We start from the raw sequence: 115,343 nt of genomic DNA, 5'->3' as shown, positions 1-115,343 counted from the left end.
TGAAGTCGATGGGCTTATCTGCAATCTCTTTACAAAGCTGGATGACGGTAAGAAACGCGGGGTTCAACCGTTTTTTCTGGATCATCTCAGGTTTGCTAAAAAAATACCCTTGAAAATAGTTAAAGCCGGCTTCTAAAGCTTGCTCAAACTCTTCGTAGGTCTCTACTTTTTCCGCAAGAAAGTCGATTTTAAATGGGCTTAATGCCTGAATAAAAATAGCGGCTTTCTTGATCGGTACGAGTCGAATGTCAAACTTGATCATGGAAACATATGGAAGAAAACGTTTCCAAGCCTTCGTCGGTACAAAATCATCTAAAGCAATTTTGTATCCGCACTCATGCAGGTGCTTGATGGCTTCTAGCAGCTCCTCTGTCGGCTCACAATCTTCAAGGACTTCAATGACGAGAGACTCTTTGGGAAACAGAGTTGGGACCAGATTCACCAAGCTTTGATGCGGAAAGTTAACAAAGCCAAGTTTGTTCCCTAATGTGTTGTAATGCGTCGACAAAAAATGATCGGATAGCAGTCGACTAGTAGCCAGCTCTGGTTCTACTTCAGGGAAGGTATTTTTAGGACCGTCTCGAAAGAGAAGTTCGTAACCTATGGTTCGTTTTTCTCTATCCAGAATCGGTTGGCGAGCTACGTAAGAATACTTCAATTAGGTACTTCGTTCTGTTTAACTTAGTATTATGATAATAGCGATTTTTTACAAAATATCTACGACTTGAGCGTGAATCTTCTACACGCTCTACATGCTTAACGCAAATTCTGTATGAATGGTCTCGTTTGTAGGTCAAAGCCATCAGAATTTACTTGTAAAACTGAGCCTTGCGTATACCAATCCCCTAAAACTATCCGGGTCTTTTTAACGCCATCGACGTCAAAAAAATGTGTATTCGGGCGATGAGTGTGACCATGAATCATTAAGTTGACGCAATTCTGAGACATCACTTTCTCGACTTCATTTTGATTGACGTCCATGATGTCTAAAGGCTTGCTCATTTTATCATCACGAATATCGGATTGAACTTTTGAGACAATTTTCTTCTTAATAAACCAAGGAATGTGATTAAACAGCCATTGCAACCAAGGTTGATGAACAGTCTTACGGAATTTTTGATAATCAATATCGTCAGTACACAGGGTGTCACCGTGGAGAATAACCGCTTTAGTACCATAAAGGTCTATGAGGCTAACTTCATCCAGTAATGTAATGCCTGTCTCTTTACAGAAGCGTTTTCCCAATAGGAAGTCGCGATTGCCCTGAATGAAATAAACAGGAACGCCAGTCTTTGTTAGTTGCTGGAACTCTGTACGGATTTGATTGGCAAAAGGAGTTTTGTCATCGTCTCCAACCCAAAACTCGAACAGGTCGCCTAATACATAAAGTGCATCGGCTTTCGTTGCTTCTGTTCGCATGAACGTCACAAAACATTCCGTAATATCCGGACGCGATGGGGTGAGGTGAAGATCGGAAATAAATAATGTTGTCATAGAAATAAGGGGAAGCGATGCCTCCCCATTAACTTATCTCTTAGAAATAATTCTTACGAATTATTCTTCAATTGTTGTACCAGTGATTACTACGTCCTCTAGAGGTACGTCTTGGTGCATGCCGTAAGAACCAGTGCTAACGCCTTTGATCTTATTTACGATGTCCATGCCTTCTACAACTTCACCGAATACACAGTAACCCCAACCATCTAGGCTTTCGCTACGGAAATCTAGGAATGTGTTGTTGTTTACGTTGATAAAGAATTGAGAGCTTGCTGAATGCGGCTCCATAGTACGCGCCATAGCAAGTGTACCCACTTTGTTGCTTAGGCCGTTGTTTGCTTCGTTCTTGATAGGGGCACGTGATGCTTTTTCACGTAGACCAGGTTCCATGCCACCACCTTGGATCATGAAACCGTCAATAACACGGTGGAAAAGAGTGTTGTCGTAAAAGCCATCGCGGCAGTACTGAAGGAAGTTTGCGCTAGTCTCTGGCGCTTTCTCTTCGTTTAGTTGAATCTTGATGTCACCAAAATTAGTGTGAAGGGTGATCATGCTACTTTCCTTTACTGTGTTGTGTTGAGCCCGAGATTCTAGCCTAAGTTCTAGTGCATTAAAAACTCAGGAAGAGGAAATTCTTCGTTTTGTGCTTGAAGTTTAGCCGATTATCGTTTTATCGGTTAATTGCTATTACCTAACCAAGTCGGAGTTGATATACTCGACCTTCTTTTATTCATTCACAATCATAGATAGAGATCATGTTAAAGATATATAACACACTCACAAGACAGAAAGAGGAATTCAAACCAATTACAGCTGGCAAAGTCGGCATGTATGTCTGTGGAGTTACCATCTACGATCTCTGTCACATCGGTCACGGTCGCACTTTTGTCTCCTTTGACGTGGTATCACGTTACCTTCGTTACCTAGGTTACGATCTAACGTTTGTACGCAACATCACAGACATCGATGATAAAATCATTAAACGTGCGGCTGAAAATGGCGAGTCTTGTGACTCATTGACCGAGCGCTTGATCGGTGAAATGCACGCAGACTTCGACGCATTAAACATGAAGCGCCCAGATATTGAGCCTCGTGCAACCCAGTTTATTCCAGAAATCATCGAACTTGTTCAAAAACTGATTGAACGTGGCTTTGCTTACGTTGCGGATAATGGCGATGTAATGTTTGAGGTTCGCAAGTTTGACGAATACGGCAAACTGTCTAAACAAGATTTGGATCAGCTGCAAGCGGGCGCGCGCGTTGATGTCGAAACAGCCAAACGCAGCCCACTAGACTTCGTTCTTTGGAAGATGTCTAAACCAGGTGAACCTACGTGGGAATCACCATGGGGCCCTGGACGTCCAGGCTGGCACATTGAATGTTCTGCGATGAACTCTTCAATCCTAGGTGATCACTTTGACATTCACGGTGGCGGATCTGATCTTCAGTTCCCACACCACGAAAACGAAATCGCGCAATCATGCTGTGCACACGACACTAAGTACGTAAATACTTGGATGCACAGTGGCATGGTGATGGTAGATCGCGAGAAGATGTCTAAGTCTCTAGGCAACTTCTTTACTATCCGTGACGTACTTGGTCACTACGATGCAGAAACGGTTCGTTACTTCCTTATGTCTGGTCACTACCGTAGCCAGTTAAACTACAGCGAAGAGAACCTAAACCAAGCACGCGCTTCGCTTGAGCGTCTATACACTTCTCTACGTGGTTTGGATCTAAATGCTGCTCCTGCTGGTGGTGAAGAGTATGTATCTCGCTTTACAGCAGCGATGAACGATGACTTCAATACGCCAGAAGCGTACTCAGTTCTGTTTGATATGGCGCGCGAAGTTAACCGTCTGAAAACAGAAAACCTAGAGAAAGCGAGCGAGCTAGGTGCGCTAATGCGTGAACTAGCAGATGTGATCGGTATTCTTCACCAAGATCCAGAAGCCTTCCTAAAAGGTGATGCAGGTAACGATGATGAAGTGGCTGAAATCGAAGCTCTTATCAAGCTGCGTAACGACTCTCGCGCTGCGAAAGATTGGGCGAATGCAGATATGGCTCGTGACAAACTGACCGAAATGGGCATTGTTCTGGAAGATGGTCCAGAAGGCACAACGTGGCGTCGTAAGTAATTGAATTTTCAATTTTAAAGGGCTGATAATTCAGCCCTTTTATTTTCCATTTCCATAAATTAAAACTTTAACTTTAGGTAATGCTCTGTGGCTCAGATGTATTTCTATTACTCAGCAATGAATGCGGGTAAATCAACAACGCTTCTTCAATCCTCTTTCAACTATCAAGAACGCGGCATGACGCCAGTTATTTTTACGGCGGCACTAGATGATCGCTTTGGTGTCGGTAAAGTGAGCTCTCGTATTGGTCTTCAATCTGACGCACACTTGTTTCGTCAGGATACCAATTTATATCAAGAGATCGCAGCTCTGAATGAGGTTGAGAAACGTCACTGTATTCTTGTTGATGAGTGTCAGTTCTTGTCGAAAGAGCAGGTTTACCAACTTACTGAAGTTGTTGATAAACTACATATTCCAGTATTGTGTTACGGCCTTCGCACCGATTTTCTAGGCGAACTTTTTGAAGGCAGTAAGTACCTGTTATCTTGGGCAGACAAGTTGGTTGAGCTCAAAACGATCTGCCACTGCGGTCGCAAAGCGAATATGGTTATTCGTACCGATGAACATGGCGTGGCGATTAAAGAGGGCGATCAAGTTGCGATCGGCGGTAACGACAAATATGTCTCCGTGTGCCGTCAGCATTACAAAGAAGCACTCGGTAAATAATCCGTATTAATACAGAAAAGCCACCGTAATCGGTGGCTTTTTGTTGTCTGCTAGAAAGGGCTTAGACTAAGTCAAAACCAAATCTCTCTAGCAAAACCTGGTAAGACGATTCGACTTGCTGAGGGATGTTCTGCTCGGTTTGAAATCCTTTCTCTGGATAGCTTTTTACACGAGAGAAATCTTCCATTAGTGCTTCTAGCACCATCATTAATGGCATGTCTTCATTAATATACTCAAAAAACGGATGAGCCGTAGAGCTTACTTGGAGCTGGGAGTAGGGTGACTGCCACTGTTTTTCAAATGTCGCTATAGCTCTGCGTTCCATAAATGGTTTTTGCACCAGAATAAACGATGAGCAATTTTTTCCTTCCTCTTTCAATCGCTGCTCAGTAAAGCGAACGTTTTCTCCACTGTTGGTGGATTCAGTTTCGAGCAAAATTGCTTCACTGGGCACACCTGACATCTTGGCAATCTCGGCAAAAGTTTCCGCTTCGCTTTTTTCAAACAGTCCATCGGTAAAACGACCTTCTCCCCCTGAAAATACAATCAAAGGCGCTAACTTTTGGTGGTACAGATTTGCTGCATGCTCTGCTACACGCACATCGTTACTGCACATCACAAACAAACAGTCTGCGGGTTTCAGCTCATGTTTGAGTTGCATGTAATCCCAAAGTGTTTCTATGTGTCGATAGAGTTTCATAGCGCGTCCAAAGTTGAGTTGAAATGAAATTGATAGCCAAGTGAGAGTAGCTTGTCTGCGAGAATGCGCTTATCCGTTTGTTCTGTGACTGGTGGAAGAGGTATCTCACTTTCGCTCTTATTTATAGCGGCTTGGTAGAACTCCGCCTTGCTGACGGTATGCGGTGTGGTCACGTTAATAACTTGGTTGCTTAAATTATCTAAAGCAAATTTGACCGCCGATACTGCATCGTCTTGATGAAGCATATTAGCAGGCGCTTTACGACTGACTTGTTTTAGTCTCATTGCAAAGCGAGAAGGGTGCCTGTCTGGCCCCATTAGCCCGCTACAACGCATAATGACGAAGCTAATATTAGAGTCGATAACATGCTGCTCGGCTTGCAGCATAATACGTGCATTGTCAGAGAAATAAGGGCTGTCGGCTGCTAAAGAGAGTGACGCATCTGCTTCTTCCATATCAGAAGCTAGGTTGGGATACACCGTTGTAGAGCTAATCATAACGAGCTTTTCAACGTTGTTTTGCTTTGCTGCGTTTGCGAGCATTTGCCATTGTTGGGCGTATTCTTGTCCGCGTCCTTTACGAAAACCAGGGGGAAAAGCACCGACAACGTGAGTAATTTGATGTTGCTTAAGCAACTCATCTAGCCGTTTCGCCGCGTTAAGTTGATTAAAATCGAATAATGCGGAGTGAGTTAATGAAGCGGGTAACTCGTTTAACCGAGCTTGGTTACGACGAGTAACGACAACGTGGTGTCCGTCTTTCATCAAAGTTTCTGCTAGCGGAGTTCCGAGCCAGCCTGCACCTACGATCAATGTATTTGCCATTTGGGTCTTCCTACTTACTTATTTATGTCTGCTCGAATAGATTGAGCAGCTCTGCTTTGGCTTGTTGATGGAGGGGATCTGAATGCCATTTCTGATGTTGAATAAGGTCAACATTGACTTGCCAAGCCAGCTTTGTGAAATCATCCCCAACTCTTTTCAGTGTGTTCGGTGAATACGCGACTAAATGCTCCGGAAGAAAGCACCAACCAAACCCTTTATTCGCTAATTCCAACAAAATATAGTAGTTATCAGCGTACCAGATATCTGGGCTGAATGCTTGATTGAGACCACATGGCTCTGCGTTTTTGGAGCGTATGACCAGTTGACGATGTTGTTTGAGTTGATCAATGTGAGTGACGCGTTGCTGTGCCAGAGCGTGTGTTGAAGAGACATAGACATCGAACGCAATGTTACCAAGATTAGTGAAATCGATATGTCTTGGCATTTGTAAGTCACTCAAAATAATCCCAGTAGTGGCGCGCTCCGATTTGACCAATTCAATGATATCCGGACTTGAAGCTGTTAAGCATTCAACTTGCAAGTGTGGAAAGCGTTGCTCTAAATTTTTTAGCACGTCGGGCAAGCGAGTCAGAGGAATCCCTTCATCAATGGCTAAAACCAATTTATTAGTTGGTGTTGAAAAAAGCTGTGATGCTCTGTTGTTCAATCGGTCGAGTTGGCTGATTGCCGCTTGTGCATAAGGTATGAGCGCGAGGCCACTCTCGGTTAATTTCGGATATCGACCAGAGCGATCAAATAGATCAACACCACAGTCGACCTCCATATTTATGATGTGTTGGCTGACTACGGATTGAGCTCGCCCCAGTTTTCTTGCCGCGCCTGAAAATGACCCGGTTTCTGATGTAGCAATGAAAGCTTGCAGTTGTTCGATGGTAAACATATCGCTTTTGCCGATGGTATCTAACTTTTTGTTATCTGAATAATAGATAAAATTCTAAGCATTGAGTAGAACTATTTGGACAGAGAAATATGACTCGTAACGAACGAATTTTTCATGCAGTACTTTTTGAGTTAATTGCACTCGCGATCATTGTGCCAGCGGCTTCATTGATCACCGGAAAGGGATCGAGTGATCTCGCGTTAGTTGGGATTGGGTTGAGCATGTATACCGTCGTGTGGAATTACATCTACAATTTGTACTTTGATAAGTGGTTTGGCAGCAATCGAACTGAGCGAAGTTTAGCGATGCGTTTTGGGCATACAATTGGATTCGAGGGAGGGTTGATCTTTATCTCTATACCCGTCATTGCTTGGTTCTTAGAAATTACGCTTCTCCAAGCTCTGGTGTTGGAAGCTGGCTTCCTAGTGTTCTTCCTATTTTATGCCACAGGCTTTAATTGGTTGTACGACAAGGTTCAGCCATTTAGCAAAATGAAAAAACGATTAGCACCGCAGGTTTCGGCAGGAACAAAATGCAGGGACCAATAAAAAACGCCACCGAATTCGGTGGCGTTTTTGTTCAAATTACACAGAAAGGACTCTTAAAATCTTATCCGCATGCTCTGCGACTTCAATACCTTCATCTGTTAAATAACCACCATCAGGCTGTGTACAAAGTTGCTTCTCGTATAGACGAGCAACGGCTGCCTGCATTTCTTCTGACGCGTCTGTATGAACTTTAATACCAGTTGCAGCACTACTTAAGTCGAACTGAAGAAGTAGGTTCAATTCGGCGATATGTTCAGCTGAATATTTCATAAATGATTCCTTTACGCTTTTTTTACCAAGCTAGTCTGAAAAGAAGAGTTGAGCAACATTAAACGATAAGAAGTGTTAAGTATGGCGCTATCAGGCTGATATAACGCAGGATCTTTGTTCGAAAGGCAGAATACTTGTTAAGTATCAATGATAGTTACGATTGCTAATGATAGTTGACCTTTATTGGTTGATCTCTCGACAACAACATTTTTAGTAAACATGTTAAATAGCGCTTGAAAAAGTAGGGAAATGGAGCGATTATCCGCGCCTCTTTAATTGTTTCTAAATGTTACACCACAATGAACTTCAATCAGTTTGACTCACTATTACCGCCTCAGGCTGCGGAACGCGCGGCTGAAGTGGGGGTAGGTAAAGCAACTAAAGCACCGATCAAATCTTTTTTATTGGCAATTTCTGCCGGACTTCATATTGGTATTGCGTTCATCTTTTACACCACGGTGACAACAGGCGCAGGCGACCTTCCATGGGGTATTACTAGGCTAATCGGTGGCCTAGCCTTCAGTCTTGGTTTGATTCTTGTTGTCGTTACAGGTGGTGAGCTTTTCACTAGCTCAGTATTAACATTGGTAGCGCGAGCCAGTGGAAAGATCTCGTGGCAAGCGCTAATCAAAAACTGGTTTGTGGTTTATTTCGGCAACATGGTTGGTGCTCTTTTGTTGGTAGCATGCATGTTGGTTACCAAGCAGTATATGTTTGATCACGGCCAAGTTGGCCTCAACGCGATGGCGATCTCTCAACACAAATTGCACCATGGTTTCTTTGCTGCTGTTGCGCTTGGCATCATGTGTAACGTGCTGGTGTGTATTGCTGTTTGGATGACGTTTAGCGGACGTACATTAACTGACAAAATAGCGGTCATGATTCTGCCAGTAGCTATGTTCGTGTCGGCAGGTTTCGAGCACTGTATTGCGAACATGTTCCAAGTACCCATGGCGATTGGAATCAAATATTTTGCACCGGAAGCATTTTGGCGAATGACAGGGGCGGATATTGCAAACTATGCGGACTTAAACATGATGGGGTTCATCGTAAATAACCTTATCCCTGTAACGATAGGGAACATCATTGGTGGCGGTGTATTCGTTGGTATGTGGTATTGGATGATTTATCTACGTGATGAAGACAAGCATTTACGATAAATCTAAAAGAATAAAAGAAAGGCGAGCCAAATGGTTCGCCTTTCTTTTATTCATGTCGATAAGTTTCACACAAATCGAGTGAGTTAAATCAGCTCTTCATTGATGCCAAAATCGGTTGGGAGCCAATGAGAAGTCACTTCCTTTGGTTCTTGAACGAGCCAGTCCAGAGGTGCATCGGATAGGAGTTCATCGTAATTTTCTTTGATCATTAAGACATCCATGTACGTCTCTCCAAGTTTGTGGTCACTATCTTTACTCTAAAATTAGAATATGTCAGGCAAGTGATCAAAGCATGACGATTAGATTGATCACTTATGCTGCTATGTTTCTGGTTGCGTATGGGTTTAGGGTGTTTATCCACATTTTCTGTGGATAACCTGTCTCAAAGGCCGTGCGTATCTAAACTTGCAAAGAAAATTTCATAAAATTAGAGGCTTATACTCGAGAGAATTCTGTCTGACTTTTCTCCAGAAAGCGTCTTGATGAATGTTTAAAGAATGGATGAGTTACTCAGATAAAAGTGCGTTTGACTTGATAATACAAGCCCTTTCACTGGCTTTGTTCACACGCTTAAACTATCTATGAGTTTTGGTAGGTTCTGATTGTTGGATTTTTATTTTGATCCGGCCTTCTTTCGTTTGTACCCAGCTCAGTGTCATCTCCAGCGTAATAGCGACGGAGGTACTCAACATGACGAAAATAGCCAGCATAATCACCAACTGATATTTAATTGCGACCATCGGGCTTGCGCCACCTAGAATTTGACCGGTCATCATGCCTGGCAAGGTAACCAGCCCTGTAGTGGCCATAGAGGCTAAAGTTGGAGCAAGTGACTTTCTAAGGGCCTCTTGAATGAAGGGGAATGATGCATAACGAGGAGAGGCACCAAGTGAGATAGCAGCCTCGTATTCTGATCGTCTCTGTTCAAAAGCCGTAAATAAATTCTGCAGTGCGATGATGTTACTACTTAAGCTGTTACCCAATAGCATGCCCGCAAGTGGGATCATGTACTGGGCGTTGTAAAGAGGGGATGGCTGCACTAGGCCTGCGGTGATCGCTATAAGAAGTGGAATTAGACCACAGGTTAAGCCTGTAAGTAGAGGAAGCATGAGTGGCTTTTTAGGTAGACGAGCTTTTCCTGCAATTGAGCTTGCACCAATCAGTAACATGATGGCAAGCCAAAGTATATTGACAAGTAAGCTGTTTAATTGAAAAAGATATTCTAAATACACGCCAATCAATATGAGCTGAAGTGTCATACGAATAACACTGATTATCGTGTCTTTCGCAATGCCTAATTTGTAGCGGGCATTAATAAAGAAGGGAACCAACAAAATCAGACCAAACAATGCCAGTTTGGCCCAACTTATATCCACCACGCTATCCATAATCGCTCCTCGAAAATCCGCGAATAATTGTAACTAAGCCCCTCCTTTATATGAACATCAATGTGCATTTTTTGATGTTCTCAACGTAAACCTTTAGCGCTATTCTCGTCATTATTTTGCATCATTTTATTTACAATTGATTATCTTTTGACGGGTTTTTAAGCCAATTTATGACCCGTTAATTACTATCCAAATGTAACTTATGTTTGTTAAATGTTGTTGTTTTAACAATTGGTTAAAAGACTTATTTTGTCACATCTGTTCATGTTTTTTAATAAATAACATCAATCAATCACATCTCTGGATGAGCTCAAAAAAGTGTTGAATTACAAGGCCTGAGAGCTCTTATTTGATTGAACCTTACTATTAGTATGGTCTAACATTTTCCATTAGAGATTGTAAAAAACTTAAGCTTGGTTACGCGGGCTTTTCAATAACACTAGATACAAAATAGGCAAATGTATGAGTGATGTTAATAAAATTGAGAGTGGTGAAAAACGCTCCCTGGAGTGGAAGTCGTTCCTCTTCATTGCAGTTGTTCTCTTCCCAATTCTGAGTGTGGCTTTTGTCGGCGGTTACGGGTTCATCGTTTGGATGTTGCAAGTGTTCTTCTTTGGACCTCCAGGCGCGCACGGCATGTAAGCCTGTGAGCTCATAACCACACTTTTGAAAAGATTTTAAGAGAGCAAATAATGAAATCATTAATCATTAAACTGTGGCGTACCATGACGCGCCCAGCTGTACATATCAGCCTAGGTGTGCTGACTATGGGCGGCTTCATTGCTGGTGTTATCTTTTGGGGTGGCTTTAACACCGCTCTAGAAGCAACCAACACAGAAGAATTCTGTATTAGTTGTCACACAATGCGTGACAACGTGTACGTTGAGCTGCAAGAAACGGTTCACTGGAAAAACCATTCAGGTGTTCGTGCTACCTGCCCTGATTGTCACGTTCCTCATAACTGGACAGACAAAATTGCTCGTAAAATGCAGGCATCTAAAGAGGTATTTGCACAGGTATTTGGCAACTACGATGAACCTGGTGTGTTCGAAGAGCGTCGTATCGAACTTGCGAAACACGAATGGGATCGTTTCTCGGCAAACAAATCTTTAGAGTGTAAGAACTGTCACAACTACGAATCGATGGATTTCGAGCAAATGTCTCCAACCGCTCGTATCCAAATGAAGCAAGCAGCAGAGAAAGATCAAAGCTGTGTTGACTGTCATAAAGGTATCGCGCATAACCTGCCAGCAGGTATGGACAGCATCGGCGGTATCGTGGGTGACCTAGAAGGTATGACTTCAAATACAGATTACTCTGTAGGTCAGCAACTAGTGAGTGTTCGTCACCTACCAATTTACTTTGATGCACAAGGCACTAAAGAAGCCGGTCTTCTTAACCCAGCATCGACCGTTAAAGTTCTTGAAGACAAAGGCGAGTTTGTTGAAATCGAAATCGATGGCTGGCGTAAAGCGAAAGGCTTTGGTCGCGTAATTCAAGAAGACTTCGGTAAGAACATTGCGACTGCGTCTCTGATGAAAGAAGCAGCGACAGATAGCAACATTGTGACGACTGGTGAGAAAAAAGTGGATGAGCTAACGGGTCTTCCATGGGAAAAAGTGGCAGCGAAAGTATGGATTAAGAAAGAGTCTATGCTGAACGACATCAATCCTGTTTGGGAAAAATCTCGTGAAGCGTACAAGACCAACTGTTCTGTATGCCACACGCAACCTGCGGAAGCGCACTTCGACGCGAACACCTGGCCAGGTATGTTCGACGGTATGTTGGCGTTCGTTAACCTAGATACAGACAGTGAAGCCCTGATCTTGAAGTATCTACAGAAACACTCTTCAGATTATGCTGAAGGTCACCACTAATAAGCGTCGGATTGGAGTAATTTAAATGGCTATTACACGAAGAAGTTTTCTTAAAGGTGTAGCAACCACAAGTGCAGCGTCAGTTATTGGTCCTAGCTTATTGGCATCAGCCTCTGCCAATGCTGTTGAGACGACAGGTACTTGGAAAGTAACAGGTTCTCACTGGGGCGCGTTCCGCGCCCACATCTACGCGGGTAAAGTTCAAGAGATCAAGCCGCTAGAGCTAGACAAAAACCCAACAGAAATGTTGAACGGCATCAAGGGGATTATCTACAGCCCTTCACGTGTTCGTTACCCAATGGTTCGTCTAGATTGGTTGAAGAAACATAAATACAGCGCGGATACTCGCGGTAACAACCGTTTCATCCGCGTGACTTGGGATGAAGCGCTAGATTTGTTCTACCGCGAACTAGAACGTATTCAAAAAGACTACGGTCCATGGGCGCTACACGCAGGTCAAACAGGTTGGAACCAAACAGGTTCATTCAACAACTGTACCGCGCACATGCAACGTGCAGTGGGTATGCACGGCAACTTCATCACGAAAGTAGGTGACTACTCGACGGGTGCAGGTCAAACCATCATGCCTTACGTACTTGGTTCAACCGAAGTTTACGCACAAGGTACGTCTTGGTCTGAAATCCTAGAGAACTCTGACAACATCGTTCTTTGGGCTAACGACCCAGTGAAAAACCTTCAAGTAGGTTGGAACTGTGAAACGCATGAGTCGTTCAAGTACCTAGCACAACTAAAAGAAAAAGTAGCGAAAGGTGAGATCAACGTTCTATCTGTAGATCCAGTGAAGAACAAAACTCAGCGCTACTTAGAGAACGATCACTTGTACATTAACCCGCTGACAGACGTAGCGTTCATGCTTGCTGTGGCGCACGTGCTGTACAACGAAGACTTGTACGATAAGAAGTTCATTGATACTTACTGTCTAGGCTTTGAAGAGTTTATTCAATACGTTCAAGGTAAGACAAAAGATAAAGTAGAAAAAACACCAGAGTGGGCTGCGGCTATCTGTGGCGTGAAAGCGGACAAGATTCGCGAATTCGCGCGTATGCTAGTCAGTGGCCGTACACAGATCCTGATGGGTTGGTGTATCCAGCGTCAAGAGCACGGTGAGCAGCCATACTGGGCAGCGGCTGTGGTTGCTGCAATGGTTGGTCAAATCGGTTTACCTGGCGGTGGTATCTCTTACGGTCACCACTACTCAAGTATCGGTGTACCTTCAACTGGTTTCGCGGGCCCTGGTGGTTTCCCTCGCAACCTTGACCAAGGTATGAAGCCGAAGTGGGACAACAACGACTTTAACGGTTACAGCCGTACTATCCCAGTTGCACGTTGGATCGACTGTCTGCTTGAGCCAGGCAAAGAGATCAACTACAACGGCGGTAAAGTGAAACTGCCAGACTTCAAGATGATGGTGATCTCGGGTTGTAACCCATGGCACCACCATCAAGATCGTAACCGCATGAAGAAAGCGTTCCGCAAACTTCAAACGGTTGTAACGATCGAGTTTGCTTGGACTGCAACATGTCGTTTCTCGGATATCGTTCTACCTGCGTGTACGCAATGGGAACGTAACGACATCGACGTATACGGTTCATACTCGAACAAAGGTCTGATTGCGATGCATCGTCTCGTCGATCCATTGTTCCAATCTAAGCCTGATTTCCAAATCATGAGTGAACTCACTCAGCGTTTTGGTCGCCGCGAAGAATACACTCGTGGTATGAGCGAGATGGAATGGATCGAAAGCCTTTACAACGATTGTAAAAAAGCGAATGAAGGTAAGTTTGAAATGCCAGAATTCAACGAGTTCTGGGAGAAGAGCGTACTAGACTTCGGTGAAGGTAAACCTTGGGTTCGTCATGCGGACTTCCGTAAAGACCCTGAGCTTAATCCACTAGGTACGCCGTCTGGCTTCATCGAGATTACATCACGTAAGATCGGCCGTTACGGTTACGAACACTGTCAAGAGCACCCAATGTGGTTCGAAAAATCAGAGCGTTCACACGGTGGTCCTGGTTCAGATAAATACCCATTCTGGTTGCAGTCTTGCCACCCTGATAAGCGTCTGCACTCTCAGATGTGTGAGTCTGAAGAGTTCCGCGCGACTTACGCGGTACAAGGTCGTGAGCCGGTTTACATCAACCCAGCGGATGCCAAAGCAAAAGGTATTAAAGATGGCGATTTGGTACGTGTATTCAACGGTCGTGGTCAGCTGTTAGCTGGTGCTGTTTTGACTGACAGCTACCCACGTGGCGTTATTCGTATCGAAGAAGGTGCATGGTACGGTCCTCTAAACGAGAAAGAGGGCGCAATCTGTACTTACGGTGACCCTAACACGCTAACGCAAGACATTGGCTCTTCTGAACTTGCGCAGGCGACTTCTGCGAACACCTGTATCGTAGACTTCGAGAAGTTCACCGGCAAAGTACCGCCAGTGACTTCATTCGGTGGTCCAATCGAAGTTGCTTAATTAATGCAATTCACATCAATCGAAATACCAGCCTTCGGGCTGGTATTTTTTTAACCAAAATTTCAGTGAGCGTTATCTCAATAATAAATTTGTGATGCTAAACGACAGTAGGATTCGTGACGTCGATAACGAATTGGGTGGGACAAGCAGGGGATAATGAACCAAGCTAAACAATAATAATTAAGTGAGTAGACTCTTTATGGCTCAGAGCATTCAATTGGCAAATCACATTGAGATCACTGTGAATAACAACGACCTCCAAGTTGAAGTTGAGGGTAATCAATTACATTTTTCTTTTGCTGGGCTTCACAATAAAACGTTTACCGACCGTGAAGTGTTGTTCGAGATGCCGTTTTTATACGAGCACGAGGCCAACGTGATTGGTGATGGCTTCCAAATGCTAGCGCAAACAGCGGGAACGGTTAGCCATCCCTTTGATATTGGTCGCTGTCCAGACAACAACCCTTCTTATCGAATCTATCCCAAAGATGCCCCTAAGCGTTACTACAACTATTTAGTGGTGGAAGGCTCGGCTGGCTATACCTTGTTTGGCTTTACTTCATGTCACCGTTTTGCGGGCTATTTTGATGTTGTACTGCGTGATGGACATTGGGTTTTATCTGCCGCGATTGATGGTGAGTTTACTCAAGTGGCGGATTGGGAAAGTAATCAACTTGAGTCCGTGGCGGTACTCTGTGGCCAATCTCTGTCTGAGCTATATCAAATCTATGGCGAGATGATTGCAGAGCATCATCCTGTTCGCCAAGGTGTGACACAAGATGCGCCTGTCGGTTGGTGTTCGTGGTATGCCTACTACGCAGACGTGACAGAGCAAAACATCATGCAGAACGTTGATTGCATGCAAGATAAGCTTGAAGACCTAGAGTGGGTACTTCTGGATGATGGCTATCAAGCCTTTATGGGCGATTGGTTAATCCCATCGGATAAGTTTTCTGGTGGTGTGAAAGAGCTCATTCATAGTATCCGTGCAAAAGGCAAAAAGCCGGCGATTTGGATGGCACCCTTTATTGCTCAACCTGAGTCGGAGATCTTCAAACAACACCCAGAGTGGTTTGTTCGTCACAAAGATGGAAGCTTACTTAAGGCAGAAGATGTCACATACGGTGGTTGGCGCTGCACGCCTTGGTACATACTCGATACCTCAAATCCAGAAGTGCAAGACCACCTGACGAGTGTGGTCTCTGTCATGAGACAAGAGTGGGGCGTTGAATTGTTCAAGCTAGACGCGAACTATTGGGGCACCTTGAAAGGTGTGCGTAAACAATCTGGTATTACAGGCGTTGAGGCGTATCGCTTAGGAATGGAAGCGATTGCTAAAGGCGCTGGTGATGCGTGGCTTTTAGGTTGCAACGCGCCAATGTGGCCATCTCTAGGGCTTGTGGATGCAATGCGTGTTTCTGATGACGTAGAACGCCATAGTCGTCGTTTCGAGCAGATAGCCAAAGAAACCTTTTATCGTAGTTGGCAGCATCGAAAACTGTGGCAAATTGATCCGGATTGCGCGACATTCACGTCATTAGCTAATCAAGCCGCATCCAGAGAAGAGTATGAATTTCATCGCACGGTGTTATTGGCGTGTGGTGGTTTGCTGCTGTCTGGCGATCCGCTCCCTGAGATTACGCCATTTGCAAAGAAGACATTGGCTAAGCTCATGCTACGTCAACAACGTAACCAAGAGTCAGCAAAGTTCACGGCTTTGAGTTTAAATCATGCGTTTTTAAAACTAACGACGAAGAATGACCTTCACTGCTTGTTTAACTATGCCAGCTACGGGGCGATGGAATTTACGCTGACGTCTGATCAACCGATGGATTGGTATGATTACTGGACAGGAGAAAAGCTAAACCAAGAACCTTGTCAGTTATTAATGGTTAGCGTTGATAAAGGGCTAAATGCGAAAGCGATCGTCACGGCATAACGTGAAGCAAATCGTTCGATTATAAAAACAAGAAAGGAGCCTACTGTGGCTCCTTTCTTGTTTTGACGTCCTGAGCGTTAGAACTCGAATAAAAAGTAATACCCGTATCCAACGATAAAAGCAGGAATGGACGAATAAATAGTCGCGACCAAAGCGGCTTTCGGTGCCATAGCAATGGCGGGGAATAGGGCGTCACCATCATTGGAAATCGCATTTGCCAGCTGCGCCGAAAGTGGCGCTGCACCAGAGATGTACAGGCTGGTGACTAAAATTTGCGGTCCGCAACCAGGCAGCATACCAATGGCTAGGCCAGCTAATGGCATCCATATCCCCCAATGAGAAAAGGTTTCTACGAGGTCGATTCCAGAAAAATAGGTCGTCAGTTCAAACGCCAGAAACGCCACGATCACCCAAGCACTGACGAAGTTTGTGTCTTGAGCCGCTTTTTGAATTGGGTGCGAGTCCACAATTTTTTCATCTTCAGAGACCGTTGACTGATAATCGCCGAGCTCTTTTGTCATAGCCCACAACGACATTGTGATCACCGCGAAGATAGCGCCCAGCCATTCAATGGTATTGTCCTGCAAAGACAACAGCTGATTAATATCGATTTGGAAAGACATTAACGCAGCAACGACGCTGGCAGGTACAATAAGCCATTTCCAAAACGCGCCTTGCAGATTGATTGCACGTTGTTCAAGAGGCGTGTGTCGGTCTGTCTGGTGTTGGCAACAAGCATGTGTCTGAGGTGCTTCTTTTGGCTCTGGGCGCAGAAAGTTATCAGCATGAAAAGCATTAACGACCAGCCCTGAAAGAGTACCCACGATTATGCCTAATCCAACCACGCCTAATCCAACACTTGGCTTGGCGGCAAGAAGTAAAAAGGCAGCGTCACCCATTGTTGAAGTAAGTACCGCGACAATCGCCCCAAATCCTACTCGACCACTAATAAATTGCGTTGTCACAACAATAGCGCCACCACAGCCAGGCAAAGCACCCAATAAAGAAGCAAAGAAAACCTGATGATTACGCGAGCGATGGTAGAGCTCGGTAATTCGATTGGTTTTCGACATAAAGTTTGAAAGATAATGATAAATAGCCAATGTGGCAGCAACATAGCATGACACCGCCCAGAATGAATCGGATAGCGTCTGTACGGCTACGTCACGTGTATTTTCATTGCCTAGCAAAATGAGCATGACGATAGGGATCAGCAATCGCTTATAAGCTAAACGAAACTGAGTAGGCTGAAACAACTGTTGTGCAGAGTGTAAAAATTGGGTCGCGTTCATCGTTTACTCAAATGCAAATAGGAATAATTATCATTATATGTAAATGAGATTTATTCGCAATAGCATTGTGAACTTTTCTTCGTGTCAAACTCTCTGAAATCAGGTAAAGTATCGGCCTTTGTGAGCAAACACGCCCTAATTAACTGTATTAGGCGGCGTATAAAATTGACTTGAATAGGAAGAAACATGATTCTAGTTGTAGGTCATAAGAACCCAGACAGTGACAGTATTTGTAGTGCACTCGTTGCAACTGAACTTCTAAAAGCGCGTGGCGTTGAAGCTATGCCAATTCGCCAAGGCGAAATCAACCGTGAAACTCAGCACATCCTAGAAGTTGCTGGCGCTGAAGTTCCTGAGCTTCGCACATCAGTTGCGGGTGAGACCGTTTGGCTAGTAGATTACTCAGATCTAGCACAAGCACCAGACGATATCGCAGAAGCTGAAATTGCGGGTATTGTTGACCACCACCGCCTAGGTGACGTGATGACAGTAAACCCAATGGAAGCATGGATCTGGCCTGTTGGTTGTACCAACACTGTTCTATTCAACATGTTCAAGATTGAAGGTCACGCGATTACTCCACAAATCGCTAAGCTAATGATGTCAGCAATTCTATCTGACACAGTAGGCTTCGCTTCTCCAACTTGTACACAAAAAGACAAAGATGCCGTTGCTGAGCTAGCGGTAATCGCAGACGTACAAGATGTTGACGCATTCACTAAAGATCTTCTAATTGCTAAGACAAACATCGAAGGTCTATCTGCGGCTGAGCTTGTTGAGAAAGACCTTAAAGGTTACCCATTCAACGGTCGTGACGTAGTAGTAGGTCAGGTTGAGCTTGCAACACTAGAGCAAGTTGACGGTATGATCGAAGCACTAGAAGCGGATCTAGAAGCGCGTTGCGAAAAAGACAACCTTGCATTTGCTGCTGTAATGCTAACAGACATCACGACTGCTCAAACTCGTCTTCTATACAAAGGTGAGTGGGCTGAGAAGCTTGTTAAGCACGAAAAAGACGGCATGTTAATGATGGAAAACACGCTAAGCCGTAAGAAGCAAGGTTGGCCTTGGCTTCAAACTGAGCTAGCGTAATTTCATTATTACCAGCATATACTGTAAATGCCCGCTTAGCTGCGGGCATTTTTCTATGGGAAACAGGAGACGAATATGTCTGAGCAACTCACCCAAGAGCAGATGGATACCATCAATCGCTACAACGAAGAGCAACGCTTAAAGTACTGCGTAAAAGAGATTGTGGCGAATCGTAAAGTTTGGATTCTGAAAGATGAACATGGCTGTGTCATGTTAAATACAGAAGATGATGATTGTGTACCAGTATGGCCAAACGAAGAGTTTGCTTTGCAATGGGCTAATGGTGATTGGGAAGATTGCGAGCCAGAAGCGATCTCTCTAAACAAGTGGCACAGTCGTTGGACATCTGGTCTGGAAGATGACGAATTATCTGTTGTTGTATTCCCAAATCAAAATGAAGAAGGGGTCGTATTGTTTCCTGACGAGTTTGATTTCGAACTGCGCAAACAAGCGAGCCGCCGCTAATTTTTCGATTCGTGTCCATTTAATAAAGAAGCCTGCTTTAACGCAGGCTTCTTTACATTTGTGCGATGACATCTTTGATAGGCTATTTTGTTTGGTGGCTTGGCGCCTTATAGAAGTGGCTTTCGACTAGGCGTTGAGTAATCGGGTGTTCTGGGCTAGTGAGTACCTGGTTAGTTTCGCCAAACTCGACCACTTCACCTTCATGCATCACCATCACTTTGTCAGTAATGTGCTTAACAATGCCAATGTGTTGAGATACATACACAAATGACAATCCCATCTCTTCTTGCAACTCGAGGAATAAGTTAATGATCTGTGAGCGCATTGCCATATCCAAACCGTTTAACGCCTCGTCAGCGACAATGATGGAAGGTTGAAGAATAAGCGCACGAGCTAAACACACGCGCTGTTTTTGACCTGCCGCTAGCATTTGTGGGTAAAAATAGGCGTGTTCAGGCAACAATCCGACGCGGAGTAGGGTGTTCTTCACACGCTGCATGCGTGCATCTGGCGGCATGTTGGTGTTTCGCTTTAATGGGCCTTCTAAAATACGACCAATCTGGATACGTGGGTTTAACGATGTGTTTGGATCTTGGAAAATCATGCGGATGAGCTTGCAGCGTGTCGCGTAATCTTTGTGCTCTAATCGTTCGCCATTCACACGGATCTCTCCGGAGCTTGGTTCAACAACGCCAGCAAGCATACGAGCTAGTGTAGATTTTCCTGACCCGTTTTGACCAATAAAACCAATAGTTTGCCCTGGTTCTAAAGTAAAGCTTACCGGTTTAACTGCCTCATTAACCTGACGTTTGAACAGACGGGAGCGTGTAACAAATTGCTTCGATAAATTATCGACTTCAAGTAACGCACTCATGACTTTTTCTCCGTGTTCAATGGAAAGTGGCAGTTAAATTTATGATTCTTAATTCGTCTGGTGTGTGGAATTTCAACACATTGTTTCTGCGCATACGGGCAACGTGGACCGAGTCGACAACCGATGGGCAGATGCTGCAATGGCGGAATCGAGCCCGGTAGGGATTGGAGTTTTTGCTTGTGTGGTACCCAATCATTAAAGTCTGGCATCGCTTTAAGCAAGGCATCGGTGTACGGGTGCTTGGGTGCCGCAATGATTTTACTGGTATCGGCAGACTCCACCGACTGACCACAATACATTACCGTAATACGTCCTGCCCACTGTGTTATGGTCGCTAAGTCGTGGCCGATAAGCAGAATAGTGGTGTTATTAAGTTGGTTCATGCGGCTCAACAGACGCAATATTTGCGATTGGGTAATCGGGTCTAAGTCGTTCGTTGGTTCATCTGCGATCAGCAACTTTGGTTTGGTCGCTATCGCCATGGCAATCATGACTTTTTGGCACTCACCATCAGTCAGTTCATAAGGGTAGCTACCCATTAAACGCTTGTGATCTTTAATGCCTACTTTATGCAGAAGCGCGATGGCTTGTTTTTTACGCCATTTAAATCGCTCCCACCATTTCCCTTCAAACGCGCGAGATGGGATGGACTCGATCAATTGACGTCCCACTTCTTCTGAAGGATCAAGACAGGTTGATGGCTCTTGGAAGATCATCGCAATATCACGGGCAATGACACGTCGACGCTCTTTTGGCGTAAGCTGAAGCAAGTCAATATTGCCAAGGCGCATACGGTCCGCGGTAATGCGCCAGTTATCTTTACTTACCCCAACAATCGCTTTTGCAACCAAGCTTTTCCCTGAACCAGACTCACCTACAAGACCACGAATTTCGCCTTCATTCAAAGTTAGGCTCATTCGGTCCACGGCTTTGACCAACCCTTGAGGGGTTTCGATCTCAATAGTCAAATGTCGAATATCTAACAACGGCATTATTCGATCCCCGCATTAAGCGCTTGACGTACACCTTCACCTACTAAGTTTAGGGTAATAACGGTAAACATGATGGTTAGGCCGGGTAGGGTTACGGTCCAAGGTGCAATATAAATCAACTCGACAGAGTCACCTAATATCGCTCCCCACTCAGTACTTGGTGCTTGTGCGCCTAAGCCAAGAAAACCCAGCGCAGTAATATCTAAAATCGCAGCAGAGAGCGCGAGCGTGATTTCAGCAGCAATGACCGTCAATATGTTGGGAAGAATTGAACTCCACAACAAGTAGAAATCGTTCGCGCCATCAAGACGTGCTGCCATGATGTAGTCTTTTTCAACTTCGGTGTGGACTGCGATATAAACAGAACGAATAAAACGCGGAATCAATGCCAAGCAGATCGCGAGTAAAATGTTGAACCCACCAAAACCTAGAAATGCCACAAAAATGATCGCTAATAACAACGAGGGAATCGACATTACAGTATCGAGCAAGTGATTGAGAGTACTCGACAGTAAGCCTTTCGTCATGCCTGCTAATACGCCAATCAAACAACCTACGACCGCGGCAATCGCAGTGATGGCAACGGCTGCACCAAATGTAAGTTGAGAGCCCATGATCAAGCGTGACAGAATGTCTCGGCCTAAGTCATCGGTTCCCAAAAAGTAATCAACCGTTCCAGCTGGGGCCCATGATGGCGGCACAAGCAATTCGCCTGACTGTGCTTGGGCATCAAACGGCGCAAGCAGTGGCGCAAAAATGGTAATTAGGACGATAAATACCAAGCACCATAGGCCAAACATGGCTAGCCCGTTGGCGCGGTAGCTTCGCCAAAATCGCTCAAACTGAGTTGGAATGCGCTCTTCCTGATAAACGTTATTTGTTAGCATACCATTCCTTTCGAACTAGAGGGTTAATCATCGCGCCAATCAAATCAGAGAGAATATTAGCGGTGAGAACCAAAGTCGCAAGTACCATCACGCCAGCTTGGATTGATGCATAATCTTGGTTTGCCAATGCATCTAACAACCAACGACCAATACCTGGCCAGTTAAAAATAGATTCAGTGATGATAGCCAAGGTAATCATACTGGAAAGCTGAACACCGACTTTGGGGATGATAGGCGGTATCGCATTACGCAAGACATGTTGAGTTACGATCTCGCGGTTAGAGAGACCTTTGATTCTCGCTGCACGAATGTAGTTTTGGCTCATCACTTCCGCCACCGAAGAACGCATTAGTCCGACAACCTGCGTGGTTGGAGCCAAAGCAAGCACCAAACATGGCAGCACCATATGCTCAATGACGCTTTGCAGTGCGTGAGCGCGGTATTCACCTTTCGCCATGAATGCGTCGATAATGGCAAATCCGGTTACATGATCAATTTCGTAAAGCAGGTCATATCGTCCTGCCACGGGAAAGAGTTGGTACTCTAATGAAAAAACCATGATAAGTAACAAAGCCACCCAAAAAATTGGGGCGGAATAACCAGACATCGACATGAATGAAATGCTGGTGTCGAGCCATTTACCTTGCTTCATCCCAGCCACGGTTCCAAGTGGAATGCCGATCAAAAGGGACACCAAAAAGGCAAAAAAGCACAGTTCCAAAGTGGCAGGGAATACGACGGCGAGCTCGTCATAAATCGCGTTGCCGTTTTTACTTATGCCAAAATCAAGCTGAGAAAGGTTGATTAAGTAAGTTTGCCAACCTGACCAAAAATCAACGTTTGCCCAGTGCGAGAGGGGGTCGAGGCGAAGCAGAGAAAAGCCCACTAACGTGAGGATCATCAAAGTGATGAAAAATAGGTTAAAGCGTCGAACGGTATACCAAAACATCAGTGAATTCTCTCAACTCTATCAAACGGTTGGGCATTGAAAGGGCTTGATTTGAAGCCTGTCAGTGATTTGTCGTGAACACGGAATTGCACACCATGTGCCAGAGGAATTACCGGGAATTCTTGATTTAAAATGTTCTGCGCTTGGCGATATAGGTTCAGACGGTAACGCGGTTCTTGGGTTTCCAATGCCAAATCGAGTAAGAAATCGAAATCATCGTTACACCACATCGATACGTTGAGGCCAACGCGATCAGACTCACAAGATAATAACGGGCGGAAAAAGTTGTCAGGGTCCCCGGTATCACCAATCCAACCAGTTAAAAGTAAATCGATGTCGTTGATGTTCTCTAAATCCACACGTTCGAATCTATCATCGGTTAGCAACGTTAACTCAACCCCAATATCGGCAAAATTCGCTTGGATTAGCTCCGCGGTCTTGCGAGGACTTGGGTTAAAGGCGCGTGGTTCAAGTGGTACCCACATGGTCAGCTCTAGACCGTCTTCATAGCCAGCATCACGGAGTAGTGCTAATGCATAGTTACGGTCATAACGAATTTTTACGCTGTCCTTTTGATAAGCCCATGAATTAGGCGGTAGCAATGTATAAGCTTGCGAGCCAGTTCCGTAGTAAACCGAATCTAAAATGTTCTGACGGTTAATCGCTAAGTTAAGTGCTTGGCGGACGCGAGCATCACTCAGTGCCGTCGTTTCAGTGTTGATCGCAATAAAGGATACGTTGTTGGCTGGCGTAGCAGTTAGCTCAAGATTGTCATTTTCTTGAATAACGGGTATTTGGCTCGAAATAGGCGAAGAGAGCACATCGCACTCGTTTCTTAAAAGTTTCGCCAAGGTACCAGTGCCTCGATGAGAGATATCGAACACCACTTGTTCCATTTTTGCTGGTGACTTCCAGTAATTAGAATGACGCTCTAATCGAATCAAGTCGTTCACTTGGTACTCTTTTAGTTGATATGGGCCGGTACCGATAGGAAGTTGGTCGATTTCTTCTTTATGATCTTTTGCTGCCAGTTGCTGTCCGTACTCCGCAGACAATATGACAGCATGGCTGGTGGCAATATTTGCCAAGAAGGAAAAATTTGGCTGAGATAAGGTAAACCTTACCGTATGCTCGTCAATCGCAGTCACGTCTTGCAGCAGGTTTTGAAAATCTAACCCTGCAAACCATGGATAAAAACCACCACCTACTTGGTGAAAAGGATGGTCTACATCAATGATTCGCTTGAAGCTAAATACCACATCCTTTGCATTCAATGGGCGAGTGGGAGTGAACCAGGACGTGGTTTGGAATTGAACATTACGTTTAAGCTTAAACGTGTATTCCGTTCCTGACTCATTCACAGACCAACTCTCAGCGATATTTGCTACTGGCTGATGTGATTTAGGATCGAGCGTGAGCAGCGTATCGTACAACTGCGGGCTCAGTGCCTCTGCGGTAATACCGCTATCAATAAGCTGAGGGTTAAACGTAGTTGGCTTACCTTGTCCGCAAAACACAAAGCCAGCTTTGCGAATGTCATTGTGGTCAATTTCATCACCACAAGCGGTCAGTAGGCTAATCCCAATAAGGCTCAGCGATAATCTTATAAAAGCATTCATAATATGAAATGTTCATTGGATCTTGCTTGTTTCATTTGATCTTACTCTTTCAGAGCTAACAAGCGAAAATGATCTCGCTAATTTATCACCTTTGTGAACTCGCTCCAAACATAAAATCCATACACTGTAAGGTGTTATGCTTGAAAGACATACAAATTAGAGCGCTGTCACTCGCTCGCTAACCGATCAAGCACCTTCGACCTAGCTAGCTTTGCCCGACTAAACCATATTTTCTAACCATCCCTCGTAATTGGTGGTAGCTCAAACCAAGTAGCTCGGCTGCTTGTCGTTGATTAAACTTGGCCTCTTCCAATGCGCGATTGAGTAAGTGGATGTCTTGCTCTTCTTGCCACTGTTTATAGTCTAGAGGGAATTGAACTGCGCTGCTTGGTGCTTCCTCTTCTTGCTGCTGTTCGGCTTGCTCGGCATTATGACCAAGCGTGTTATTCCAAACTGTTTCAAAAGGATTGAAAATCAGTTCATCAATTGGATCGGCATTGAGACCATGTTGGTAAATAGCACGTTCAATCACGTTTTTTAGTTCACGGACATTACCTGGCCATTCATATTCAAGAAGCGAATGCTGTGCTTTTGAGGTAAAACCGACAAAATATTCGAGCTGAAGTTCACGGCACATCTTCATCGCGTAGTGCTCTGCTAAAGACAGGATGTCTTCTTTTCGTTCACGAAGAGGAGGCAGCATGATGACATCAAACGCTAAACGATCGAGTAAGTCGGCACGGAAATCTCCTTGTTCCGCCAATTTTGGTAAGTCCGCATTAGTTGCACAAACAAGTCGAACATCCGCATTGAGAGCGGTATGACCGCCAACTCGTTCATATTCACCATATTCGATGACACGCAACAGCTTTTCTTGAACTAAAAGTGGTGCGGTGGCCAGTTCGTCAAGAAACAAAGTGCCGCCTTCGGCGCGTTCGAAACGTCCTTTATGCTTGCCCTTAGAGCCTGTAAAGGAGCCGGACTCATGACCAAATAGCTCTGAATCTATTAGTCCTTCGCTTAAGGTCGCACAGTTGAGTGATAGTAGTGGCTTATCCCAACGTCTTGATAAATAATGCAAACGCTGAGCGATGAGCTCTTTACCCGTTCCTCGTTCACCAATAATGAGGACTGGACGCTCAATAGGCGCAAGTTGTGATACTTTATCTAGTACGGCGAGAAAAGCAGGTGATTCACCAATCAGGTTTTGCTTCATAAAGTCCTTCTTATTTAACAGCCGAGCCATGATTTACATATGGAGTTGGTGAATTTCACCAACAGTTGGTGAAAAACATCATAGCATAATAGCGCATAACGACAACAAAATGCATAAACTTCTGATTTTAAATGTAATTTTAAGTTGGCATGCTACTTGTACTGTATTCAGGGAGACGCAAGGTCAATCACCACCTTGTCGAGTTTTAATAGGAAAAAAGAGGAGTTCCGTTATGGGTATTTTTTCTCGATTTGCAGATATCGTTAACTCAAACATCAGTGCATTGCTGGACAAGGCGGAAGATCCTGAAAAAATGATCCGTCTTATCATTCAAGAAATGGAAGACACACTTGTTGAAGTGCGTACTAACTCGGCTAAAGCGATTGCAGACAAAAAAGAGTTGGCTCGTAAAGTTGAAACGTTAGAAGAGCAAATTGGCGAGTGGAGCCAAAAAGCGAGCCTAGCGTTGGTAAAACAGCGTGAAGATTTGGCTCGTGCAGCATTAATTGAAAAGCAAAAGCTTGAGCAAGTGATTAAAGGCCTTCACACTGAGCAGACGTTAGTAGAAGAAACGATCGACAAGCTTACAGGCGAGATCGGTAAGTTAGAAAGCAAAATTGCAGAAACGCGTGCAAAACAGCAAGCACTAGCAATTCGTAACCAAACCGCCTCTAACCGTCGTGATGTGCAAAAACACCTGCACACTAGCCGTACTAATGAAGCGATGGCGAAGTTTGAGCAGTACTCGCGTAAAGTGGATGAAATGGAAGCAGAAGCAGATTTGTACGCACAAACTGGTAATGCAAAATCGCTAGAGCAAGAGTTTGCAGAGCTTCAAGCTCAAGACGAAATCGAAAAAGAGTTGGCAAAACTGAAAGAACAGATGTCATCGAAAGATAAATAACAAAGGAGCCATTTATGTCGGCATTTTTTATAGCAGGACCAGTGATTGTCTTTTTAATCTTTGTCGCTCCACTATGGCTCTTCTTACACTATCGCAGCAAACGCAAAACAGATAGTGCACTGTCGAGCCAAGATTTAGAGCGCCTTCAGGTACTATCTGAAAAAGCGGAAGCGATGCAGTCCCGAGTTGATACATTGGAGCGCATCTTGGATGCTGAGTCACCAACATGGAGACGCAAGTATGACTAATCGAGAGCTGTATCGTGACCCAGTAAATGGCAAAATCTCCGGTGTTTGCGCCGGAATTGCCAACTACTTTGGTGCAGAGGTTTGGTTGATTCGTATTGTAGTGATTTCTGCAGCGCTGTTGGGCGGTACGTTTTTGGTGTTGTTAGCATACGTCGCGATGGCGTTTATGTTAGAAAAGCAACCAGTGACGTATTCTGAAAATATCCGAGCGCAACAAGAACACACACTTAAAAGTAAGCCTTGGCAGAAAGGACAAAGTCCGGACCAATTGCTCAGTGTGTTGGAACGCGATTTTGACCGTCTTGATGGCAAAATCCGTAACATGGAAGCGTATGTTACGTCTGATACATATAGGGTGAATCGGGAGTTCAGCAAGCTCTAAACACTCCGTATCCAAAGAAGATTTAAACGAAGCAGGCGCAAAGCCTGCTTTTTTGTCACAAATTACTAATTTTAAAGCACTATTAATCTTTTCAACTCTGGAAGTTCGCCCAGAATTCATCTACTTTAAAAATAATCCCTTAATTTTTTATGGATGAATGTAATGAGAAGATTGCTCATTCCTGTCGCCATCTCGGCTGTGTTGTCGGGGTGTGGTAAAGAACTTCCCCCTGTTCCAGAACCTGAATCCCGCCCCGCGAAGCTATTTACAGTATCTGTTGGCAATGCCCAATTTGAACGACACTTTCCTGCCACGACGGAAGCTGGTGATAAAGCGGTACTGACGTTTCGAGTTCCTGGACTTCTTCAAACGATTGAGGTGAATGAAGGTCAAGTTGTCAGCAAAGGAGATGTATTGGCTTCACTAAATCCTGATGAATATTCTCTGCTTGAACAGCAAGCTCGGGCAAATTTCGCGCTCGCAGACGTGCAGTACAAGCGATACCAAAAGTTACGTAAAGACCAAGTGGTGTCCGAACAAGACTTTGATGAGGCAAAAGCGAATCACAACTCAGCCAAAGCTCAGTGGAATCAAGCAAAGGCAAATTTAAGGTATACCAAACTTGTCGCGCCATATAATGGTACGATTTCGTATATTCCAGCAGAAAACCATGAGTATGTCGCCGCAAAAGAAGGCGTGATGAATATTCAATCCAACCAACTGCTTAAGGTGATATTCCAAGTCCCTGACTATCTGCTAAATCGTTACACTCAGGGTAGCGATGTCTCTGCCAGAATGGTCTTTGACGCTTTCCCCGAGCAGTCATTTGACTTGACCTTTCAAGAAATCGATACAGAAGCCGATCCTAAAACCGGTAGTTACAAAGTCACTATGGTGATGGAGCGACCAGCAGAAATAGGCCTTTTACCGGGCATGTCTGGTAATGCTTACCTCCTATCTAAAAATGCTGGTGCAACAAAAATTCCTAATTCCGCGCTGCTAGAAGAGAACGGCAAAACATACGTTTGGCGTGTCGATGAGCAAGGTATTGTGTCCAAAGCCGCTATTGAAATGAATGACAAAAACCAAGTGTTAGCTGGGCTTAACGATGGCGATCAAATCATTATCTCTGGTGTTAGTGTAATTGAACCCGGAATTAAGGTAAGAGCCTGGATTAAGGAAAGAGGGTTGTAATATGAAAGGAATCATCTCTCTAGCGGCATTATTTTCAACGTTTCTTCTTGTTGGTTGTGGCGATAAGGCACCAGAAAAAGCTCTTGAGACACCGCGTGTAAGAGTTACCTCATTAGCGGGAAATCGGGTGGATGACAACTTATATTTCCCTGCGGTTGCGAATGCAGCGGATCGCTCTCATTTGAGTTTCCGAGTGGCAGGAGAAGTCAGCCGCATCATGGTAAAAGAGGGCGATAAAGTCACGAAGGGTGATGTTATCGCAACGTTGGACCCTACGGACTATGAGTTGGATATAGATAATGCGAGTGCGCGTTTTTCTGTTGTTGACAGTCAGTATCGCCGTTCACGTCCTTTGGTTGATAAAGGCCTATTAGCTAAGTCTCAGTTTGATGAAATTGCAGCACAACGACAAATCGCTCTGGCTGAGCTTAAGTTAGCGAAACTCCGTTTATCATTTACTACCTTAAAAGCGCCTGTGGATGGGATCATTTCTCGAGTTAATATCGAGCAATTCGAAAATGTCCAAGTCGGACAGCATATCGTCAATATTCATAGTTTGGAGCGAGTAGAGGTGCTGATTCAACTTCCAGACCGGCTCTATGTGAACCAACCGCCAACGGAAGAAAGACTTACCGCGATAAAAGCATTGGTGCGCGTCCCTAGTGGTAACGAGTACAACGCGACCGTGAAAGAATTTACGACTGAGCCAGACCCAACCACAGGCACGTTTACCGTCACATTATCGCTTCCTATGCCGGAAGAAGAATACATCCTAGATGGGATGGCAGTTGAGGTGACCTCCAAAGATAAGAACGTTGGCTTGGATCTCAATTTAGGAATTAATGTTCCTATTGAAGCCATTTTCAATGCGGACGGTGACGAGCTGGGGCGGGAAAACAAATTTGTTTGGGTACTGAATGATGACAATACGGTATCGCGCAGACAGGTTCGAGCAGGTAAAGCATCTAAAACGTCCATTCAAATCCTTGATGGTCTCATGCTCAAAGACAAAGTTGTGATTGCCGGTGTTTCTCGGTTAAGGGATGGCATGAAAGTGGAAGTGATACAGGAAATGGCTACGCAGGAGGCCGGTCTATGAGCGATCTTAATAAATCAGCGCCTCAAAGTGATGATGATGTGACCGGTATTGCTGCGTACTTCATCCGAAATCGTGTCATCAGTTGGATGGTCGCACTGATCTTTTTGATTGGTGGTATCGCTGCATTCTTTGGGTTAGGGCGTCTTGAAGACCCTGCTTTTACCATCAAAGATGCCATGGTGGTGACCTCTTATCCTGGTGCGACGCCGCAACAAGTCGAAGAAGAAGTGACTTATCCGATCGAAAAAGCGATTCAGCAGCTTACTTATGTCGATGAAGTGAATTCGATTTCTAGTCGAGGATTATCTCAAATTACGGTCACGATGAAGAACAATTATGGCCCTGATGATCTACCACAAATCTGGGATGAGTTACGCCGTAAAGTGAATGACCTTAAAGGGACGTTGCCTCCAGGTGTGAATGAACCTCAAGTGATCGATGATTTTGGTGATGTTTACGGGATTTTGTTAGCGGTGACTGGCGACGGTTATAGCTATAAGGAGCTACTGGATTACGTCGATTACTTACGCCGAGAGCTCGAACTGGTTGATGGCGTGAGCAAAGTTTCGGTATCCGGGCAGCAGCAAGAGCAAGTTTTCATCGAAGTATCGATGAAAAAGCTGAGCAGTATAGGACTTTCTCCCGATACGGTCTTTAATCTTCTCTCGACGCAAAACGTGGTTTCTGACGCAGGGGCGATCAGAATTGGTGACGAGTACATCAGAATTCAGCCGACTGGCGAATTCCAGAGTGTGGATGAGCTAGGCGACTTGTTGATTACTGAGTCGGGCGCTCAGGGGCTCATCTTCTTGAAAGATGTAGCGGAAATAAAACGTGGTTATGTAGAAGTCCCGAATAATATTATTAATTTTAACGGCAGCCTCGCACTAAACGTGGGTGTTTCTTTTGCTGAAGGCGTCAATGTCGTTGAAGTCGGAAAAGCGTTTGATCATCGCCTTGCAGAGCTAAAGTACCAACAACCTGTTGGTATCGAAATCTCGGAAATTTACAGTCAGCCTAAAGAAGTGGATAAATCGGTTAGCGGTTTTGTTGTCAGCTTAGCTCAAGCTGTCGGTATCGTCATTATCGTACTTCTGTTCTTTATGGGGCTACGTTCAGGTCTGCTTATCGGTTTAATTTTACTGCTGACGGTGTTGGGTACGTTCATTTTCATGAAGTATCTCGCGATAGATTTGCAGCGGATTTCATTAGGTGCTTTGGTTATCGCGTTAGGTATGCTGGTGGACAATGCAATCGTCGTGGTTGAGGGGATTTTGATTGGTACCCAAAAAGGGCGAACTCGACTCCAAGCGGCGACTGACATCGTTACCCAAACCAAGTGGCCATTACTTGGGGCAACTGTGATTGCGGTAACTGCATTTGCGCCCATAGGACTGTCTGAAGACTCGACGGGCGAATATTGTGGCACTTTGTTTACGGTTCTGCTGATCTCATTGATGTTGAGTTGGTTTACCGCTATCTCGTTGACACCGTTCTTCGCTGACATCTTCTTTAAAGGCCAGAAGATTAAACAAGGTGAAGGGGAAGAAAATGATCCATATAACGGGGTTATTTTCGTTATTTATAAAAAATTTCTCCAGTTCTGTATGCGCCGTGCTTGGTTTACCGTTGTGGTGCTGATTGCGGGATTAGCGGCAAGTGTTTATGGGTTCACCTTTGTGAAGCAAGCGTTTTTCCCATCGTCGACAACGCCTATTTTTCAGTTAGATGTATGGATGCCGGAAGGAACTGATATTCGCGCCACCAACACAACGCTTAAAGAGCTAGAACGTTGGTTAGCCAAGCAAGAGCATGTCGACCATATCACGACGACTGCAGGTAAAGGCTTACAGCGCTTTATGCTAACGTACGCGCCAGAGAAAAGTTATGCGGCTTATGGTGAGATAACCACTCGTATGGAAAATTACGAAGCGTTAAAACCATTAATGGCGAAGTTTCGAGAGTATTTAAAAGCCAATTACCCAGAAATCAATTACAAGCTCAAACAGATTGAGTTAGGTCCAGGTGGTGGTGCAAAAATTGAAGCGCGCATTATTGGCTCTGATCCAACCGTCCTTCGTACGATAGCCGCTCAGGTCAAGGACATCATGTACGCCGATCCTCAGGCAACAAATATCAGGCATGATTGGCGTGAACGAACCCAAGTTCTTGAACCTCAGTTTAACGAGAGTCAGGCACGTCGCTATGGCATTACCAAATCAGATGTCGATGACTTCTTGTCCATGTCATTCTCTGGAATGACGATAGGCCTTTACCGAGACGGCACGACGCTCATGCCTATCGTGGCTCGCTTACCTGAAGATGAACGCATTGATATTCGTAACATTGAAGGCATGAAAATATGGAGTCCAGCACAGAGTGAGTTTATCCCACTTCAACAAGTCACAATGGGTTACGACATGCGTTGGGAGGATCCTATCATCGTACGTAAGAACCGTAAGCGTATGCTCACTGTGATGGCAGACCCTGATCTTCTAGGTGAAGAAACCGCATCGACGTTGCAAAAACGTTTACAGCCCCAAATCGAAGCGATTCAAATGCCTCCTGGCTATTCACTAGAGTGGGGTGGTGAATACGAATCTTCAGGTGATGCTCAAGAGTCACTGTTTACTACTATGCCAATGGGGTACTTGTTCATGTTCTTGATCACCGTATTCCTATTTAACTCTATCAAAGAGCCACTCATTGTTTGGCTTACCGTGCCGTTGGCGTTAATTGGTGTCACCACCGGTTTGTTAGCACTCAACACGCCGTTTGGTTTTATGGCTTTGCTCGGCTTCTTAAGTTTATCGGGAATGGTGCTCAAAAATGGCATCGTATTACTGGACCAAATTGAAATAGAAATGAAATCGGGTAAAGAGGCTTATGATGCGGTCGTTGATGCTGCGGTAAGCCGTGTTCGTCCTGTGTGTATGGCTGCAATCACGACGATCCTTGGTATGATCCCACTATTACCAGATATTTTCTTCAAACCAATGGCGGTTACGATTATGTTTGGTTTGGGCTTTGCGACAGTCCTGACACTGATTGTCGTGCCAGTGTTGTATCGTTTATTCCATAAAGTGGCAGTACCGAAACAGGCTTAGTGCTACTGATATAACGATGAAAAGTATCGCGCCTCTAGCTCATCAGTTAGAGGCGCTTTTTAAGGAAGAATAATGACAGAACAAAAAACGTGTGCGTGGGCGATGAATCACCCATTGGAGCGCGAATATCATGATTCCGAATGGGGCGTGCCAGTATATGACGACCAAGTCCTGTTTGAATTTATTACGTTGGAAGGTGCGCAAGCTGGGCTTAGTTGGATCACCATTCTTAAAAAGCGCGAAGGGTATAGAGAAGCGTTCGAGAACTACGACCTAGATGCGTTGGAACAAAGAAATGAAGAACGCGCTGAATACATCGTGGAAAACTTCGATGTTGTAAGGCATCGCGGAAAGATTAACTCGGTTTTCAGTAATGCCAAAGCGGCCAAAGAGTTAATTGCTGAATACGGGAGTTTATCAGACGCGTTGTGGCAGTTCGTGGACGGCGAACCAATCGTCAATCAATGGCAGCATATGAGTGACGTACCAGCTTCGACAGAGCAATCCAAAGCCATGAGTAAATTCCTAAAAAAGAAAGGCTTCAAGTTTGTCGGTGAAACCATCTGTTATGCTTTCATGCAAGCCGTCGGCATGGTGGATGACCATATCGTTGGATGTCCTAAAAAGCAGAATAAGTAACGTTTGGCTTATTAAGTTTATGTTGTTAGTTCTGGTTATCATGAATACGTTCCAAAGCTTCGATTCGACGCCATTGAGTGGCATCGAAGCTTTGCTTTCTTAAGGCAATGATTTCTGCCTGTTTTTCGTCTTGCCCTAGAAAATCCCTATTCAGAATATCTTGACGCTGTTTTAAGTAAGTGGCGAGTTGAGTCTCAAATGATGCTCTTTGCTCATCAAGCTTTTGCAGCCTCTGCGCTCCGGCATCTCCTACCAGAGCAACACGGGCGATGTACTTATCTTGTGAATCAAGCTGAGAAGCTTGCTCGAGTTGCTCCGCTAATGCGTTATTGCGTTCACTTTCTCGGATATAATCTGGTTGTTCTGATAACGCTTGATTGAGAAGGTGTGTTTGACTCTCGATATCCGATGCCTGTTTTTTAATCGTCAGCTTTTCTAATGCAAGTTGGCGAAGTCGGTTTTCTTCGTCAAACAATTGAGCTATCTGGACCTCGCTAAAGTATTGAAGTTGTAAATTCAGTATCGCTTCATTCAGCATGGTTAGCTGTTCAATCGTTAGTTGGTTGTGGTCAAAAGGCTCTAATGCAGAGAGCGCTTGCTTGTAGGAAAGGTAGGTCTGGAAGAGTTTGGCATCAATATTCAGTGTTTGTTTTGCTAAAGTGTCATCATTGACTTCCGCTTTGATCGTATCGAGATCTTCTTCGCCCAGCCGGCTAAGAGAATATTCGAAGAAGTCTTTTGGGGAAGAGACATCGGCGGCTATATCTTGCTGAGATGGCGAATGGTTAGAGGTTATCTCTTGTTGTTTGTCGCTTTGCAACAGAGAAAGCGCTCCCACGCCAAACATCGAGAGCAGGATAAAAGTGGTGAGAGCGACTTTCTTCATTGTGATGACCTCTTATAAACCTTGAAGTTTGAGACGATTTGCATGTTGGCGATAAAGCGTGACTGGATCGGTTTCAAAAAGATGATGAATACCGAGTAGACCGTTAATTTCATCCAAATGGTTCATTTGATAATCATCACGTATGACTTTGCCCAAATGTGTGCTGCAGGCACCAACTAAGCCATCATTTGGCCCATCAAAAGCTAAGCCAAGTACCATCATGGCAGCATCGGTCGGATCGAAAACGTTTGTAAAAGTGGATGATCCGGTCCATGAGTAGTAATAAACGCCATTTGAAGCCAGCAAGTCGCCATTACCACATTCGCTAGTAGGCACTCCCTCTGGGTAGTGCTGGTTAAACGCCAATGATCCTTCCGTGGTCAAGGCTGCTAATGAGGCCAAAGGGTCTTGGTCGAGATCAGAACCGCCTGATAGAAGATTAATAAGAGTGGTTAAGCCTTGCGCCAGTTTTACCGCGAGCTGCTCGCTGCCAGAACCCTCAGATACGGTGCCACGAACTAAATCTGCCACTTTAGACCCTTTATTAACGCCACCTATACTCGTAACTGATGCGACTAGGTCAGGACGGACAGAGGCAACATAGCGCGTTGTTGGACCACCATGACTGTGACCAATGAGATTGACTTTCTCTGCGCCTGTTGCAGCAAGTAAGGTTTCTACTTGAGCAAGCAGTTGCTCCCCTCTAACTTCGCTGCTGTTGGTCGCGGATACCTGCGCTACATAAACTTTAGCGCCGTCTTTCGTTAAGGAATGTGGTATTCCGAAAAAGTAATCTACGCCTGCGAGGGTATCAAAACCAAATAATCCATGAACCAGAACAATCGGATACTTGGTTTGGGTATAACCCGTTGCGGCGTGTACGGAGGTTATTGGGACGGTAATTAAGGTAAAAAGCATTAGCGCTATGAACTTGAGTTTCAAAACTATCTCCTTGTGGTATGACCTCTTATGAATGATAAAAAGTAGGAGAGAAACTCTAAATTTGGAAAGCCTATTTGTGGCACATTATTTCATTCTGTGACTGCTCAATTGAAAAACAACACAAATGATTAACATTAACGAATAGGTGATGGGAATGTTAGGTAATTCTAATTAAGTCAGCGAGTTATGAAGACGCCCCGCGAAGCAGGGCGATTCAATTACTATTTTAGAGAGACTTCTTTTTCTAAAATTAACGCGTTATAGCGTGCAAAACCAGCCTCTAGATCGGCGATCAAGTCATCCACGTCTTCTAAGCCAATATGAATTCGAACTAAAGTGCCCTCAAAGTGTGGGTGCGCTACGGTTCTCAAGCTGTTAAAGCTCTTTGGTTCGTTAGCTAGAATGAGGCTTTCATACCCGCCCCAAGAATAACCCATACTGAAGTGTTTCATACCATCAAGCAGAGCCGTCGTCGCTTTTGGATAAGACGTTTTGAGAACAAATGAAAATAAGCCGTTTCCGCCAGTGAAATCGCGTTTGAAAAACTCATGCCCAGGGCATGATTCCAAAGCTGGATGGCGGACATGATCAACTTCCGGACGAGAAGTCAGCCACTTGGCGACTTTCAAGCTACTTTCTGCGTGTTGTCTTAGGCGAACATCCAGCGTGCGAATACCACGAAGGCCTAGGTATGCGTCGTCAGGAGAAACGCACTGACCCATCAAGTAGCTTTGTTCACGCAGTTGGGGCCAGTATTTTTCGGAAGCTACGGCTGTACCTAACATTACATCAGAGTGACCAACTATGTATTTGGTGGCGGCTTGAATAGAAATATCGACACCATGTTCAAATGGTGAGAAGTTCACGCCAGCTCCCCATGTGTTATCAAGCATCACAATAATATCGTGCTCGTGAGCGATGCGCGCCAATGTTGGTACGTCCTGCACCTCCATTGTGACTGACCCCGGAGATTCTAGGAAAAGGACTTTGGTATTTGGTTGAATCAAATCACGAATACCTTCTCCAATCATCGGATCATAATAGGTAGTTTCGATGCCCATTTTCTTCATGATGGTATTACAAAAATCACGAGTTGGTTCGTAACAAGTGTCCACCATCAGAATGTGATCGCCAGTTTCGACGAAAGAAAGAATCGCATTTGAAATTGCTGCCGTGCCACAAGGGTAGAGAGCACAACCTGAGCCACCTTCAATCTCAACCATTGCATCTTGAAAAGCGAAGTGCGTGTTGGTGCCACGGCGACCATAAAATAATGTTTTATTGGTGCGGTTCATGGTGGCTTGGTTCTTCTCTGCAACCGTGTTGAATACCACGGTTGAAGCGCGTTGAACGGGTGGGTTTACAACACCGTTTGTCCACTTTTTATCGCGGCCAGCGGTAATGAGCTTGGTTTTTTTGCCCTCTGACATAAAAGTTCCCTGTCTTAAATATTACGATTTTGATTATTTAAAACATGGACGACATAACGTTTGCAAGGGAAAAGTCAACTATCACACAATAATAGCCGAGATTATCGAGTGAAGGCGTCAAAGCTGAAAGGTTGAGTTGTAGTCTTAGAGTGTATCGCTAAGGTGGAAAACGTAAGTAGAACAAACCTCCAGCAAGATGTTTGAAGCGCTGGAGGTTTTTTTAGTCGGTGTATTTGAGGTATTAGAGGAGTGGATTGAAGAGATAGAACACTCGCTCTAAGAATCGAGAAAATAGGCTTCTTTTCTCCCATTCTTCCAATACAACAGTGTGAGATTGCTTAATATAGCTATCTTGTAACCAAGACATTTGCTTCGTGAACTCTTCGTCGTCAACGGCGAGGGTAACTTCGAAGTTCAGCCACAAGCTGCGCATATCCATGTTTACGGTGCCAACTAAACAGAATTGGTCGTCAATTACGACGGATTTCGTATGCAGCAAACCACCGTAAAACTCATAGATTTTGACTCCTGCACACAAAAGCTCACTATAAAAAGCGCGTGACGCCCATTGCACCATCATTGAGTCATTTTTATGTGGAATAATGAGTTCAACATCAATGCCTCGTTGTGCTGTCATCTTTAACGTTTCAAGTAAATCAGCATTGGGCACGAAATATGGCGTTGTGATTCGTACTGAGCGATTGGCTTGGTTGATTGCCAATGTTAATACTTGATAGATCAGATATTCCGGCATACCAGGGCCAGAAGGCACAACCTGAATAGGGTGTTGGAATTCACTCTCATCGATCTTGCATTCAGGTAGTCTCGGTAAATGACGTTCGCCAGTTTCGACTTCCCAATCCCAACAGTGGATAGCACTCAATACGTTTACCGTTGGTCCCGTAATGCGAACCATGATGTCCACCCAATGCCCGACGCCACTGTTTTGCTTGAAGTAAGCCGGGTCAACCAAGTTCATTGAACCTGTATAAGCAATTTCATCATCAATTACGATGATCTTGCGATGTTGGCGAAGATCAAGACGACGTAAGAAAATACGCCACATCTTCACTTCTAGCGCTTGAATAACTTCAATTCCAGCATCCTGCATCATTCGATACCAAGGACTTCTGAAAAAACGTGGACTACCTGCTGAATCGAGCAATAGTTTGACATCTACGCCGCGTTTAGCCGCTTGGATAAGTGCAGAAGCGACAGAGTCAGCCAAACCACCTGGATGCCAAATGTAGAATACCATTCGAATACTGCTCTGCGCATTTTCGATGTCTTCAATAATGGAATGCAAAATCTCATTAGGTGACTGTTGCAGCGACAATGTATTACCGCTCAATGCGGGAAGACCAAGGCGGTTGTTACAAAGTTCATCAATTCGGTAGATGTGCCTTCCCATTGTTTCTGGGTTGTGCGCGTTACAGTCGTTTAACTGACTGAACCATTTCTCGAATGGTGTAAACATCTCTTTTGCGCGTTCGGCCCGTTTTCTGCCTAAGTTCAGTTCACCGAAGAGGAAATAACACGCGACACCCAGAACGGGAAGGATATAAATGATCATTAGCCAAGCTAAAGACACGCTCACTGCACGGCGCTTTAAAACGACACGAATGGTCACACCTGCGACCAGTAACCAATATAGCCCGATGCCAGCTAAAGTAAGAAAGTGATAAAACTTGTCCATATACGCTCAGAGTAATATGCCCTTCTAGGATATTAAGCATAAAAGTGGGTTGGGGGAATAGATTTCCCATTTAGACGTGGGATTGACCTTATATGAGGAACGAATTTAATAACAGCTGATTCTGTTATTTTAATGTGAAAAATAAGGCCATTCTTTAACTTTTGAACAAAAAAGCAGCATTTAACCTGCGTAACTCGACACTTGTGCGATAAATGTACTTTTTTGGGGTTCCAATTTTAAAGGGGAGCTGCTTTACTTTCTAGACATAGTGCGTCGAACGCTTATTTTATAAGTGTACAATAATTTTTACATAAACTTTTTAGACGCCTATCTCTATGCATACACAACAAACTAATTTTGGAGAAAAAGCGTGGCTACAACTAATACAGCAGCACCACGTGATACGTGGGGGTCTAAACTAGGCTTCGTAATGGCAGCAGCGGGTTCCGCTGTCGGTTTAGGCAATATATGGAAATTCCCTTACACAGCGGGTGAGAGTGGCGGCGGTGCATTCGTTGCTATCTACCTTATCTTTGTTATTTTTATCGGCTTTAGCGTGATGCTGACAGAGTTCGCTATTGGTCGTAAGACAGGTCTTTCTGCCGTAGGTGCATTCAAAACAACTGACCGACGCTGGACGTTCACTGGCGTTATGGGAGTCTTCAGTGGTCTTTTGATCATGGGCTTCTACCCAGTGGTTGGTGGTTGGGCATTGGCCTACATCTTTAAAGTGGGCGGTGGTCTACTCAGCGCGCCAGAAGCAATTGGCGACAGCTTTGGTGGTTTCATCTCAGATCCGATTCAACCTTTAATGTGGATGGGTGTTTACCTGTTCCTTAACGTCATGATTGTGATGAAAGGGATTTCCGGTGGTATTGAGAAAGCCGGTAAGGTTCTGATGCCGCTTCTGTTCTTAATCCTAATCGTTGTTTCTGTTAAAGGCTTGATGCTGCCAGGTGCAATGGCTGGCCTTGAGTTCTTATTCATGCCGGACTTTTCTAAAGTCGATAGCAATGTGGTTCTTGCTGCACTAGGGCAGGCGTTCTTCTCACTTAGCTTAGGTATGGGTTGTATGATGACGTACGGTTCTTACCTGAAGAAGAAAGAGAACCTAGTTCAAACAACCGGTATGGTTACTGCGATGGATACAGGTGTAGCGATTCTTGCTGGTGTTGCTATGTTCCCAGCTATGTTTGCCTTTGGCATGGAGCCTGCGGCAGGCCCTGGTCTTGTATTCGTTGTCGTTCCTCAACTATTTGCTGAAATGGGCGGTGTGATTGGGTTGCTATTCGCGTTGCTATTTTTCATCGGCTTGACGGTGGCGGCATTAACTTCTTCAGTATCACTATTGGAAGTTGTCGTGTCTTACCTAATCGATGAGAAAGGCATGAAGCGCTCTAACGCTGTTCTGTCTGCAAGTGCAGTTATGGCGGCATTATGTATTTTTGCGTCACTATCGTTAGGTGGAATGGGGCCAACGCTGTTTGGTACAGGTGCCTTTGATATCTTCGACTTGCTAACGGACAAAATCTTCTTAGCGGTTGGTGGTATGTTGGTTTGTATCTTTGCTGGATGGCGCCTAAGCCGTGCTGAGCTAGAAAAAGAGATCACTAATGACGGCGAAGTATCCTTCCCGCTATTTGGATTGTGGTACAACCTAGTTAAATACCTGATTCCTGTTGCGATTGCTATTGTTGCCTTCATGGGGATTAAGTCTGGCTTTGACAGTGGCAAAGGTGAAATCATGCTGCTGGGTATCGCAATCATTGGTCTTGCTGGTATTTTCTCTAGAAAGCTCTAGCTCAGGCCTTGGGGCAAGCCTCGATAGCTTTGTCCGATAACTTATGTATACTGCTGGCTCCAAACGTGGAGCCAGTTTTTTATGTTCGATATTCTACATACCTATCCCGATTTTCTGATCATCAATAAGCATCCCAACGTCTCTGTTCATAAAGACGATGGCGACACAATGCTGCTGCAAGAAGTGGCTAAGCAGAGTGGTGATGAGCAGCTCTATCTGATCCATCGCTTGGATAAAATGACATCGGGTATTCTGCTCCTCGGACGCAACGCCAAAGCGGCCTGCGCGTTATCGCAAGCCTTCGCTGACCGCCAAGTGGAAAAGTTCTATCTGGCGATTGGCTCTAAAAAGCCGAAAAAGAAACAAGGTTTGGTCGTTGGTGATATGGAGCGTTCGCGCCGTTCATCATGGAAGCTGGTCAACAGCAAAAATAACCCAGCCGTTACCCAGTTTTTCTCTCTTGCGGCAGAGCCAGGAGAGCGCCTATTTTTATGTAAGCCACACACTGGTAAAACGCATCAAATCCGCGTGGCATTAAAATCGGTTGGCTCAGGTATTGTTGGTGACCCGATTTACAATGCAGGCAATGAGGCTGATCGCGGTTATCTACATGCATTTTCACTTTGCTTCCAATACCGAGATGAGCAATATCGCTTTGTTTGCGACCCACGAGAACACAAAATGCTTGGTAAAAAATGGCACAGTGAGACCGTCTCTCAGGGTTTGGATACTTGGCTTTCCCCTTGGGAACTGAACTGGCCTACGATCAAATAACCGTCACAAAGAAAACTAATAAGAGAACTCGATGCAAGCATCACAACTTCCGCTGTTTTTTCAGCATCTAGAAACCGAGCTCGCGCAAGCTCCGAATGAAATTCGTCGACTGTTTCATGGTCGTGGCCGCCGTTTTGAGGGCCTAGAGCAAATCACCTGTGATTGGTTACAAGGTCAGTTGATTATCAATTTGTTTAAAGAAGTCGACGACGCGTTTCTCGCTGAGCTGAAAAGCGGCCTCAATACGTTGGCACAATCACAACTGTGGGCAGATAAGCAAGGTCGCACTATGGTTCTTCAGCACCGTTATGCCGATGGTGCGCCTTCAGAAGTGCTTGTCGGTGAATTAGACGCTCGCCCTGTCGTTGAAGAAAGCGGTTTGAAATACCAATTGGATATTGGCCGCAACCAAAACTTCGGTCTGTTTTTGGACATGCGCTACGGTCGTGATTGGGTACGGGAAAATGCGAAGCATAAAAACGTGCTTAACTTGTTTGCTTACACGTGTGGCTTTTCTGTCGCTGCCATTGCGGGTGGTGCAGATAAAGTGGTTAACGTCGACATGGCGAAAGCGTCGTTGTCTAAAGGCCGTGAGAACCACAAGCTAAATGGTCATAACATCAACCAGGTAAGCTTTATGGGGCACGATATCTTTAAATCGTGGGGTAAGATTAAAAAATCTGGTCAGTATGACTTGATTATCATCGATCCGCCTTCATTCCAGAAAGGCAGCTTTGCGCTTACTAAAGACTACAAAAAGATTTTACGTCGGTTGCCGGATTTGTTGGCAGACGGCGGTCAAGTGATGGCATGTGTGAACTCGCCATCTGTGACAAGCGACTTCTTGATTGAAAGCATGAAAGAAGAAGCGCCAGAGTTGACATTCCGTGAGCGTCTGGATAACCCACCAGAGTTTATGGACGTAGACAGCGAAGCTGCATTAAAAGTGTTGTTATTTAGCGAGAAGCAATGACGACGAAACGAAAGTTGTACCTATCTAAAAGTTGTAACTATCTATAATACCAGCCGTTTGAGTACGGCTGGCATCTCCGCGATACCCCGTCAATCTGAATAGCGAGACGCGAGTGTGATTCAGAGTCTATTATCAGAATGAGTTATTCCTAACACGCTGATATTAGATTTCTGATCTCGCCCAGGCTCGTCGGAATGACGGGAAACAATAAAAGATCGATACCAGCAGCATTAACCGATCTGCACTTCAAGACCCGCTTCGATGGTTGATGAGCAGGCGAGCACATAGCCTTGTTCAATTTCTTCTGGCGTTAATGTTTCTAGGCTGGTGGAAGAGACGTTGCCTTGACGAACCTTGCATTTGCACGAGCCACAAATGCCGCTACGACAAGCGACGATTAATGGTAAACCTGCGCCTTCAAGCACATCGGCCAGTACCTGACCTTTTTGCGCATCGATGGTTTGAGCAAAGTCAGGAACAGAAACACGAACAACTTCATCGGAGATCGATGTTTCTGCGCCAGTCGCTGGCGTAAAACTCTCTTGGTAGAAGTTCGTCATGTCAAAACCAAGGTCATTCAAATAGCCGTGAACATCTTGCATAAACTGGCTTGGGCCACACAGGTAAACGGTGCGTTGCTTGAAATCAGGAACAAGCTCTTTAAGCCAGTCGGCATTCAAACGACCTTGTGGATGCGATGTTCCTTCGCGGTTTTTCAGCAACAACTTTAAATGGAAGTTGGGATACACAGCGTCGAACGTTTCTAGCTGATCGTAGTAAATCGTCTCTTCGGGGCTGCGCGCGATATGAAGAAATGCGATGTCCACATCGTTGTCGTTTTCATCTTGATTACTCAGCCAGTGTTTTGCCATCGAATATACGGGCGTGACACCGCAACCTGCACTGATAAGCAAGGCTTTTGTTTCGCCATCACTTAACACGGGTGGATGGTCGATGCAGTTAAATTCGCCTGCTGGTGGTAATGCTTGAACGGTATCACCGAGCAGCAGCGAGTCAACGATGTAGTTCGATACTTTACCGCCAGATACTCGTTTGATGGTGAGTTGAAGGTGATCGTCTTCATTGATCGAGCTGATTGAATAGGCACGAAACTCCATTTTTCCATCAATTTCGACGCCCAAGTTAATAAACTGGCCAGGCTTAAACTGAAACAGAAGTGACTCTGTTAGCTCGGCTAATTTGATGCTGACGGTGTCGTGTGTTTCGAAGTATTTGTCGATGCAACGGAGTGTGACGGGTTGGTTACCTTGCCATTCAAAAAACATAACAATCTCTTTGGTTGTGGCTATTTTTAGTTCGAAATAGATAGCGCCTCCGCGTAAGGAGGCGCGAACAAGCAAGTTTATTAAGCTGCTAGGATGGCTTTTAGATCATCCTGAACATTGCCAATACTGCGCATATCGAACTTCTCTTGGATGATGGCGATTAGGTTTGGCGTTAGGAATGCCGGTGCAGTAGGGCCTGTGTAAATGCCTTTCACGCCCAATGCAAATAGCGTTAGCAAGATAACGATCGCTTTTTGCTCGAACCAAGAAAGTACAAGCGTGAGTGGCAGTTCATTGATGTCACAGTCAAACTCTTTCGCCAGTGCAAGTGCAAGCTGGATTGCAGAGTAAGCATCGTTACATTGGCCCACATCCAATAGGCGAGGGATACCGTTGATATCGCCGAACGTATTCTTGTTGAAGCGGAACTTACCACACGCCAACGTCAGGATTAGCGTATCTTCTGGCGCTTCAGCCGTAAAATCGGTGTAGTAGCTGCGTTCCGCTTTATCACCATCACAACCGCCGACTAGGAAGAAGTGTTTGATGTTGCCTTGCTTCACTTGATCGATAACCGCAGGGGCGGCGTTCATCAGTGCATTGCGACCAAAACCAACCGTGATATGGTGTTCGATTTCGTCGTGTTGGAAACCGTCTTGCGCTAGAGCGCATTCAATTACTTGGCTAAAATCATCGCCTTCAATGTGAGCCACTCCAGGCCAGCCAACAATACTACGGGTGAATAGACGGTCTGCGTATTGACCTACATTTGGATTCAACAAACAGTTTGACGTCATTACGATTGCGCCAGGGAAGTTTGCGAATTCTTTCTGTTGGTTTTGCCATGCGCTGCCGTAGTTACCGACGAGATGAGGGTATTTCTTCAGCTCAGGGTAGCCGTGTGCAGGCAGCATTTCACCGTTGGTGTAAACGTTGATACCTTTGCCTTCAGTTTGTTGCAGGATTTTTTCTAGGTCATGCAAATCATGGCCAGAAACAAGAATACATTTGCCTTTTACTGGCTTGACGTTCACTGTGGTTGGTTCTGGATGGCCGAAGGTCGTTGTTTCACCTTGGTCGAGCATTTCCATCACTTTATAGTTCATCAGGCCAATGCGCATTGAGCAATCAAGTAGTTCACCGAGATCTTCAGGGTCTGTGCCCAACCACGCCATGATTTCATGGTATTCGGCATAGATATCGTTGTTGGTTTGCTCAAGAACACGTGCGTGCTCCATGTACGCGGCTGCACCTTTAAGGCCGTATAGGCAAAGTAGGCGCAGGCCAATAACATCTTCATGTACTTGGTCTTTACCACGGTTAACGGCAACTTGAGGAGCAAAAGCTAAGATTGCTTCTGCGCTGTTTGGTAGCTCAAAGTGAGCAACAGCAGGAATGTCAGCGACTTCGGTATCGGCGAGCGTGGCTGCAGACATCACTTGCTCTTTTAGCAATGCTTTATACGTTGCAGCTTGAGAAGTCAGCTCTAGGACACGTTCAGGGTCGAAGTTTACGTTCGTCAATGTAGAGAAAAATGCTTTTGGTGCCCATTGGTTGATTTCATCGTTAATGATATTGAATTCAAGTGCTTTTGATGCCCAAAAAGAAACCCCTTGCAGTGTGTAAACCAACACGTCTTGTAGGTCTGATACTTCAGAAGTTTTGCCACACATGCCTTGTGCAAAAGAACAACCTTTAACAGCAGGGGTTTGAATTGTCTGTTCACATTGAATACAGAACATATTGGGTTCTCCAGTGATTGTTTTAATAGTCGTGATGTTGACCACTAGAGAGCAGAATGCGTGCCAGTTGTTATCTTATTGATTTATATTTAATTTTATCGTTTTTAGATGAGTGGTTGATGTAATTAAGACAACGCAGTTGATGTCTTAATTACATCGGCTTCTTGTGGTTGGTTATTTATTGATCCCGAGCTTTTTACCCATCCGATATAAGTTCCCGCGATCCATTTGTAAAAACTCCGCTGCTTTTGCCCAAACGCCACCAGTTTGGCTCAAAGCATGTTCAATTAAATCACGCTGATAGCTTTCTATTAGCTCTCGCATTGGCTGGCTTTCTTTAGGCAGATAATGCGATGTGTTTTTTACATCATCGAGAGCCAGTGAGGTGTCGAAATGGTTAAGCATGATCGTGCTCGCACCTTGTTGAATGGCGTGTAAAGCCGCGCGAGTTAAAGTGTGTTCGAGCTCGCGTACGTTTCCGTACCAAGGCAAAGACTCCAGTTGAGTCAACACCTTAGGATGAACGTGCAGATTGGGCGCATTAAATTGTTGGCGTACTTTTTCTAACAGGTATCCTGCTAAAACGGGAATATCACCGTCACGGGTACGAAGTGGGGGGACTTGGATTGGGAACACGTTTAAACGGTGGAAGAGGTCTGCTCGAAATGCGCCAGCTTCGACCTCTTTTTCTAATTGTCGATTGGTCGCGGCGATGATGCGCACATTGACCATCAAATGCTGATCGCTACCTACACGTTGCAGCTCGCCTTGCTGAATTACGCGCAGCAATTTTGCTTGCAAAATCAAAGGCAGTTCGCCCACTTCATCAAGGAAAATCGTTCCACCGTCTGCCAGTTCAAACTTACCGGCGCGGTGGCTATTGGCTCCAGTGAATGCGCCTTTGACATGGCCAAACAGTTCACTCTCAGCCAGACCTTCAGGCAGGGCCGCACAGTTTACGTAGATCATCGGCTTATCGCTACGATGAGATTGCGCGTGCACCGAGTGCGCGACCAGTTCTTTACCAGTACCGGTCTCTCCTGTGATAAGTACCGCGTAATCCGATTGAGCAACGGTCGCAATGTTGTTTCGTAACTGGTTGATCTGCGGGCTCAAGCCCACCATTTCGCCATGTTGGGAACGGGCTTGTTGGATAAGGGTTTGAGTGACGCTTTTTTGCTTCTGGTTTTGTGCTTTGAGCGCTTTTAATTGAGCAATGTTACGCAATGTCGCAGCGGTCAAAGCCGCCAAGGTTTCGATAGCGACAGGGTCAATGTCATCAAACGCGCCCACCGTTAGAGCATCCATGGTTAGTGCGCCAACAAGTTGTCCTTCCACATACAAGCTAAAGCCCATGCAATCGTGTACATCAATGCACTGGTCTTCGGTTAATAGTGTGCCGTCAAAAGGATCAGGCAGTGAACAATCGGCATCGAAACGCACCGGTTCGCGGCTATGAATAATGGCATCTAAGCGTGGATGTGCTTTGGGGAAATAGCGACGACCTAAGACCGAGCTGGATAAGCCTTTTACCGCGACAGGAGTCAGAAACCCATCCTCATCGAAGATAAACAGGCAGCTCGCATCACATGGGAATACTTGCGCGACCCCATCAATGAGGTTTTGATATTGCTGCTCGTGAGAGCGATTAGAGCTGAGGTTTAGCGCGATATTAAGGAGTACGTGGTCAACAGTCGGAGTCATAACAAGCCCAAAGTTATCTGGAATGGGCTCATGCTAGCAACTTGATGTCATTTGAACATCGAAAGGTGTGGGAGATTGATGTTCCATTGACGACGATCAAACTTGATACAAATAGAATCGCGCAAGCCGATGAGTAAGCAACGTACGCTTGCGCGGATTAAGCTCTTTGAAACAAAACAGCAGACCAATGGAAAGGAGTAACCGCGTTCAAATTAGCGAGGAACAACCCTTGCTTCATTGCCAGACATGTTGATTTGAACCGCTTGGCCTGGCTGAAAAATCATGTTTGGGTTTGCTTCTTGAACGACAGATATTATTTGTCCATCCTCTAAGCGAATGGTCAGATTCACACCATTTCGTTTCGCGGTTGCTTCAGCGGCTTTACTGCCGGCATAACCACCCAGCAGACCACCACCAATAGCTGCGATATCCGAGCCAGAGCCACCCCCGACTTTTGAGCCTAATATACCACCCACGGCGGCACCAGCGATTGTACCTATGGCGTTGGATTGGGTAGAGGCATCAATGGTTACTGGTTCAACTTTTTCAATCGTTCCGTAGTAAACCTGCTGAACTTTGCGTGTGTCTGAAGAGCCGTATGCATCTCCGTACGGGTTAGGTGAGGTACAGCCGCTAAGCATAACAATACAAGACATGATGAGCAGCATACCTAGCTTGACGTATTTTTTCATATAGCCTCCGAATGATTTCTCTCCATCCAAAGAGTATATACCTCAATTTAGCATGTGCTTTGATGCGTTAATAAACAGCCGTTTAGTGATGTTGTTTCTCAAGAATACGTACATTTCTGAGCGATGTTAACGGCCTTTTAGCGTATGAAACCCAGAGTAAATTCGCGTGAATGTGGTAAACCAACATGCTGCACCAAAGATATAAGCAATGACGGCAAAGTGTTGCGGTAACAAACAAAATAGCACCAAACAACCAATGGTTTCAGTACCTTCGGTTAAACCGCTCATGTAGTAGAGAGATTTGTGTTTATACACTGGATTATCGATGCCTTGTTTGCCTGCCATGATGGCAAAAGCCAAAAAGCTGCTTCCCGTCCCGACAAAGGAAAAAATCAAAAATGCCCCTGCAATGGCATTTTGTTCTGGATTTGCCAACACAAAACCAAAAGGAATCAGGGAATAGAACAGAAAATCCAAGCTGATATCGAGAAAACCACCCGCATCGGTAATGCCTTGAATTCTCGCCAGTGCGCCGTCTAATCCATCACAGATTCTGTTCAGCAAAATAAACAGCAACGCCAACAAGTACTGTTCGGCGATCAAAGCCGGTAGGGCAAAACAGCCAAGCACAAAACCAAATACTGTCGTCTGATTTGCGGTGATGCCACATTTATCGAGGTATGTCGCACTGATGGCCAGCGGTTTGCGGATGAGCTTTATACTCAGGCTATCAAGCATGGTTTGTCTCCCACGGCCAATTTAGGCAGCGGCTGCCATTAGGAATATCATCCTCATCGTGCGTTACCATCAAAGTAGGGATGTTCGCTTGCTGTAATTGTTCGACCACCCAATTGCGAAATTGTACACGCAGGTCTTTATCCAACTTGCTATAGGGTTCATCAAGTAGCGCAACTTTCGGCTTTGCCAGCAGCATACGAGTCAATGAGATACGGGCGCGTTGTCCTCCGGAGATTTGATCTGGGAAGGATTCGGCAAGTTTGGTCAATGCAATGTTCTTCAGTGCTTGCATGGCGTGTGCTTTACGCTCCTCACCTTTGATTGAGTTTGGTAGCGCGAAGGCAAGGTTCTCCCACACCGTCAAGTGAGGGAAGAGCAAATCGTCTTGGAATAGAATACCGACCTGACGCTTATGGGCAGGGAGGGCATCCAACTTTTCGTTATCAAGCGTAATGGATCCAGAGTAGTTGAACTCGGCGGATAGGTGCCCAGCAATAGCATCCAACAAAGTGGATTTACCACAACCACTTGGTCCCATCAGAGTAACAATTTCACCTTTCTCTACGGTCATGTTGAACGCTGAAAAAAGCGTGTCGCCATTGGCTTTACGGATGGCGAGGTTTTCGAGACAAAGACTCATTCAGTAGTAAACCTTTTATAGACAAGCGGCGATACTTCACGTGTAAGCGGCTTAGTAGTATCGCAAAAGAGAAGAACAAGAATGGCAGCAGAGCTTGCCAAATGGCGTAAATCGCGGTGACACGTCGGTCAAAACCACTGGATAGCGCAACGGCTTCGGTTGTAATGGTGCTGATGCGCCCAGCCCCTAGCACCAATGTCGGCAGGTATTGCGCCAGACTTACGCTAATACCGACAGCCCATGCGAATGCAATCGCAGGTAGTAAAATTGGCAGTTTCACTTTTAACCAAGCTTGCATCGGTGATTTACCTAAGCTGAGTGCGACACGAGTTAAGCCGTTATCGAAGCTGCGCCACGGACCGTCTAGCGAGAGGTAAATAAATGGGAATGCGAAGAACACATGCGCCCAGCATACCCAAAAGAAATACGCGTTACTGTTTAAGTACAGCGTCACTACTTGCATACCGAATAGCACCGATAGCTGAGGAATCAGCATTGGGATGGCGATGATGTAACCGGGCACCTGCCAGCGATAACGAAGGCGATACTCATGTGCGATCAAGGCAAGGGCTAGAGCGACAGTCGCGCTGATAACGGCAATCAGCATGCTCTGCTCCAGCGTACCAAGAATACTGTGCCATTCGTATTCCCAAAAACGCAGGCTATAGCGGCTCGGTAGTAAATCTGGAAAGCGCCAGCGTTGAGCAAAGCTCCACACCACCATGAGTGGAATCATTAGAAGTGCAAGTAGCGCGATCAGTGAAAATAGGGTTTTACCGGGTAAACGAAACCCGTTTCGACCAGAGTACTGCCAGCGTTTGAAGCCTTTGGTAATACACCATTCCATTAAGCGTGCAAATCCAATCAAAAGGCTAGCGATAGCAAACAACACGACCGCGCCTGCGGCTGCTCTTGGTAGAAGCGATAAATCTGGGTCGTTAAACCACTGCCACACTAAAACCGCAAATGTTGGTGGGTTGGTAGGGCCAATAATCAATGCAACATCAACAACCGACAAGCTGTAAGCCAATACCGCCAGCATTGGAAAGCGCAGTTTTGCTATCCACTGTGGGTACACGCATTTCCACCACGCTTGCGCCGAACTGTAGCCCATTGAGTGACTGACTTTTTCAATCTTATCGACTTTCAATTGCTGAAGAATTGGAATACTCATCAACAATAAAAACGGCACTTCTTTAATCGCAAGCATGATGATCAAACCGAGTGCATGCGGATCTTTAATCAGCAATGCTAAGTCATTCACCGTTTGCGCATTGGGATCGTAACCAAACAGTTGGTTGAGAACACGAACGCCCATACCAGTTGGGGCAAACAAGAACGCAAAGCCAATCGCAAACGCTACGTGCGGCATGGCAAGAAGTGGCGAGAGGCTTACTTCAATTTTTCGCCAAAACTTGCTGCCCCACGATGCTTGCAAAATCGCAAATGTGATCAAGCAAGCCAAGTAGCTACTGAAAATGGCAGAGTAGAAAGTAAGCCCGATGGATGTCCAAACACCCTCCCAATCAAAAACAGCGTTAAAGCCATCTAAAGAAAAGTGGTGCAAGCCGATAGGAGGCACATAACCGAGCGCAGAGACCACCACTCCGAGTAGTCCCGGAATGGTAGGCAAAATACAAACTGCGATAATGACTAAATATAGCGCTCTTAACATGGGCTCTTATTAATTTCCGTAGCGTTTCAACCATTCTTTTTCTAAGGCAGATTGCCAGCTTGGATGCGGCTCAGCGATAGATTTGAATTGTTGAGTATTTTTAGCCGAACCTGTTAGGTATTGGCTGCTTAGCACTGAAGGATCGCCCCAGATGTTAAGGTTACCTTTGCGAGATTGTGCTTCAGGGCTCAATAAAAAGTTTATCGCAACTTGCGCACCGGCACTGGCATTTGCGTTCCAAGGAATAGCTAAGAAGTGAATGTTTGAGAGTGCACCAGCGTCCATCGCATACGCTTTGGTGGTTTCTGCAAGGTTACCGCTCGATTGCGCAGAGAAAACCGCGTTCGGGTTAAAGGTAATCGCAAGATCAATCTGACCATCATCCAGTAGTTGAAGGGTTTCTGCTGTACCGCCTGGAAACTGTTTACCACCGCGCCAAGCGACTTTATGGAACTCATCTAGGTAAGCCCACAGCGGTTGAGTAACTTGTTCAAACGTGTCATCGGTAACTGGTTTTTGCAGAGCAGGGGCGTTGTTAGACAGTTCAATGAGTAATGCTTTAATAAAGCTTGTGCCATGAAACTCTGGTAGGCGAGGGTAAGTTAGGCGATTTGGAAACGCTTTTGCGTAACTCAGCATTTCAGCAAATGATCGAGGAGGGTTATGCAGGGTTTGCTCATCATGGATAAACACTAATTGCCCCACACCCCAAGGTGCTTCCAGACCTTCAGTCGGCTCTGAGAAATCCACATCAATTGGCAATGATTTATCGACGTATTGCCAGCTTGGCAAACCTTCAACAAAAGGACCAAACAGTAATTGGTTATCCTTCATTGATTTGAAGTTCTCGCCATTAATCCAAACCATATCAACACTGCCACCGCTGTTTTTGCCTGCCGCTTTTTCTGCGATAAGTCGAGTGGTGGTCTCAGAAATATCGGTGACTTTAACGTGGTTTAGCGTCACGTTATAACGCGATTTTAGCTCTCTACTCGCCCACTGGATGTAGCGATTAATTTCTTGGCTTCCGCCCCAAGCATGAAAGTAGACGGATTGTCCGTCGGCTTGTTGTTCGATTTTTTGCCATTCACTAGCAACCGATGAGTTGGCAAAAGAAGATGTCGCGAAAGTGGTGGCTAAAATGCCAACGGTACTGAGTAGCTTTTTCATATCTATTCCGTGTTATGTCTTTTTATTCTCGTTTCCGGCGTTATTGACGTCTAAACAAGTCGCTCCGCTTTGTTACAAGGATAGTAATCCATCTCTCTCTATTATCAATGCCAATCCCAAACGGAATCACTCATTGATTCAAAGAATTATTCTCAATGTGAAGCAAAACGAAGAAAGGACAATTCTGGTGTCGTTTTAGGTATACAAGAGCGGACCGCTTGTTTGACGATATTCTTTCAAGTAATTGAAAATTATTGTCCTCAAGCAACTTCGATATGTTGATTTGGAAGACTGAACCCGCGTCGTAGACGTGGCGTTGAGGGCGTAAAGAGGGAAAGAGTTTGTCGTTTTAAACGATTTTGCTAACCGAAACGTGCGAAACAGACATCCTGCCTGCTTTGATATGGATTAGGAGGCATAAAAAAGCAGCCATTTTATGGCTGCTCTTAGAATATGAAATGGGACTTAGTTTACCCAATCACGCAACTGAAACGTTAGTTCGTGATCGTCATTTTTAAGCATTAGCCCTTCTTTGGTTAGCGTTATATCACTCCATTCAGTAAGAGTTTCAGACATCGCTTGCTCAATTTTCATTTGGTCATCCATACACATCTTCATGGTCATTCCCATTTTTTCGATGCGTAGTTGATTGTTTTTTAGTTCAGCTTGACCAAAGAAGTTGTTACACCCCGCGTTACCATTTGCAGTCAGATTTTCTCCGATTTCTAAGCGAGGCGCTTGCTGACGTTCTTTTAATTCGATGTTTTTACCATCAATCTGAACCAGCTCCCAATTATGGTGCTGTAAATCTTGAGCCGTAATTTCTTTCACATTGTCACCGTTGCTAGCACATGCAGTCATAAGAACAGGAAGAGAGATTGCTGTAACTAACGTTTTTAGGCTAAGCTTCATTTTATAGACTCCGTTTTTAGAAAACGTGGTAAGTATAGGTAATAAAACACTGTTTTTGTCAGCATAAGGTAATAGTTTCGTATTACTGTGACAGAGTCCAGTTTATATACTCAAACGGCTTCAAGGTGCAAGATGTATAGCACTGTTGGGAGCGTATATTGAAGTCGTTATAATATCATTACAGCACAGCGAGCAAAAAACGGTTAGAGCATGGAGCAACTAGAGTTTTTTACCGTCCCAAACCCTTGCGTTGGTATTTGTAGTGTGGACGAAAAAGGGTATTGCAAAGGATGTATGCGTAAAAGAGAAGAGCGATTTAACTGGCTCACTTATACGCCTGCTCAACAGTTGCATGTAATTAAGCTATGCCGTCAGCGCTATAGAAGAAAGGTATTGGCAGGGAAGGGAAAGGCAGAAGAGTCTCAAGAAGAATTATCACCACAGCAAAATCTCTTTTAAATTTCGAATTATCCCGGCTCGGCAATAATCAATGATGAGCCGGGACTGTATTAGCTCTTACTATGCGGTGCGTGTAAGGCAAACTCGTTAAATTCGCGCTACTTCATTGACCAACGGTCACTGACCCATCCCCCAGCATGTTCGTCAAAGTGGCTTCCTGAAAATCGATGATTGAATTCAACATCTAATTTACTTGTCGGGCGTTCATCCATCAGCTGATGAATGTATCTCGCCATAGGATCCGTGCAAGCTTCGCGCTCTCTACGGGTAACCACTTCTTTGATCATTTGAAGTCTGTAGCTATTGCTGGCTCGTTTCATTTTTGACCTCCTGAACTCGATGGCAGCAGTTTGAACATATTGACGTCCAGATCGCTGCTCATTGGTGAACGCTTGGCGGCGAATCACCTTCGTTTTAGGTCAAAAAGACAAATTGTTTGAGAGCAGTGTTTGTAACGCCATTCACATCTTTCCTAGAATCATCCACTAAGCTACGAAACTTCATAGCGAAAAGTTAGTTGATGAATCTGTATTTTCGAAAGACCTTATCAAACATAGAAGCCCAGCACATGGGCGTCAACAACACAAATGAATAATTTTTGAACACTTTATGAAGGGCGATAATTTTCAGCACTTTAACGAAAATAAAAAAACCGAAGCGTCACGCTTCGGTTTTTAGGGTGGCTCTGACGGAACAACTTCTAAAAGCTCTTCACGTCAGAGTGTAAGGTGTTTTTAGCTATTAGTTGCTGGGCAACCTTTCACAGCTTGACCGTTACTGAAATACTTGATGTTTTCTAAGTTCTTGTTGTAGCTATCCGCAGAGATCTGTGGGTTATTTACGAAGAACTCACGTAAAACGTATGCATCGGTTAGCTGGGTAGATTGAACATCGATGATTGGATAGTTATCGCCACCAGCAGCACTGAAGCTGATTACAGAGAATGTGTACGTTGCGTCTAGATCGAAGCCTTTATTGTTAATGTCGGTAATGGTTACTGAGCCAGCATCACAATTTACATCTAAAGTGATGTTATCTAGTTGAGCGTAAGCACCAGAGCCTGCAGATTTCGTCGCAACCACATCTAGGTATTCTTTAACTTCTTTACCTGTCATAGTTGCTTTAGTCACGAAGTTACCGAACGGCTGGACTGTAAGTACATCACGGTAAGTGATGTCACCATCTTGGATTGAATCACGCACACCGCCAGAGTTCATCACACCAAAGTCAGCACCTACAGTTTTGTAAGTACGGTATGCCTCGCCCAGTAGATGACCTAGGTTAGTTTGTTGAGAGCGAACTACGTTACGATCACCTTCTAACTTACCCGTCGTATTAGAAATCTTCTCATCTAATAACTCTTGACCTTGCTGTTGGTATGGCAGTAGTAACGCTTTTACCGTCGCATCTTGTTGAATGCGTTCACCGATCACTTCATCGTTGTCGTCCAGAAGGTTTACAGGAATCAGTGCGTAGTTCGCTAAGTGAAGCTTGCCGTCGTAATATTCGAAGTCCGCACGACCCACATATTTACCCCACTCATGCGCTTGCATAATCCAAGTGCCTTTTTGTTGGTCTGGCGCGCAATCATCACCAGGTTTGAAATCAGCATACTCATTGGTACCTGGCTCCATACACACTGGGTTTTGTGAATGACCACCGATGATAACGTCTAGTTGTCCCTCTTCAAGAGAGCGAGCGAGCTTCACGTCCCCTGGTGCTTCACTACCATTATTACCATCTTGGTAGTGACCCATGTGCGTCGTTGCAAATACTAGGTCTACTTTTTCGTTTTCTTCGATTTCCTTAAGTACTTTTTTGATTTCAACTTGAGGGTCTTCGAAGTGGATGTTTGATACGTTGTCTGGATTAACGAGCTTCGCCGTGTCCTGGGTGGTTAGACCAATGACAGCGATCTTAAGGCCGTTGATAGTAAATACTTTGTAAGGGTCGAAGTAACGCTCATTGGTATCTTTCTTATAGATATTCGCAGCCAGCATAGGGAAGTCAGCTAGCTCAGCTTGCATGTCGAGAATATCTAGTGAGTTATCAAACTCGTGGTTACCGACAGCCATTGCATCGTAACCAAGTAGGTTCATCCCTACGAAGTCTGGAACCGCATCTTGCATGTCTGATTCTGGTACGCCGGTATTAATATCACCGCCAGACAGCAGAATGGTTTCACCGCCTTTTGCTTCGACTTCTGCGCGAATAGATTCGATTAAAGTGTGACGCGCAGCCATGCCATATTCGCCGTCGCTGTTATGCCAAAAGCGACCGTGGTTATCGTTAGTGTGGAGAACGGTGAACTTAGTACAAGAATCTGCAGTCTCGCAGGTTACTGGAGAATTATCGCTGTCTGAGCCGCATCCTGCTAGCGCAGCGCCCACTGCCATTACCAAAAGAGATTTGGAAAACTTCATAAGGGATCCTTTCTTTGTGATTTTGTTATTGTTACGGCGTGAAATATACGGAATTAATGTGAAACTTTAGTGATCTATCTCTTATTTATACTTCTATCGGAGACATGAATTAATAAGCCTGCAAACTACGTCTCCAATTAAACAGAAATAGTTTTTAGTATATTGAAATTAGAGGGAGGGGGCTATTTTGTGAAGTGGCCAATTGAATGAATGTGGTTTGTGTGAATCAATGCGCATTTTTGCGAAGTATAGCGCTGATTTTGGTGATTATTTTGCCAAGTTCATGTTTTTCTTAGCAGCTATGACACAAATCGTTATAAATTTTCGCTCTGATGATGAGGGAAATGTTTTGTATATAAAATGATCACTGTAAAACCCAAACTCGTTTGATCTTGGCTTACTCTGTTTAATACAACCAGAAAGGGTATTTCTCTCTGTACTATAATTGCGACCGTTTAGAAATCTTATGCCTTAGATATCGTTTATTTATTCTTATTCGATACCTTACCGTGTTTATCCCGCTTTCGATACCCGGATGTTAAAACAAATAGATTCAATCTAATGAGCGAAAGTGAAACGTAAATAACGAGGCGTTTTCTTCGGATATTACGATGTGCACTATCATTGAATTAATGAAAATGAAATGGAGTAATGTAAAGCGTTGCATCTGTGGCTGCTCGCTTTGAGCTTCGATTTAAAGAGTAGGGTTGAAAGAATTTGTAAGTGGTGAATTTTAAGAAAGGATAGTAATGAGATACACAGTAAGGAACGCAGTCAGAGAGGAAGCAACTCAAATCGCCAAGATACATGTTGATTCGTGGCAGGTAGCATACAAAGGGTTAATGCCACAGAGCTACATCGATCAGTTTACGATTGAGCGCCGAGAAAGGATGTGGACGCGAGTCATGACTGAGCAACTGGCCCAATTGATCGTCGTTGAGAGACAAGGGGAAATCGTCGGCTTTTTAAGTTACGAACTACCTAACCACACCTGTGAAGATAAAACGGCGTGGGTAACATGTTGCTATGTCTCTCCTTTGCATTATGGGCAAGGGGCAGGGAGTGCATTGTTAGATGAACTAGAAACGCGTCTACTCTCTACGCCCGTTATGCAGATAAGTTTGAAAGCACTGGATACCAATAAACAGGGGCTTAACTTTTACAAGAAGTGTGGTTTTGTGCGTACTGGAGAGGAAGAGGCGGAAATCATTGACCGTATGACGCTGACGGATCTCACTTTAGTGAAGTACATTGCCCGTTCGTAAATCAATTGTTATATGCCACATATAGTAAAACCCCGGAGGTGGTAAGACTCCGGGGTTTTGAAATTTTTTAGATGTCTCGGTTGGTAAGTCCGATTATCTTTAATGCAAAAGGTTTGGATTTAATCCGATTAATTCCTTGGTAGGGAATTAGATACGGATGAAGTCCATGTGTTCAACTTTTGGCTTGAACGCGTGACGTTGAACGTCTTGTGGCTTAACTTTAACTTCTTTGCCATCGATAACTAGAACTAGGCCTTCGTAGAATTCAGGCTTGTCCATTTGGTTTACGATGTCGTCGTGGTTAAGAACGATAGCTACTGCTGCTTCTTCACCGCCGTATACAACTGCAGGGAATTTGCCAGCGTGACGTAGGCGGCGGCTCGCACCTTTACCTAGTTCAGTACGTACTACTGCTTCGAATTTCATAGTATTTACTCTCAAATTAGTAAAAATCAAATGTTCACAATCAACAATGCGACCTTGTTGTTCGTGGTAAAGCTTGAAACAGGAACTGTTCAAGCGAGCGCGGATACTATCATTCCACTTATAAATGGGCAACCCAAATCGTCCCCAAATCAACAAAAAGGTATGATTTATCTGGGTGTAAGGCTATCCCTTTTAACGCTTTGCTTGGATTTTGTTCACATCAGCTTCATTTTCATCGGTTTACTAATCATGGTCCGAAGAACAAAGTTTATGCGTTATATGCTTTATGTTCGGCTGAGATGCAAGACTAAAGATGCTTTTAAGCCACCTAAAGCGCTCGCTTCCAGTGTTAATTGACCTCGGTAACTGTGTGCCATTTCACTGACTATATTTAGACCAAGACCTGACCCAGGGGTCGCTTCATCCAATCTAACGCCTCTCTTGATTACTTGACTCAGTTTCTCTTTAGGGATACCTGGTCCGTCATCTTCAATGATGATGTGTATATTGTCTTTATCCTGAGAGGAGTGCACACGAATCATGTTGTTGGCCCACTTATAGGCATTTTCAAGCAAGTTACCCAGCATTTCGTCGAGATCGGTCTGCTCTACCGCTACATTCAGCTCTGAATCAAGTTCATTAATTAAGGAGATATCTCGGCTCGCATACACTTTATCAAACGCCATTGAGATAGCATCCACACGCTCTGCTGGGTTCGATTTCACTGATAAAATATTCATAGACCCCGCCATACGAGCACGACCCAAATGGTAATCGATATGGTCTTGTATTTGATTGATTGGAGTACGCAGACGGGATTGCGTACTAGGTTCTAACGTCTGTACTTCATTTTTTAGGACAGAAAGTGGGGTTTTTAGTGCATGTGAGAGATTGCCTGCATGATTCCTAGCTCGTTCTAACAATTCCTGATAATGGAAAAGCAGAGCGTTGAGGTCGAAGATAAGAGGAGAAATCTCTTTCGGATAGGTTTCTTCTAGACTCTTTTTGTTACCAGACTTCAGCTCGGCCAACTCTTTTTGTAACTTTGTAAGCGGACTCAATGACCATGCAATTTGCAGCAAAATGACGGCAAGAACCCCTGCGAATAATAAGCCTAAAATAAGCCAGAGTTGCCCGATTAGCGTTTGCAGGGTGCTTTTGATAGGCTCTTCGTCAATACCAATAATGATATGGATAGGCCCATCGTAATCTGGTAAGTACAGAGCTTTTTCGATGGTAATCAGCCTTTCGCCTCTCGCGCCGTAAGCATCGTTATCCAGACCTTTGTATTCGATTTTTTTGTCCCACAAAGAACGAGAACGCTCGAGACTCGTCTCAGTAGAGGCACTCCAATATAAACCACTGTAAGGTCGGTTAAATCGAGGATCTGAGAGCAGAGCAGCGAGTGAGAGGTGCCCAGTCTCATCGACTTCTAACTGAGCGGCGATTTCATCCATAAAAATGCTCAGCTGTGAGCGAGTGTCGTCAACCATATAGTTGTACACTTGGGTCGGTATCGTCACACCAGCTGCGAGGATCATTGCCGTCAACCAAACGATCGCCGCTAAAACGAGGCGACTTTTGATACTCAGTCGTTTTATTGCGTTCAACGGTAGCCTGTTCTTATTCGGCATTTAATTGGTATCCCAACCCTCGGACAGTTTTGATGATCTTTGGCGCGATTTTTTTGCGAATTCGGCCGATAAAAACTTCGATTGTGTTGGAGTCACGATCAAAGTCTTGTTTGTAAATGTGCTCGACGAGTTCGGTGCGAGAAATAACTTTTTCTGGGTTATGCATAAAGTAAGCGACCACTTTATACTCCAGCGCCGTTAAGCTTACTGCTTGCCCTTGCCACATTACTTTAGAAGTGCGCGTATCCAAGCTCAAGTCGCCAATTTGCATCACAGGAGAGGCGTTACCTGATGCTCTTCGCAGTTGCGCGCGAATACGAGCGATAAGCTCAACCATTTCAAACGGCTTAGTGAGGTAATCGTCTGCACCTGCGTTTAGACCTTCAACTCGCTGCGTTAGGGTATCGCGAGCACTCAGGATAACGACAGGAGTATTAATGTTTTCATCTCGAATGCCTTTTAGCACAGTGAGGCCATCCAATTTCGGCAGTCCTAGATCAAGAACAATAGCGTCCCATTCTTCCGATGTCGCGCGATACAGAGCGTCTATGCCATCTTGAGATAATTCTGGTACCCAGCCGGTACTTTCTAATGTTTCGATGATTTGCTCGCCTAAACGAGGGTCATCTTCAACAACAAGTATTTTCATATTGGTGATTCTTATTATGTTTGGAGTGTTATCGAAGTAAGCTACGCATTGCGTCGTGATTACGCATTAGACCAGTTTAGTTGTTTTGTGGCTTTAACGCTTTGTTAAAGCTGCGACCTTTGATCTCAAGCATTTCCAGCGTGGCGGCGTCATACTCAACTTTCAAGACGCTATTGTTGTACAGAATTTTTAATTCATACACCCAAGCATCATCATCTTCTTCAAGTTCGACCTTGATGATGCGGCCGTATAGGTCGTTTTCTACTGCGGCGTAAAGGTCCGAAAATGGTCGTATATATCCTTGTTGAACCGCGCGATAGACCTCATCTTGATCTTCATCGAATTCAATACGTGTTCCAGGCTTTTCGACATCTTGCACGATGGCGTGACCATTTTGTGATGCATAGTAGTCGTCATGCTTGGCGAAACTTGGTGCACACATCAATGTCGTGATAAGGCCGAAAAGTAACGCAGAATGTTGAGAAGTCGTTGCTTTATACATAGTCAAACCTTTTCTAGAACGTTAGCCGCAGTATATCGGATATAGATGAACAGAGAGTGAATCATCGAGTTCAGTTTTACTAAATGTTGCAGACGTTATTTCAACTCGTCTTCAAAAATTTTGTCTCGCAATTTCCAAAAGCGACCGGATTTCCTTGCAATAACAAACTGAGGCAAACGGAAACGATGTTGATTGGCAACAACACGTGTCGGTGAAGCCTCTTCAAAAGGGCGATGCTTGTCTGCCAAGTGAGGGCGCACAAATTGGTCTTTAAACGTTTGTTTTTGTTTTTTGGTACTCAATGACCAAAACTCATGAACTAACGCATTGCCTTCTCCTTGGTATGGTTCACCAGAATACGTCACCTTGAGTTGAGATTTACCGTCACTGGACTTAAATACTGACAGGTCCATTTCTGTGCATTCAAATATCAATGCATCTTTTAGATTAAGGGCTTCTTTTAATTTTTTATCTGGATCAACAAGCGTTGCGTCACACTCATGACAAATGCGCGCAGCGATATCGTTGTCGGCACCACATTCACCACAGTATTTGGCACGAAAACGGTATCCACAGTGTTCACGTTCGCCTGTGTCTTCATCTTCAAAGTAACCTTGGCAACGTCTGCCAAAGTGTTCAACCAAGAAACCGTTACTATCCAATTTACCCCAGAAGTTGTTATTGAATCCGCAAGCCGGGCAGGGAATCGTGATAATTTCACTGTCAGAGTCTGGTTTGGGATCACCGACTTCAGGTTGGTATAAATCGTAGCTGTTGCCTGCGTAATCAAGCACTAAACATTCTGATTTTCCGTCTGATAAGCGTAATCCTCGCCCTACAATCTGCTGGTATAGACTGACTGACTCTGTTGGTCGCAAAATCGCGATTAAATCGACATGCGGCGCATCAAACCCGGTAGTCAGTACCGAAACATTGACCAAATATTTTATTTGACGATTCTTGAACGCTTGGATGATCGCATCGCGCTCCGGCGTAGGTGTATCACCAATAACGATTTCAGTTTCGCCCTCTGGCAGTAAACTGTGGATCTCTTGTGCGTGTCGGACAGTCGCGGCGAAGATCATGACACCTTGACGTTCTCTCGCATATTGCATGATTTGCTCAACAATTTGCGGAGTGGCGCGTTTGGCTTTATCGATCACCATGTCCATTTCTGCTTCTTTGTAGCGTCCGGTGTTTGCGGGTTTCAGTTGCGAGAAGTCATAAGACAAAACAGGCGCGTCCATCATTCGTGCCGGAGTGAGGAAGTTTTCGTCGAGCAAGTAACGGATCGGCAGTTCGAAAATACAATCGCGGAAGAATCGAGGCTCTTCGGTGCGTACTTGACCTCGGGTGTGATACTGATAAATCCAGCCCATTCCTAAACGATAGGGCGTTGCAGTTAGTCCCAGCACCTTAATGCCTGGGTTCAGTTCTCGTAAGTGAGTAATAACTTTTTGGTAGCTGCTGTTTTTGTCATCCGGCACACGATGGCACTCATCAATAACGAGCAGAGAAAACTGGTTTTTGAACGAATCTAAGTTACGTACGACCGATTGAACTGAAGCAAACACGACTTGCTGATCAGTTTCTTTTCGTCCTAATCCCGCTGAGAAGATGGAACCTTTTAAACCATAACCTTCATACTTCGCGTGGTTTTGCTCGACCAGCTCTTTTACGTGGGCAAGGACTAACACTCGTCCTTTCGCAAGGCGAGCAAGCTCTGCGATCACCAAGCTTTTTCCGGCACCAGTAGGCAGTACGATCACTGCTGGTGTCGAGTGTTTACGAAAGTAATGAATGACTGCTTTAACCGAGTCGGCTTGATAAGGACGAAGTGTGTACATGAAAATATGTGAAATTGCTCAACTATTCGAACGAGGAACGCTATAATACCTGACTTTTATACCCAAGTGACCTTTAAACCAAGATTTGGAGATCACTTGGGTATAATTCAATGAGGTATTCATGCGTTTAGATAAATATTTGTGTGACGCTCTGGGTGCAACACGCAAACAGGCAACAAAGATCATCAAAAGTGGAGACATCACCGTTGACGGTGAGGTTCAAAAAAGTGGTGCATTTAAAGTACCTGAAGGTGCAGAAGTAATGTGGGAAGACCGCGTTATTGGTGCTCCTGGTCCTCGTTACATTATGTTGTATAAGCCTGCTGACTTTGTTTGTTCACATGAAGATGGCTACAACCAAACTGCATTCGCATTGCTTGATGAGCCTAAAATTGAAAACCTTCACTTTGCGGGCCGATTAGATGTCGACACAACTGGCTTGGTGTTGATTACGGATGATGGTAAGTGGTCTCACCGCATTACCTCACCGAAGCATAAGTGTGAGAAAACGTACCGTGTTTGGCTTGTCGATGCGATTCAGCCTGATTACGCGGAAAAGCTCGAACAAGGCATCATTTTGCGCAATGAATCAGAAGCAACATTACCTGCTCGTTTGGAAATCGTGAACGAGGCAGAGAATGAAGTATTGTTAACTATTGTGGAAGGTAAGTATCACCAAGTGAAACGCATGTTTGCGGCGTTAGGAAATAAAGTTGAGTACTTGCATCGTGAGCGTATTGGTTCGATTGAACTCGATGAGGCACTAGAACCTGGTGATTATCGCTACCTCACGCAGGAAGAAATTGATTCTATTTGGAATTAATTATCGGCATGGGAAATTCTTTAGTTCCCAATTGGAACTAGTTTTTTGGTAGGAATTGGCTCAAAATTAATTTTCCTACCAAAATTAGTGCCTAGACAATTCCAGTGTGCTTACTCATCTGAGTGATATGCCTTTGCATTTAGCTGAGCCATGCATACTCTTATTGCAAAGCATTCGGCTGTGGTGAATAAATGGTGGAATCAATTCCATCATTTTTACTGCATTGTGTTTATTTCCCATAAACACACTTCGCTTTCACACGCTTTTCTATGTCGAGTTCGTCAAGGTCACACCTTGGTACATATTTGCCCTTATGATTCTCGAACGTTGATAGAACAGGCCTTTGGCTTCTAGATATCAGCGATATGAGAACCGTCCGTTATTTTCACTTTGTTCTGCAAGTATTGACGAAAGGGCTCCAACAAGAGGTAAAAGAATGACAGAAAAAGCTCAAAGCGCTCCGCAATCCCAAATCAGTTTTCTATTGTTTCTTGTATTAGGAGCGATTGGTGCTTTGACGCCTTTGGCGATCGACATGTATCTGCCTGCAATGCCGACAATTGCGAAAGATTTGGGGGTCGCGCCTGGCGCGGTTCAGATTACGTTGACGGCTTATACGGCGGGTTTTGCGATTGGCCAGTTAATTCATGGGCCGCTTGCCGATAGTTTTGGCCGTAGACCTGTACTGATTTTGGGTGTGCTTTTCTTTGGATTAGCGGCGGTAGTGAGTGCGACCACAAACGGCATCGATGCATTGACTTATGTGCGAACAGCACAAGGTTTTGCTGGCGCGGCAGCGGCGGTCATTATCCAAGCTGTCGTGCGTGACATGTTTGACCGTGAAGACTTTGCCCGTGCAATGTCTTTCGTCACCTTAGTGATCACCATGGCACCCTTGGTCGCGCCTATGATAGGTGGTCACCTAGCGATCTGGTTTGGCTGGCGTTCGATCTTTTGGGTGTTAGCTATTTTCGCTGTGGTGGTAATTCTACTGGTACTTTGGAAAATCCCAGAGACGTTGAAACCAGAAAATCGTCAGCAGCTTCGTTTTCGCACTACGATGAGAAACTACGCCAGATTATGCTCCAACCCTGAAGCGATAGGTTTGATGCTTTCTGGAGCGTTTTCATTTTCCGGAATGTTTGCATTCCTGACTGCGGGCTCGTTTGTTTATATTGATTTATATGGTGTTCGACCAGACCACTTTGGTTATTTATTTGGTTTGAACATTGTTGCGATGATCATCATGACCAGTATTAATGGTCGCTTGGTGAAGAAAGTTGGCTCTCATGCCATGCTTCGTTTTGGGTTGTTCGTGCAACTTTTGGCGGGGATTGGTTTATTCGTAAGTTGGTTAATGGACTTCGGATTATGGGGCATCGTACCTTTTGTTGTGCTGTTTATCGGTACATTGTCGACGATAGGTAGTAACGCGATGGCGCTGCTTTTAAGTGGCTACCCATCAATGGCGGGTACAGCATCGTCTCTGGCGGGGACGTTAAGATTCGGTATCGGCTCATTGGTTGGCGCGCTGGTGGCATCACTACCAGGTAATGTGGCGTGGCCGATGATCATTGTGATGTTTGCTTGTTCTGTGCTTTCAGCACTGTTTTATTGGACTTTAGGAAGAAAGGCGTAATGTCGAATTACACCAAAGAAATTCAAAACTTAGTTAACTCAGCACTTGAAGAGTTAGATCAAGAGCATCGCTCAGGTAAGTTAGCCAATGCCCCTGTTGCGAATAACCATTATTTAGTGCGCTGGGTTACCAAAGCACTTAAATCTCAGCGTTTCGGTCGAGTCGTAGGCGATGACTTAACACGTTGGCAAAAAGCGGGTCGTTCAAAGGGTAATGACGCTGGTTTGTTGTTTATCTTCAAGCGTATTTCTGCTTTTTACGCTCAGTTTTTTCCTGAAGATGAAGATTCAAAAGTGATCAAAGACTCTGACGTCGAAGCATTTTTAGATGTGATGGAGCAAGCGGGTTGGGAAGTATCAACGTCTGAGCAACTTGTTGGTTGTGGCAAAATCCAAATCTTCACGGAGGGTCAAAACTCTTTGGCGCTATGTGCAGATCAATGCGAAAGCTGCTTCGACGGCGAGCTGCTCGTCAAACCAATGAGCTGGTTTGTACGTGGCAACCATGCTGAGTTTGTTGAGAAAGCAGCGCAAGCGGGCTTTATGGTGCATAAAGTGACGGACTACAAATCGATGGTGAAATACCACGGCGAGTACCTTATCTTTCCTGCAAACGAAGGTAACCAATTGGCTGAGATTCCGTTGAGCTTCCAAGCTTAATAAACTTCTCACAGCAGTAGAATTGAAATACGAAAGTATCAGGCGTTTGAAACGTCTGATACTTTTTTTGTTACGTCACTCTGTATTTAAAAGCGATATTTCCAATAGACGCCGCCATATAAACCTTCATAGCTTTGCAAAACGTCGCCCATCGTTTCGGTTTCGTTATTAAACAAGTAATCCTCTTCTGAGTAGTCTTCATAACGGAGGTTAAGCTGCACGTTTTGATTTTCAGATACTTCATAGTCAGCGATGACTTCAAATCGGTACGAGTTCGCCTCGTTATCAGGATATTGGTAGCCACCAGATGTGGTTGAAGATTTTCCATCAGCTTGGCTGTAGCTGTAATCAAACGAGATAGAAAGTTTGTCGTCTAGTAGCTGCTCTTTACTCACACCAAAGCCAATGGTTGTGATGTCATCTTTGAGTTTGGTGGTGTAGCGATTCCAACCGACAACGTCAGAGTTTGCTTGTTGTTGCTCGGAGCGGATGACCTGTTGATTGTAAAAAACATGCCCGTTTAGTCCGTCGAGTAAATTGAAGTTGACGCTGATATCGTAGCCGTAATCTTCTCCTTCGCTTAAACCTATATCGGGTTTAACATAGTCGTCGTTTCCGTACCAAAGCTCAGCAAGTAACTGGACATCGTTTGTTACGTCATAGCCGCCGTCGCCACGGAGCTCAATCCTCTCTTTATCGGCTAAATAGTATTGGCGCAAATTAGGCGAGTCGCTGCTGTCGTCCTGCCAATCAGAGCCATCGCGAAAAGAGTAGGAGACTTTACCGCCTAATTGCCACGGTCTATTTGGTCTGTACTGGGCCCCAACAAAAACGCGTTGTTCATCGGTACGTTTCCTATCAGCATAACTTCGCTCATCTTGTCTAAAATGGTAACCCGTATTCACTTTTACATCAGAAGTAACACGATACTTGAGTGTTGCTTCCAGTTTGGTTTTGGTGTGGTCGTATTTTTCTCTCGTCGATCCGATGATGGTGTTTCTATCGGAGTTATCGTCTTTGTCTGAATAGTCCACAGAAATGGCGAAAGCTGTGTCTCTCGAAAGCTTGTTGTGGTAATCCGCGCTCATTTGCCAAGTGTTGGTTTCGCCATGGAATGTATTGGAGTTAACGGGGGACTGCGGAAACGGATTTAACCCGCCTTCAGAAGAGGTTTGTGACCAAAGTAAGCGGCCGCTGAACGTTTGTTGATTCAACCGATAATTCCCTGTGACAGCAAATTGGTGAAAGTCGTTGTCAGGCTCATACGCAAGGTGATTGGCGTAAGGGTTGGTAATGCCTCCGTAATAGAGTGCGGACTTGTCATTGCGGAAAAACGAGCCGCGATACGCAATATCCACCAGCCACAAATCTTCAATGTAGCTCACTCCTACTTGAGTATTTAAGGTTTCATGATCGACGGCTTTGGGTATGAATCCCGGCGCGTTGGCGTAACCCGGAATGGTCGATGAATAAAGTGAAGTGGTGCCTTCTTTACGTTCGTGCTTCATGGATGCATATGGCTTCCATGGCGTATGTGGTGTGTACTTGAGTTCTAACTTAAACGTCTCTCGCGTCACTGAGTTTTCATATTTCGATAGATCACCACTAACGAGTGCATCTTCTCTTGGATGATACGCACTGAGTGAGGACTGATTCCAGAAATACGGAGTTTCACTGTAACTGCCGAGGATACGTAATCCGTCGTACTGGCCCATTTCCCACTGCAGTAAGAAGCGTTGCAAACCAAGATCTTCGACGACGATTCGATTGTAGAACCCATCGTCTTCATATTGTTCGATATCGGCGTTTAGGCTCGCGTTAAAGTGTTTATTGTCAGAGTGTGTACCGTAAACGGGTGGATTCCAATTATAGAATCGCGAGGAACCATCGTTGTTAAGGTAACCGACGCCAGCGCTGACTTCTCCACTCCACGTGCCGTCGCTGCTGCATCCACTGCACTGCCAGCGGCTAGTGTCGGCTGGTTGAGAACGTTGTAACGAATAATCGTTGGCGTGTGCTTGCACAGCAAAAGCAAGGGAAATAGCGATGCACAGTTGAGATAGTTTCATGCCTCCCTCCTAATAACTTAATGTTTGACCACGTGGGTGGTTAGAGCCATGCACTTGATTGTGGCAGTTCAAACAACTTCCGCCGCGCACTCTCAAGTCGTTTTCAGGAATGGCTACGTTTGCATGTGGCACACGGTGACATTCCTGACATAGCATTGGCAGCCGTTTATTGAGCAGGGCTTTGTTCACTGAACCATGAGGTGTGTGGCAGGATGTACAATCTTCAGTTACAGGCTCATGCTCCCATAAGAATGGGCCGCGTTTTTCTGCATGACACTCGTAACAAGCGTTATTGACGGTTGACCAGTTCAGGCTTGCTTCATTTAATGCCTGATGTGGATTGTGGCAGCTAGAACAAGTCATGACGCCGTCAATGATAGGATGACGACTGCGTTTGTGGATATCCGATTTGGTGCGGGAGTGGCAATCGGTGCATTTGTCTGCTTGCATTTCGGCAACCATCATCGGATCGTTTTTTTGATGCAGTTGGTGACAGCTTGCACAAGACAGCCCTTCAAAAGCGTGCTCACTGCTATGCCAAGTCGAGCGTTTCGCATCTTGGTGGCAAGATAAACACACGCTGTTTTGCTTTTCGGCCGGAACAGGGGAGTTTGGCCCAAAGGTGATCATCGGCTCACGAACTTGTCCTTTTCGCGGATTGCGCGCGTGATTGTTTGCTGGGCCATGGCATGCTTCACATTGTTTATCATTCATTGGCCCATGCAAATTCGCTGACTTGCCGTGGATGTTGTCGAAAATACCGGTTGCAGGTTTGTCTGAGGTATCGTCATGGCAACGAAGGCAGCCATCTGCTCCACGGCGTGAGTATTTCCCCTCAGAAAATTTGGTGTCCAATATAGTTTCAATTTCTTCTTGAGTTAACGTCGCCGCTTTGGGTTCTGGCTCGGCGACATCTTCCGAACTGACGGTGAAGATGACGCCTAACCCAAGTATCCCAGCTACCAACCACCGCAGAAACATTGCTTTCATAGCTCTTCCTTTTCTTGTCCTTAATTGTCAAAGCATTGTGTTCAATGACGAATTCAACGGTAGTCGTATACCTTGTGAACCTTATCTACCCCTTGTGACTGACCAATGGCATGGCAAGTTGCACATTGCTCGGAGCCCATGGCTTGTGCTGCTGTGTCTGCTCCAAATACGGCGCCGTGATTCAGCATATGGTTCAGAGTCGCATCTCCTGCCACACTATTCGGGTCAGCATTAGCTAAAGATGACTCTAAGTGACACGCGCCACAGGCGACTAATGCAGGACTAAAGTACTTACCACTCGCCAGAGAAGGGCGCGTATTTTGTTGGCTAGGTAAGTTGTATTGAGCATTGGTATGGCAGGCCTCACAGTTGTTGACTGCGCCAGGGAAAGGCGCTTCACCGCTATGAGCGGAGCCAAAGGCGTGGAATGAGTGTACGTGGTACTTTAGATCAGCCGCCATCCCAGGATAAAACGCAGAACGTTCAGAGTTATGGCAATTTTTACATTGTTGGAAGTCGGTGGCGGCATGTGGATGCTCACCAAGCTTATGGATAGTCAGCTCTTTGTGACAATCGTTACACGATGAAATGTCCGCGCCCACTGGCAGTTTGTGTTGCTTGTTGATACCAGACACATCAAACGAGCCGGATGCGTTATTGGCGGCAATGACGAAAGGCGATTTGATAAGATCGATGCCTTCAAACGTGACGCATTCGGCGAGCTCGCCATCTCTACGGTTGGCGCAAAGTGGCATGTCGGCGATGTTAACCGTCAACGTAGAGTTGGAGATTGGCTTAATCGCAGCGTCAGTGAAGTCTTTATGACACAAGAATAGGCCTTCTCCTTGAGCCTCACAGCCGTCACCAAGTGCGCCATCATCGGCGACGTTGAGACTGTTGTTTGCGACCATCGGGCCTTGGCCGTTATCCCAGTTCAGCAACAAATTGAGGTGGCCATGTTCATTGATGAAAGGTGTCAGTTCGTCGATGGATCCAATACCTGTGCCCGCTTTCGACACTCTTAGTTCAACCTCAAACTGGTCATCAATAAATCGCGCGCTTTCAACGTTGATTTCAAGCGAATCACGTGCCTTTGCAAGATTCTCTAAACGCATTACGTGAACCGTTTTAGCACTTCGGCTTGCGTCTTGGCCGATGATTGGAGCGCCATTGTCGTCTCGGTCATAAGGTCGGTGACAGCCAGAGCAGGAGTTTTGTGGTTCGCCGTTTCTTACCCAACCCGTACCGATTTGGTTATCATGCGCGCCTCTGTCTCGGTACAAGTGACAGGTCTCACAGGCAACTTGACTTGGGTGTTCAAACCAATTGTTGGCGTCTGATGCTTTCGCGACATCGGTTGAATGGCAGGTTGTACAGTTGCGGGCATCTTGCGGGAAAGGGTTGCCTTCAATGACTAAACCATTGATGTCGGTAACGAGCACGTCATTCTCGTCGACAGGCTGTTTGTAAGTCTCGGTGTTATTTCTGTCGCTACCTAATTTGAAAACATTACCGTGGTATTGATGAACAATGGCAGCGAGAGGGCGTCTGGCTGGCGCAGCGCCAGGGTTACTGTCATTGTGGCAAGCGGTACAAACGGCAATGTTGTTATCAATTGAGCGATAGCCCGGTCCATGATGAAGCGGTTCGCCCATATGGCAGTTTTCACAGGTGCCTGTTTCAATCACATTGCGGGAGACAGCCGTATCTGAACTTTCTTGCGGCACCCATTCAAACACGTAGGTAAAACCGTTGCCTTGCTCGCCATACGCCATGACGATTCGGTGGAGTTTATTCGCATCCCAAGCGATAAAACCATTGTTGCTAGAAGAGTCGGCAGTATAAGGATCGGACACTTTCAAAACGTCAGGAATGGCAAACGTGTAGCGATATCCCTCGTCTGTTTTTACTAATGTTCCATCCCAAACACTCTCCATGCTTGCACGGTTATTTGCGGTGTTGCTTGAGTGATGGAAACTCTTCCAATAAGTGTTTCCATGACGCCCATTGAAGGCAAAGGCTGGATCGCTCGAGTTTTGTGTATCGACACGAGAGGGCATTGCTTTAAGAAGTGCGATGCGAAAATCTCTCGTTTCGTCTAGCTCATGAGGTCTGCCACTGGCGTCTTTGACGGTAAAATTGACCACCAGTTTGGTTTCTCCGGTTTCTTGAGTGACCAATGATGGCTTGGAAACACTGATCTCGAAATCACCAACTGCAGGTGGTGGTGTATTCTGATCGTTTTTGCTGTCTGGACCACATCCGGTGAGCAGTAAAATAAACAATATTAATGTAGCGATCGACTTTAAACCGTTCATAGTCCCTCTCGATTCGTCCTAAAGTAAGTGGGAATGCATGGGAATGGTTGAATATTCCAATAAACGATTGATTGAAATATTAATTTTATATTCAAGACAAAAGAAAAATATCCATATTTACATCGCTTGAATAAATCGAAATACATGGCTTGTAAGAGTATAGACGCAATATGAAATATTATTAAAATAAACCGCTATTTTTGTGTGTGAATTTTGGGGTTGAATTTATTATCATTTTAAATCAATTGTTTGGGTTGGTTTTGCTGCGATTTAAGAGGTCGGCGCAGAAAAAGTAAGGGTATTGAACTACGCTACTTTAAATAGTTGACGGCTTAATATTTTTATCTTGGATATCGTTGGTTTTAAGTCGCGTTTATAAATTGATTTTCTTATCGTTTATTCGCTGTCTGGTTTTGATTAATAAAGATAATTACTACGGAGTCAGTCTAATATGCACCAGATAATTAAATTCTCACTAAAAATTTCCTCAGTGTTAGCCATCAGTTCTGCTTTGGTTTCCCACAGTTTAGCATCACCAAGTGAGCTAATTTCACAATACGAATGTGAAGCCTGTCATGGGCCAGACGGTGTTAGTTCCGACACGAATATTCCTACCATCGCAGGGATTCCCGAATTCAATTTTTTTGACCAGATGCTACGTTACCTAGAAGGTAGGCCTGCAAATTCTGTTAGTCACGCTTACGGAGACACGAGCAAAAAAGGCGACATGGTGTCGATAGTTAAATCTTTATCGGAGGCGCAGATTGAAGAGTTAGCAAAACATTATGCTGGGCTCGAGTTTGTGCCAGCTAAGCAGTCTTTTGATCAAGCGTTAGCGATGAAAGGTAAGGCTATCCACGCGAAAAGTTGCGAGAACTGTCATTCGGATGGTGGCAGTAACGCTCTGGATGAAGCTTCGATTTTAGCTGGTCAGCAGAAGGGCTATCTCGCCACGACATTGAAACAGTTTAAGCAAGGCAAACGCTCCGTTGATAAAAAAATGGATGAGGCGTTCAAAGGTCTTAGTGCCGATGATTTAAACGCGCTCGTAGAATACTATGCGAGTTATCGCTAGCGCTGCTTTGGGATGAACACCAATGAGTTTATGGCGTAAACCAAACAGAAAATGGATGCTCGGCATACCAATTGGTGGCTTATTGGCGTTTATCCTTGGTGGGGCGGCCCTCAGTGTTTTTCACTTTGGTATGGATTACACCAATCGCAACGAGTTTTGTTACAGTTGCCATATTGGGATGGATACGATAGTTGAGGAGTACCAAGCATCTCCACACTTCAAAAATGCTCAGGGTGTGGTTGCCGCTACGTGCAGTGATTGCCATGTCCCTAGGGAGTTTTTTGCTAAAATCGCATTGAAAATCGGCGCTACAGCCGATATCTATCACAAACTGACTGGAGAAATTACGTTAGAGAACTTCGAGGCGGAGCATCGTCCGAGGTTGGCTGCTGAAGTCACACAGCAGTTTATCGAGAATAAATCAAAACAGTGTCGATATTGCCATTCCGTTGACAAGATGGATTTCGAAGCGCAAGGACGAACCGTTGCGCGTCGACATCAAATGATGGAAAGTCGAGAGCAATCGTGCATTGATTGCCATGCGGGGATTGCTCATCACCTGCCTATTTCTCTAGATTCTCCAGAGACTGTCCCACCTGAGGAGTAATACTGATACTTTCGGCTTCTTTCGCGATGGCTTTGACCATGCCTTTGAATATGAATAGATGGGCTGGCATCATGGCAAACCAGTAAAACAGCCCGAGAAACCCCTGTGGGTGCCACCAAGCGGTGATATCCAGTTCTCGTTCATCACCATGGTCTTTGATGGTAATTTCTAAACGTCCAAGCCCTGGGCCTTTCATCCCAAAAAACAGGGAGAGGAACTGATCTTCCTCGCAGCGAATCACTTTCCAAGAGTCAATAAAATCGCCGACTTTGAGCTCCGGCCCCGGAGGAGAAACGCGAATCGGTTTCCCGCCACCAAAAAAGATGTCGAGCCATTCACGTGTGCGCCACAAAATGTTGGCAAAGTAATAGCCTTTTTCACGACTCCCGATTTTTTGAGCCACTTTCCATAATGCCGCAGCGGAGGCTTGAGTTTTTATGCTCGCACCGGCTTGTTTAGGGTAGTAGCCATACCCCGGTTGCCATCGACGAAGTGCCGCTGGCTCAAAGCCCCAAACATTACTGCGCACAAACGTGCCTTCATCTTGGATGGTATCGGATACCGCTTGCTCGTAGCTGATCAGCGTTTGCGGAAATCGTGCTTCAATCGCTTTGGAATCGGCAATGTAGTCATGCTCTAACCCCGCGAGTAATGCTTTGCCGATGTTTGCTGGTACAGAGGTGACCAAGCCGAGCCAGTACGATGCCATTTTGGGGGTAAGCAACGGTGTCGACCACAGCCGATAAGGCTTGTTGGTGATTCGGCAAATGACTTTAAACTGCTCGCGGTAGCTGAGTGTATCTGGCCCACCAACTTCATAAATTTGGCTTTCTTCTGGGGGTGATGCTTCGGCCAACTGCAATAAATAGTGATTGAGGTTGGGTAGGGCAATAGGGTTGGCTTTTGAGTCGACCCATTTAGGCGCGATCAAAATAGGTAAGTTGTAGACAAAATCTCGCATGATCTCGAAAGCCGCGGAGCCGGGGCCAATGATGACGCCAGCACGCAATTCAGTTACTGGAACACCGGATTGTCGAATGATCTTTCCAGTGGCTTTGCGTGCGGCCAAATGGCGCGAGTTTCCGGTTTGCGGTTGGATGGCACTTAAATAAATGACATGTTTGACACGGCTTTGCTCCAATGCGTATTTAAAGTTCAAAGCAAGGTTTAGCTCGTACTCAACAAAGTCATCGCCTTGTGCCATTCCGTGCACTAGGAAAAATACCAAGTCAAAATCGTTCACCACAGCGAGCGTGGCTTCTGCGTCGGCTAGGTCCAGATACCGCAACGTTAAATTAGGATGGGGCCGAGTCCTTAACTCCAAATAATCGATATGTCGCGCCGCAGCCGTGACGGCGTAACCTTTGTCTAAAAGTAACGGAAGAAGTTGAGAACCAATGTAACCCGAGGCGCCTAGCACCAACACCTTTTTCATTATCTGTCCTTTTAATCGTTGGTGGAATAAACACCACAGAGTATAATCATGAGACACTTTTCCCATTCTATCAATAAGTTGTCGTTGGAGCGCTTGTGACTTTTCTCTCTCAACTCTCAATACATGCAGATAAAGCATTCTTACGTCGCTTATTCGCGATCGCGCTACCAATTACACTGCAAAGCATGATGTTTTCTAGCCGAAGCCTCGTCGATGTGCTTATGCTCGGCCAACTTGGTGAAGCTGAAATAGCCGCTGTTGGGGTAGCGGCGCGCGCGACGTTTGTTACTACCATCATGTTAGTTGGGGTGACGACGGGTGGTGCGTTACTGACCGCACAATATTGGGGGGCAGGCGATAAAGTCGGGGTACGTCGCAGTACCGCTTTAACATGGATGATAGCCATGGTGTTTGCCGCCATTGCCGTTGCTTTGTTTGTTATTTTCCCACAGCCAGTTATGAAACTGACTACAGACTCACAAGAAGTGATTGAGTTAGGGGCCAGCTATCTAATTATTTCATCCGTTAGCATGTTTGCTGTTGCGTGTGTCGCTAGTATGTCGGTGGGCTTGAGAGCGATGCACCAACCGGGGCTGAGCACATTTTTTAGTGGCATAGGCATTCTGTCTAATGTTTTCCTCAACTGGGTGTTAATTTTTGGTCACTTAGGTTTTCCTGCTTTAGGGATTACAGGGGCAGCCATTGCAACGGTTATCAGTGGCGCTATCGAAGTCGGTTGTCTATTTGGCTATTTATGGCTGAAGAAACACATAATTGCATTTGGTTGGGATGATATACGCGCAGGTTTGGTTTTAGACAAAATAACGCGTTTCTTGAGCCTTTCCTTACCGACTACATTTAACTTTTTGGCATGGGCTGGTGGATTGTTCGCTTACCATGCCATCATGGGACAAGCGGGTGTGCAAGGTTTGGCAGCGTTGTCGGTGATGACGCCCGTTGAGTCAATCTCTCTCGCTATGATGATTGGCCTATCGAATGCAGCTGCGGTTTTAGTGGGTAACCAACTCGGCGCGAAAAACTTTGAACCTGTGTATTACCAAGCTTGGGCTACGGTCATTTTGAATGTGTTTATCGCATTTGTGGTCGCAGTTGTATTGATAGTGTCCAATCAATGGATCCTTAATGCGTTTAGTGCACTGACAGCGGATACTCGCCAGTTAGCTGAACAGTTTATGGTGATTCTTGCTTTAGGTGTCGTATTACGCTCGGTGCCGATGATGGTCATTGTTGGGGTATTACGTGCGGGTGGCGACGTTAAGTTTTGTTTGTATCAAGACATTCTTGCGCAGTGGGTGATTGGGATTCCACTCGCGGCATTTGCAGCGATTCAGCTCGGTTGGGAGCCGCAATGGGTTTACTTACTCTTTTTGACCGAGGAAGTTGTGAAGTGGACGATTTGTCTGCCAAGAATGGTGAGCCGAAAATGGATGAAAAACCTTATCGGTCAATAGAGGTAAACAGAGCTTTCTGCAGCTGCAAAAATCTGCTCAATACGTCAACAAAATTAGGAACAGAAAGTGAATCGAGTTGCATTTGTACTCTCATAGTGTGATCAAGCATTCAAAATACTTTCTACTAACAGGATTTTAGTGTAGATTCTGATCCCAATTTTTAAATACCATCCGAGCGGCATAATCAATGTTAAAACTGTCAGACCTATGTAAAGGCTATGTAGACGGGGGAGAATTTCACCCTGTATTACAAGGGGCAGAATTAACATTACAGCAAGGTGACCAAGTCGCTCTGATGGGAGAAAGTGGTTCGGGTAAAAGTACTTTGCTGAACTTAATTGCCGGACTGGATACTGCAGACTCTGGTGAAGTTCAGTTTCCAAATTTTGCCATGCATGATGCGCCAGAGCATTTGAGAACCCTTTACCGCCGCAACAATATTGGTAATATCTTCCAACAGTTCAACCTGCTTCCTACGCTCAATATTGCCGACAATATTCGTTTTTGTCGTCAGTTAAAAGGTTTGCCAGAAGATAAAGAGTTGTGGCGTCAAATTCTTTCTGCTCTGGATTTAATGCCTCTGCTAGGCCGTTACCCGGAAGAAGCATCTGGTGGTCAGCAACAACGTGCTGCTATTGCTCGCGCACTCTATATGGAACCTAAAATCCTACTCGCTGATGAGCCAACTGGTAGCCTAGACGAGCGAAACGCAGAAGCGGTAATGCGCTTATTGACGAGTCTCGCTCGCCAACTGGAGTGTACTTTGCTGTTAGTGACGCACAGTGAAAAAGTGGCGGCCCATATGGAAGGTAAGATTCGACTTCAAGGAGGGCAACTGCATGTTATGGCCCGTAGTTAAGGCACTACTCGGTCATTACCGTCGTTACCCACTACAAATTATTCTTGTCTGGCTAGGGTTAACCTTAGGAGTGTCCCTTCTTGTTGGTGTTACTTCTATCAATCAGCATGCAAAACAAAGTTATGCGACAGGAGAAAAGCTTTTCTCCAATCCTTTGCCATACCGAATCCGAACTAAACACTCTGCCAATAAAATCCCTCAAGGTTTCTATATCCAGTTGCGCCGAGCTGGGTTTAACCAATGTGCGCCGTTTGACGTGCTACATCTAGATGCTAAAACCGATATGAGCTTGATGCTGGTGGGGATTGATCCTGTCGCGATGATTCCATTGCAGCAAGGCAAATCTTTGGGTGAGATGCCCGTTCTATCATTAATGAAACCTCCTTATCCCATTCTAGTTAGTCAAGATTTGGCCGCTTACATGAGTTGGCAGGATGGGGACTTTATTGAGATGAATGACGGAAGTCGTCTCGGACCGATTCAAGTCGATAAAAACAAAATGCTCTCAGGGACTCGGTTGGTTACTGATATATCGTTGTTGCGTATGCTCAAGCGGAGCTCAGGTTTATCTGCGATTTCTTGTGGTGAAATGCCAGAGGAAAAGCTAATAGCACTGAAAAATATGCTACCTAATGGCATGACGCTCGTTAGGAATACGCGCACGGAGCTTGAATCGCTAACTAATGCATTCCACATGAACCTCACCGCGATGGGGATGCTGTCATTTTTGGTCGGGTTGTTTATTTTTTATCAAGCGATGTCTTTGTCATTTATTCAGCGACAACGTTTGGTGGGTATTTTGAGACAGACGGGGGTCAACGGAACGCAGTTGGCTCAAGCATTGTTGTTAGAGTTGTCGTTGCTCGTCTTTATTGCGTGGGCGTGTGGTAACTTTTTTGGTTTGATCTTGGCAAATGAACTGATCCCTGCAGTCTCATCGAGCCTGAGCGATTTGTACGATGCCAACGTAGGCTTAACAATAGGATGGTCTTGGCAGTCCAGCTTATATAGTCTGATCATGGCAGCGATGGGCGCATTAATATCGTGTTTGTGGCCATTGATTCGTTTGTTGAAGTCACAGCCAATTCGTCTATCTTCTCGACTGTCATTAATGCGATTTGCAGGGCGAGAGTTCTCTTGGCAGGCTCTTGCTGCGTGTGCGTTTTGTGTCGCGGCAATCGCAGTGTATCAAGCACCGAAAACACAAGAAACTGGCTTTGCCATTATTGCGCTGATGTTGGTTAGTGTGGCCTTGTTCATGCCATTTATTATGTGGCATATGTTCCAGAGCTTTTCTTACACCATGCGTTGGGTACGTGTACGTTGGTTTTTTGCCGATGCGGCTGCGAGCATGAGTTATCGCGGTGTGGCAACAATGGCGTTTATGTTGGCACTGGCGGCAAATATCGGCGTAGAAACGATGGTAGGCAGTTTTAGGGATACAACCGATAAATGGCTCAGCCAGCGATTAGCAGCGGATATTTATATCTACCCGACAAATAACTCAGCAGCTCGGATGAGTGCGTGGCTGCAAAACCAACCAGAAGTCAACTCGGTTTGGTGGCGTTGGGAAAAGGATATGCCAACCGAACATGGTGCCTTGCAAGTGGTGAGTACAGGCTCTTCTGAAGGTGAGCTAGATGCACTGACGGTAAAACTAGGTGTCCCGAATTACTGGTATCAACTGCACGCGACCAAGAGCTTGATGGTGAGTGAATCGATGGCCTTGAAGTTGGATATTCGCCCAGGAGACTTCATTAACTTGCAGGAACCACTGGGTGGAGACTGGCAAGTCGTTGGTGTTTATTACGATTATGGAAACCCGTATAACCAGGTGATGATGTCGCACCGGAATTGGCTGTATGCATTTGCAGGGACGGGCAATGTTGGCCTTGGTGTGGTGTTAAAAGATAGCGTTAATGGGGAGGGGCTGAAAAATCGCTTAGAAAATGTATTCCGCCTCCCGCAAGACCGTGTGTTTGATAATGGTAATATCTATAGTCAGGCAATGAGGGTATTTGATCATACCTTCGCTATTGCAGGAACCTTGGGCAACATCACGCTGATTATTGCTGTGTTTGGTTTATTCTTCGCGACATTGGCGGGCGAACTGTCGCGGCAGCGGCACTTCTCTTTGCTGAGATGTATGGGTGTATCCGGAAAGGAACTTGTCGCATTGGGTGGTTTGCAGTTGTTTGTCTTCGGGGCCATTTCCGCGATTATTGCGGTGCCACTTGGTCTGGCACTTGCACACTTGATCGTTGATATTATCATTAAGCAATCATTCGGCTGGTCTCTGGAGCTTCAAACGATCCCTTGGGAATACGCTCAAACTATTGCTTGGGCGATGCTTGCCATCATGATTGCCGGCGCATTGCCAGTTATTAGAATGATTAAGAGTACGCCAATGAAGTCATTAAGGGACGCGTTGTAATGAAAAAAGTGGGCTCTAAAAAACGCTTGTTAGTTTCAACGATCATTGTTATTACGTTTGCCTTTTTGACTGGGGCTGCTTTTTACTCAACTTTTTGGTTGGAAGCGACAGCGACACAAGAAAGCGAGCTTAATTCTATTCTAACGCGTGAAAATCAAACGATTTTCGAACCTGTATTACCTGACGAGCATGTCTCTTTACCGTCAGACTTTCGTTTTCATCCTGAGTACCAACATGAATGGTGGCACTACTTTGCGAAACTGAAAGATGAACAAGGGAAAATATACAATGTTCAATGGAGTTACTTCAGGGTCGCGACAGACGAGCGAGAAACCAGCGGATGGCAAAACCCTCAACTGTACATTTCACATGTTGTCGTTAGCCATGGTTCGCACGTCTGGAAAGAGCAACGTGTAGCGAGAGGCGGGATAGGCCAAGCTGGCATGACTAATCGTCCTTTCAGGTTATGGATTGATAATTGGACATGGCGTTCACTTGGTGCAACGCCTTTCCCTGGTAACTTGAATGTGACTACCGATACGTTTGGTTTAGATCTCAATACTATGACAAATGGCCCCTTTGTCGTGAATGGAGACAAAGGTTTTCAGGTTAAACACGCGTTGCAATCTGTTGCCTCTTTCAGTTTTAGTGCGCCATTTTTAAAGGTGAAAGGGAGTTTGAACATTAATGGCAAACGCTTCTCTGTTGCTGGCTCTGCTTGGGCTCAGAAAGAGTGGGGCAGTGGCTTAATTGGTGAAGGGCAACAGGGTTGGGATTGGTTTGTATTCAATTTAGATGATGGTCGAGCACTGACAGTCAGCCGCTATCGCCACCATGGACAAACACCGCATGTATTTGGCACCTTGTCCACACGCTCAGGTAAAGTCATTAATCTCTCAGATGATGATATCAGTATTAAACCAATGCAAGTGACCAGTTTATCAAATGGAAGAAGGCTGCCTTTGCAGTGGATTATTAATATTCCAAAGCATCAAATTAACTTGACCACTCGTATTATCAAATCAGATATGTGGCTTCCTTTTGTTATACCGTATTGGGAAGGTCCTACCTTAGCTTCTGGCTCCAACGAGGCTTGGGGCTTTATGCAGCTCACTGGTTATTAAATTCTGATAAAAACCACCCTAATGGGTGGTTTTTTAGTGGATGAAACTTCCTGAGTTTTTCTCAAAAGTATGGGGTTATCATGACAGTACATGCCATGTTATGCTGATTTTCTCATAATCTTGATAAACATTTGGCGCGATAACAACAAGTACGCGCTGTGATCAAAATTGAGTGTTATGTTGGAAAATACGATGTATAGTAAACTTCATATCGGAAAAAACGAAGTTTATACTCTGAAGAAGCGATTATTCTAAAGTTTTCGACCGCTATACACTCTTATCATTCTTTGTTAATCGTTTATTAAGATAATAAATATAAGGACGAAACCATGAACGATGTCATTCGTGACTTTTTCAAAATGGAATCAGCTGGTGGTATTCTTCTCGTGATTGCCGCGGCAATTGCGATGACCATTGCTAACTCACCGCTGGGCGAAACTTATCAATCTGTACTGCATACTTATGTATTTGGTATGTCAGTTTCTCACTGGATTAATGACGGCCTAATGGCTGTTTTCTTCTTACTCATTGGCCTTGAAGTTAAGCGAGAGCTACTTGAAGGTGCGTTAAAATCAAAAGAAACCGCAATTTTCCCTGCGATTGCAGCGGTTGGCGGTATGTTAGCTCCTGCTCTTATTTACGTAGCCTTTAATGCCAACGATCCTGAGGCGATTTCTGGTTGGGCAATTCCAGCGGCGACAGATATCGCTTTTGCTTTAGGTATCATGGCGTTATTAGGTAAGCGTGTACCAGTAAGCCTAAAAGTGTTCTTGCTGGCGCTTGCTATCATCGATGATTTAGGAGTGGTTGTTATTATCGCGCTATTTTACACCGGTGACCTGTCGACCATGGCGTTGCTTGTTGGCTTCATCATGACTGGTGTCCTATTCATGTTGAATGCGAAGGAAGTAACAAAACTTACGCCATACATGATCGTCGGTGCGATCTTATGGTTCGCGGTGCTTAAATCCGGTGTTCACGCAACATTGGCAGGTGTAGTGATTGGCTTTGCTATCCCACTAAAGGGAAAGCAGGGCGAACATTCTCCACTTAAACATATGGAGCACGCGCTTCACCCATACGTGGCATTTGGTATTCTGCCCCTATTCGCATTTGCCAATGCGGGGATTTCGTTAGAAGGTGTATCGATGTCAGGTCTGACTTCAATGCTGCCACTCGGTATTGCTTTGGGTCTACTGGTTGGTAAGCCTCTAGGTATCTTTACCTTTAGCTGGGCAGCGGTAAAAATGGGCGTTGCTAAGTTACCTGAAGGGGTTAACTTCAAGCATATCTTTGCGGTATCTGTGTTGTGTGGTATTGGCTTTACAATGTCTATCTTCATTTCCTCTTTAGCGTTCGGAAATGTAAGTCCTGAATTTGATACCTATGCTCGACTAGGCATCTTAATGGGTTCGACGACAGCAGCATTACTTGGCTATGCCTTACTGCACTTTTCTTTGCCTAAGAAAGCGCAAGCGTAAGATAAAAATGCGCTATTTTGTAAAGCCTCCCAATCGGGAGGCTTTTTTATACCCATAGTTCAGTACATCAGCGACTTAATAGCGACACTTTCGTATTGAGCGGATGTCTAGACCATGGAGATGAACGGAATCATCGAAAAGTAGGTGGTAGATCTGCGGGCGAAAAAAAGCCCAGCCGAAAATTTGACTGGGCGGATACAAACATAGGAGTTAATAAGAAAAAAGCAGCAACGTAACAATTAGATGGAAACAAGTTTGACGGCCAGTGAAACTTAAAATGCCCTAGTTGTTACATTTATTCAGACCGAGCCTTTTCCAAACAGTTCCATTTTTTTTCAAAAAAAATTCGATTTAATTCTTTCTGCCCGCTTGTATCGTAAAGAAGTAAGAGAAGAGGCGAACAGCGTAACCAACTTAATGGCGGTTTGAAACTCGATAGCCCTCTTTTCTATAGTAGCTATAAACTTAAATTGCATTTCAAACCCGCACCTCCTGCTCCGACCGCCCAACGACATTGCTAGCGTTTCAAATACGATGGTTTGCGAAACTTGGTCATTTTCTTCAGGCGAGCATCATTTGCTTATTAGACTTAAATTCAAAAGATTAGATCACACCTTCTAAGTTCTGGTCAGACCAATTGGTGAAAGTGTGATGTTAATCATTTGTTAATCTAAAGTTTCAGGAGTATATTTTCAAACAGTTGTTTAATACGAGTGATTAAAATGGCCCCGAGAACATCAACAAAAGAAAAAATACTCGATGTCGCAGAAGGACTCTTTGCTGAACATGGTTTTAATGATACTTCGCTAAGAACGATAACAGGTAAAGCGAACGTCAACTTAGCATCGGTAAATTATCACTTTGGCGATAAAAAAACGCTAGTTAGAGCGGTTTTAGATAGATACCTAGAAGCGCTCATGCCGAGCATTAAAACCTCACTAATTGAGTTAAATACGCGTGATAGCTACGACATGGACGACGTCTTTGAGTCATTGCGTTTACCTTTGCGTACATTAAATGATGTGCGCCCCAATGGTACTGCATTATTCATGTTGTTAATTGGCCGTGGTTACACAGACGTACAAGGTCATCTGCGTTGGTTCATCACCACTCGATATGAAGAGGTACTTAACCTCTTCACCTTCTCGATAATGAAGGCAAACCCGGAACTATGTGAGGAGCAGCTGTTTTGGCGACTGCACTTCACGCTAGGTACCTGCGTATTTACGATGGCTTCAAGCCAGGCTCTTTCGGAGCTTGCTGAAAGTAAATTTGAAAAGGAAGTCGATGTGAAATCTGTCGTCGATTTACTGATTCCTTATTTGTCAGCAGGAATGTCAGCGAAGCAGTTGGCACAAGACAAATAAGAAAGTTAAACCAATAATAAAATTATGCCCAGAGCGGTTACGTGAACAAAAGGATCTGAACTATGAGCTCTCTACGAAGAAAATGGATTAGTGACCCAGCTTTTAAAGTGTTCAAAAAAGTATTGCCACCTCTCTCTAGCACCGAGAAAGAGGCGATGGAAGCGGGTAGTGTGTGGTGGGATGCCGAACTATTTTCAGGCAAGCCTAACTTCACTACATTGCACCATTATCCAACGCCGACACTGACAGCAGAAGAGCAGTCATTTATGGATAATGAGCTTGAAACCCTTCTAGAAATGCTTGATGACCAGAAGATTGTCAAAGAAGACAGGGATTTACCGCCTGAAGTATGGGAGTACTTACGTAAAGAGCGATTTTTCTCACTGATCATTTCAAAAGCGTATGGTGGTCGTGAATTTTCCGCTTTAGCGAACTCAACCATTGTTTCTCGTATTGCGACTCGTAGCATCAGCACTGCGGTATCGGTAATGGTACCGAACTCTCTTGGTCCAGGTGAGCTTTTATCGCACTATGGTACGCAAGAGCAAAAAGATTACTGGTTGCCTCGTCTTGCTGATGGTACCGACATTCCTTGTTTTGCATTAACAGGGCCCGAAGCGGGATCTGACGCCGGTGGTATACCAGATCAAGGCGTAGTTTGTTATGGCACTCACGAAGGCAAAGAAGTGCTTGGCGTGCGAGTTAGCTGGAATAAACGCTACATCACACTTGCGCCAGTGGCGACAGTGCTCGGATTAGCATTTAAGCTACAGGATCCAGAAGGGCTACTTGGTGATAAGAAAGAGGTTGGAATCACATGTGCATTGATCCCCGCTGACCATGAAGGTGTCGAGATAGGCGAGCGCCATGATCCTCTGGGTTCTGCATTCATGAATGGTCCGACTCGTGGTGAAGATGTCTTCATCCCTATGGACTGGTTGATCGGTGGCGCTGATTACGCAGGTAAAGGTTGGCGTATGCTGGTTGAGTGTCTTTCTGCTGGTCGTGGTATCTCTCTCCCAGCGCTTGGCACAGCGATTGGCCACCTTACTACACGTACAACCGGTGCTTATGCTTACGTACGTAAACAGTTTGGTATGTCGATCGGTAAGTTTGAGGGTGTCGCAGAAGCTATGGGGCGTATTGGTGGTCTTACTTACCTACTAGAAGCGACGCGTACGCTGACGACGACTTCTCTCGATATGAAAGAAAAACCTGGGATTGTAACCGCGATTGCCAAGTACCACATGACGGAAATTGCGCGTACTATTCTAAATGATTCGTTTGATATTCATGCAGGTCGTGCGATTCAAGATGGCCCAATGAACTATCTTGCTAAACATTATCTCGGTATTCCAGTTGCTATCACTGTTGAAGGTGCGAATATTCTGACTCGTAACCTGATGATTTTTGGTCAAGGTGCGACTCGTTGTCACCCATATGTACTGAAAGAAATGGAAGCCGCAGCGAATCCAGATTCTGAACAAGGGGCGAAAGAATTTGACAACTTGCTCTTTAAACACATCAAACATGCGGTAGGCAATACATTTGGTGCATTTGGCGCGGCGCTAACTGGTTCTCGGTTTGTTAAAGCACACATGAGTGGCCCAACACAGCAGTACTACAAAGAAATCACAAGATTAAGCCGAGCGCTTGCTGTTAGTGCTGACTTCGCGATGTTAACACTAGGCGGTGATTTGAAGCGTAAAGAAATGATTTCCGCACGTCTGGGTGATGGCTTAAGTTATCTATATATGGCGTCTGCCGCACTGAAAAAGTATGAAGATGAAGGACGTCAACAAGGCGATCTAGATTTTGTCCACTACGCCGTGCAACATTGTTTGTATAACGCATCTAAGTCATTAAATGAGGCTTATACCAACTTCCCTGTGAAATACGTTGGCGGTGTGCTGAAAGGGTTATTGTTCCCACTTGGTAATCATTTTAATAAGCCAAGCGATGAACTGTGTGTGAATCTGGCGGAAGCAATGATGACGCCAGGAGCACAACGTGATCGACTCACGCATCTTTGCTACATCGGAAAATCCGACGACGACAGCGTAGGCTTAATGGAGAATGCCTTCCTCGCAATGTACGAAATCAAACCATTAGAGCGTAAGCTTATGAAGGCGGCGAAGGATGGGAAAGTGGCTCGTAAAGGTCTTTTACACGACCGTTTGCAGCAAGCATTTGAAGCTGGCGTGTTAACTGAGCAAGAAATTGACCAAATCATGGCGGCAGACAAATTGCGTTACAAGGCGATTCAAGTTGACCACTTTAGTCATGACTTTTCTGAAGTACGAACCGATTGCCCAAAAAAGTCGCATTTGAACCCGGCGGCATAGTAAACCGTTAATACTAAGAAAAGCACCTCAATGAGGTGCTTTTTTGTGTTCTTGCAGAGTGGATGTTGGGATAGTGCTCCAACCACTTGCCTTTTCAGAGCATTTTTACAGAAATTAGATGCGAAATCCCGACGAAACTTTTATCCTAACAAGGTTTTTTAAAGGAAGTTGAATATGATCATCAAACCTAGAATTCGTGGATTTATCTGTACTACAACGCACCCTGTTGGTTGTGAAGCTAACGTAAAAGAACAAATTGCGTACACTAAAGCGCAAGGCCCAATCAAAAACGCACCTAAGCGCGTTCTTGTTGTCGGTGCATCAAGTGGCTACGGTCTATCTTCTCGTATCGCTGCGGCATTTGGTGGCGGTGCATCAACTATCGGTGTTTTCTTCGAAAAAGAAGGCACTGAGAAGAAACCAGGTACGGCAGGTTTCTACAATGCAGCTGCTTTTGAAAAGCTAGCGCGTGAAGAAGGCCTGTACGCAAAAAGCCTAAACGGCGACGCTTTCTCAAATGAAGCGAAACAGAAAACTATCGAACTGATCAAAGAAGATTTAGGTCAGATCGATATGGTGGTTTACTCACTGGCTTCCCCAGTACGTAAAATGCCAGAAACTGGCGAGCTAGTTCGTTCAGCGCTTAAGCCTATCGGTGAAACTTACACATCAACTGCTGTTGATACCAACAAAGATGTGATCATCGAAGCAAGTGTCGAGCCTGCAACAGAAGAAGAAATCAAAGACACAGTAACCGTTATGGGCGGTGAAGACTGGGAGCTTTGGATCAATGCACTGTCTGATGCTGGTGTTCTTGCTGAAGGCTGTAAGACAGTCGCGTACAGCTACATTGGTACTGAGCTAACTTGGCCAATCTACTGGGATGGCGCACTAGGTAAAGCGAAAATGGACCTAGATCGTGCGGCGAAAGCGCTAAACGACAAGTTAGCAGCGACAGGCGGCAGTGCAAATGTTGCTGTACTTAAATCTGTTGTAACTCAGGCAAGTTCCGCAATTCCTGTTATGCCACTGTACATTGCAATGGTATTCAAGAAAATGCGCGAAGAAGGCGTACACGAAGGCTGTATGGAACAAATCTACCGTATGTTCAGCCAACGTCTGTACAAAGAAGATGGTAGCGCAGCAGAAGTGGATGAGATGAACCGTCTACGTCTGGATGACTGGGAACTTCGTGACGACATTCAGCAGCACTGTCGTGAGCTATGGCCTCAAATTACGACTGAGAACCTAAAAGAACTGACTGACTACGTAGAGTACAAAGAAGAGTTCTTGAAACTATTTGGTTTCGGTGTTGAAGGCGTAGATTACGAAGCGGATGTAAATCCAGCGGTTGAAGCTGATTTTATCCAAATCTAATCGAATGACTGATTAGACAACCGATATACAAAAGGCGCTCATTGAGCGCCTTTTTTGCTTTCATCAGTCAAAGTTATTAACTTAATATTATCAGGATTGTACCGGCCAACGTCATCAGAATATTGGCAATCGCATAGGTACCCGCATAGCCAAGAGCTGGGATGGTGGATTTAGCGTAGTCGTTGACGACATCCATAGCTGGGGCACAAGTTCGGGCACCAATAATGGCACCGAAGAGCAGGGCACGGTTCATCTTGAGTATGTGTGCGCCCACTAAATAGGCCAATACCACAGGCACAACACTAACAATGAATGCTAAACCAATCACTTTTGGACCAACTTGAGTCAAGTGCTCGAACATCTTTCCGCCTGCACTTAGACCTATTCCCACCATAAAGAACATCAAACCCAAATCTTTGACCATATTCAGCGCCCCCTGCGGGACATAGCCGAAAGTAGGGTGATTTGCTCGTAAGAAACCAAGTGTAATACCAGATAACAAAAGACCTACCGCGTTACCCAAGCTGAACGAAACCTGGCCGAATGTCATCGTGATGAGGCCAAACAGAATACCCAAAATAAAGAAGCTGCAAAAAGCGAGTAAATCGGCCATTTGACTGTGGATCGAGATGAAACCGATTTTTTCCGCGAGTCCATGTACTCGGCTTTTCTCGCCGCTCACCTGAAGGACGTCACCTTTAGCGAGCACAATGTCTAAGTCCATCGGCATTTCTATTTGCGCACGTACCACGCGGTTTAAGAAACAGCCAAACTCAGATAAGTTTAAATCAGATAAACGCTTGCCTGCGATAGCGTCACTTTTTACGACAATTTCTTCTTCAACGATGCGCAAATCAAGCAAGTTACGATCAAATACTTCTTTTCCGTTGCGGAAGCTAGGATCCAAGCGAGCATGGCTATCAGGGAAGCCAACCAGTGCAATTTCATCACCCTCTTGCAAAATGGCATCACCATCTGGATGGGCGAGAATACCATTGCGGCGGATTCGTTCAATGTAACAGCCAGTTTGACGATAAATACCCAGTTCACGCAAGTTCTTACCGTCAGTCCAGTCAATCAATTCTGGGCCGACTCGGTAAGCACGAATAATCGGTAAGTACACTTTTCTTTGGCTTGAATTTCCAAGGCCACGTTCTTGAGCAATTTGCTGCGCAGAATCAGACAGATTCTGCTTCTGTAGTTTTGGCAACAGCTTCGCGAACATGATCATGCTTATTAGGCCGACCAGATAAGCCATCGCGTAACCCACGGATAGATTTTCTAATACCAAAGAAAAATCCATATTGCGCGGTATAGTCGCAAGGCCAGAGTTAAGAGCATCTTGAGCACCAACTAGCACTGGTGTTGCTGTCAACGCGCCGGCCATCATACCGGCTGACAAGCCAAAGTCGAGGCCGAAATAGTGGCTCAAGCCATACGTTAAGCTGACTGCGGACACGAGAACGGTCATACTTAAAATAAAGTAATGCTTACCATCTCTGAAGAATATGCCAAAAAAGTTTGGTCCAGCTTCAATGCCAACGCAATAGATAAACAGCATAAAGCCAATGGTTAATGCTTCTGCATTGAATGAGAAGCCAAGGTGACCCATTACCAACGAGGTAATTAGAACGCCTATGGAGTTGCCTAGTTGTAATTTGCCAAATCGGATTTTTCCGATGGCAAGGCCAATGGCTAATACGACGAAGATTAGAAGGATAGGGTTTTGCTCAAGAAGGTATACGACGTCTATGTTCACTGTGTGGCTCGGTAAAGTGTGTGCCAAAAAGATTAAGAATTGCGAATTGTAACTAAATATAGCAAAAAGATAAGTGAATTTTTTTAGGTTTTACCATTAGTTGACGTAAGGTAATAACCAACTGAAAAATAATAAAAAAGCCGCATGAAGCGGCTTTCTTAAAAACTGTCTTTATTATTCGTCAAATAGACCTAGGTGCTCTTTCGCGTATGCTTCGAACTCGTCGCAGCCACCGATGTGCTCTTGGTCGATAAAGATTTGAGGAACAGTTTCAACTGGTTTACCAACTGTTTTCTCAAGATCTGCTTTAGAAATACCTTCAGCATGGATATCAACGTAACGGTAGTTGAAGTCGTCACGCTTCGCTTTTAGCGTTTCTGCGTGTTCTTTTGCACGAACACAGAAAGGACATGCAGGGCGACCAAAGATAACAACGAACATAATCTTATTTCTCCTAAATCTATTCTTTTTTGAAAGCGTACAAAACATAGCGGCTGAGTGCGCTCTCTTTTGTTGCAGTAACTATGCCCGATCCAGATACGGAAATAAAGCGGCAATTACCTCTTGGTTCTATAGGTGAAATCTATCGAATAAAAACTAAACGCGCTCCCTTATTCTATGGCTATAAAGTATGTGAAGTGACGCATAAAAAACATACATTTTAAGGGGTTAATGATGGCAAGGTGGAATTGGTCAATTTTTTTTATTCAAAAACATAGCAATCTAACCTGGCTATACGCAAATGACTTCAACTCTTACATAAGTGTTAAATCAGAGGGCAAGAGGTTATTTGGGTATATTATTTTGGGAGGATGTGTATGTTTCAGTTTATGACTGCAACAAGGATTATATTTGGTGAAGGTGCACTTCAGTCTTCATTATCCGTTATCAACCAATTTGGCTACAGTGTTTTGCTGGTAACCGGGAAGGATACCCAACGAGCCACGCCCATCATTAACTACCTTAAAGCTCAAAATATGCGTTACCAACACGTAGCAATCAATGGCGAACCTTATATCACAATGGTAGAAGAGACCGCGGTACTCGGTAGAAAATTCCAACCTGATATGGTGATTGCTATTGGCGGTGGCAGTGTCATCGATATGGGTAAAGCTCTAGCCGCTATTATTCCTAATCAAGGCAATGTTTACGACTACGTCGAGGTGGTAGGAAGAAACGTACCATTAAAGGCAAAACCTCTTCATTTTATTGCAATTCCTACGACAGCAAGCACGGGTTCAGAGGTAACCCGAAATGCGGTGTTGAAGTCTGGACAAGATAAAGTGAAAGTGAGTCTTCGAAGCCCTGATATGCTGGCAGACGTTGCCATTGTGGATCCGACGCTCACATATGGAACCGATCAATACACATCCGGGCGTGGCGCGATGGATGCGTTCACTCATTTGATGGAAGCGTATGTGTGTGGTGAGCCAAACCCTCTTACAGATATGGTGTGCGAAGAGGGACTTCGTCGTTTAAGCCGTTCAGTGATTGCTGCTTGTAAGCAAGATAATCATAAGGCTCGGTCGGATTTATCGTTCGCTGCGTTGCTTGGTGGTATGGCCATAACTAATGCCAAATTAGGTGCTGCGCATGGGCTGGCGTCGGCGTTAGGAGGTAAGTTAGATGCACCCCACAGCGTGATCACGGCGCGTCTTGCACCGCACGTGATGCAGGAAAATATTAACGCCGCGAAGCTCGCTGGCAGGAATGATGTGATAAGTCGTTATCGTAAACTTGCCCAATTGGTTACCGATCGTGCGAACGCGAATGAGCACGATGGGGTTCTTTGGGTAAATATGGTGTTAGATAAGTTAGCGTTGCCGTTACTTGGCCAATTCGGAGTATGCCAAACTTCTTTTGAACAAGTGGCGAACGATGCGCTTAAGTCGATGGCGATCAAAGGCAACCCGTTACCCCTTAATCAGGAACGTTTGATGTACATATTGCAGCAAGTCTGTGATTGCAGTGGAGAGTGTGTGGCAGAGAGCACACAACACGTGAGCTCTGTAGAAGTGCTTGAATCAAGAACGGACTTATCGAGTGTGAACGACTTGGGTTGATGTATTGATCTAAAGCACATTGAAAAAAGGGGAGCGTCGAGCACCCCTTTATTAAATCTTTCACTAAACAGCAGGACTTAGTACTGACTTAGCTTGTCATAGCGACTGTCTTTCAACGCATCTTTTACGCGTTTTAGGTTCTCACGGAAACCTGTACCACGGCGAAGTGTGAAGCCAGTTGCCAGTACATCAATCACCGTCATCTGTACAACTCGACTCGCCATTGGCATATAGACGTCGGTATCTTCAGGAATATCAAGCGTAATAGCGAGTGAACTTGCCTTTTCTAGCGGTGAGTCCTTTGCTGTAATCGCAATGACCGTCGCGCCGTTTTCACGAGCAAGGTTTGCTATTTCGACCTGACTCTTCGTTCGACCTGTGTGAGAAATAAGAACCACAACATCATTATCACTGCAGTTAATACAACTCATGCGCTGCATGACAATGTCTTCAAAACAAGTAATTGGAATGTTAAAGCGAATAAACTTGTTTTGTGCGTCTCGGGCTACAGAAGATGATGCACCAAGGCCAAAGAATGAAATGCGCTTCGCTTGCGTTAGCAAATCGACCGCACGGTTCACTTGCATTGGATCTAGGCTGTTTTTCGCGACATCTAAACACGCCATGGTCGATTCGAAAATCTTATGGGTGTACGCGTCTGGGCCATCGTCTTCTTCCACGTTACGGTTAACGTAAGGGGTACCATTGGCTAGGCTCTGTGCCAAGTGAAGCTTAAAATCTGGAAAGCCCTTGGTGTCCAGACGACGACAGAAGCGGTTTACAGTGGGCTCACTAACATCAGCCATTTTAGCCAACGTTGCAATGCTTGAATGAATTGCAGTTTGTGGAGACGCCATAATTACTTCCGCAACTTTGCGCTCTGACTTACTGAAATTCTCCAGGTTTTTTTGAATTTTTTCTAATGTATTCATAGTGTTCACGAGGGTATAGAGAACAACTCGCTGGCTCTGTTAACGAAAGGAAACACGAAGATTCCAGAGTAGAGTGGGGCGTTAACGAAAACAACCAGCGCCATAGAATCAGTATAAACCTGATCTTCAATCAGTCTAAACCAATAACGGATACTATTTAGTGAGAATTTGACAGGCCTCAAACAAAATGTTGTAAAAACTACAGAATTGGATGTGTAATCGATGTTTTGTTGCGCCAGTCGCACGAGAATGATGTTTGAGTTACATCAAAACGAAAAAAAATTTCAAATTGATGTAACTCTTTCGGGCCATTAAGACGATTGGATATCAGTGACCACCTGCTGAATTCTTTCCATCAAATTTGGTGCTTGCTTGGCGATTTCACGCTGTTCATCAAGCACCGAACTCAAAATCTCTTTGGTCGTCAGCGGATTTGCCAAAACCACTCGGAACACAATCGTGTTCATGCGCTGCCATTGGTCTGGGTTCAGTCTTGTACGTGAAACAAACGATTTGCCCGTTTCACGCTGACGCTTTTGAATAAACTGTGTTAATTCATTAATCAGTTCATTCAGTTGTTCTTTTTGTGAACCTTCCGCTTTTGCTAATGCCTCACGGATGAATGGCGGCAAGTAGCGGTATGTGAGGAGACAAAGCTCTGGTTCAGAAACCAATTCGAAATCATCTTGCTGCTTGATTAAATCTGCAAAGTAGCGAGCTTTTTCAATGCTTTGGTCTATCAGCAGCTCATAGCCAGGGCGGCTGATGATGTGCATTGCGGCATAGACTAACATTGCCATGCCCGAACGAGAGCCTTCTAATGTATGGCTGCCTAGGTCTTTTGAGCCTTTACGCAAGATATATTGAGCGTGATGCTCTATGGATTTCATTGCGTCAGGATCTTTGAACAGAACCATACCAGCGCCCATCGGGATGTAGAGTTGCTTGTGCGCATCAATGGTTACTGAGTCTGCCATTTCCACACCGTTAAGAAGGTGACGGTGGTGATTAGACATAAGTGTTGCGCCACCCCATGCGGCATCCACATGGAAATGACAACCGTGAGCTTGGCAGACTTCTGCGATTTCAGGTAGCGGGTCGACATTACCTGTCTCTGTTGTACCAGCTACACCAATAACAGCAATAGGCTTGATGTTTTGTTTCTCTAGTTCAACAATTTTCGCTTTAAGGTCGTCGACAATAATACGGTTGTTGGCATCCGTTTTAACCGCAACCAAGCCTTCTTGACCTAAACCTAGTACATCGGCTGCTTTCTTAAGGGAGTAGTGACCACGTTCAGACACCAATACCGCTAAGCCATCGTAGCCATAATGCTTCATGGCTTTAAATAGTCCTTCTTTCTCAACGCCTTTAAATGAACCATTGGCTCTTAACGCCTTGTTACGTGCTACCCAAAGTGCAGTGATATTGGCAATGGTACCGCCGGAGCAAAATGCGCCCAATGAGTGGTTTGCGCTATGCATCCACTGATCGTAAAACGTATCGCTCTGACCATAGATCAAGCGATGTAGCATGCCCAAAACTTGACGTTCAAGCGGGGTAAAGGCTTTAGAAGTCTCTATCTTTACCAGGTTTTGGTTTAAGGCGATCATGATCTTTGACAGTGGCATCAAGAAATAAGGCAGTGCTGATGTCATATGACCAATGAAGCTTGGTGAAGAAGTGTGAACGGAGTGCGACACCAAAGTGTCGAGTAAGTGTTCTGTATGATCTGACACGAACTCTGGCTGCTCAGGAATCTGAGCAGAAGAAAAGTCTTTTTCGATTTCGCGTAAAGGCTTTTCTTCTGCCACGATGTGTTCACGAAGAAATTGATTTAGGTTTCGCGAGAGGCTCTCGTCAATTTTGGTTAACGTTGAGTCAGGACCTTCTGGGACAGTGAAGATCTTTAGCAAGCTCTCAAAGCTAACGTCAGCGGTTTTTTGTTCCTTAACCATAGCAAAGAATCTTTGTAGTTATTTTGGTAATGCGAGCGGCACAATCTAAACTAAAACGGGCGCAAAGTCCCGTTTTAATTGTTGAAACCCATGTTGCTGAAATGAAAATTTTAGGTGAGGGTTACAATCTTCACATTAAAAAATCGTTGATTTTAATGTGTTAAAACACTCGGTGTTTTCGAGCATCCCCAACGATTAATTAATCACACTTCTGCTTTTCAATCTTCTCTATTGACTGATTGTACTTATTAAGCGCGGCATCAATTTGTTGTGGATGGCTAAGCAGGTCGGCGAATACTGAACGAAGCTCGTAGTTTTTTGGGTGGTTAGTCGATTGACGGTCACTAAACGTTTGTTTTGCGACTTCACCTAACTTATCACTTCGGCTTGCTAGCTGCTTAACGTCGTGTTGTTCCAATTTTAGCCATGCTTCGATTGGCTGTTCTGTTGCAACACGGCTAGGATCGTTCTCTAGAAAATAGTGAACTGCTTCACGGTTTAATTCAAAGTGATGTTTACGGCCGTCCAAGAACCACTGGCTAACTTCTTTTAGATCTGGATACTGTGTAACCGTCAAATCAACAAGATCTTGATACCACTGTAGTGAGGCATCAACATAGCCGTCGTATTTGCTAGCAAGACATTGTTGATCTGCGGCAAACGTAAAAGTTGAGCTTGTAGCGAGGAGCGCTGCAACGACAAAGCGTTTCATTCTTCTTCCTTCTGGTTGTTATCCCTTTATTAACGCAAGGCACATAAGTTGATGTTTCACCCTTCTTTCTCTTTAGTCGTGATAAATCATTGGGCTAATTGACAAAAGGAAAGCGGATTATTGCCAAAACCTTGATCACTTTGACGTTAACTGGGTATTTGAATTTTTGCCGTATTGTAATGGATGTTAAAGCGAAAACCTGAGATCTAGCTAGCAAGTGATACAAAGAAAAGCATCATAACTGGTACCAGTAAACTCAAAATAAACCCACTAACGATGGCAACTGGGACACAACGCACACCACCTGTAGTCTGAATGACAGGTAGTGTAAAGTCCATCGCTGTTGCCCCTGCATAACCAATTGCTGTGCACGGATAGCTACGAATAAAGAGAGGAATGGCTACCAGCGCGACCAGCTCTCTCATCAATTCGATCAGGAAAGATGCCCCCCCAAACACGGGGCCAAAAGCGTCTCCCATCAAAATTCCTGCGAGTGAATACCAGCCAAACCCTGAAGCCATCGCGAGGGCTTGATAGAGAGGAAGGTCCAAAAGTATCGCTGCAATAACGCCACCAAGCATACATGTTGCGATCACAACTGCCGCAATGGCCATACCCTGTTTATTTAATAGAATTTGGCGAAGAGTAAGACCACTATTGCGAAGCTGAATACCAATAAAAAATAGGAGCAGGAAGAGTATCCATTCGCTCGCTGTATCCACCCAACTTAAATCGATGGGTAACAGCAGACCAACTACTAGCCCGCCACCAACGACAACAATCAGCTTTACTGATTCTAAAGCCATCGAGGATAGTGGCAGCTTCTTTTGATTCTGATTGGTCTGGAGAGGAATAATCCTATCGATAATAGGCAGCGCCAACAGATTACAGGTACTTAAACATAAAAAGAAAGTACTCGCATAGAGGAGAATACTCTGTAAGTTGCTACTTAAGTTATCGAGCGCTGCTAGGCTTAGTCCCATCAACGACAAAATGACGTAAATAAGGTAGGACGTTGATTGATTGATCTTCTCCAGTAACGAGGCTCGAGATATAGGAATTAGATACCCCACAACAAGTGGAGCGAAAATAAATAGCATCCCTGAGAACATAAAGCTCTATGATTCCTTTTTTGAGATAATACCAACACACATAAATCAAATTATTTATCGGTTGAAATTAGAGAGATATTTCACCAAATACCAAACGCTGCTCAGCCTTGAGCGAATCGTTTATCGCGAATTAGGTGTGAGAAAACGATAAATTACAAGCCGCTAGCACTTAGCACCGCACGTATTTGGTCATTGAAGTCAGTATCACTCATATTGCTGAGTTCATACAAGACCTCTGCACCTGTTAAGTTGAATTCAACTTCGTGTTCATCAATGCGTTCATCATGATTGCGGAACATCAATAGGTGATGCGCGATTCTTGCAATGTCTAAATAACTTACTTCCGGTCGCGTTTGCTCGTACTTCTCGTTTGAGGAGACCTCTCTAAAGTCATTGTCAAATCCCCAGCGCTCGAGCACCAGTTTGCTTGTTGCTGAACAACGAGTTTGGAAGATTTGCAACGCAATTTCAGGATCTAGGTAATTGCCTCTATCTAAGTACAGGTGGTACTCGTTAATTAGACAAAACAAACCGATATCGGCTAGCAGACCAACCAGCAATGCTTTTTCTTGCTCCAAGTGCCCGTAAGTACCTGGCTCGTGTTTACGAAACGCTTGAACCAATATCACCATGACGGCACCGAGTTCTCGGGATACCGCTGCACTTTTCACCAAGATAGCATTACATTCTTTGGTTAAATTTACTGAATGTTTAAGTTGTTCAATCGCTTGTGCGGTAACAATATCACGCACGCGTAGTATACCAAGGCGAGATACCGCGGTGGTTAAGTCGTTGCAGGTAATGTTTCTACGATTGAAAATTACAGAGTTTGCTACTCGTAGAACGACCGCCGCCAAGCCGGGATCTTCTAACAAACAGTTAGCAACATCTGAAATAGTGGTGTGTTCTTCGACACATAACTGCTGAATTTTAAGCACGACATCAGGAATAGGGGGTAATGAAATCTTACCCGTTGAGATGGACTGTTCTACCAGCTGAGCAAACTCGGATTCCAGTGCGTTTATAAGCTTATCTTTATTATTTGGCAGCCAAAAAAATGATAAATGTTCCATTGTGACGCTGTACTTGAGATCTTTCGTACAGTGTACCCTTACAGCGTATTCTTTATCAATTAAATGCGTATCACGTGCTCGTAATTGCCAGCGAGATCATAATGATGGCGTGTTTTGGGCATGCCGTGCGTCAAAAAAATATCACCACATGAATAATAAGTGTGAAACTAATCACGTATGCTGAATATATACTTTTTTATATGTGACCTATGTCCTAACTTATTTTTCAACGTTAAGTATGATTAAGCAAGTTGGTGAGCACAACTCACAAAAATATCGCCAACAAATCGACATTTATAATTCGCTATAAGCTGCTGTTTATCTGGTGACATCGCTAATCGGGGTAATTTATTCAGATTAAAGAGGTCAATGGACATGACAGACCAAGCTTTTTTTAAATATGTACGCAACTTTAGTGAGTATCAAAAACGTTCTATGTTCGGTGGTATCGGTTTATTCACCGATGATGCTATGTTTGCGCTTGTCAGCAATGATTGCTGCTACTTACGTGGTGGTAATGGATTGGACGAAGTGTTTACTCAACTGAATTGCGAAAAATATAAGCACGTCAAAAAACAGACGACGGCAACCGTAAATTATTATGATGTAACAGATTTGTTTGAATCCGGATATGCAGGACTCGATGAACTGGTACAAAAATCAATTGAATACTCAATTAAGGAACGAAAATATCAAAAGTCTTCTGCCAGTAGACGTTTGAGAGATCTGCCAAATATGCAGTTAACTCTTGAGCGAATGGTCAAGAAAGCAGGTGTTGATGACGTAGAAACCTTTTTAGAACTTGGACCTGTAAAAGTCTTCAACAAAGTTAAAGTGGCTTATGGCAATGACGTTGATGTTAAGTTGCTTTGGAAATTCGCTGGTGCCACTGACGGTGTTCATTGGAAACTGATTCAAGAGCCGCGTAAAAAGCAGTTATTGGCGCTGTGTGAGTAAGCAAGCTGAACGCACGATGATTGACTCGTTTTGATGGAGTTAGCGGGTCGTAAAGGCAAGTGTTGAAAGCGGAAAAAGGACATTGAAGTTTTTGACCACTTCATTGAGTTAGTCATTAGATTAGACAAAAAACCGAGGCATGGGCCTCGGTTTTTGTTTTTTAATTTGCTCTTTTCTTAAAGCACAAATCTTAAAACTTAAAACGCGTGGTGAACATTACCTGATCACCATAAAAGTCGTTGATACGCGCTTCAGCACCTAGAGAGAAAAGCTCAGTTGAGTGGAAACGAGCGTATGCTGCACCGGTCCAGTCGTCATCGTTATCAATAGAAACGTAGCCGACTTTGCCGCCTACTTCTAATTGAGGACCTAACCATTGACGAACACCTAAGTTCAGTTCCATACCTACGTCAGTGCTGCTATCGCTTGAAGGTTGTACAACGCGCATTAGCATTTCACCTGTAAGGTCAGCCCAGTTGTTTAGTGGCGAATGAAAGCCAAAACCAGCGGCTGAGTCAAAATCACTTTCAAACTCAGAGTCGATACGAGCAATAACATGTGCGTTAGGGTGAATTGATTTGCTGAATCCAGCACCAAATGTCACAGGACTTGCGCCAATACGTGCTTCGAAATAGTCGTAGCTAAAGTTGCTCATAGTTGCTGGCGCATTGCGGTCGTTTGCGGCTAGGGCATGGCTTGATGCCACTAGTAAGGCAGCGGCTAATAGTGTTTTACGCATAACTAACGATAAACCTTGTTCATTATTTCCATGGATTCAAGCAACCACTTGAACCGTAATCTGATTTGTCCGACATCATAATAAAAAGGAAGGTCCACGACCAACAAAAATGTGTCGATGTTTTGTCAATTAACTTAATAGTTAGTGGGTTTAAGCAAAAACTACGCCATATACATAACGTCTAAGAGCATCAATCGGATAAATAGTGATGCTTTTCCATACTCGCGCTATTGTGCGAAATAACGTGGATCAGCTGGCTTTGGTGACATTCAAGCTAGAGCCACGCATATTACTCGCCGAAGCTTGCTCTGCGTTCAGCCATGGCATTGAGGATCGCCTCAGAATCAAGGACTTGAGTCCAAGATAGTAAGTTATCATCATTTGCAATCATAAAAGCAGTAAGCTGAGACACGATTGCTTTTCTCAACTCTTCACCTCTCCATGGTTTGGCTATGTAATAGTCCAGACTTGCGTTATTGACGGCCTCAACGGTGTCTTCTAAGCCGGCTTGTCCTGTAAGTAAGACTTTGCGGGCCGCTTTTGTGTCACCATTTTGACTGAGTTCGATTAAGAAGCTAATCCCAGTTTGCTCCGGCATAATGTGGTCGCATAAAATGAGCGCAAGCTGAACTTCCTCTTCCGCCATCTCCTCGATCACTTGCCTTGCTTCAGTGACTGATTCCGCTCCCTCGACAATAAAATGTTCCTCAAAGGGAGCGAGATCCTGGAGCACGCTATCCAAGACTTCTCGTTCGTCATCGACACATAAAATTAAATACTTGGTCATATTTCATCTCCTTTTTCGATGACTGGTAACCAGACTGTCATTCGTGTGAACTTGTCGAGCTCTGATTCGACGTCAATCCATCCTTTATGTGCTGTCACGATTTGCTGGCAGATGGACAGTCCAATGCCTAAACCAAAGTTGCCTTCTTTTTTCGTCGTGAAGTTGAGCTCGAAAATGGCTTCTCTTTGCGATTCAGGAATGCCACACCCATTATCTTCAAACGAGATAACGGCGTAATGTGTATGATCTTTTTCTGCAAGACGTGTTTGTATTTTTAAAACGCCTTTTTCCGGAAATGCATCAATGGCGTTAGAGACCAAATTCGTCCATACCTGTTGGAGTGCGATTGGTTGACAAAGGATAGGAGGTAAATCCGCATAATCAGTGGAAACCTGATGCATTTTTAGTTTGTTTTCGAAGATCACCAAGGTGTCTTCAATACCTTCATGAATATCAGCATAGTGCTGGGCTTCATCATCTGAGCGTGCGTAACCTTTAAGGCTTTTCACCATATCTGCAATTCGCGCAGCACAGACGTTAATCGAGCGAAGAGTGGAACCTGCTTTGTGGTATTGCTCAAGAGTATCGAGAACATGAGAAGACACTTGCTGTTTTTTCGTTAGTTGAGTGAGTAACTCGTGATCTGACTCTAGCCCAAGGTTCACCACTTTCTTAGCCAGTGTTCGGTCTGGAAGGGCATGATTAAGTGCTTTAACGCGTGATCTGAGCTCTGCGGTTGAAGCGGGTTTTGCGGTTTGAGCTTTGCTCAGTAACTCAATGCCTTTGATTTGTATATCGGAACTGGGTACTTCGTTAAGTAATCGTGCAAGCGTATGCGTTAAATTCTCTACGCCCCTCAATATCGCTGCTATCGGATTATTTAGTTCATGCGCCACGCCCGCAACCAACTGGCCGAGCATCGCCATTTTTTCTCTTTCAATGAGTTGCTGGTGGGCAGACTCCAGCGATTCGAGCGTTTTTTGAAGTTGCAGCTTGGTGTTGATGCTTCTTTGTAATCGGCGGTTGAAGTGGCGTAAAAGCAAGTTTGTAAAAAGAGGCAGCAAGTTTGAGTCGCTTTGCATCACTTTATTGAATACGTTGCGATCGAGTTTGATGACCTCTGTCTTTGTCAGCGTTAGGGCTGTCGAGAAAGAACATTCCCCAGTAACAAACGACATGCCTCCGACAATATTACCTTTGTTATGGCGTACAACCTCTCGCTGCATGCCTTGTTCATCGCGCTTGTACAGAGCCACTTCACCATCGGTAATAAACCACAAAAAGCTATTTGGCTCGCCTTCCACGGTTAATAAGTGTTCAGGTGAGTATGTACGGCACGCTCTTGTTTCGTCGTTATCTTTGAAAAACTGCTGGAGAGCGGAGATCACTTGCTCGGCTAACTCGGCATCAGACATCGAGTGGTAGTCGTGTAAAAAGCCCGCTTGATAATGGCTCATCTGATTATTGATGTGCGCTCGCAACAAGCTGTGATGATCCAATATCTGACTGTAACTTAGCAGGTCTTCTTTACCGTTTCGCAATATAAATTGGGTCAGCTCTTTTTGCACTGTGTTAAATAAGACGTGATCTGGCAAAGGTTTAGTGAGGCAGTGGTCGAGCCTGCCCTCATTAACGGCAGTGAGAATTGCCTCTATATCAGACGAGCAGCTAATAAGAATTTTTCTTGCTTGCTCGGTATGCGGCATCCGGTCTAAACCAATAAGAAAATCCACGCCATTAAAATGAGCGTGATGGCTCGCTATAACTAAAGCAACAGTCTGCTCTCTTTCTTCCAGATACTCTAAAGCGCTTTGAGCCTCTTCTATCGATTCGACAGAAAAAATATCAAACTTACTTGAGAAGGCAGACAGCTCCAATCGAAACTGTTCAGCACTGATTGGGTTGTTGTCGAGACACAACACAGCATAACGATTCACAGATGTTTTAGCTCCGGTTAAAACTTCGCCACGCAAACTTTAACAATAAAAGGACATGATGAGTGGGAGCCAAGTATGATTCCTGATTAATGGACTAGAATAAGCATCAATAGTCTGATTTGTCTCAATGTTTTCTCCGCAGAAGGTTTGGGGTAGACTGACCGAAAATACCTAGTAAGTGACGTTATGCAAAATCTTAAAAAAATCGGCGCCATTGGTGGTGCTATCTCATTAGCGCTGTGTTGGCCATTGGCTGTCGGACAAATTGGTCAGTCCATCATTGAAGATGGTATTACCAATATGAATGATGAAATGATTAAAGGCGAAGTGGTCGAGTATCAACGTGGCTATTTGTCTTCAGTCGTGCTGACTCGTTATTCAGTTGTTGATCCTGAGCTTAAAACGCAGCTAGAGCGTGATGGTATGCCAACGGCGTTTGACGTAACCAGTGATGTAAGCCACGGTCTAACAAGCCTAACAGCAGATTCAAAATTGGTGGACAATGACTTTTTGCCTCTCACGATGCACAGTCAGACTCAACTAAATGGCAATACGGCATTCACCCTTGACCTAGACAGTTGGCATTATCGTAACGAAGCGCAAGGTGTTTCTGTTTCTACAAGCCCTGCAAAAGTGACAGGGGATGTGACGGTATTGGGTGATCTCAATTACCAAGTTTCTGTTCCTTCTGTTCAAGTGGATTTTGAAAACGGTGAAGAGCTTCATCTGAATGCATTGACAGGTCAGGGTAAAGGTAAGCAAGCAAAAGGCTATTGGCTGGGTGAGCAATCTTTTTCTCTAGAGAAGCTGGATGTGGTTGATTCGAACTTAACGCCTGTCTTTTTGATTGAGAATGCGAGTTACCGCGGCAACACTACGATGAATGAGTCTGGTGATAAGCTGAACAGTCAGCTGAACCTAGATGCTAAGAAACTGCGTTTAACTGATGGTACGGATGTCGATAACTTTAAGTTGGATTTCTCAATTGCAGATGTGGATAGCCAGTCATTTGACCAAATTATGTCTATCTATCAAAGCTCTCCAATGTTAGACGAGCAGGAAATTGCGAGCTTATTGCCGCATGTTGACACGCTGTTTAGCAAAGGTTTTGATTTATCCGTGAATGAGCTTTCACTTGCGTTTGGTGACGGTAAGTTCCATAACGAGTGGCAATTATCCATTCCTGAAGGTACTGACCACATTACTCAAGACCCAATGAAGTTGATGACGGCGACTACTGGTGAGCTCAGTACTTACTTCTCTGACGAATTAGTGACGCACTACCCATTTATTCAAGAAGGAATCGATGAGCTGCTCATCATGGAGTTGATCGAGAAAGTCGAGGGCGGTTATCAACTCAAAGCAGAAATCGGTGACGGTAAATTGAAGTTCGAAAATGGACATGAGTTCCCATTAGTGGCGCTACTTATGCCCGCCTTGATGCAACAACAGTAGCCAAGTATTGTTGCGGAATTAATCCAATTTAACGCTTAGTCTTTAAAAAGAGGTCGTAAGACCTCTTTTCTTGTTTTTATCGCTGCGAAAACGTGATATTAATTTCGTAATATTTACATAGCAGGAGCAATGAGCATCATGGAACAAAATACGGACAACGTATTTAACTTCAGTGCAGGGCCAGCAGGTCTGCCTAAAGCAGTTATGCAGCAAGCACAACAGGAACTAATCGATTGGCAAGGCCTTGGTACTTCGGTCATGGAAATCAGCCATCGAAGCAAAGAGTTCATCAAAGTTGCAGAAGAAGCCGAGCAGGATTTACGTGATCTTCTGAATATTCCGGACAACTATAAAGTGCTGTTCTGCCAAGGTGGTGCTCGTGCTCAATTTGCTGCTGTTCCTCTAAACTTACTTGGTGATGCCGAGACGGCAACTTACATCGACGGCGGTTATTGGGCTGAAAGTGCGGTAGCTGAAGCGAAGAAATACTGCGAGCCAGACGTATTTGATGCAAAAACAGAAATCGACGGAAAAGTAGCCGTTCTACCTGCAAACGAATGGAAAATTGCTCCAGAAGCGGCTTACGTGCATTTCTGTCCAAATGAAACCATTGACGGTATCGAGATTAACGATCTTCCAGTCACCGACAAACCAATCGTTGCTGACATGTCTTCGACGATTCTTTCTCGTGAGATTGATGTATCGAAATACGGTGTGATTTATGCGGGCGCTCAGAAAAACATTGGTCCTTCAGGCATTGCTATCGCTATCGTGCGCGACGACTTGTTAGGTATGGCGAAGCAGGTACTGCCAAGTATCTTGGATTATACTGTTCTGGCTGAGAAAGAATCAATGTTCAACACGCCACCAACCTTTGCATGGTACCTGTCTGGTCTTGTTTTCAAATGGTTGAAGGCGCAGGGTGGGGTAAAAGCGATCGAGCAAGTGAACCGCGCTAAAGCCGCACTACTGTATGATTACATCGATCAGTCTGATTTCTACCGTAATGGCGTGCACTCAGCAAACCGTTCTTTGATGAATGTGCCATTCCAACTTGCGAAACCTGAACTGGATGCGACGTTCCTTGAACTAGCCGATGCCAAAGGGCTGAAATCACTAAAAGGACACCGAGCCGTTGGTGGTATGCGAGCTTCCATTTATAACGCCATGCCGCTAGAAGGTGTACAAGCGTTAGTCGATTTTATGCAAGAGTTTGAGAAAAACTACGCATAAAATCAAATTCACTGTTATTCATTAAAGCGTCGCAATTGCGGCGCTTTTGTTTATCTCAACTCACATCACTCCAGGAAGGTAAAATGACCAAGGCGAATATTGAAGCGCTGATCAAGCAGTTCCCACTCTTGGCGCCACTTATCGATCTTAAGGAGGTTTGCTGGTTTAACCCAAACATAACCTCTTTAGCAGAAGGTTTGCCCTATGTGGGGCTAGATGAGAAAGATATTCAAGCTGCGAGTGAACGGCTAGCACGATTTGCGCCTTATTTGATGAAAGCGTTTCCCGAAACGGAAGCTTCGCATGGCATCATTGAGTCTTCTGTGGTGGATGTTCCCAAGATGAAAGTGCGTTTGGAGCAGCAATACGACACGCCAATATTGGGCCGTTTAATGCTCAAAAAAGACAGTCATCTGCCAATTTCTGGTTCTATCAAAGCGAGAGGTGGCATTTATGAAGTGCTGACCCATGCAGAAAAGTTGGCGTTTGAAGCTGGCTTACTCTGCGAAACCGATGATTACAGCAAATTGTTCAGCAATGAGTTTTGGCAGTTTTTTAAGCAGTACAGTATTGCTGTTGGGTCAACGGGTAACCTCGGTATGTCCATTGGCATCATGAGTGCAAAGCTTGGTTTTTCAGTCTCGGTTCACATGTCTTCTGATGCGCGGGAGTGGAAGAAAAATAAGCTCCGGTCACATGGCGTCAAAGTGGTGGAGTACCAGCAAGACTATGGTGTTGCCGTTGAGCAAGGTCGTAAAGAAGCTGAGCAAGACCCTAACTGCTTCTTTATTGATGATGAAAACTCGCAGACGTTGTTTCTAGGTTACTCTGTTGCGGGTGAGCGTCTAAAGCAGCAGTTTGATGACTTGGGAATCGTGGTTGATGAGCATCATCCGCTGTTTGTTTATCTACCCTGTGGTGTTGGCGGTGGGCCTGGTGGCGTGGCATTTGGTTTGAAAGTCGCGTTTGGTGATCATGTTCATTGTATTTTCGCAGAGCCAACGCACTCTCCGTGCATGTTGTTGGGCGTGCATACGGGCTTGCATGACGAGATTGCGGTACAAGATTTGGGTATCGACAACATGACCGCTGCTGATGGATTAGCAGTAGGGCGTGCGTCGGGATTTGTCGGTAGAGCGATGGAAAGGCTAATTGATGGCTTTTACACCATTGATGATGCTCGTATGTATCACCACTTGGGTGAGTTAAGTGAACTAGAAGGCATTAATCTAGAGCCTTCTGCATTAGCCGGTATGGTTGGGGTAGTGCACGTCTCGAATAATCATGCTTATCAGTCTCGAATGCAATTTGACGAAGAAAAACTCAGAAACGCCACGCATCTTGTTTGGGCAACAGGTGGAGGGATGGTTCCGGAAGATGAAATGGCGGCTTATCTCAAAAAATCAGGTCGGTAAATCAGCCTTTTATACGTACTTAACTAGCCAATTAACAATACAGGAATAACAAAAGGGCTCATCGTTTGATGAGCCCTTCTCGTCACTGAAAATCGAATTATAGAGACTGTAATAGCTGGTAGTAACGCCCTTTTTGAGCGAGTAGCGTTGGATGGTCGCCTTGTTCGATGATCTCACCTTGTTCCATCAAACAGATGCTATCCATACTTTCTAGCTCTATCAGTCGGTGTGTAATGAATACTACTGTCTTATTAGCAAAGTGTTCATTGAAAAGCGCCATCACTTTCTGTTCCGTACGCTTATCGAGACCTTCAGTTGGTTCATCCAAGAGTAGGATTGGCGCATCACGTAGCAATGCGCGAGCGATACCGATTCGGCGTTTCTCTCCACCAGATAACTGACGACCACCGTCGCCTAACCAAGCATCTAGCCCTGGAGCCTCAAGAAGGCCACCAAGTTCGACTTTTTGAAGAATCTCAGACAGTCGCTCATCACTTGCTTCTGGAGCGGCCATAAGTAAGTTGTCACGCAGTGTTCCATTCAGTACATCAACGCGTTGACTTACCACTGTCATTGCTTCTCGCAGGTCAGACTCGCTCCAATCTTGCAGTTTTGTACCACCGATTCGAACTTCACCTTGGTTAACATCCCAGTAGCGACAAAGAAGCTGAATTAGTGTTGATTTACCTGAACCTGTTTGACCTACAATGGCTGTTTTAGTGCCCACCGGTAGTGAGAGTGACAAGTCTTTCAGCACCTTTTGCTGACCGTCAGGGTAAGTGAAGTCAATGTTGTTGAATTCAATGTCTAACGTTGTGCCTTTATGTTTCGATTGCTCAGGGAAGACAACGTCAGGTTCAGCCAAAATTACTTCATTTAAACGACGAGCAGAAGTCAACGTTTGACCCAGGTACTGGAACGCGCCCGCAATAGGCATCAAAATTTCAAAACTTGCCATCGTTGCAAATGCAAACAACGCAATCCAAGGATCAGGAGCACGACCTCCTACGCCGTCTGCAGCAAACCAAAGCATCACAACCAGTGTAAGACCGTTCACAAGCATAAGCAGGCCTGAAGCCATGCCCGTTAAATTCGCGTTCACAAACTGATTAGACAAAAGCTGCTTTTGCTTCTCTAGAATGAGATTGCGATAACGCTCTTCTGCTCCAAAGATACTCAGTTCGCTGTAGCCTTGAAGCCAGTCCAGAGTCGCCACTCGCAATTGCGCTTTATGATGAGTGAGATTCTCGCCATTACTTTTACCAAGTTTATAGAACAACACTGGCCATACAAACAACATGACGGTAAGAATCGAGCCAAGCAGTAGGGCGAGATGCCAATCAAAGAACGCCAGGACAGCCGTTAAACTCAATATGCCAAAAATACCAATCACGACAGGGCTGATAAGTCGAAGGTAAACGTGATCCATCGCATCTACGTCCGCCACTAGGCGGTTGAGCAGATCGGCATCACGCATCGTAGAAACACGACCCGGAATCAGTGGTGCAAGTTTCTTAAAGAAGAAGATACGTAAATCGGTAAGCAGCTTGAACGTTGCATTGTGGCTGACGACACGTTCTCCCCATCGACCTGCGGTTCGAGCCATTGCAGCGCCGCGTACCCCGGCACCTGGTAACATGTAGTTGAAGGTTTCACGAGCAACCGTCAAGCCTGCCACCGCTGCGGCTGAAATAAACCAACCCGATAGCGTTAATAAGCCAATAGATGCAGCTAAGGTCAGAAATGCCAATAGCATACCTAGAGAAAGACCAAACCAATGTTTCTTATAGAGTTTTAGATAAGGGAGTAAATCACGCATCTAAGTTCCCCTTGTCTGTTTCACGTTGTGCGAGGTTCGCTTCCAACATGTCTTTAAATAAGCCATCTTCTGTCGACAGTGTGTCGTAATCACCACGTTGAACAATCTGGCCGTCCTGCATAACAAGAATTTGCGATACGCTTTGTAAAGGTGCCAACTGGTGAGTAATCATCAAATTCGTTGTGGCATGTGCGTACTTGTTAATGCCTTCCATGACGAGTTTTTCACTACGAGCATCTAAGCTTGCGGTCGGTTCATCTAATAACCAAAAACGACCATTTTGTAGCATAGCGCGAGCCAACGCTAAACGCTGGGCTTGGCCGACAGATAAACCACCAGAGCGGTCAGATATCGGGTAATCCAACCCATGCATTTCAACAAATTCAGCAGCATGAGAGTCATTCAAAACAGAATGAACGTCTGCATCTTGAATGTTGTGTTTGCCTAACGTGACGTTATCTCGAATGCTGCCATGTAATAGCATTGGGTTTTGACCAATCCAGCTTACGGCCTCTCGCCATGTGGCTAGATCCAGTTGTGACAATTCACAACCATTAATCTTCAAGCTACCTTGATAAGGCATGAAACCGAGGATGGTGTTTACCAAGCTTGTTTTACCTGCGCCACTTGGTCCAACTAAAGCCGTACTTTTGTTGGCTTCAAGAGAGAAGGATAGGGGACCTGCGAGCTGCTGACCTTCCGGACTAAAAATGGTTAACTGGTCCGCTTCAATATAGATAGGGCTGTTTTTATCTAACGCTTGGGTACCATCTTTGACTTGATCGACTTCCAAATCTAGAAACTCGACAATACTTTCTGCTGCGCCAACCGCTTGCTGTTTCGCATGGTAGAACGTGCCCAAATCACGTAATGGCTGATAAAACTCTGGCGCAAGAATCAGAATGAACAAACCAGCAAACAGCGTAACACCTGTGCCGTAGTAGCCGAAATCGAGCTCTCCGATATAACTAAAGCCAAAGTAGACGGCGGTAATTGCGATAGAAATGGAAGTGAAAAACTCTAAAACCGCAGAAGATAGAAACGCGATTTTCAGAACGTCCATGGTACGAGTACGAAAGACTTCCGAAGCACCCTTCAGAGTTTCAGTTTCAGATTTTGTTCTATCGAATAAGCGAATGGTCGTCATTGCTTGCAAGCGGTCATAAAAGTGACCGGACAAACGCTGCATCGCTTTAAAGTTTTTACGGTTTGCTTCTGCGGCTTTCATCCCAACCAGTGCCATGAAAATAGGCACTAGTGGTGCTGTGACGAGGAAGATCAAGCCTGCCGCCCAGTTTACTGGGAATACGACAACCAAAATAATGAAAGGCACTAATACCGATAATGACATCTGAGGCAAGTAGCGAGAGAAGAAATCTTGCATATCTTCTACCTGCTCTAAGATGAGCGTCGCCCAGCTGCCGGCAGGTTTGCCTTTGATGTAAGCGGGCCCAAGTTTATGAACTTTATCTAAAATGAGTTGGCGAATATAAACTCGAATTTGCTCACCGCAACGGTAACCGGCAAGCTCTCGACCCCAGGTACAAGCAGCTCGACCGATAACCGTGCCACCAAGCCCAACAAAATGCCATATGAGGTCGGCTTTGTCGACTTGGTCAATGATTAACTGGTGCAGAATGGAGGCGAGCAGGGCTGCTTGAGCCAATAAAAACACGCTTGAAAGTACGCCTAGGCCTATCGCAATCATAAGCCAGCGCTTGGCTAACTTACTTTGTTGCTTAAGCCACTTATTCAAGCTGCTTTGCTTTTTCTTATCCATCGTGAAGGCTTAATGATAATTGTTTTAATGAGGCGGTAGTATACAAAAGAAAACCCAGCGGGAATACCGCTGGGCTTTAAGGATATGACACAAATGTGAAAAGTTATTTGTCACCAAGTGAGTCTAAGAAACGCTCAGCATCTAATGCCGCCATACAACCTGTACCTGCTGATGTGATAGCTTGACGGTAGTTATGGTCCATAACGTCGCCTGCTGCAAATACACCTTCAATGCTAGTTTGTGTAGCGTTGCCTTCTAGGCCAGACTTAACGATGATGTAGCCATCTTTCATGTCTACTTGGCCTTCAAAGATTTGTGTGTTTGGCTGGTGGCCGATCGCAATAAACGCGCCCATCACTTCAAGGTCTTCAGTCGCACCTGTGTTGACGTCTTTAATACGAACGCCAGTTACGCCCATGTCGTCGCCAAGTACTTCATCGAGAGTTCGATCGGTATGAAGAACGATATTACCGCTTTCAACTTTATCCGTCAGACGTTTCACAAGGATCTTCTCTGCACGGAATGAATCGCGGCGGTGGATCAGGTGAACTTCTGACGCAATGTTAGATAGGTAAAGTGCTTCCTCAACAGCAGTGTTACCACCGCCCACAACTGCAACTTTCTGATTACGGTAGAAGAAACCGTCACAGGTTGCACAAGCAGAAACGCCGCGACCTTTAAATGCTTCTTCAGACTCAAGGCCAAGGTATTTTGCTGATGCACCCGTAGAAATAATCAATGCGTCACATGTGTACTCGCCAGAATCGCCTTTTAAACGAAATGGGCGTTGTGATAGTTCTACTTCGTTGATGTGATCAAACACGATCTCAGTTTCGAAACGCTCGGCGTGCTCTTTCATGCGATCCATCAATGCAGGACCTGTCAGACCTTCAGCGTCGCCGGGCCAGTTTTCAACTTCAGTAGTGGTGGTTAGCTGACCACCTTGTTGCATTCCCGTCACAAGCACAGGGTTTAGGTTGGCACGCGCTGCGTAGACGGCAGCTGTGTATCCTGCTGGACCAGAACCAAGAATTAATAGTTTACAATGTTTTACGTCGCTCATTATGGCTCCAAAAAGGGCTGAACATTTCCCTCGATTGTATGGAAATTCTTAGTGCTTTAAAAGCATAAACAACGATTGTGATCGAATAATTGGTTATAGATTAGAACCCACTAAAGATTGATAAAGAACGTTGACTTCTAGCATAAAATTCTATTCGTAGTAGAGAAGTCTAGTTTCAAATATCGCCAAAGCGCAAAACTGAAACATGGTTCTGTATTTTTGCTTTGGATTGGTTTGTTGTGTTGTTTTTGTTGTTTTGTTGAAGCTATCAACGTTAAAAGCTGGCAATTACAGAATATTTGCGTAACCTAGTGTGTAAATTAAATGTTAATTAATGTGCCTCATTAAAGGAGACAATGATGTTACATTCACGTGAGAATACTCTGCATTTAACACAGCTCAGCATGGCAGCAATTGAGCAGCTTTCCCCATCGTTTGAAGAACTGCCTCGTACCGAGCATGCAGATGGTCAGTATCGACTAAGACGTTATTCTGTGGTTGGTTTTGATAATGGCAAAGTCATTGACTTAAACAAAAACAGCTTTGTTCAATCGTCTGATATCAACCGATTCCAAGGTGATGTTGTAAGACAATTTGAGCCGATTGAGAAGGATATTCTCACCAGTGATGGTTTCCGAGAAATGTGCGAATTGTTTGTCAATGCGAATCATCTGCCTAACGGCCAGGAAATAGAAATTCACCAAATCCGAATCACAGCGCTAGAAGAAGAAACTCAAGTGGCACCTGAAGGTGTGCACCAAGACGGTTTTGATCACATTGCAATGGTTGGCGTAGGACGCCATAACATCATTGGTGGTGACATCATGCTGTACAGTAGTCATAACCAAGCCCCATTTTTCCGTAAGGTGTTAGAAACGGGGGAGGTTGCAATATTGGCAGACAGTAAACTGTGGCACAACGCGTGCCCAATCCGTTCTGTCATTGATGATGAAGCGGGTCATATGGATGTGTTTGTACTCACGGCTACGGATAAGCGCAATGAACTTCAATCTTAATCTGATCAGAGAGCAGTTTCCGGCACTCGCTCAATACCATAACGACAAACCTGTGACGTTTTTTGATGGTCCTGGCGGGTCACAGGTACCTCAATCAGTGCTAGATAGCATGGTGGGGTATTTAGGTCGTTTCAACGCCAACTTAGGCGGGCATTATTTTTCTAGCCAAAAGACGGTTGACGTGATGCAAAACGCACGCGAGTCAGCGCAAGCTCTGCTTAACGCGCCGTCATCTGGCAATATCGTCTTCGGCGCGAACATGACATCGTTAACCTTTCAGCTCAGCCGTGCGATTAGCCGAGATTGGCAAGAGGGAGATGAGATCATTGTTTCTGCTTTGGACCACTATTCGAATGTGTCTAGCTGGCAGCAAGCGGCAGAAGATAAAGGCGTTACGGTTCATCAGGTTCGTATCAACGAAGATGATTGTACGTTGGACTTGGAGCATTTAAGCAGTCTTCTTTCTGATAAAACGCGCCTTGTAGCGGTGACCTATGCATCGAATACGACTGGTTCTATCGTGGATGTGCAGCGAGTAGTAAGCATGGCGCACAACGTTGGGGCACAAGTTTATGTGGATGCCGTTCATTATGCGCCGCATCATTTGGTTGATGTTCAAGCGTTAGGCTGTGACTTTTTAGCTTGCTCAGCTTACAAGTTTTTCGGCCCGCACGTTGGTATTGCTTACATAGCCGATCAGTGGCTGCACAGTATTCGTCCGTACAAAGTCGAGCCTGCTACCAATATTGGCCCAGGCCGATTTGAAACGGGGACGCAAAGTTTTGAAGGTCTTGCTGGTGTCGTTGCTGCGGTTGAGTATCTGGCTCAATTTGGTGAAGCCAGTTTACCCCTTCGTCAACGATTGGAGCAAAGTTACCAATTGTATGAACAACATGAGCAACGCTTGAGTGAGCGATTCTTACAGCGTCTGAGTGCACTAGATGGTGTCAATCTATTTGGCATTGCGAAAGAAGATAGCCAGCTCCGCACACCAACTTTTGCGCTAACATTCGACCGATATTCTCCAGAGTTTATCGCGAAAACGCTGGGTGAACACAACATCTGTGTTTGGAACGGCCACTTTTATGCGCTGGGCTTAGTTCGTCAACTTGGTCTAGAAGAGTCGGGTGGTGTGGTACGAATTGGTTGCATGCATTACAACACAATAGAAGAAGTCGACATGTTGTTCGATGTACTAGAAAACATCCTTGATGCGTAACTGATTATATCTTCCTGATAGAAAAAAAGCTCGAGTTAAACTCGAGCTTTTTCGTTTTTATTTCAACAAACCAGCTATATATATGTATATGCAGCTAGGCGCTTACTTCCACTTCATAGGAAGTGAATTTTCTTACGTTGATCACGCCAGTGTCAAAAATGAGGTATTGACCTTTGATGCCTTGCAAAGTGCCAGTAACAACCGGGTTTTTATCGAAATTATGCGAGGTGATCTTAGTTGGGTGCTGTTGCACCGGATAGCTAAGGTCGGTAATGCTTTCGCTTAATATTTCAATTGCATCTTCACCGAATTGCTGTTTTATCTCAGCAATCTTATCTTCGACTAAAGGTAATAGCTCAGCAAAACGATCTTGCAGTGCCATTGGTTCACCATCGCCTTTCAGCAGTGTGCGCCAATTGGTTTTATCTGCGATGTGTTTCGCCAGTTCAACTTCAATTAATCCGGAGATATGTCGAGTTTTTACCTTAAAAATTGGCAAACCCTGAGTCGCACCTTGATCAATCCAACGAGTTGGGATTTGCGTGTGACGAGTGATACCAACTTTTAAGCTGGATGTATTGGATAGGTAGACAAAGTGATCCACCATGCAGTTCTCTTCGCCCCATTGTGGCTCGCGACAAGTCCCTTGGTCGTAGTGGCAAGTCTCTGGCTTCATGATGCACATATCGCAGCTTGCTAGCTTTTTCATACAGACAAAACAATGGCCTTGCGAATAACTCTTTTTCGTTTTCTTACCACATGAGCAACAAAAAATATTGCCCGTGTGAGTCAGTGTGAGCGTTTTACCCAGAAACGGCGATAGATCAATTTCTTCCTCACCAACAGGTAGACGGTAACTGACAGCACCGTCCAGAGATGCACGCATTTTATTTAGCGTACCAGTTGCAATTAATGACATGACATTACTCATTATTGTGTTTTTGCACAGTATATCCGAAGTGGTGATGAGATGCAGGGTTGACAGGCACATTAAAGCGAAATGTATCGCTCTGAAATGTTATGCACTGGCCTTCATGGGTTAGGAAATACGGCTGTGAAATGCTTCGCAAATAACAAGTGAACCGCATTTTTGAGAGATTTAAAAACGTGATAACGGTTCAAAACACGTTACCATGTATCGAAAGTAAGAACGAAGACTAAAAGTAATTTTGTTTCTTGATAAATGGCTTTGTTTGAAGTTCGAAAAATCATTGAGTACATTGTGTTGTATATAAGCTGAGCAGGTCACTCGCCCATGAAGTGGATCCATAAATTTATCTTTGCCCTCTCTATTTGCACTATTAGTTTGGTTGCGCTTTATAGTGTTCTTGGCGATACACGAAAGCTGACCATTACACCAGAACATTTCAATATCTATGCGACTAAAGACGCCAGCGAAGGTGGCTTGAGTGAGGCTGATATTATTTACGATAAGCAAAGCCTAGTTCTCAGCTGTGACTTAAAGCAAAGCTCGTATGCTTGGCCTTATTGCGGAATCTCTGTTTATACCGATTCCACAACGCCAACACAGGGGATTGACCTTTCCAATTACCATACGATTCGATTGAAAGTGAGATATGAAGAGGCGGGGGGGGGGCCCAATCCGAGCCATGATTTGCGTTTATATCTGCGCAACTATAACCCTGAGTATTCCAAACCAGACGACGAGTACACGATTAAATACAATGGCATGCAGTTTTCTCCGTCCGGTTCAAACGACATCATCGAAATTCCGATTAAAAATTTACAGGTGATGACGTGGTGGTTAGTAGACAACAAAGTCGCGATTGAACACTCTGCACCTGAATTTTCAAACATCACACGTATTGATATCGCGACCGGATCTGGTGCGGCACTTGGCGAGCACAAAATTGTGATTGATAAAATTGAGTTTGAAGGCGCTTACCTTGCACAAGAAACGTTACTGTATGCGCTCTTACTCTCTTGGATGGCGCTTGGACTGGCATTTTCGCTGCACGAATTACGAAAAAATCGAGTCGCTTATGAAAAAGCGAAAAAACGTCATCGTCATTTAGAGAAGGTGAATGGTACGTTGCGAGCTCAAAACTATGAGTTTGCAGAGTTGGCGCATCGCGATGCGTTGACGGGAGCGATGAACCGTCACGCAGTTCAGCACTGGCTTGAGCAGCAATCACGGCAAGTTCGCTGGGGGCATAGTACATTCAGTATCCTTTATATGGATTTGGATAAATTTAAGAAGGTGAATGACAAATTTGGGCACCAAATGGGGGATGACATATTGCGCGAATTTGTCATGGTGGTGGCAAGTTCCATCTACCCAGATGACCGACTTGTTCGTTGGGGGGGAGAAGAATTTGTTGTATTTTGCCCTGACACCAATATTGATCAAGCTGTGAAGAAGTCGGAAATGATTCGCAAAAATGTGGAGAGTCATTTGTGGGTACACGGTGAATCATTAACATGCAGCATTGGCGTCGCCCAAATGCAAAATGAACGCGTCTCAGAAACCATGGCGAGAGCAGATGAAGTGCTCTATCAAGCGAAGCGCAATGGTCGTAACCGGGTCGAGGTTCATTATGGTTTGCTTGCCTGCGAAAAGAAGCAAGCCTAACGATTCGTCACTCAAAGGAATAAAAAAAGGTGGCCAACTGGCCACCAAGAGGGAAACTGCTGAACACCACTTAGGGGGAAGTTTAGGTCATCGATATGATTACCGTGAGCAGCAGTGTAGTGCTAATCGAACTTGCTATTTTTTACCAGAACAACCAAGCGAAAAGCGTTAGTGCAGCAATACAGGCAATGTTTAAGACGAAGCCAATTCGCATCATTTCTTTTTGCTTGATATGACCCGTACCGAACACAATCGCGTTTGGAGGTGTTGCAACTGGTAACATAAATGCACAAGATGCAGCGACGGCAATCAATGCAGAGAGAATGACCGGAGACATGCCTAAGGCCTCTGCGATGGTTGCAAATACAGGGACCAGCAGTGCAGCACTAGCGGTGTTACTTGCAAACTCAGTCAAGAAGACAACAAAAGCAACCACTGCAAGAATCGTTAGAAGAATACCGGCTTGCTCAAGGAAGCCTGACAAGCTATGAGCCAAAAATACGCTTGTTCCGGTTGCTTTTAGGACGTTACTCAAACAGATGCCACCACCAAATAGGATTAACACACCCCAGTCGGTTGTTTTCTCAATATCTTTCCACTCTACAGCGCGAGAAGCCCCAAGTAGAAGGATGGCGCCAATGGCTACAAGAGTATCGAACTTAGCGAAGCCACCCAGCATAGCGTTAATAGGCTTACTGAAAATCCAAAGCGTGACCGTCAGTAAGAAAATCGCCAGCGTAATCATTTTGCCGTTTGTCCACTCGACTGGTTGATGGTCAAGATCAAACTTGTGGCTAAGATCAGGCTTAGTCATGGTGTACAACACGAGAATAGCGATTGGCATTAGTACTAATGAGATAGGCACACCGAGCTTCATCCACTCAGTAAAACTTAGGCCGACTTCAGCTGCTGCAATGGCGTTTGGTGGGCTACCAACCAGCGTTGCAATACCACCAATCGAAGCACTGTAAGCGATGCCGAGCAGAACAAACAAAAAGGTATTGTGATTTTTCTTCGCGTCTAGCTTTGTCATCACACCCAGTACAAGGGGCAGCATCATAGCAGCAGTGGCGGTGTTTGAAATCCACATTGATAGGCCAGCACTCACACCAAATAGCATGAATACAGCGACAGACATTTTGCCTCGTGCGAGTAACAGCACTTTATCAGCAATAGCTTGGTCTAACTTCTGTTTATGCAAAGCTGCAGCAAGTGCAAAACCACCTAAGAATAGAAAGATGATGGAGTTGGAGAAGTTGTTCAGTGCGGTCTGAGTGTTAAACACGCCTAAAAATACCGCAAGTAATGGTATGAGCAGCGCGGTTATGCTGACGTGAATCGCTTCGGTTAGCCAAAGAATAGCAACAAAAACTAAGATGCTCAGGCCGGTTACTACTTGTGGCTCAAAGGGTAGGGTATTAAACAAGATAATGAACAATACGATATTCGCGTTCAAAATCATGCTGTTGCGAGTGAAGAACCAGTTCTTCAATGTCACAGCGAGTGCGGTCATGGGTAGTGCTCCTTTTGCATTGCCTTTTGTCGGTTTTTTTATGGCAAAGTAACTGACTTGTAGTTATTTATTGATTAAATGTTACTTGGAATACAAAAAAGAGTTTTGCCTGAATCGTAGAGCAAATTAGAAAATGTGATGTTGAGAATTGGAAATGGGTAGAAAACTACCCATTTGTTTTATAGAAATGTTATTAGCCTTGTGAGCTGCGTTGTTCCTCTATTCGACGGGAACTTGCAGAGGCTCATTAGATATTTTTTCAGGCTCTTTTACTGCAACGATAGGCTCTTGAGGACCAAGAAACTTGGGCTGCGTATTAATAATGTAGAGGTCTAAAAAGGCTTTCACACGGGCGAGCAACTCTCGAATACGCATTGATGTTTTTTGTTTGTTTGTCGTAGGTCCTGCTACCGCAAGACACTGCGCATCAATGTTGTAAGCATCGGCAATAAACAGCGCTCGCTCACAATGAAAGCGCTGAGTCACAATCAGAAAGCGCTCCGAAGCAAAAAT

99 protein-coding genes (2 of these 99 running past the window's edge) are annotated in these 115,343 nt (G+C 44.8%); 43 read left to right on the top strand and 56 right to left on the bottom strand.

The window, feature by feature from the left end; genetic code table 11:
* From CBX98_RS02295 to CBX98_RS02285, 3 genes are all read right to left on the bottom strand, one after another.
* A protein-coding gene (locus CBX98_RS02295) for an EAL domain-containing protein (protein WP_109168488.1) crosses the window boundary here: on the bottom strand, window positions 1-658 show its 5' portion. Its footprint begins 557 nt before the window's first position; 658 of the gene's 1,215 nt are visible here — the first part of the coding sequence; it begins with the start codon at window positions 656-658; its stop codon lies beyond the left edge, outside the window.
* A 98-nt stretch (window positions 659-756) separates the two neighbouring features.
* Window positions 757-1,494 carry a UDP-2,3-diacylglucosamine diphosphatase gene (lpxH, locus tag CBX98_RS02290; protein ID WP_006743038.1) on the bottom strand — a complete coding sequence of 246 codons (738 nt, stop codon included), beginning with the start codon at window positions 1,492-1,494 and terminating at the stop codon, window positions 757-759.
* Window positions 1,495-1,554: 60 nt separating this feature from the next.
* Complete coding sequence (locus CBX98_RS02285; protein ID WP_005390900.1) at window positions 1,555-2,049, bottom strand: peptidylprolyl isomerase; 495 nt, start codon at window positions 2,047-2,049, stop codon at window positions 1,555-1,557.
* Between the two features lie 203 nt (window positions 2,050-2,252).
* On the opposite strand from CBX98_RS02285, the gene cysS reads away from it, so the two are divergent.
* Both cysS and CBX98_RS02275 read left to right on the top strand, forming a co-directional pair.
* Window positions 2,253-3,635 (top strand): cysteine--tRNA ligase, encoded by a 1,383-nt coding sequence (cysS, locus tag CBX98_RS02280; protein ID WP_005390902.1) that lies wholly within the window; start codon window positions 2,253-2,255, stop codon window positions 3,633-3,635.
* Between the two features lie 87 nt (window positions 3,636-3,722).
* Window positions 3,723-4,301 (top strand): thymidine kinase, encoded by a 579-nt coding sequence (locus tag CBX98_RS02275; protein WP_005378154.1) that lies wholly within the window; start codon window positions 3,723-3,725, stop codon window positions 4,299-4,301.
* Between the two features lie 61 nt (window positions 4,302-4,362).
* On the opposite strand, the gene CBX98_RS02270 is transcribed toward CBX98_RS02275, so the two are convergent.
* From CBX98_RS02270 to CBX98_RS02260, 3 genes are read right to left on the bottom strand one after another with little or no spacing between them, the layout of a single operon-like run.
* Window positions 4,363-5,001 (bottom strand): YdcF family protein, encoded by a 639-nt coding sequence (locus tag CBX98_RS02270; RefSeq protein ID WP_005390904.1) that lies wholly within the window; start codon window positions 4,999-5,001, stop codon window positions 4,363-4,365.
* Window positions 4,998-5,825, bottom strand: coding sequence for an NAD-dependent epimerase/dehydratase family protein (locus CBX98_RS02265; RefSeq protein ID WP_109168487.1), 828 nt, complete (start codon window positions 5,823-5,825; stop codon window positions 4,998-5,000). The genes CBX98_RS02270 and CBX98_RS02265 overlap by 4 nt, the downstream gene beginning before the upstream one ends.
* A gap of 22 nt (window positions 5,826-5,847) precedes the next feature.
* Window positions 5,848-6,726, bottom strand: a complete 879-nt coding sequence (locus CBX98_RS02260) for a LysR family transcriptional regulator (RefSeq protein WP_005390908.1) — start codon at window positions 6,724-6,726, stop codon at window positions 5,848-5,850.
* An 89-nt stretch (window positions 6,727-6,815) separates the two neighbouring features.
* On the opposite strand from CBX98_RS02260, the gene CBX98_RS02255 reads away from it, so the two are divergent.
* Window positions 6,816-7,274 carry a PACE efflux transporter gene (locus CBX98_RS02255; protein WP_005390910.1) on the top strand — a complete coding sequence of 153 codons (459 nt, stop codon included), beginning with the start codon at window positions 6,816-6,818 and terminating at the stop codon, window positions 7,272-7,274.
* A 36-nt stretch (window positions 7,275-7,310) separates the two neighbouring features.
* Here the strand turns inward: CBX98_RS02255 and CBX98_RS02250 are convergent, their stop codons facing one another.
* A complete protein-coding gene (locus CBX98_RS02250) occupies window positions 7,311-7,544 on the bottom strand; it encodes a TIGR02647 family protein (RefSeq protein ID WP_005378148.1) in 234 nt (77 codons plus the stop codon).
* 299 nt (window positions 7,545-7,843) lie between these two features.
* Here CBX98_RS02250 and focA point away from each other — a divergent pair, with 299 nt between their 5' ends.
* Complete coding sequence (gene focA / locus CBX98_RS02245; protein WP_109168486.1) at window positions 7,844-8,704, top strand: formate transporter FocA; 861 nt, start codon at window positions 7,844-7,846, stop codon at window positions 8,702-8,704.
* Between the two features lie 83 nt (window positions 8,705-8,787).
* On the opposite strand, the gene CBX98_RS26770 is transcribed toward focA, so the two are convergent.
* Both CBX98_RS26770 and CBX98_RS02235 read right to left on the bottom strand, forming a co-directional pair.
* A complete protein-coding gene (locus tag CBX98_RS26770; RefSeq protein ID WP_254903806.1) occupies window positions 8,788-8,913 on the bottom strand; it encodes a hypothetical protein in 126 nt (41 codons plus the stop codon).
* Between the two features lie 366 nt (window positions 8,914-9,279).
* Window positions 9,280-10,092 (bottom strand): ABC transporter permease, encoded by an 813-nt coding sequence (locus CBX98_RS02235; RefSeq protein ID WP_109168485.1) that lies wholly within the window; start codon window positions 10,090-10,092, stop codon window positions 9,280-9,282.
* Between the two features lie 462 nt (window positions 10,093-10,554).
* On the opposite strand from CBX98_RS02235, the gene torE reads away from it, so the two are divergent.
* The 4 genes from torE to CBX98_RS02215 all read left to right on the top strand — a co-directional run bounded on the left by torE (window position 10,555) and on the right by CBX98_RS02215 (window position 16,396).
* Entirely contained in the window at window positions 10,555-10,734 is a 180-nt protein-coding gene (gene torE, locus CBX98_RS02230; RefSeq protein WP_005378141.1) for a trimethylamine N-oxide reductase system protein TorE, read from the top strand.
* Window positions 10,735-10,784: 50 nt separating this feature from the next.
* Window positions 10,785-11,969 (top strand): pentaheme c-type cytochrome TorC, encoded by a 1,185-nt coding sequence (torC, locus tag CBX98_RS02225; RefSeq protein ID WP_006742852.1) that lies wholly within the window; start codon window positions 10,785-10,787, stop codon window positions 11,967-11,969.
* Between the two features lie 25 nt (window positions 11,970-11,994).
* Entirely contained in the window at window positions 11,995-14,457 is a 2,463-nt protein-coding gene (torA, locus tag CBX98_RS02220) for a trimethylamine-N-oxide reductase TorA (protein ID WP_041156583.1), read from the top strand.
* Between the two features lie 199 nt (window positions 14,458-14,656).
* On the top strand, window positions 14,657-16,396 hold the full coding sequence (locus CBX98_RS02215) for an alpha-galactosidase (protein WP_109168484.1): 1,740 nt from the start codon (window positions 14,657-14,659) through the stop codon (window positions 16,394-16,396).
* Between the two features lie 77 nt (window positions 16,397-16,473).
* Here CBX98_RS02215 and CBX98_RS02210 read toward each other — a convergent pair whose 3' ends face one another.
* Window positions 16,474-17,688 carry a putative manganese transporter gene (locus tag CBX98_RS02210; protein ID WP_109168483.1) on the bottom strand — a complete coding sequence of 405 codons (1,215 nt, stop codon included), beginning with the start codon at window positions 17,686-17,688 and terminating at the stop codon, window positions 16,474-16,476.
* A gap of 186 nt (window positions 17,689-17,874) precedes the next feature.
* Between CBX98_RS02210 and CBX98_RS02205 the strand changes: the two genes are divergently transcribed.
* Entirely contained in the window at window positions 17,875-18,780 is a 906-nt protein-coding gene (locus tag CBX98_RS02205; RefSeq protein WP_005393312.1) for a manganese-dependent inorganic pyrophosphatase, read from the top strand.
* A gap of 75 nt (window positions 18,781-18,855) precedes the next feature.
* Window positions 18,856-19,245 (top strand): DUF2750 domain-containing protein, encoded by a 390-nt coding sequence (locus CBX98_RS02200; RefSeq protein WP_012841946.1) that lies wholly within the window; start codon window positions 18,856-18,858, stop codon window positions 19,243-19,245.
* 82 nt (window positions 19,246-19,327) lie between these two features.
* Here CBX98_RS02200 and CBX98_RS02195 read toward each other — a convergent pair whose 3' ends face one another.
* The 6 genes from CBX98_RS02195 to pspF form a co-directional block, all read right to left on the bottom strand.
* Complete coding sequence (locus CBX98_RS02195) at window positions 19,328-20,119, bottom strand: ABC transporter ATP-binding protein (RefSeq protein WP_006742848.1); 792 nt, start codon at window positions 20,117-20,119, stop codon at window positions 19,328-19,330.
* Entirely contained in the window at window positions 20,116-21,111 is a 996-nt protein-coding gene (locus CBX98_RS02190; protein ID WP_005378126.1) for an oligopeptide/dipeptide ABC transporter ATP-binding protein, read from the bottom strand. Before CBX98_RS02190 ends, CBX98_RS02195 begins: the two co-directional genes overlap by 4 nt.
* Window positions 21,111-21,998: an ABC transporter permease subunit gene (locus tag CBX98_RS02185; RefSeq protein WP_005378123.1), complete on the bottom strand. Its 888-nt coding sequence runs from the start codon at window positions 21,996-21,998 to the stop codon at window positions 21,111-21,113. Before CBX98_RS02185 ends, CBX98_RS02190 begins: the two co-directional genes overlap by 1 nt.
* The gene (locus tag CBX98_RS02180) at window positions 21,985-22,947 is read right to left on the bottom strand and encodes an ABC transporter permease subunit (protein WP_046874787.1); all 963 of its coding nucleotides are present in this window, start codon (window positions 22,945-22,947) and stop codon (window positions 21,985-21,987) included. Before CBX98_RS02180 ends, CBX98_RS02185 begins: the two co-directional genes overlap by 14 nt.
* Window positions 22,947-24,566 carry an ABC transporter substrate-binding protein SapA gene (gene sapA / locus CBX98_RS02175; RefSeq protein WP_005393298.1) on the bottom strand — a complete coding sequence of 540 codons (1,620 nt, stop codon included), beginning with the start codon at window positions 24,564-24,566 and terminating at the stop codon, window positions 22,947-22,949. Before sapA ends, CBX98_RS02180 begins: the two co-directional genes overlap by 1 nt.
* 205 nt (window positions 24,567-24,771) lie before the next feature.
* Entirely contained in the window at window positions 24,772-25,782 is a 1,011-nt protein-coding gene (gene pspF, locus CBX98_RS02170; protein WP_046874789.1) for a phage shock protein operon transcriptional activator, read from the bottom strand.
* 232 nt (window positions 25,783-26,014) lie between these two features.
* Here pspF and pspA point away from each other — a divergent pair, with 232 nt between their 5' ends.
* From pspA to CBX98_RS02135, 7 genes are all read left to right on the top strand, one after another.
* Window positions 26,015-26,686 (top strand): phage shock protein PspA, encoded by a 672-nt coding sequence (pspA, locus tag CBX98_RS02165; protein ID WP_005393294.1) that lies wholly within the window; start codon window positions 26,015-26,017, stop codon window positions 26,684-26,686.
* 14 nt (window positions 26,687-26,700) lie between these two features.
* Window positions 26,701-26,934 carry an envelope stress response membrane protein PspB gene (gene pspB, locus CBX98_RS02160; RefSeq protein ID WP_005393293.1) on the top strand — a complete coding sequence of 78 codons (234 nt, stop codon included), beginning with the start codon at window positions 26,701-26,703 and terminating at the stop codon, window positions 26,932-26,934.
* Window positions 26,927-27,316 carry an envelope stress response membrane protein PspC gene (pspC, locus tag CBX98_RS02155; protein WP_012841944.1) on the top strand — a complete coding sequence of 130 codons (390 nt, stop codon included), beginning with the start codon at window positions 26,927-26,929 and terminating at the stop codon, window positions 27,314-27,316. Before pspB ends, pspC begins: the two co-directional genes overlap by 8 nt.
* 162 nt (window positions 27,317-27,478) lie before the next feature.
* Window positions 27,479-28,510 (top strand): efflux RND transporter periplasmic adaptor subunit, encoded by a 1,032-nt coding sequence (locus CBX98_RS02150; RefSeq protein ID WP_104974257.1) that lies wholly within the window; start codon window positions 27,479-27,481, stop codon window positions 28,508-28,510.
* Between the two features lies 1 nt (window position 28,511).
* A complete protein-coding gene (locus CBX98_RS02145) occupies window positions 28,512-29,609 on the top strand; it encodes an efflux RND transporter periplasmic adaptor subunit (RefSeq protein WP_109168482.1) in 1,098 nt (365 codons plus the stop codon).
* On the top strand, window positions 29,606-32,716 hold the full coding sequence (gene vmeI, locus CBX98_RS02140) for an efflux RND transporter permease subunit VmeI (RefSeq protein WP_109168481.1): 3,111 nt from the start codon (window positions 29,606-29,608) through the stop codon (window positions 32,714-32,716). The genes CBX98_RS02145 and vmeI overlap by 4 nt, the downstream gene beginning before the upstream one ends.
* Window positions 32,717-32,788: 72 nt before the next feature.
* Window positions 32,789-33,355, top strand: coding sequence for a DNA-3-methyladenine glycosylase I (locus CBX98_RS02135; RefSeq protein WP_065645342.1), 567 nt, complete (start codon window positions 32,789-32,791; stop codon window positions 33,353-33,355).
* Window positions 33,356-33,380: 25 nt separating this feature from the next.
* Here the strand turns inward: CBX98_RS02135 and CBX98_RS02130 are convergent, their stop codons facing one another.
* The 4 genes from CBX98_RS02130 to cls all read right to left on the bottom strand — a co-directional run bounded on the left by CBX98_RS02130 (window position 33,381) and on the right by cls (window position 38,309).
* Window positions 33,381-34,241: a lipase secretion chaperone gene (locus tag CBX98_RS02130; protein WP_109168480.1), complete on the bottom strand. Its 861-nt coding sequence runs from the start codon at window positions 34,239-34,241 to the stop codon at window positions 33,381-33,383.
* Between the two features lie 12 nt (window positions 34,242-34,253).
* The gene (locus tag CBX98_RS02125) at window positions 34,254-35,159 is read right to left on the bottom strand and encodes a triacylglycerol lipase (protein ID WP_017634669.1); all 906 of its coding nucleotides are present in this window, start codon (window positions 35,157-35,159) and stop codon (window positions 34,254-34,256) included.
* Window positions 35,160-35,404: 245 nt separating this feature from the next.
* Window positions 35,405-36,613: a cystathionine beta-lyase gene (locus CBX98_RS02120; protein ID WP_046874796.1), complete on the bottom strand. Its 1,209-nt coding sequence runs from the start codon at window positions 36,611-36,613 to the stop codon at window positions 35,405-35,407.
* Window positions 36,614-36,854: 241 nt separating this feature from the next.
* Window positions 36,855-38,309: a cardiolipin synthase gene (gene cls / locus CBX98_RS02115; RefSeq protein ID WP_005393277.1), complete on the bottom strand. Its 1,455-nt coding sequence runs from the start codon at window positions 38,307-38,309 to the stop codon at window positions 36,855-36,857.
* Between the two features lie 430 nt (window positions 38,310-38,739).
* Here cls and CBX98_RS02110 point away from each other — a divergent pair, with 430 nt between their 5' ends.
* The 3 genes from CBX98_RS02110 (at window position 38,740) to CBX98_RS02100 (ending at window position 41,857) form a co-directional block, all read left to right on the top strand.
* The gene (locus tag CBX98_RS02110) at window positions 38,740-40,110 is read left to right on the top strand and encodes a sodium-dependent transporter (RefSeq protein WP_043884644.1); all 1,371 of its coding nucleotides are present in this window, start codon (window positions 38,740-38,742) and stop codon (window positions 40,108-40,110) included.
* An 81-nt stretch (window positions 40,111-40,191) separates the two neighbouring features.
* A complete protein-coding gene (locus tag CBX98_RS02105; protein WP_109168479.1) occupies window positions 40,192-40,884 on the top strand; it encodes a TIGR01621 family pseudouridine synthase in 693 nt (230 codons plus the stop codon).
* Window positions 40,885-40,915: 31 nt separating this feature from the next.
* A complete protein-coding gene (locus tag CBX98_RS02100) occupies window positions 40,916-41,857 on the top strand; it encodes a class I SAM-dependent methyltransferase (RefSeq protein WP_109168478.1) in 942 nt (313 codons plus the stop codon).
* A 230-nt stretch (window positions 41,858-42,087) separates the two neighbouring features.
* Here the strand turns inward: CBX98_RS02100 and CBX98_RS02095 are convergent, their stop codons facing one another.
* The 9 genes from CBX98_RS02095 to CBX98_RS02050 form a co-directional block, all read right to left on the bottom strand.
* Window positions 42,088-43,143, bottom strand: coding sequence for a hybrid-cluster NAD(P)-dependent oxidoreductase (locus CBX98_RS02095; RefSeq protein ID WP_109168477.1), 1,056 nt, complete (start codon window positions 43,141-43,143; stop codon window positions 42,088-42,090).
* 80 nt (window positions 43,144-43,223) lie between these two features.
* Window positions 43,224-44,885 (bottom strand): hydroxylamine reductase, encoded by a 1,662-nt coding sequence (hcp, locus tag CBX98_RS02090; RefSeq protein ID WP_045626782.1) that lies wholly within the window; start codon window positions 44,883-44,885, stop codon window positions 43,224-43,226.
* A 174-nt stretch (window positions 44,886-45,059) separates the two neighbouring features.
* Window positions 45,060-46,589, bottom strand: coding sequence for a nitric oxide reductase transcriptional regulator NorR (gene norR, locus CBX98_RS02085; RefSeq protein WP_109168476.1), 1,530 nt, complete (start codon window positions 46,587-46,589; stop codon window positions 45,060-45,062).
* Between the two features lie 212 nt (window positions 46,590-46,801).
* Window positions 46,802-47,281, bottom strand: coding sequence for a glycine zipper 2TM domain-containing protein (locus tag CBX98_RS02075; RefSeq protein ID WP_048626237.1), 480 nt, complete (start codon window positions 47,279-47,281; stop codon window positions 46,802-46,804).
* Window positions 47,282-47,407: 126 nt separating this feature from the next.
* Window positions 47,408-48,019, bottom strand: a complete 612-nt coding sequence (locus CBX98_RS02070) for a CDP-alcohol phosphatidyltransferase family protein (RefSeq protein WP_109168475.1) — start codon at window positions 48,017-48,019, stop codon at window positions 47,408-47,410.
* Window positions 48,012-48,659: an ATP-binding cassette domain-containing protein gene (locus tag CBX98_RS02065; RefSeq protein WP_053807233.1), complete on the bottom strand. Its 648-nt coding sequence runs from the start codon at window positions 48,657-48,659 to the stop codon at window positions 48,012-48,014. Before CBX98_RS02065 ends, CBX98_RS02070 begins: the two co-directional genes overlap by 8 nt.
* Window positions 48,625-50,334, bottom strand: coding sequence for an ABC transporter permease (locus tag CBX98_RS02060; protein ID WP_109168474.1), 1,710 nt, complete (start codon window positions 50,332-50,334; stop codon window positions 48,625-48,627). Before CBX98_RS02060 ends, CBX98_RS02065 begins: the two co-directional genes overlap by 35 nt.
* 9 nt (window positions 50,335-50,343) lie before the next feature.
* A complete protein-coding gene (locus CBX98_RS02055) occupies window positions 50,344-51,504 on the bottom strand; it encodes an ABC transporter substrate-binding protein (RefSeq protein WP_065645332.1) in 1,161 nt (386 codons plus the stop codon).
* 465 nt (window positions 51,505-51,969) lie between these two features.
* A complete protein-coding gene (locus tag CBX98_RS02050) occupies window positions 51,970-52,416 on the bottom strand; it encodes an META domain-containing protein (RefSeq protein ID WP_005393252.1) in 447 nt (148 codons plus the stop codon).
* Between the two features lie 210 nt (window positions 52,417-52,626).
* On the opposite strand from CBX98_RS02050, the gene CBX98_RS02045 reads away from it, so the two are divergent.
* Entirely contained in the window at window positions 52,627-52,875 is a 249-nt protein-coding gene (locus CBX98_RS02045) for a DUF1289 domain-containing protein (protein ID WP_048626242.1), read from the top strand.
* 98 nt (window positions 52,876-52,973) lie between these two features.
* Here the strand turns inward: CBX98_RS02045 and CBX98_RS02040 are convergent, their stop codons facing one another.
* Window positions 52,974-53,195, bottom strand: a complete 222-nt coding sequence (locus CBX98_RS02040; protein ID WP_005393249.1) for a hypothetical protein — start codon at window positions 53,193-53,195, stop codon at window positions 52,974-52,976.
* Window positions 53,196-53,609: 414 nt separating this feature from the next.
* Entirely contained in the window at window positions 53,610-55,298 is a 1,689-nt protein-coding gene (gene ushA, locus CBX98_RS02035) for a bifunctional UDP-sugar hydrolase/5'-nucleotidase UshA (protein ID WP_109168473.1), read from the bottom strand.
* A 749-nt stretch (window positions 55,299-56,047) separates the two neighbouring features.
* On the opposite strand from ushA, the gene CBX98_RS02030 reads away from it, so the two are divergent.
* A complete protein-coding gene (locus CBX98_RS02030) occupies window positions 56,048-56,563 on the top strand; it encodes a GNAT family N-acetyltransferase (protein ID WP_031780335.1) in 516 nt (171 codons plus the stop codon).
* Between the two features lie 147 nt (window positions 56,564-56,710).
* Here CBX98_RS02030 and rplY read toward each other — a convergent pair whose 3' ends face one another.
* The 5 genes from rplY to CBX98_RS02000 form a co-directional block, all read right to left on the bottom strand.
* A complete protein-coding gene (rplY, locus tag CBX98_RS02025) occupies window positions 56,711-56,989 on the bottom strand; it encodes a 50S ribosomal protein L25 (protein WP_005393245.1) in 279 nt (92 codons plus the stop codon).
* A gap of 284 nt (window positions 56,990-57,273) precedes the next feature.
* On the bottom strand, window positions 57,274-58,623 hold the full coding sequence (locus CBX98_RS02015) for an ATP-binding protein (protein ID WP_046874806.1): 1,350 nt from the start codon (window positions 58,621-58,623) through the stop codon (window positions 57,274-57,276).
* The gene (locus tag CBX98_RS02010; protein WP_005378073.1) at window positions 58,613-59,272 is read right to left on the bottom strand and encodes a response regulator transcription factor; all 660 of its coding nucleotides are present in this window, start codon (window positions 59,270-59,272) and stop codon (window positions 58,613-58,615) included. Before CBX98_RS02010 ends, CBX98_RS02015 begins: the two co-directional genes overlap by 11 nt.
* 76 nt (window positions 59,273-59,348) lie before the next feature.
* Window positions 59,349-59,774: a PepSY domain-containing protein gene (locus tag CBX98_RS02005; protein WP_012841930.1), complete on the bottom strand. Its 426-nt coding sequence runs from the start codon at window positions 59,772-59,774 to the stop codon at window positions 59,349-59,351.
* A 95-nt stretch (window positions 59,775-59,869) separates the two neighbouring features.
* The gene (locus CBX98_RS02000; RefSeq protein ID WP_012841929.1) at window positions 59,870-61,621 is read right to left on the bottom strand and encodes a DEAD/DEAH box helicase; all 1,752 of its coding nucleotides are present in this window, start codon (window positions 61,619-61,621) and stop codon (window positions 59,870-59,872) included.
* A 121-nt stretch (window positions 61,622-61,742) separates the two neighbouring features.
* Here CBX98_RS02000 and rsuA point away from each other — a divergent pair, with 121 nt between their 5' ends.
* The 3 genes from rsuA to CBX98_RS01980 all read left to right on the top strand — a co-directional run bounded on the left by rsuA (window position 61,743) and on the right by CBX98_RS01980 (window position 64,742).
* Complete coding sequence (gene rsuA / locus CBX98_RS01995) at window positions 61,743-62,444, top strand: 16S rRNA pseudouridine(516) synthase RsuA (RefSeq protein WP_033905117.1); 702 nt, start codon at window positions 61,743-61,745, stop codon at window positions 62,442-62,444.
* A gap of 436 nt (window positions 62,445-62,880) precedes the next feature.
* Window positions 62,881-64,083: a Bcr/CflA family multidrug efflux MFS transporter gene (locus tag CBX98_RS01985; RefSeq protein WP_109168471.1), complete on the top strand. Its 1,203-nt coding sequence runs from the start codon at window positions 62,881-62,883 to the stop codon at window positions 64,081-64,083.
* Window positions 64,083-64,742, top strand: a complete 660-nt coding sequence (locus tag CBX98_RS01980; protein ID WP_164666195.1) for a DUF2913 family protein — start codon at window positions 64,083-64,085, stop codon at window positions 64,740-64,742. Before CBX98_RS01985 ends, CBX98_RS01980 begins: the two co-directional genes overlap by 1 nt.
* An 86-nt stretch (window positions 64,743-64,828) precedes the next feature.
* Here CBX98_RS01980 and CBX98_RS01975 read toward each other — a convergent pair whose 3' ends face one another.
* The 3 genes from CBX98_RS01975 to CBX98_RS01965 are packed head-to-tail and all read right to left on the bottom strand — an operon-like array spanning window position 64,829 to window position 70,119.
* Window positions 64,829-66,811, bottom strand: coding sequence for an MtrB/PioB family decaheme-associated outer membrane protein (locus CBX98_RS01975; RefSeq protein WP_109168469.1), 1,983 nt, complete (start codon window positions 66,809-66,811; stop codon window positions 64,829-64,831).
* 9 nt (window positions 66,812-66,820) lie between these two features.
* Complete coding sequence (locus CBX98_RS01970) at window positions 66,821-67,801, bottom strand: DmsE family decaheme c-type cytochrome (RefSeq protein ID WP_085343125.1); 981 nt, start codon at window positions 67,799-67,801, stop codon at window positions 66,821-66,823.
* A gap of 53 nt (window positions 67,802-67,854) precedes the next feature.
* Entirely contained in the window at window positions 67,855-70,119 is a 2,265-nt protein-coding gene (locus tag CBX98_RS01965; RefSeq protein ID WP_109168468.1) for an OmcA/MtrC family decaheme c-type cytochrome, read from the bottom strand.
* 451 nt (window positions 70,120-70,570) lie between these two features.
* Here CBX98_RS01965 and CBX98_RS01960 point away from each other — a divergent pair, with 451 nt between their 5' ends.
* Both CBX98_RS01960 and CBX98_RS01955 read left to right on the top strand, forming a co-directional pair.
* Window positions 70,571-71,194, top strand: a complete 624-nt coding sequence (locus tag CBX98_RS01960) for a c-type cytochrome (RefSeq protein ID WP_109168467.1) — start codon at window positions 70,571-70,573, stop codon at window positions 71,192-71,194.
* Between the two features lie 22 nt (window positions 71,195-71,216).
* Window positions 71,217-71,801 carry a NapC/NirT family cytochrome c gene (locus tag CBX98_RS01955; protein ID WP_012841927.1) on the top strand — a complete coding sequence of 195 codons (585 nt, stop codon included), beginning with the start codon at window positions 71,217-71,219 and terminating at the stop codon, window positions 71,799-71,801.
* On the opposite strand, the gene CBX98_RS01950 is transcribed toward CBX98_RS01955, so the two are convergent.
* Window positions 71,758-73,236 (bottom strand): DUF2867 domain-containing protein, encoded by a 1,479-nt coding sequence (locus tag CBX98_RS01950; protein ID WP_109168466.1) that lies wholly within the window; start codon window positions 73,234-73,236, stop codon window positions 71,758-71,760. The two genes, CBX98_RS01955 and CBX98_RS01950, sit on opposite strands and share 44 nt — an antisense overlap.
* A gap of 95 nt (window positions 73,237-73,331) precedes the next feature.
* On the opposite strand from CBX98_RS01950, the gene CBX98_RS01945 reads away from it, so the two are divergent.
* From CBX98_RS01945 to fabV, 8 genes are all read left to right on the top strand, one after another.
* On the top strand, window positions 73,332-74,708 hold the full coding sequence (locus CBX98_RS01945; protein WP_109168465.1) for an MATE family efflux transporter: 1,377 nt from the start codon (window positions 73,332-73,334) through the stop codon (window positions 74,706-74,708).
* A 187-nt stretch (window positions 74,709-74,895) separates the two neighbouring features.
* Window positions 74,896-75,567, top strand: a complete 672-nt coding sequence (locus CBX98_RS01940) for an ABC transporter ATP-binding protein (protein WP_005393230.1) — start codon at window positions 74,896-74,898, stop codon at window positions 75,565-75,567.
* Window positions 75,548-78,001 (top strand): ABC transporter permease, encoded by a 2,454-nt coding sequence (locus tag CBX98_RS01935; RefSeq protein WP_005393229.1) that lies wholly within the window; start codon window positions 75,548-75,550, stop codon window positions 77,999-78,001. The genes CBX98_RS01940 and CBX98_RS01935 overlap by 20 nt, the downstream gene beginning before the upstream one ends.
* On the top strand, window positions 78,001-79,125 hold the full coding sequence (locus CBX98_RS01930; RefSeq protein WP_046874817.1) for a lipocalin-like domain-containing protein: 1,125 nt from the start codon (window positions 78,001-78,003) through the stop codon (window positions 79,123-79,125). Before CBX98_RS01935 ends, CBX98_RS01930 begins: the two co-directional genes overlap by 1 nt.
* A gap of 329 nt (window positions 79,126-79,454) precedes the next feature.
* The gene (nhaA, locus tag CBX98_RS01925; RefSeq protein WP_006742626.1) at window positions 79,455-80,606 is read left to right on the top strand and encodes a Na+/H+ antiporter NhaA; all 1,152 of its coding nucleotides are present in this window, start codon (window positions 79,455-79,457) and stop codon (window positions 80,604-80,606) included.
* Between the two features lie 722 nt (window positions 80,607-81,328).
* Window positions 81,329-81,973, top strand: a complete 645-nt coding sequence (locus CBX98_RS01920) for a TetR/AcrR family transcriptional regulator (RefSeq protein WP_005393225.1) — start codon at window positions 81,329-81,331, stop codon at window positions 81,971-81,973.
* Window positions 81,974-82,035: 62 nt separating this feature from the next.
* Complete coding sequence (locus tag CBX98_RS01915) at window positions 82,036-84,318, top strand: acyl-CoA dehydrogenase (RefSeq protein WP_006742625.1); 2,283 nt, start codon at window positions 82,036-82,038, stop codon at window positions 84,316-84,318.
* A gap of 174 nt (window positions 84,319-84,492) precedes the next feature.
* Window positions 84,493-85,695, top strand: coding sequence for an enoyl-ACP reductase FabV (fabV, locus tag CBX98_RS01910; protein ID WP_006742624.1), 1,203 nt, complete (start codon window positions 84,493-84,495; stop codon window positions 85,693-85,695).
* Between the two features lie 76 nt (window positions 85,696-85,771).
* On the opposite strand, the gene CBX98_RS01905 is transcribed toward fabV, so the two are convergent.
* Window positions 85,772-87,454, bottom strand: coding sequence for an aspartate:alanine antiporter (locus CBX98_RS01905; protein WP_006742623.1), 1,683 nt, complete (start codon window positions 87,452-87,454; stop codon window positions 85,772-85,774).
* Between the two features lie 174 nt (window positions 87,455-87,628).
* The gene (locus tag CBX98_RS01900; RefSeq protein ID WP_005378026.1) at window positions 87,629-87,895 is read right to left on the bottom strand and encodes a GrxA family glutaredoxin; all 267 of its coding nucleotides are present in this window, start codon (window positions 87,893-87,895) and stop codon (window positions 87,629-87,631) included.
* A 377-nt stretch (window positions 87,896-88,272) separates the two neighbouring features.
* On the opposite strand from CBX98_RS01900, the gene CBX98_RS01890 reads away from it, so the two are divergent.
* Window positions 88,273-89,517, top strand: a complete 1,245-nt coding sequence (locus CBX98_RS01890; RefSeq protein ID WP_109168464.1) for an iron-containing alcohol dehydrogenase — start codon at window positions 88,273-88,275, stop codon at window positions 89,515-89,517.
* A gap of 77 nt (window positions 89,518-89,594) precedes the next feature.
* Here the strand turns inward: CBX98_RS01890 and CBX98_RS01885 are convergent, their stop codons facing one another.
* From CBX98_RS01885 to CBX98_RS01865, 5 genes are all read right to left on the bottom strand, one after another.
* Entirely contained in the window at window positions 89,595-90,449 is an 855-nt protein-coding gene (locus CBX98_RS01885) for a MurR/RpiR family transcriptional regulator (RefSeq protein WP_005378021.1), read from the bottom strand.
* A gap of 311 nt (window positions 90,450-90,760) precedes the next feature.
* A complete protein-coding gene (gene panP, locus CBX98_RS01880; RefSeq protein ID WP_006742621.1) occupies window positions 90,761-92,407 on the bottom strand; it encodes a pyridoxal-dependent aspartate 1-decarboxylase PanP in 1,647 nt (548 codons plus the stop codon).
* 199 nt (window positions 92,408-92,606) lie between these two features.
* Entirely contained in the window at window positions 92,607-93,119 is a 513-nt protein-coding gene (locus CBX98_RS01875; protein ID WP_109168463.1) for a hypothetical protein, read from the bottom strand.
* A 206-nt stretch (window positions 93,120-93,325) separates the two neighbouring features.
* On the bottom strand, window positions 93,326-94,231 hold the full coding sequence (locus CBX98_RS01870; RefSeq protein ID WP_006742620.1) for a lysine exporter LysO family protein: 906 nt from the start codon (window positions 94,229-94,231) through the stop codon (window positions 93,326-93,328).
* A 152-nt stretch (window positions 94,232-94,383) separates the two neighbouring features.
* Window positions 94,384-95,304 carry an HDOD domain-containing protein gene (locus CBX98_RS01865; RefSeq protein WP_005393212.1) on the bottom strand — a complete coding sequence of 307 codons (921 nt, stop codon included), beginning with the start codon at window positions 95,302-95,304 and terminating at the stop codon, window positions 94,384-94,386.
* Between the two features lie 369 nt (window positions 95,305-95,673).
* On the opposite strand from CBX98_RS01865, the gene CBX98_RS01855 reads away from it, so the two are divergent.
* Window positions 95,674-96,261: a TfoX/Sxy family DNA transformation protein gene (locus tag CBX98_RS01855; RefSeq protein WP_005393210.1), complete on the top strand. Its 588-nt coding sequence runs from the start codon at window positions 95,674-95,676 to the stop codon at window positions 96,259-96,261.
* Window positions 96,262-96,451: 190 nt separating this feature from the next.
* Here CBX98_RS01855 and CBX98_RS01850 read toward each other — a convergent pair whose 3' ends face one another.
* The 3 genes from CBX98_RS01850 to CBX98_RS01840 form a co-directional block, all read right to left on the bottom strand.
* Window positions 96,452-97,000: a hypothetical protein gene (locus CBX98_RS01850; protein WP_005393208.1), complete on the bottom strand. Its 549-nt coding sequence runs from the start codon at window positions 96,998-97,000 to the stop codon at window positions 96,452-96,454.
* A 289-nt stretch (window positions 97,001-97,289) separates the two neighbouring features.
* Window positions 97,290-97,787 carry a response regulator gene (locus CBX98_RS01845; protein WP_012841921.1) on the bottom strand — a complete coding sequence of 166 codons (498 nt, stop codon included), beginning with the start codon at window positions 97,785-97,787 and terminating at the stop codon, window positions 97,290-97,292.
* Window positions 97,784-99,724 carry an ATP-binding protein gene (locus tag CBX98_RS01840; protein ID WP_109168462.1) on the bottom strand — a complete coding sequence of 647 codons (1,941 nt, stop codon included), beginning with the start codon at window positions 99,722-99,724 and terminating at the stop codon, window positions 97,784-97,786. The genes CBX98_RS01845 and CBX98_RS01840 overlap by 4 nt, the downstream gene beginning before the upstream one ends.
* A gap of 186 nt (window positions 99,725-99,910) precedes the next feature.
* Between CBX98_RS01840 and CBX98_RS01835 the strand changes: the two genes are divergently transcribed.
* The 3 genes from CBX98_RS01835 to CBX98_RS01825 all read left to right on the top strand — a co-directional run bounded on the left by CBX98_RS01835 (window position 99,911) and on the right by CBX98_RS01825 (window position 103,827).
* Entirely contained in the window at window positions 99,911-101,179 is a 1,269-nt protein-coding gene (locus tag CBX98_RS01835) for a DUF945 family protein (RefSeq protein ID WP_109168461.1), read from the top strand.
* 138 nt (window positions 101,180-101,317) lie between these two features.
* Window positions 101,318-102,412, top strand: coding sequence for a 3-phosphoserine/phosphohydroxythreonine transaminase (gene serC, locus CBX98_RS01830; RefSeq protein WP_046874819.1), 1,095 nt, complete (start codon window positions 101,318-101,320; stop codon window positions 102,410-102,412).
* A gap of 83 nt (window positions 102,413-102,495) precedes the next feature.
* Entirely contained in the window at window positions 102,496-103,827 is a 1,332-nt protein-coding gene (locus CBX98_RS01825; protein ID WP_109168460.1) for a D-serine ammonia-lyase, read from the top strand.
* Window positions 103,828-103,924: 97 nt separating this feature from the next.
* Here the strand turns inward: CBX98_RS01825 and cydC are convergent, their stop codons facing one another.
* The 3 genes from cydC to trxB form a co-directional block, all read right to left on the bottom strand.
* Window positions 103,925-105,646 (bottom strand): cysteine/glutathione ABC transporter ATP-binding protein/permease CydC, encoded by a 1,722-nt coding sequence (gene cydC / locus CBX98_RS01820; protein WP_109168459.1) that lies wholly within the window; start codon window positions 105,644-105,646, stop codon window positions 103,925-103,927.
* Window positions 105,639-107,426, bottom strand: a complete 1,788-nt coding sequence (gene cydD / locus CBX98_RS01815; protein WP_109168458.1) for a cysteine/glutathione ABC transporter permease/ATP-binding protein CydD — start codon at window positions 107,424-107,426, stop codon at window positions 105,639-105,641. Before cydD ends, cydC begins: the two co-directional genes overlap by 8 nt.
* 103 nt (window positions 107,427-107,529) lie before the next feature.
* A complete protein-coding gene (gene trxB / locus CBX98_RS01810; RefSeq protein WP_109168457.1) occupies window positions 107,530-108,489 on the bottom strand; it encodes a thioredoxin-disulfide reductase in 960 nt (319 codons plus the stop codon).
* 359 nt (window positions 108,490-108,848) lie between these two features.
* Between trxB and CBX98_RS01805 the strand changes: the two genes are divergently transcribed.
* Window positions 108,849-109,505, top strand: a complete 657-nt coding sequence (locus CBX98_RS01805; protein WP_005393193.1) for a 2OG-Fe dioxygenase family protein — start codon at window positions 108,849-108,851, stop codon at window positions 109,503-109,505.
* A complete protein-coding gene (locus tag CBX98_RS01800) occupies window positions 109,489-110,724 on the top strand; it encodes a cysteine desulfurase-like protein (RefSeq protein ID WP_109168456.1) in 1,236 nt (411 codons plus the stop codon). The genes CBX98_RS01805 and CBX98_RS01800 overlap by 17 nt, the downstream gene beginning before the upstream one ends.
* A 94-nt stretch (window positions 110,725-110,818) precedes the next feature.
* Here the strand turns inward: CBX98_RS01800 and CBX98_RS01795 are convergent, their stop codons facing one another.
* Complete coding sequence (locus CBX98_RS01795) at window positions 110,819-111,643, bottom strand: DUF2797 domain-containing protein (protein WP_005393189.1); 825 nt, start codon at window positions 111,641-111,643, stop codon at window positions 110,819-110,821.
* 336 nt (window positions 111,644-111,979) lie between these two features.
* Between CBX98_RS01795 and CBX98_RS01790 the strand changes: the two genes are divergently transcribed.
* Window positions 111,980-113,317 carry a GGDEF domain-containing protein gene (locus CBX98_RS01790; RefSeq protein ID WP_109168455.1) on the top strand — a complete coding sequence of 446 codons (1,338 nt, stop codon included), beginning with the start codon at window positions 111,980-111,982 and terminating at the stop codon, window positions 113,315-113,317.
* Between the two features lie 142 nt (window positions 113,318-113,459).
* Here CBX98_RS01790 and CBX98_RS01785 read toward each other — a convergent pair whose 3' ends face one another.
* Window positions 113,460-114,830, bottom strand: coding sequence for a DASS family sodium-coupled anion symporter (locus CBX98_RS01785; protein ID WP_005395853.1), 1,371 nt, complete (start codon window positions 114,828-114,830; stop codon window positions 113,460-113,462).
* Window positions 114,831-115,049: 219 nt separating this feature from the next.
* On the bottom strand, window positions 115,050-115,343 hold the 3' end of the coding sequence (locus tag CBX98_RS01780; RefSeq protein ID WP_031780501.1) for an ElyC/SanA/YdcF family protein. It continues 441 nt past the right edge of the window; 294 of the gene's 735 nt are visible here — the last part of the coding sequence; its start codon lies off the right edge, out of view; it ends in the stop codon at window positions 115,050-115,052.

Origin of the sequence: Vibrio sp. T9, assembly GCF_003123985.1 — a bacterium.
Classification (GTDB): Bacteria; Pseudomonadota; Gammaproteobacteria; order Enterobacterales; family Vibrionaceae; genus Vibrio; species Vibrio diabolicus.
Note: the sequence above shows the minus strand (reverse complement) of the source record. Positions and strands in the feature narration are given on the sequence as shown.

Excerpts from the sequence above, each read along its gene's own strand:
- CBX98_RS02120 (WP_046874796.1), bottom strand. The coding sequence starts at position 36,613 with ATGTCAGAGGGCAAAAAAACCAAGCTCATTACCGCTGGCCGCGATAAA.
- CBX98_RS01920 (WP_005393225.1), top strand. The coding sequence starts at position 81,329 with ATGGCCCCGAGAACATCAACAAAAGAAAAAATACTCGATGTCGCAGAA.
- cls (WP_005393277.1), bottom strand. The coding sequence starts at position 38,309 with ATGGACAAGTTTTATCACTTTCTTACTTTAGCTGGCATCGGGCTATAT.
- CBX98_RS02150 (WP_104974257.1), top strand. The coding sequence starts at position 27,479 with ATGAGAAGATTGCTCATTCCTGTCGCCATCTCGGCTGTGTTGTCGGGG.
- panP (WP_006742621.1), bottom strand. The coding sequence starts at position 92,407 with ATGGTTAAGGAACAAAAAACCGCTGACGTTAGCTTTGAGAGCTTGCTA.
- CBX98_RS01930 (WP_046874817.1), top strand. The coding sequence starts at position 78,001 with ATGAAAAAAGTGGGCTCTAAAAAACGCTTGTTAGTTTCAACGATCATT.
- CBX98_RS02015 (WP_046874806.1), bottom strand. The coding sequence starts at position 58,623 with ATGCCGAATAAGAACAGGCTACCGTTGAACGCAATAAAACGACTGAGT.
- rsuA (WP_033905117.1), top strand. The coding sequence starts at position 61,743 with ATGCGTTTAGATAAATATTTGTGTGACGCTCTGGGTGCAACACGCAAA.
- CBX98_RS02255 (WP_005390910.1), top strand. The coding sequence starts at position 6,816 with ATGACTCGTAACGAACGAATTTTTCATGCAGTACTTTTTGAGTTAATT.
- CBX98_RS02070 (WP_109168475.1), bottom strand. The coding sequence starts at position 48,019 with ATGCTTGATAGCCTGAGTATAAAGCTCATCCGCAAACCGCTGGCCATC.
- norR (WP_109168476.1), bottom strand. The coding sequence starts at position 46,589 with ATGACTCCGACTGTTGACCACGTACTCCTTAATATCGCGCTAAACCTC.
- CBX98_RS01890 (WP_109168464.1), top strand. The coding sequence starts at position 88,273 with ATGTTTCAGTTTATGACTGCAACAAGGATTATATTTGGTGAAGGTGCA.
- CBX98_RS02040 (WP_005393249.1), bottom strand. The coding sequence starts at position 53,195 with ATGAAACGAGCCAGCAATAGCTACAGACTTCAAATGATCAAAGAAGTG.
- CBX98_RS01850 (WP_005393208.1), bottom strand. The coding sequence starts at position 97,000 with ATGCGTAAAACACTATTAGCCGCTGCCTTACTAGTGGCATCAAGCCAT.
- CBX98_RS02095 (WP_109168477.1), bottom strand. The coding sequence starts at position 43,143 with ATGTTTTTTGAATGGCAAGGTAACCAACCCGTCACACTCCGTTGCATC.
- CBX98_RS02000 (WP_012841929.1), bottom strand. The coding sequence starts at position 61,621 with ATGTACACACTTCGTCCTTATCAAGCCGACTCGGTTAAAGCAGTCATT.
- sapA (WP_005393298.1), bottom strand. The coding sequence starts at position 24,566 with ATGAATGCTTTTATAAGATTATCGCTGAGCCTTATTGGGATTAGCCTA.
- CBX98_RS01865 (WP_005393212.1), bottom strand. The coding sequence starts at position 95,304 with ATGGAACATTTATCATTTTTTTGGCTGCCAAATAATAAAGATAAGCTT.
- CBX98_RS01950 (WP_109168466.1), bottom strand. The coding sequence starts at position 73,236 with ATGAAAAAGGTGTTGGTGCTAGGCGCCTCGGGTTACATTGGTTCTCAA.
- serC (WP_046874819.1), top strand. The coding sequence starts at position 101,318 with ATGGAACAAAATACGGACAACGTATTTAACTTCAGTGCAGGGCCAGCA.
- CBX98_RS02105 (WP_109168479.1), top strand. The coding sequence starts at position 40,192 with ATGTTCGATATTCTACATACCTATCCCGATTTTCTGATCATCAATAAG.
- pspF (WP_046874789.1), bottom strand. The coding sequence starts at position 25,782 with ATGAAGCAAAACCTGATTGGTGAATCACCTGCTTTTCTCGCCGTACTA.
- CBX98_RS02045 (WP_048626242.1), top strand. The coding sequence starts at position 52,627 with ATGGAGCAACTAGAGTTTTTTACCGTCCCAAACCCTTGCGTTGGTATT.
- CBX98_RS01800 (WP_109168456.1), top strand. The coding sequence starts at position 109,489 with ATGAACTTCAATCTTAATCTGATCAGAGAGCAGTTTCCGGCACTCGCT.
- ushA (WP_109168473.1), bottom strand. The coding sequence starts at position 55,298 with ATGAAGTTTTCCAAATCTCTTTTGGTAATGGCAGTGGGCGCTGCGCTA.
- CBX98_RS02125 (WP_017634669.1), bottom strand. The coding sequence starts at position 35,159 with ATGCTTTTTACCTTAATTACCGTCCCAATAACCTCCGTACACGCCGCA.
- CBX98_RS01970 (WP_085343125.1), bottom strand. The coding sequence starts at position 67,801 with ATGAAAGCAATGTTTCTGCGGTGGTTGGTAGCTGGGATACTTGGGTTA.
- fabV (WP_006742624.1), top strand. The coding sequence starts at position 84,493 with ATGATCATCAAACCTAGAATTCGTGGATTTATCTGTACTACAACGCAC.
- CBX98_RS02005 (WP_012841930.1), bottom strand. The coding sequence starts at position 59,774 with ATGTATAAAGCAACGACTTCTCAACATTCTGCGTTACTTTTCGGCCTT.
- torC (WP_006742852.1), top strand. The coding sequence starts at position 10,785 with ATGAAATCATTAATCATTAAACTGTGGCGTACCATGACGCGCCCAGCT.
- CBX98_RS01935 (WP_005393229.1), top strand. The coding sequence starts at position 75,548 with ATGTTATGGCCCGTAGTTAAGGCACTACTCGGTCATTACCGTCGTTAC.
- CBX98_RS02195 (WP_006742848.1), bottom strand. The coding sequence starts at position 20,119 with ATGAGTGCGTTACTTGAAGTCGATAATTTATCGAAGCAATTTGTTACA.
- CBX98_RS01980 (WP_164666195.1), top strand. The coding sequence starts at position 64,083 with ATGTCGAATTACACCAAAGAAATTCAAAACTTAGTTAACTCAGCACTT.
- CBX98_RS01835 (WP_109168461.1), top strand. The coding sequence starts at position 99,911 with ATGCAAAATCTTAAAAAAATCGGCGCCATTGGTGGTGCTATCTCATTA.
- CBX98_RS02205 (WP_005393312.1), top strand. The coding sequence starts at position 17,875 with ATGATTCTAGTTGTAGGTCATAAGAACCCAGACAGTGACAGTATTTGT.
- CBX98_RS01785 (WP_005395853.1), bottom strand. The coding sequence starts at position 114,830 with ATGACCGCACTCGCTGTGACATTGAAGAACTGGTTCTTCACTCGCAAC.
- CBX98_RS01805 (WP_005393193.1), top strand. The coding sequence starts at position 108,849 with ATGTTACATTCACGTGAGAATACTCTGCATTTAACACAGCTCAGCATG.
- pspB (WP_005393293.1), top strand. The coding sequence starts at position 26,701 with ATGTCGGCATTTTTTATAGCAGGACCAGTGATTGTCTTTTTAATCTTT.
- CBX98_RS02270 (WP_005390904.1), bottom strand. The coding sequence starts at position 5,001 with ATGAAACTCTATCGACACATAGAAACACTTTGGGATTACATGCAACTC.
- lpxH (WP_006743038.1), bottom strand. The coding sequence starts at position 1,494 with ATGACAACATTATTTATTTCCGATCTTCACCTCACCCCATCGCGTCCG.
- CBX98_RS01885 (WP_005378021.1), bottom strand. The coding sequence starts at position 90,449 with ATGAATACATTAGAAAAAATTCAAAAAAACCTGGAGAATTTCAGTAAG.
- torE (WP_005378141.1), top strand. The coding sequence starts at position 10,555 with ATGAGTGATGTTAATAAAATTGAGAGTGGTGAAAAACGCTCCCTGGAG.
- CBX98_RS01965 (WP_109168468.1), bottom strand. The coding sequence starts at position 70,119 with ATGAACGGTTTAAAGTCGATCGCTACATTAATATTGTTTATTTTACTG.
- hcp (WP_045626782.1), bottom strand. The coding sequence starts at position 44,885 with ATGTTCTGTATTCAATGTGAACAGACAATTCAAACCCCTGCTGTTAAA.
- CBX98_RS02190 (WP_005378126.1), bottom strand. The coding sequence starts at position 21,111 with ATGCCGTTGTTAGATATTCGACATTTGACTATTGAGATCGAAACCCCT.
- CBX98_RS01795 (WP_005393189.1), bottom strand. The coding sequence starts at position 111,643 with ATGTCATTAATTGCAACTGGTACGCTAAATAAAATGCGTGCATCTCTG.
- CBX98_RS01960 (WP_109168467.1), top strand. The coding sequence starts at position 70,571 with ATGCACCAGATAATTAAATTCTCACTAAAAATTTCCTCAGTGTTAGCC.
- cydD (WP_109168458.1), bottom strand. The coding sequence starts at position 107,426 with ATGGATAAGAAAAAGCAAAGCAGCTTGAATAAGTGGCTTAAGCAACAA.
- CBX98_RS01825 (WP_109168460.1), top strand. The coding sequence starts at position 102,496 with ATGACCAAGGCGAATATTGAAGCGCTGATCAAGCAGTTCCCACTCTTG.
- CBX98_RS01870 (WP_006742620.1), bottom strand. The coding sequence starts at position 94,231 with ATGTTCTCAGGGATGCTATTTATTTTCGCTCCACTTGTTGTGGGGTAT.
- CBX98_RS02145 (WP_109168482.1), top strand. The coding sequence starts at position 28,512 with ATGAAAGGAATCATCTCTCTAGCGGCATTATTTTCAACGTTTCTTCTT.
- CBX98_RS02135 (WP_065645342.1), top strand. The coding sequence starts at position 32,789 with ATGACAGAACAAAAAACGTGTGCGTGGGCGATGAATCACCCATTGGAG.
- CBX98_RS01915 (WP_006742625.1), top strand. The coding sequence starts at position 82,036 with ATGAGCTCTCTACGAAGAAAATGGATTAGTGACCCAGCTTTTAAAGTG.
- cysS (WP_005390902.1), top strand. The coding sequence starts at position 2,253 with ATGTTAAAGATATATAACACACTCACAAGACAGAAAGAGGAATTCAAA.
- CBX98_RS26770 (WP_254903806.1), bottom strand. The coding sequence starts at position 8,913 with ATGATCAAAGAAAATTACGATGAACTCCTATCCGATGCACCTCTGGAC.
- CBX98_RS01940 (WP_005393230.1), top strand. The coding sequence starts at position 74,896 with ATGTTAAAACTGTCAGACCTATGTAAAGGCTATGTAGACGGGGGAGAA.
- CBX98_RS02285 (WP_005390900.1), bottom strand. The coding sequence starts at position 2,049 with ATGATCACCCTTCACACTAATTTTGGTGACATCAAGATTCAACTAAAC.
- CBX98_RS01875 (WP_109168463.1), bottom strand. The coding sequence starts at position 93,119 with ATGAAACGCTTTGTCGTTGCAGCGCTCCTCGCTACAAGCTCAACTTTT.
- CBX98_RS02065 (WP_053807233.1), bottom strand. The coding sequence starts at position 48,659 with ATGAGTCTTTGTCTCGAAAACCTCGCCATCCGTAAAGCCAATGGCGAC.
- nhaA (WP_006742626.1), top strand. The coding sequence starts at position 79,455 with ATGAACGATGTCATTCGTGACTTTTTCAAAATGGAATCAGCTGGTGGT.
- CBX98_RS01900 (WP_005378026.1), bottom strand. The coding sequence starts at position 87,895 with ATGTTCGTTGTTATCTTTGGTCGCCCTGCATGTCCTTTCTGTGTTCGT.
- pspA (WP_005393294.1), top strand. The coding sequence starts at position 26,015 with ATGGGTATTTTTTCTCGATTTGCAGATATCGTTAACTCAAACATCAGT.
- torA (WP_041156583.1), top strand. The coding sequence starts at position 11,995 with ATGGCTATTACACGAAGAAGTTTTCTTAAAGGTGTAGCAACCACAAGT.
- CBX98_RS02180 (WP_046874787.1), bottom strand. The coding sequence starts at position 22,947 with ATGTTTTGGTATACCGTTCGACGCTTTAACCTATTTTTCATCACTTTG.
- CBX98_RS02200 (WP_012841946.1), top strand. The coding sequence starts at position 18,856 with ATGTCTGAGCAACTCACCCAAGAGCAGATGGATACCATCAATCGCTAC.
- CBX98_RS02215 (WP_109168484.1), top strand. The coding sequence starts at position 14,657 with ATGGCTCAGAGCATTCAATTGGCAAATCACATTGAGATCACTGTGAAT.
- CBX98_RS02260 (WP_005390908.1), bottom strand. The coding sequence starts at position 6,726 with ATGTTTACCATCGAACAACTGCAAGCTTTCATTGCTACATCAGAAACC.
- CBX98_RS02265 (WP_109168487.1), bottom strand. The coding sequence starts at position 5,825 with ATGGCAAATACATTGATCGTAGGTGCAGGCTGGCTCGGAACTCCGCTA.
- CBX98_RS02110 (WP_043884644.1), top strand. The coding sequence starts at position 38,740 with ATGGCAGCAGCGGGTTCCGCTGTCGGTTTAGGCAATATATGGAAATTC.
- CBX98_RS02235 (WP_109168485.1), bottom strand. The coding sequence starts at position 10,092 with ATGGATAGCGTGGTGGATATAAGTTGGGCCAAACTGGCATTGTTTGGT.
- CBX98_RS02185 (WP_005378123.1), bottom strand. The coding sequence starts at position 21,998 with ATGCTAACAAATAACGTTTATCAGGAAGAGCGCATTCCAACTCAGTTT.
- CBX98_RS02075 (WP_048626237.1), bottom strand. The coding sequence starts at position 47,281 with ATGAAAAAATACGTCAAGCTAGGTATGCTGCTCATCATGTCTTGTATT.
- CBX98_RS02030 (WP_031780335.1), top strand. The coding sequence starts at position 56,048 with ATGAGATACACAGTAAGGAACGCAGTCAGAGAGGAAGCAACTCAAATC.
- CBX98_RS02055 (WP_065645332.1), bottom strand. The coding sequence starts at position 51,504 with ATGAAAAAGCTACTCAGTACCGTTGGCATTTTAGCCACCACTTTCGCG.
- CBX98_RS01790 (WP_109168455.1), top strand. The coding sequence starts at position 111,980 with ATGAAGTGGATCCATAAATTTATCTTTGCCCTCTCTATTTGCACTATT.
- CBX98_RS02130 (WP_109168480.1), bottom strand. The coding sequence starts at position 34,241 with ATGAAGAAAGTCGCTCTCACCACTTTTATCCTGCTCTCGATGTTTGGC.
- CBX98_RS01985 (WP_109168471.1), top strand. The coding sequence starts at position 62,881 with ATGACAGAAAAAGCTCAAAGCGCTCCGCAATCCCAAATCAGTTTTCTA.
- CBX98_RS02100 (WP_109168478.1), top strand. The coding sequence starts at position 40,916 with ATGCAAGCATCACAACTTCCGCTGTTTTTTCAGCATCTAGAAACCGAG.
- CBX98_RS02050 (WP_005393252.1), bottom strand. The coding sequence starts at position 52,416 with ATGAAGCTTAGCCTAAAAACGTTAGTTACAGCAATCTCTCTTCCTGTT.
- CBX98_RS02210 (WP_109168483.1), bottom strand. The coding sequence starts at position 17,688 with ATGAACGCGACCCAATTTTTACACTCTGCACAACAGTTGTTTCAGCCT.
- focA (WP_109168486.1), top strand. The coding sequence starts at position 7,844 with ATGAACTTCAATCAGTTTGACTCACTATTACCGCCTCAGGCTGCGGAA.
- CBX98_RS01955 (WP_012841927.1), top strand. The coding sequence starts at position 71,217 with ATGAGTTTATGGCGTAAACCAAACAGAAAATGGATGCTCGGCATACCA.
- rplY (WP_005393245.1), bottom strand. The coding sequence starts at position 56,989 with ATGAAATTCGAAGCAGTAGTACGTACTGAACTAGGTAAAGGTGCGAGC.
- CBX98_RS01845 (WP_012841921.1), bottom strand. The coding sequence starts at position 97,787 with ATGACCAAGTATTTAATTTTATGTGTCGATGACGAACGAGAAGTCTTG.
- CBX98_RS02060 (WP_109168474.1), bottom strand. The coding sequence starts at position 50,334 with ATGTTAAGAGCGCTATATTTAGTCATTATCGCAGTTTGTATTTTGCCT.
- CBX98_RS02010 (WP_005378073.1), bottom strand. The coding sequence starts at position 59,272 with ATGAAAATACTTGTTGTTGAAGATGACCCTCGTTTAGGCGAGCAAATC.
- CBX98_RS01855 (WP_005393210.1), top strand. The coding sequence starts at position 95,674 with ATGGACATGACAGACCAAGCTTTTTTTAAATATGTACGCAACTTTAGT.
- CBX98_RS02250 (WP_005378148.1), bottom strand. The coding sequence starts at position 7,544 with ATGAAATATTCAGCTGAACATATCGCCGAATTGAACCTACTTCTTCAG.
- trxB (WP_109168457.1), bottom strand. The coding sequence starts at position 108,489 with ATGAGCGACGTAAAACATTGTAAACTATTAATTCTTGGTTCTGGTCCA.
- vmeI (WP_109168481.1), top strand. The coding sequence starts at position 29,606 with ATGAGCGATCTTAATAAATCAGCGCCTCAAAGTGATGATGATGTGACC.
- CBX98_RS01975 (WP_109168469.1), bottom strand. The coding sequence starts at position 66,811 with ATGAAACTATCTCAACTGTGCATCGCTATTTCCCTTGCTTTTGCTGTG.
- pspC (WP_012841944.1), top strand. The coding sequence starts at position 26,927 with ATGACTAATCGAGAGCTGTATCGTGACCCAGTAAATGGCAAAATCTCC.
- cydC (WP_109168459.1), bottom strand. The coding sequence starts at position 105,646 with ATGCGTGATTTACTCCCTTATCTAAAACTCTATAAGAAACATTGGTTT.